An 81186-nucleotide genomic window follows, 5' to 3' on the forward strand; every position below is an offset into this window, starting at 1 on the left:
CGAGCATGGTTGCGCGGTCGGCATCCGCGGGGATCCGCGGCAGGAACTCCACGACGCCGAGGCCGGGGCGCTTCATGATCCCGCTGCGCGGCCAGAAGAGGCCGACATTGGTAGCAACCGGCACGCAATCCTGCCCCAACTCGCGGAACAGCACGGCGGTGCCCTGCTTGTAGGGCAAGCTCGCCTCCGGCGCGACGCGGGTGCCCTGCGGGTAGATCACCAGCTGGCCGGGATAGGCACGGCCCTTCGCAACGTCGGACAGCATCTTGCCGATGGCCTGCCCGCGCTTGCCGCGATCCACCGGCACGCAGCCGATGCGCCAGGCGTACTGGCCGATCGCCGGTGTCCACAGAAGCTCCCGCTTCATGATGAACTTGGCCTCGGGCAGCACCGCGAAGATCATCAGGATATCGAGGAAGCTCTGGTGTTTGGCCGCCACCATGACCTCGTCGGTAGGCACCTCGCCGCGCACTTCCGTCCGCAGGCCGATCATCCAGCGCGCCGACCACATCGCGTAGCGCGCGTAGGACCGGCAGGCAAAGCGCGCCGCCCGGCGCGAGGCCAGCGCGAAGGGCAGGCAGAGCAGCCCCCAGACCACCATCGCGATATAGACCTGCACGGTGTAGACCAGCGACCGGATCCATTGCAGCGCGTCTTTCATGTCAGCCCCCCGAGCACCCGTTTCGACGCCATGCGCGTGGCCAGAAGCGCCACCAGCGCGGCGAGCGGCGGCACCAGCAGCGGCCAGAGCCAGTGCCCGCCGCGAAAGCCCAGCCCGGTGAGCACGCCGCCCGCGTCGCCCGTGTCCGGCATCAGCGCGACCGCCCCGAGCCCCAGCGCCGTGCCCGCCGCCGCACCGACGAGCGCGCGCAGCGTGAACCGGCGCACGAAGGCACCGGCGATGTAGTCGTCCGTGGCGCCGACGAGCCGCAGCACCGTGATGACCTGCGCGTTCGCAGCGAGCGCGGCATTGGCGGCGAGCGTGACCATCGCCGCGAGCGCGCCGAAGATCAGCGCCAGCGCCGTCCATCCCAGCAGCCGCAGCCCCGAGGCCGCCGCCATCAGCGGCCGCCGCCAGCGGCGGTGATCGTCGAGCACCGCGCCCGGCACCTCGGCCTGCAGCCGCAGCCGCAGCCCGGCCGCGTCGTAGCCGTCCGAGGTCTCCGAAAACGCGATGAGCTGCGGGATCGGCAACTGGTCGAGCGGAAGGTCGGGGCCGAACCACGGCTCCAGCAGCGCGCGCTGTTCGTCCTCCGTCAGGGCGCGCACATCCGCCACGCCCGGCGTCTGCTCCAGCACGCGCAGGGCGGCGGCGACCTGGCGGTCCATCTCGGCGGCCGGAGCGGAGATGCGCAGCGTGGCACCGCGGGCCAGCTCCTCTCCCCAACGGTCGGCGAGCCGACCGGCGGCCAGCGACAGCGCCAGCGCGAAGACCGCGAGGAAGGCCATCGCCGCCGCGCTGAACAGCGTCAGCCGCACCGTGAAGCCGGCGGGCGGCACCACGCGGTCGGCCGCCGCGTCGCCTTTCAGTGCATCGAGAATTCGGGCCAGAGCCGTCACAGGTCGGCCCCCGCAAGCTGCACGCGCCGGCGCGCGATCCGCAGGACGCGCGTCTGCACCTGGCTCTTGGCCGCCCGGATGAGGCTGAGGTCGTGCGTCGCGATCATCACCGCACGGCCCATCCGGTTGAGCTCCAGAAGCAGGGTCATCAGGCGCTGCGACATCTCCCAGTCGACATTGCCGGTGGGCTCGTCGGCAAGGATCGCGTCAGGCTGGACGATGAGCGCGCGCGCCAGCGCGGCGCGCTGGCGTTCCCCGCCCGACAGTTCAGGCGGCAGGGCGCGGGCGCGGCGCGCCAGGCCGACCCAGGACAGCAACTCCTCGAGGTCCTGCCGTGCGGCGGGCGTGTCCTGGCCAGACACGATCAGCGGCAGCGCGACGTTCTCGGCCACGCTCAGGTGATCGAGGAACTGGCAATCCTGGTGCACGACGCCGATGCGCCGCCGCAGATGCGCGACCCCGTCGCGGTCCATATCGCCGACGGGCTGCCCGAACAGCGTCACCTGACCCGCGGTCGGGGTCAGCGCCGCGTAGCAAAGTTTCAGGAACGTGGTCTTGCCGGCGCCCGAGGGCCCGGTGAGGAAATGGAAGGACCCGGGCGCGAGATCGAGCGTGATGTCGCTCAGAAGCTCACCGCCGCCATAGGAGTAGGCCACTTGTTCGAAGGAAATCACGGCATGGTATCCGGGCGGGATTGCGGAAGGCGCATCGGCGTCTCTTGTGCCCGAGCCACGCCGCGGTTTCAATGACGCGCACCGCCTTGAATCGGCCTTTTCGGCGACAGGACGGCGGCTTATGGTCGGGCGGACGCCGCGGGCACGCCCGCGCGGCCGGACGGCGGAAGGCGGGAAGAGACGGGATGCGGCTGATCTGCCCCAATTGCGAGGCGCAATACGAGGTGCCGGTGGAGGTGATCCCCACCGGCGGGCGCGAGGTGCAATGCTCCGATTGCGGGCACACCTGGTACCAGCGCCACCCGGGCGATCCCGCCCCCGAGAGCGCCGGGGATGCCGCGCCGCAGACGGACAGCGACGCAGCGCCCACCCCCGATCCGGAGGCCGAACGCGACGAACCGGCAGCCGATGCGCCTTCCGAGCCCGAGACCCTGCCCGATGCCACCGAGACCCCGCCGCACCCCGCGCGGCGGCGCGAACTCGACCCCGAGGTCGCCGACGTGCTGCGTCAGGAGGCCGAATTCGAGGCCCGCCACCGCGCCGCGGAGGCCGGCGTGATCGAGACGCAGACCGAATTCGGCCTCGACGATCCGCCCGAGGACGAGTCGACGCGACGCGCCCGCCAGGCGCGCGAACGGATGACGCGGATGCGCGCAGAGCCGACGGACGCCGCGGAGCGCGCCCGCCGCGCCGCCGCCTCCACCGGGGCGGTCGGCCCCGCACGGTACGACGACCCCGGCACGCCTGCGCCGGACCGCGAGGGCGCCTCGCGCCGGGACCTGCTGCCCGACGTGGACGAGATCAACCAGACCCTTCGCTCGAGCGAGGACCGTCGCCCGGTGGAGACAACCCAGGGCCGCGCGCCGCAGGCCGATGACGCAGGCGGCGGCTTCGGCCGCGGCTTCGTGTCGGTTCTGCTGCTGGGCGCCGCCCTGATCGCGCTCTACGCCTTCGCCCCGCGCATCGCGGACGCGGTGCCGGCGCTGGCCGATCCGCTCGCCGCCTACGCGGCGGCGCTGGACGCGGCGCGGCTATGGCTCGACTCGCAGGTGACCTCGGTGCTGGTCTGGCTCGACACGCTGGGCGCCGGGGCCGGCTCGGCCGAGGGCTGACCCGCGCGGCCGGGCCGCCTCAGATCCGTTCCAACGCGACCGCCGTGCCCTCGCCGCCGCCGATGCAGATGGCGGCGACGCCCCGTTTCAGACCGCGCGCCTCCAGCGCATGCAGCAGCGTCACGAGGATGCGCGCGCCCGACGCGCCGATCGGATGGCCAAGCGCGCAGGCCCCGCCGTTCACGTTCACCACGTCGCGCGGCAGCCCCATCTCGCGCATGAACGCCATGGGGACGACGGCGAAGGCCTCGTTGACCTCCCACAGGTCGACATCCGCGGCGGACCAGCCGGCGCGCTCCAGCACCTTGCGGGCCGCCGGGACCGGCGCGGTGGTGAAGAGGCCCGGCGCCTGGGCGTGGCTGGCATGCGCGACGATCCGGGCGCGCGGGGCGCGGCCCGCCGCCTCCGCCACGTCGCGGCGTTCGAGGACGAGCGCCGCCGCCCCGTCCGAGATCGAGGAGGCGTTGGCCGGCGTGACCGTGCCGTCGCGGCGAAACGCGGGCTTGAGGTGCGGGATGCGATCGGGCCGCGCGGCGCCGGGCTGTTCGTCCTCGGCCACATAGCTGTCGCCCTTGCGCCCCGACACGGTGACCGGGGCGATCTCCGCGCCGAAGGCCCCCGACGCCTGCGCCTCCAGCGCGCGGGACAGAGAGCCAAGCGCGTAGTCGTCCTGCGCCTCGCGGGTGAACTGGTAGGCGGCCGCGCAATCCTCCGCGAAGGTGCCCATGAGCCGGCCAGTGTCGTAGGCGTCCTCCAACCCGTCGAGGAACATGTGATCGATCACCTCGGCATGGCCGAGCCGCGCGCCGCCGCGCATCTTCGGCAACAGGTACGGCGCGTTGGTCATGCTCTCCATGCCGCCCGCGACAAGGCAGTCGGCCTGCCCCAGCGCCAGCCGGTCCCAGGCCATCATCGCCGCCTTCATGCCCGAGCCGCACATCTTGTTGAGCGTCGTCGCCGGCACGTCCTCGCCCAGCCCCGCGGCAAAGCCCGCCTGGCGCGCCGGCGCCTGGCCCTGCCCGGCCGGCAGCACACAGCCCATCAGCACCTCTTCCGGCGCGGCACCGGGCGCGTCCGCCAGCGCCGCGCGGATCGCCGCGCCGCCCAGCTCCGCGGCCCGCGCGCCCGACAGGCTGCCCTGGAAGCCACCCATCGGCGTGCGCCGCGCGGCGGTAATGACGATCTCGTGCATCCGGCACCTCCGATCCCGTCCTCCGAAACCGATTGGAAAGGTTTCGACCGTAGCGTGCAAGCGTCGCGGCATGCCGAAGGATCAGACCATGCATCTCAGCACCGACCAAAGGGAAGGCGCGCTCATAGTCCGCGTGGAGGCCGCCCGTATCGATTCCGCCGTCGCGATCCAGTTCAAGGACGCGATGCGCGACGTGACCGGCGGGGCAGAGACGCGGGTGCTGCTCGACCTCTCGCAGGTGGAGTTCGTCGATTCCAGCGGGCTTGGCGCCATCGTCGCGGCGATGAAGGTGATCGGCCCGGGGCGCAGACTCGACCTCGCCGCGCTGCAGCCCGGTGTCGACAAGGTCTTCCGGCTGACACGAATGGACACGATCTTCGCCATCCACCCTGACGTCGAGTCCGCCCTCGGCGCACATGCCGGCTGAAAAACCCGGGCGCGACCGGGCAAGGAAACGGGCGCTCTGGCAAGTGGCCTTTCGGATCTGGCCCGCACCGGCAGAGATTCGCGCCGCCCTCCTCCGGGTGGAGGACGCATTACAGAGCGCCGGCGTGCCGGCCGCCTCCGCCGGGGACGCAGCGCTTGCGCTCGCAGAGGCGCTGAACAACGTCGTCGAACACGCCTTCGCGGGCCTCGCCCCCGGGTGGGTCACGCTCGACATCACGCTCGGGCAGGACCGGCTGACGGTGCGAATCTGCGATCGCGGGCGGCCGATGCCGGGCCTCGCGGCGCCGGCCGGACACTTGCCGGACCTCGACGTCCCCCGCTCCGACGTGCCGGAGGGCGGGTTCGGCTGGCACCTCATCCATTCGCTGTCGAGCACGCTGGACTACCGGCGCGAGGACGGCGCGAATCTCCTGCGCCTCGATTTCGATCTCCGCGTGGACCCGGGCCCCGACTCAAGCGGATCGGACCCGGTGACACCCCGGATTGCCCGCAAGGATTGAGGGCAGATTTTCCGTGTGCCGATCAGGGGTTGCCAAATGACCAAACAGCCAAGAAATCGTCGCATTGCGTGCCAAATTGGGCCTGAAAGCGACGGCATAGATGATCTTGTAGCTGCACAAGGCTTCCCTCGGTGCCCCGTTGCAATAGCCCCCACCCAGTACGGGGCGCCGAGGTCTTTCCCCCTTCGCAAACGCCTCAGATGCGATTGACGCCGGACGCCGGGCCGGTACGGTCCGCCGGCGAAGCGAAGGAGGCGTCATGCGCGATTTTCAAAGCCCCGGCCGGTCCGCCGTCTACGTCGACAACGGCATGTGCGCGACCTCGCACCCGCTTGCCGCGCAGGAGGCGGTGCGCATCCTGCAGGCGGGCGGCAACGCCGTCGACGCCGCCATCGCCGGCGCGGTGCTACTCGGCGTGTGCGAGCCGCACATGACAGGGATCGGCGGTGATTGCTTCGCGCTGATCGCCCCCGAAGGCGCCCCCGTCGTCGCAATCAACGGCTCGGGCCGGGCCCACGCCGCCGCCGACCCGGAGCGGCTGCGGGCCGCGGGCCACAAGGTCATGCCGCAGGACGCGCCCGACGCGGTAACGATCCCCGGCGCCGTCGACGCCTTCTGCACCATGTCCGAAAACTGGGGGCGGCTCGGTCTCACCGACAGCCTCGCCCCCGCGATCCGCTATTTCGACGACGGCGTACCGGTCGCGCCGCGCGTCGCCGACGACTGGGCCGGAATGACCGGCGTGCTGCAGGGGGCGGCCCGGCGGCACTTCCTCCAGGACGGCGCGGCGCCCGGGGTTGGCACGCGCTTCGCGCTGCCCGGCCAGGCGGAGGTGCTGCGCCGCGTCGCCAAGGACGGTCGCGCGGCCTTCTACGACGGCGAGGTGGCCGAGGACATGCTCGCCACGCTCGCCCCGGCCGGCCACACTGCCGAGGATTTCGCCGCCGCGCGCACCGACACCGGCGCGCCGATCTCGGGCGGCTATGCCGGCGCCACCCTGTCGGAGCATCCTCCGAACGGACAGGGCGCCACGGCGCTCTTGATGCTGAACATCCTCGCACAGTTCGACATTGCGTCCATGGACCCGTTCGGCGCCGAGCGCGCGCATATCGAGGCGGAGGCGGCCAAGCTCGCCTACGACGCGCGCAACCGCTTCATGGCCGATCCCGATCACACCGCGCGGCTGGATCACATGCTGGCGCCCGAGACGGCCAAACGGCTCGCGGCACTGATCGACCCGGCCCGCGCGCTGCCCTCGCCCGCATCGGCCTCCGAGGCCGTGCATCGCGATACCGTCTATATCACCGTGGTCGACCGCGACCGGCTGGCGGTATCGCTGATCTACTCGATCTTCCACGGCTTCGGATCTGGCCTCGCCTCCGAACGCTTCGGCATCCTCTTCCAGAATCGCGGCGCCGGCTTCTCGCTCGAAGCTGGGCACCCGAACGAGTTCGGGCCCGGCAAGCGGCCGATGCACACGATCATTCCGGGCCTTCTCGACCTGCCGGACGGCGCGCGGATGCCCTTCGGCGTGATGGGCGGACAGTACCAATCGGCGGGACATGCACGGCTCGTGACCAACCTGAGGGACCACGGGATCGACCTGCAAGGCGCGCTCGACGCGCCACGCAGCTTCCCCGAGGACGGCACGCTGATGGTGGAGCGGGGATACCCGGACGCGGTGCGCGCGGCGCTGGCCGACAAGGGGCACAAGGTGGCCATCCCCGACCGCGCCATCGGCGGCGCGCAGGCGATCCGCATCCGCGCCGATGGCGTGCTCGAAGGCGCATCCGACCCCCGCAAGGACGGCTGCGCGATCGGCTACTGAAACTCGCCTGCGTGCCGCCCGGCCCAGAGCCCGGTCGCCAGGCACGCGGTCAGAAGGTAGCCCCCGGTCGGCGCCTCCCAGTCCAGCATCTCGCCCGCGGCGAAAACGCCTGGGCGGGCGCGCAGTTCCAGCGACGGGCTGAGCCCCTCCCACGCCACGCCTCCGGCGGTGGAGATCGCCTCGTCCAGCGGGGCGAGCCCTTGGTGCGGCACCGGCAGCGCCTTGATGAGTCGGGCAATCGCCTCCGCCTCCCGCGGCAGCGGGCGGGCACAGTCCATCATCAGCGCGCGGGCGGCGGGTGACAGCCGCGCCGCCTTGCGCAGCCGGTTGGCGGCGCTTTCCTTCGCGGGCCGCGCGGCGAGGCGCCGGGCCAGCGTGCCTGCGTCCGTATCGGGCGCGAGATCGACCCGCAGCGCCGCGCCCTCCCGCAACGCCGGCGACAGCGGATAGAGGCCGCCTCCCTCCAGCCCGCGTCCGGAGATCACCGCCTCGCCGCGGCTGTGCAGATGCCCCGCGCAAAGCGCGATGTTCTTCAGCGGGGTGCCGAAATGCTGCGCCATGTGTTCGGACCAGTCCACGCGCAGCCCCGCGTTGGCGGGCGCGAACGCCGTCACCGGCACCCCAGCCGCGCGGAGCGTCCCCGCCCAGAGCCCGTCGGAGCCGAGCCGCGCCCAGCTCGCCCCGCCCATCGCCAGCACCGTGACCGCCGGCCGCAGCCGCACCTCTCCCTCCGGCGTGTCGAAGAGCGTTGCGTCGCCATCCCAGCCGCGCCACGCCCAGCGCGTGCGCACCTCGAGGCCCGAAAGCCGCGCCAGCCACGCCCGCAGAAGCGGAGAGGCCTTCATCGCCGCGGGAAAAACGCGCCCCGTGCTGCCGGTGAAGACCGCCTGCCCCAGCCCCTCGGCCCAGGCGACGATCGCCTCGGGCGGCAGCGCGCGGATCATCGGCTCAAGCTGCGGCGCGGCGGCACCGTAATGCGCGAGGCACGTCTCCGCGTCCTCGGCCTTGGTCAGGTTCAGGCCCGATTTCCCGGCCATCAGCAGCTTGCGCGCGAGGCTCGGGCGCTGCTCTGTCAGGATTACGCGGCGCCCGGCCGAGAGCAGCGCGTCGGCGGCCATCAGGCCGGCGGGGCCGCCGCCGATGACGAGGGCGTCGCAGGGCTCGGGCAAGGCTTGATCTCCGCCGTCGAAGGGTCAGGTGGTGATGCCGTTCGAAGACGAGAGGCGCAAGGGAGCATGAGCGATCCGATCTGCCCGCTCTGCGGCCGGCCGATCCCGCCGGACGTGCGGCAAAGCTGGCATCACCTTGTCCCCAAGCTGAAGGGTGGCAAAGGCGGGCCGGTCGTGCTGCTGCACCAGATCTGCCACAACGAGATCCACGCCACGTTCACCGAAGGCGAGCTTGCGCGCGAGTTCAACAGCGTCGAGGCGCTGCGCGCGCATCCCCGCATGGCAGGCTTCCTGGCGTGGGTGGCGAAACGGCCGCCGGGCTTTCACAAGCGCTCCGCCGGCGGTCGGCGCAAGCGCTGAGGGATCAGCCCGCGTTCATCCGCTCGACATAGGAGCGCATTTCCTCGGCCTCGTGCCGGGCCTCGCGCAGGCCCTCCATCGCCGCGGCAAGCTCTGCCTCGGTCTGGGCCAGCTGGTTGGTCAGCTCCGCCTCGCGCTGCTGAAGGTAGGTGATCGCCTGATCGCGCGTCTCCTCCGCCTCGTGCAGCTCCTGGCTCATGCGCTCCAGCTCGTTCACGTCGGCCTGACTGACGCGGGTGAAGCGGTGCACCAGCCAGTTGGCGAACCATCCCACGCAGAAGGCCACGAACAGGATGATCGCTGTGGTGAAAATGAACTCAGTCCTGTTCATCCTCAGTCCCTTCCCCGGCATCCGCCTCAGCCTCGTCGGAGCCCGCGGCATCCGTCAACGCTTCTTCGCCTGTCGGGACGGGATATTCAACGTCTTCCGCGCTCTCTTCGTCGGCTTCTGGCTCGATCAGACGGAACTCGATCCGGCGGTTGGCCTCGCGTCCCGCTTCGGTGTCGTTGTCGGCGATGGGCTCTTCCTCGCCATAGCCAGTCGCGCGGTAGGACGCGGTCAGCACCCGGCGCTGGCGCAGTTGGTCGAGCACCGCCTGCGCACGGTCCTGGCTGAGCTGCTGGTTCATCACTTCGCGGCCCTGGCTGTCGGTGTGGCCCTGGATCTCCAGCGGAATTTCCCCGCAGATCTTCAGAAGGTCGGCAATCTCGTCGAGGATGTCCTTGGCGCTGCTGTCGAGCGTGGCCGAGCCCGGCTCGAAGGTGAGCTTGCGCGCGCCGATGATCTGGCGGATCTGGTCGACGCATTCCTCCGGCGTCGGGATGCCGAGCGTCGGGTCGAGCCGCTCCACGTAGGTCACGTCGATGTCATAGTCGTCAGTCCCCAGCTTGTCGGACAGAACCCCCGCGATCTCGGCGTTGGCGTCGGAATTGCCGGTATTGCCGCGCACGGAAATGCTCTCGGGCGTGACCACGACGGCACCGTTGGCGAGCATCGACAGCGCCTCGAGTCCCGCCAGCACGCGCACCGACCAGCCCTCGGGCAGGTCGTCGTCCACCCGGGCCCCCACCGACACCTCTTCGGAGCCGAAGCGGGCGCGGGCATAGCTTTCCGCGGTGGTGCGCGCGAGTTCCGAATCGAGCCGCCCGCGCAGCTGCACCTGCCCCTCGGGGCTGAGCGTCGCGGTGAATTCGACCGGGCCCTGGTCGCCGTCGGGGTCGGGCGGTTCGGGCAGGACGGCGTCGAGGACGAAGGTGTCGGGCAGCGCGCTTTCGAGGTCGCCGACCACGCTGTCGAACCGCCCGGGCGGCGTGCCCTGTGCGGCGATCAGCGACACGTCGGCGTTGGAGAACGTGACCGACCCGCCGCCGATCTCGGCCAGCGCGGCGATCGCTGTCGACGCCGCCTCGCCCCAGTCGCGCGACGGCACGCCCAGACCGATGACGCAGCCCGCCGACTCGGACGCCCCGGCGGCTTCGGCGGCGGCGAGGATGCGCGCCTTCGCCTCCTGGGTATCGGCCGAGCAGGCGTCGAACCGGGCTCCGGCGTCGTCCATGACGAAACGCAGGGTAAACGGCGAGAGCACCGGCCGCGGCGCCGACAGATCGAGCGCGAGCGCGATGGTCTCGGGCGCGGCGCCGTTCAACCGCGCCTCCACCCGGCGGCGGGCGGCGGCGCTTTCGGTCATCGCCTGCACTTCGACCTCGCCCGCGGCGGCGGAGATCTTGGAGCGCGGCAGGTCCCGCAGCGCCCTCGTGGCGAGGCGCATGGACGCCTCCCACTCTTCCGGCACCGGGAAGTTCGCCGTCTCCAGCAGGTCGGAGACGTCCTCCGACGCGCCGACGATGCCGGCAACCTCCTCGATCAGGCGGGCGCGGTCAAAGGCCTCGGGCACCAGACCGATGAGCGAGACGGTTTCGCCGTTGCGCAGGATCTCGACCGAGAAGCGCGGCGGCTCGATGTCATCGGGTTCGGCCACCAGCGTCTCGTCGATGACGCGGGCGGCGTCGACCACCTGCCCGGCGGCCGAGATCGCGCGGAAGCGCGCCGCCTCGTCCGGCGCGGTGCCGTGCACGAAGACCTGCAGCCCGTTCGCGTCTACCCCGGCCCAGTCGATACCCTCGTGTTCGAGCCGCTGCTCCACCTCGGCGACCGAGTTGTCCTCCACGATGCGGACCGAGAAGACCGCGGCGACGGCGCAAAGAGCGGCGGCGGCGGTGAACGTCCCGGCAAGGATGGCGACGATGGAAAGGCGCATGTGATCGGGTCCAGTGACCGTTCAGGGGTGAGTCGTGATACGCCCCCCGCCTTTGGCCCGCAATCAGGCCAGGCAGGCAGCGGCGAAAAACAGCACGGGCAGAAGGCCGGCGTCGCGATTCGACCGGAAGAGCGACAGCAACCGGTCGTGATCCCGCAGGTCCACGCTGCGGAGCTGCCGGGCGAGGTGCCAGCCGAAGGCCCCTGCCCCGGCGAGCGCGAGAACCAGCATGCCGACCTCGCCCGTCGGCGCGGCGGCGATGACCGCGAGCCCCATGAGCGTGACCGCGAGGACGAGGAAGACGCGCAGCGCCTTCGGCGTGGCCTCCCCGAAGAGCCGGGCGGTGGACTTCACGCCGATGAGCGCGTCGTCCTCCTTGTCCTGGTGCGCATAGATCGTGTCGTAGAACAGCGTCCAGGCCATCCCGGCGACATAGAGCAGGAGCGCCGGCCAGCCGAGCGATCCGGTATGGGCCGTCCACGCCAGCAGCGCACCCCAGTTGAACGCGAGGCCGAGGAAGACCTGCGGCCACCAGGTGAAGCGCTTGGCGAACGGATAGACCGTCACCGGCAGGAGCGCGAGAACGCCAAGCCCGATGGCCGCCCAGTTGAAGGTGATGAGGATCAGAAAGGCCGCGAGCGACTGCGCGCAGGCCCAGGCGAAGGCGGCCTTGGCCGACACCGCGCCCGAGGGGATGGGCCGCGAGGCGGTGCGCGCCACCGACCCGTCGATGCCGCGATCGGTGATGTCGTTCCAGGTGCAGCCCGCCCCGCGCATGAGAATCGCGCCGAGCCCGCAACCCGCGAAGATCCACGCATCGTGCAGCCGCGCGCCGCCGGTCGCCGCGATGGCCAGGAACAGGCCCCACCAGCAGGGCAGCAGCAGCAGCCACGTGCCGATCGGCCGGTCGAGCCGCGAGAGCCGGAAATACGGCTTCCACCCCTCGGGCGCGTAGCGGTCGACCCAGTTTCCCTTGTAGGCGTCGGCGACGCTGCCGGCCCCCTCTGGCGCCGGGGCGGGTTCGGGCATAGGTCTCTCCCATGGCTCGTGTCAGGCTGTTTGTAGATCACCCCCTCGGGGAGGGACAACCGGTGCCGCTGTCGCGGGAGGCGGCGCATTACCTCTTCGGGGTGATGCGGCTCGGCCAAGGGGCGGAGCTTTCGGTGTTCAACGGCGCCGACGGCGAGTGGGACGCGCGGGTGGCCGAGGCCGGCAAGAAGGGCGGCACGCTGGAGCCGCTGGCGCAATCCGTGCCGCAATGGCTGCCCCCGGACCTGTGGCTGATGTTCGCGCCGGTGAAGAAGGCGCGCACCGATTTCATCGTCGAGAAGGCGGTGGAGATGGGGGTGCGGCGGCTGCTGCCGGTGGCGACCGATTTCACCAATTCCGAGCGGATCCGGCAGGACCGCCTGCAGGCCCATGCCCGCGAGGCGGCCGAGCAATGCGGCGCGGTCTTCGTGCCGGAGGTGGCGGAGCTGTCGAAGCTGTCGGCGGTGCTGGCGGACTGGCCCGACGCGCGGCGGCTGATGTTCTGCGACGAGGCGGCGGCGGGCAGCTCATCCGCCCTTGCGGGCGTCTTCGCCGAGGCGGAGGGCCCGGGGCCCTGGGCGGTGCTGATCGGGCCGGAGGGCGGGTTCTCCGAGGCCGAGCGCACCCGGCTCTACGGCCTGCCGCAGGCGCATGTCGCCACGCTCGGCCCCCGCATCCTGCGGGCGGAAACCGCGGCGGTGGCGGCGCTGACGCTCTGGCAGACCCGCTTCGGGGACTGGGCGTGATCCGCCCCGAGGCACGCGCCGCGCTGTCGCGCTGGGCGGAGACGCTGGCCGGGCTGGCGGTGGCGCTGCTCGGCATCCTCTGGGCGACGGGGTCGGGCGGCGTGCTCGGCTGGGTCGTGACCGTGGCGGGCGCGGCGCTCGCCGCCGCCGGGGCGCAGCGGGCGCGCTTCGGCATGGGCGGCGGCGGCCCCGGAATCGTTGATGTGACCGAGGGGCGCATCGCCTATTTCGGGCCGCTCGACGGCGGGGTCGTCGACCTCGACGCGCTGGAGAGCCTGACGCTCGACCCGTCGGGGCGCCCGGCGCACTGGGTGCTCGGCCGGCCGGAGGAGCCACCCTTGTCGATACCGCTCACCGCGCAGGGGGCCGACGGGCTCTTCGACGCCTTTGCCGCGCTGCCGGAGCTCGACACCGAACGGATGCTGCGCGAGATGCGCCGCCGCCCGGATCGCCCGGTCGTGATCTGGCGCAGGCCACACCTGCGCGACACGGCCCTTCGGCTGCATTGACACCCCGCGCCGTTGGCTACATCCCTCTGAGCCTGACGTTACACGGCCTATCGGAGCCTGCCCCATGTCCATACCTCAATCCGGCGGCGGGCCGATCGAACATCGCGGTCAGCTGGCCGAGTACCTCGCCCGCGGCTGCAAGCCGCGCGAAGACTGGCGCATCGGCACCGAGCACGAAAAATTCGGCTACGTGAAGGAGACCCTGGCGCCGCTGCCCTATGACGGGCCGACCTCCGTGCGCGCGGTGCTGGAAGGCCTGCGCGACCGCCACGGCTGGACCGGGATCGAGGAGGGCGGCCACCTCATCGGGCTGGAGAAGGACGGCGCCAACGTGTCGCTCGAACCCGGCGGCCAGCTCGAACTCTCCGGGGCGCCACTGGAGACGATCCACCAGACCTGCGACGAGGTGAACGGGCACCTCGCCGAGGTGCGCGACGTCGCCGACCGCGTGGGCGCGGGCTATATCGGCCTCGGCGCCGCGCCGACCTGGTCCTTCGAGGACATGCCGATGATGCCCAAGGGGCGGTACCGGCTGATGACCGATTACATGGACCGCGTCGGCACGATGGGGAAGACGATGATGTACCGCACCTGCACGGTGCAGGTGAATCTCGACTTCTCGTCCGAGGCGGACATGGTCAAGAAACTGCGCGTGGCGCTGGCGCTGCAGCCGGTCGCCACCGCGCTTTTCGCCAATTCGCCCTTCCTCGACGGAAAGGAGAACGGCCACAAGTCCTGGCGCGCGCGGGTCTGGCGCGATCTCGACCCCGACCGCACCGGCATGCTGCCCTTCGTGTTCGAGGACGGCTTCGGCTTCGAGCGCTGGGCCGAATACGCGCTCGACGTGCCGATGTACTTCGTCTACCGCGACGGCCGCTACATAGACGCGACCGGGCAGAGCTTCCGTGACTTCCTGGAGGGCAGGCTGCCGGCGCTGCCGGGCGAGGTGCCGACGCTGTCGGACTGGGCCGACCACCTCACCACGATCTTCCCCGAGGCGCGGGTGAAGAAGTTCATCGAGATGCGCGGCGCCGATGGCGGCCCGTGGCGACGGCTCTGCGCGCTGCCGGCGTTCTGGGTCGGCCTGATGTACGATCAATCGTCGCTCGATGCCGCCTGGGACCTGGTGAAGGGCTGGGACGCCGCTACGCGCGAGGCGCTGCGGGTCGCGGCCTCGGTCGACGGGCTGCAGGCCAGGGTCGCGGACATCGACATGCACGCGCTGGCGCGCGAGGTGGTGGCGCTGTCCGAGGCCGGGCTGAAGGCGCGCGCCTGCCCCGGCGCCGGCGGCCTCCTGCCCGACGAGACGCATTTCCTCAACGCGCTCAAGGACAGCGTGGAGACCGGCCAGGTTCCGGCCGACGAACTTCTGGCGAAGTATCGCGGCGACTGGAACGGCGACATCACCCGGGTCTTCGCGGAATACAGCTACTGAAGGGTGCCCCCGCGCGGCGTTGAACCGGCGGCGACAATGCTGCCGACTCGCCCGCCCGCATGAGGCCGCGAAAGCCGGTCAATCGCCGCTCGGGGACGTCAACTCGCCTGCGCGCCGAACGCCTCGCCCGAGGCGTCCGCTCAGCGGATCAAAACCGCTCGTCCGCTTCGCGCAATTGCCGCGCCCGGGTCAGGATCGCATCCTCGACGGCACGCACCGTGCTGCCCTCGACCGGGCCCGACCGGGTCGCCAGCGCGATATTGAGCGACCGGGCGTCGAGCGCCGGGTCGGTGACGTAGATCGTCGCGCGGTAGGCGCGGCCGCCACCCGGCGGCGTGCCGTACCCGGTCGTGATCACCCCCGAAAACGGATCGACCGACGTGACCGGCAGGAAGTCCAGCGTCTCCAGCGAGGCGTTCCAGATATAGCGGTTCACCGCCCCGACCGTGCCCGGCTCCGCCCGCGGGCGGAAGAAATCCCAGATGGTCGATTCGGGCGGACCGGCCTCGCCGTAGATTTCCCGGTCGGCGATCTCCTGTGCCGAGCGCGTCTCGACCGGCTGACCCTGACCGTCGCCGCGGAACATTCCGCAACCCGACAGAAGCCCCACGGCCATGGCGAGCGCCAGCATGCTCTGTGTCCGCATGATCGTCATCGTCCCCGCTCCCGGCCGTTCGCGCGGCCCGTCCCTTGGCTGTTCCCGGACGTGCTTACAAGCCCGTGCGGCGCGCGACAAGCCGGCAGGCGATCCGGCGGCTCCGGCACCTCCCATCGCCGCATTTCCGGGCGTGTCCGAGCCGCCTCAGGGCCTTGTGGCAATTGTGCATCATCGAAAAGCTTGTTCCGCGACGCCCGGGGCTCCGTCTTGCAAGGTCGGGGTCCGGCGGCGCATAGACACTCACATCAAGGCCGGGCTTCCGGATTGGTACGTGCCTTAAGACACATGAGGGAACACATGAAAAAGATTCTTCTTGCATCCACGGCGCTGGTTGCAACCGCAGGCGTCGCATCGGCCCAGGACCTCGGCATCGCCCTGACCGGCCAGGCCGAAATGGGTATCTTCGACGGTGGTGACGACAACACCCAGTTCTTCACCGACCTGGACGTCACCTTCACCATGACCGGCGAGTCGGACAACGGCATCTCGTTCGGCGCGACCATCGACCTCGACGAAGCCACCGACCAGCCCGACTTCGAGAACCCGTCGGTTCAGGGCGGCGAGAACATGTTCGTGTCGTTCGGCGGCGCCACCCTGACCATGGGTGACACCGACGGCGCAATGGATGCCGCGATGCCGGAAATGGCGCTCGCAGGCGGCTCGCTGAACGACGACGAAACCGAGCACCTCGGCTTCGACGACCAGGACGGCCACTTCCTGATCAACGACTCCGGCCTGTCGCTCGACGGCGTCGGTGACGGCCAGATCGCGCGCTTCGACTACACCTACAGCGCCTTCACCTTCTCGGTCTCGGCCGAGCAGCTGAACAACGGTGACGACTTCGTGATCGGCACCGAGGAATTCGGCAACACCGCCTATGGTATTGGTGTCAACTACGCGGGCGACTTCTCGGGCGTCGCAATCGAAGCCGGTCTCGGCTACCAGGCGATCAACGACGCTGTCAGCTCGGTCGGCCTCGCAGCCACCGCCGGCCTGGCCAACGGCCTGTCCTTCGGCGCGACCCTGTCGCAGTCCACCCTCGAAGATGACCTTGAAGACGTTCTCGGCTACGGCGACGACGAGATCACCCACTGGGGTATCGGCATCGGCTACGAGATGAACGCCTTCGCAGTCGGCGTGAACTACGGCGAGTACGAATTCGACGGTAATACCGCTTCCGGCTACGGCCTCGCGGCATCTTACGACCTCGGCGGCGGCCTCTCGATGCGTGCCGGCTACGGCAACAGCGAAGTCGACGACGACCTGTTCGACGACGACGGCTTCGACACCTACTCGCTCGGCCTGCAGATGAACTTCTGATCTCTCCCGAGATCCGAATTCCGGAAAGAGCGGGCCTTGCGCCCGCTCTTTTCTTTTCCGGCGCGGCTTCGTACATCCCGGATCGGGAAGGAGCCCGATCAATGCGCCAGACCGCCCGTCCGCAGCAGAGCCCGTCCGAGCGCTACAAGGCCGCACTCGCCGCGATCGAGGCCGGCCGCCACGCCGAGGCCCGCGCCGCGCTCACCCAGCTCGGGATGGAACGGCCGCGCGCGCCCGAGATCCCCTACCAGCTGTCCCGCATCGCCGGCTTCGCCGCCGATCTGCCGGCACGCCTGCGCCAGATCGACCGCGCGCTGGCGTTGCGCCCCGAGGACCCGGCGCTGATCGACGCCGCCATCGCCGCGCACGACGTGGCCGGCGACGCCGAAGCGGCGCTCGCCCTGCACGACCGGCGCATCGCCGCGGCGAAGAACCGGCTCCACGCCGAGACCGCCAAGGCCGTGTATCTCCAGCATGTCGGCCGCTTCGACGCCGCCGAGACGCTGCTGCGCGACCTCATCGCCCGTCACCCGCGGGAAGGCGTGCTCTACCGCACCCTCTTCGCCACGCTGAAGATTTCTCCGGACGAGCCACTCCTCCCGCGCCTCGAGACGCTCCTGGCGCGGCGCGACATGGCCGACAACTCCCGCGCCGACGCCCATTTCGCGATGGCCAAGGCGCGAGAGGATATCGGCGACACGGCCGCCGTCTTTCCTCATCTCGACATCGCAAACCGCCTGCAACGCGCCGCCGCCCCCTACGATCCGGCCGCCCAGGCGCGCGAACACGACGGGCTCTTCGCCGCCCAGAAGGACGCCGATCTCGCCCCCGTTCCGGGCTCCCCCGCACCCCGCCCTGTCTTCGTGATCGGCCCGCCGCGCGCCGGCACCACGCTGGCCGAACGCATCCTCGCCGGCCATGCCGGCGTGACCGCGGGCGGAGAGCTCGCCCACGCCCTTCGCCTCGTCGCCTCCGGCTTCAATCGCGGCGGCGCCCTCGCCCCCCTGGACGGCGTGACGCAAGGCGCGCTGCAGGCCCTCGCGCGGCGCTACCTCGACCAGGTACGCTTCGACACCGGTGCGGCGGGCGGCGTCGTCACCGACAAGTCGATCCAGTCGCATCTGGTGCTCGGCTATCTCGCCCGCGCCCTGCCCGAGGCGCGCTTCGTCTCGGTCCGCCGCGACCCGCGCGATACCGCGTTGTCGATCTACAAGACGCATTTCCGCACCGGCACGCATCGCTATTCCAACGCCCTCGCCGACATCGCCCTAGCGCTCAAGACCCAGCGCGCCATCATGGCCCACTGGCGGGACCGCCTGCCGGACCGGGTGACGGAAATCGCCTACGAGGACCTGGTGAGCGATCCCGAACCCGCCGCCCGCGCGCTGGCCGCCGCCGCCGGGCTGGACTTCGCACCCGAAAGTCTCGATACCACGCGCCCGGGCCGGGTGCGCACGCTCTCCGTCGCGCAGGCACGCCAGCCGATCCACGCCGGCCGCCGCGCCGCCTGGCGCGCCTACGAGACCGAGCTTCAACCCTTCCTTGACGCCTGGGGAGACGATCCATGGGACTGAGCGACATCCGCAGCCGCCTCGAGGCCGCCTGCACCGCCGCGGGCCGCGACCCCGCGGAGATCACCCTCATCGCCATCTCCAAGGTGCAACCGAACGACCGGGTGGAGGCGGTGCTCGAAGCCGGCCACCGCGTCTTCGGCGAAAACACGGTGCAGGAGGCCGAAAGCAAGTGGCCGGACTTCCGCGCCCGCTTCCCCGGCACCGAGGTCCACCTCGTCGGCCCGCTGCAAAGCAACAAGGCCCGCCGCGCGATGGAACTGTTCGACACCATCCATTCGGTCGACCGCCCGAAGATCGCCAGGGCCATCGCCCGGCTCACGGACGAGATCGGCCGTTGCCCCGACCTCTTCATCCAGGTGAACACCGGCGAGGAGGCGCAGAAGGCCGGCGTCCTGCCCTCGGACACCGACGCCTTCGTCGCCGAATGCCGCGACCTGAACCTGCCGGTGCGCGGCCTGATGTGCATCCCCCCGGCCGAGGAGACGCCGTCGCTGCACTTCGCGCTTCTGCGCAAGATCGCGGAGCGCAACGGCCTGACCGGCCTGTCGATGGGCATGTCCGCCGATTTCGAGGAGGCCATCGCCCAGGGCGCCACCCATGTTCGCGTCGGCTCCGCCATCTTCGGCGACCGCGTCTATTCCTGACGGGCCGCCGGTCGTCGCTCCGGACCGCCCCGCCCGGCGCCGCCCCCCGGCTTCTTCGGGCCTGAAATACTCCACGGGGGTCCGGGGGCGTGAAGCCCCCGGCGCTCTCCGCCCGCGGGCCGGCGCCGCGTCCGTCCCCGGGTGACATCGCCCCGCGCCCCCCCTATAAGCGCGGCGAAAAACGCGCCAAGGACACGAGGATTCCCATGACCATCCAGGTATTCGGCCACAAATCCCCCGACACCGATTCCACCGGCAGCCCGCTGATCTGGGCCTGGTATCTCAAGGAGATCCGCGGCGAGGACGCCAGGGCCGTCCTTCTGGGCGAGCCCAACACCGAGGCGGCGTTCATGCTCGACCGCTGGGGCTTCGACAAGCCCGAGATCATCGACGACGTCGCCGAGGGCGCCCCGGTCGCCATCGTCGACACCAACAACCCCGCCGAACTGCCCGCCTCGATCAACAAGGCCGACATCCGGTCGATCATCGACCACCACAAGCTGGTCGGCGGGCTCGAGACCAAGGCCCCGATCGAGATCCGGGTGGAGCCGCTCGCCTGCACCGCCACGATCCTGCACAAGATGATCGGCAAGGACCTCGCGCAGGCGCCGCAGGGCATCAAGGGCGCGATGCTGACCTGCATCCTGTCCGACACGCTGGGCTTCCGTTCGCCCACCACGACACAGGAAGACAAGGCGATCGCGCACGATCTCGCGCAGGATCTCGGCATCGACATCGACGGCTACGCCGAAGAAATGTTCGCGGCCAAATCCGACGTCTCCGCCTTCTCGGACGCCGAACTCCTGCGCATGGACAGCAAGGAGTACGAGGTCGACGGCACCGCCCTGCGCGTCTCCGTGCTCGAAACCACCGCGCCGGCGCAGGTCCTCGACCGCAAGGACAGCCTGATGGCCTCCATGCCGGGCGTCGCCAAGGAAGACGGCGCCGAGGAAGTGCTGCTCTTCATCGTCGACATCCTGAAAGAGGAAGCGACGCTGCTGGTGCCCAACGACCGGGTCAAGAAAATCGCGGAAGCGAGCTTCGACAAGAGCGTCAGCGGCGACACGCTCGTCCTGCCCGGCGTGATGAGCCGCAAGAAGCAGATCATGCCGGTCCTGAAAGCCGGCTGAGCCCGACCCGCCCCCTCCCCCAAGGCGGGTGGAGGGGGCCGACATCCGGAGGCCGCACCGTGGCGCGCATCGTCTTCGACCTCGACGGCACGCTGGTGCACAGCGCGCCGGACATCCGCGCCACGGCGAACGCGGTCCTGACCGCGCGCGGCGCCGCGCCGCTGACCATGGACGAAACGGTGTCCTTCATCGGCAGCGGCGCCCCGGTCTTCGTGGAGCGGATGCGCGCCGCGCGCGCCCTGCCCGAGGCGGACGCGCCGGACCTGCTGGACGCCTTCCTCGCCCTCTACGAAGACGCGCACGCGTTGACCGAGCCGTTTCCCGGCGTGCGGGAGGCGCTCGACGCGCTGCGCGGCGCCGGCCACCGTCTCGCGATCTGCACCAACAAGCCCGAGGGGCCGGCGCGCGCCCTGCTCGCGCATCTGGACCTCGCCGATCCGTTCGACGCCGTCGTCGGCGGCGACACGCTCGCCGTGCGCAAACCCGATCCCGCGCCGCTCTTCGCCGCGGCGGAGGCGCTCGGGACCGGCCCGCTTGCCTATGTCGGCGACAGCGAAACCGATGCCGAGACCGCCGTCGCCGCCGCCGTGCCGTTCCTTCTGTTCACCGGCGGATACCGCAAGTCGCCGGTGACCGAGATCCCGCACCGCGCGGCGTTCGACAGCTTCGACACGCTCGCCGCGCTCGTCGGCCGCCATGCCGGCGATCCGCTTGTGGGCGCGCGGCCCGCGCCCTAGCTTCGCCCCAACCTTTGCCACCTCCCGTCCCAGTCCGAAAGCGCCCCCAATGACCCAGATCGTCCAGTCCCTCGCAGAGGTTTCCGCGCGCTACGACGCGCTCTTCGTCGATCTCTGGGGCTGCGTGCACAACGGCATCACCGCCTATCCCGACGCGGTCGCGGCACTGCAGACCTATCGCGAGACCGGCGGCAAGGTCGTGCTTCTGACCAACGCGCCGCGCCCGCGCGCGGACGTTGAGCGGCAGATCGCCCGGATGGGCGTGCCCGAGGATGCCTGGGACACCGTGGCCACGTCGGGCGATTCGGCGCGCGCGGCAATGTTCCGCGGCGCCGTCGGCCGCCGTGTCTGGTTCGTGGGCGAAGATCACGACCACAGCTTCTTCGAACCCCTGAAGGTGATCGAGGATCCGGTCGACGTGTCCGAGGTCTCGCTGGACGATGCCGACGGCATCGTCTGCTGCGGCCCCTTCGACCCGCACGCCGACCCCTCGGTGCTGCGGCCGGAGCTTCTGCTCGCCAAGCAGAAGGGGCTGAAGCTCCTCTGCGCCAACCCCGACATCGTCGTCGATCGCGGCGACCGGCGCGAATGGTGCGCCGGCGCCATCGCCCGGCTGTATACGGAGATGGGCGGCGAAAGCCTCTATTTCGGCAAGCCGCACCCCCCGATCTACGACCTGGCGCGGCTGCGCCTGTCGGAGATCGGAGACGTCCCGGCGGCCGAGGGCATCCTCGCCATCGGCGACGGCGCGAATACCGACATCGCCGGCGCCATGGCCGAGGACATCGATTCTCTCTTCATCACCGGCGGGCTCGCCGCGGAGGAGACGCGCACCGCCACCCAGCCAGAACCCAAGGCGCTCGAGGCGTACCTGGCCAAGGAAGGCATCTCGCCCACCTTCGCCATCGGCTATCTGCGCTGACGGAACCGGGGCGCCACCCTTCTACCTGCCCCTGCGGGCCACGGGACAGAGCGCGGCGGTCCTCGCCGGCGTCGGAGCGCCGCGAGGCCGCGCGCGGGTGCGGCCCTTTGGCGACAGCCCGCCGGCGCGGCGATCCGCGACTATCGCAGCCCTTGATTTTCTGCGCCTGCGAAGTAATAAAGTTGCTTGATAGCGCCGATACCGCGCTAATTTGTTACCGGGCCGATCTCTCATGGGGGCTGACATGTTCGACAATCTGCCGCGCGGCACGATCCCGATCGAGGACATCGAGATGGGCATGACCCGGTCGCTCGAGAAGGAGGTGACCGACAAGGACATCGAGATGTTCGCCGAGGTTTCCACCGACCGGAACCCGGTGCATCTCGACGACGATTACGCCCGCGACACGATCTTCGAGGGGCGCATCGCGCACGGGATGCTGACGGCCGGGTTGATCTCCGCGGTGATCGGTGAACAGCTTCCGGGTCACGGCACGGTCTACATGGGCCAGACGCTGAAGTTCCTCGGCCCCGTGCGGCCGGGCGACCGTGTGCTGGCCGAAGTGACGGTGGTCGAGATCGATACCGCGAAACGCCGCGTCACGCTCGATTGCACCTGCAAGGTCGACGGCAAGACGGTGCTGACGGGCGAGGCCAAGGTGCTCGCCCCCTCGCGCAAGTTCGACTGATCCCGCGCGGGGCGGACCGCCCGCCCGACGTGGCCCCGAACCGGCCTGCCGCGCCGGACCCGCGCGCCGGCCGCCGCTGGCCTCACCCCCCCGATTTCGCTTCCTTCGCCAGCCGTTCCAGCTCGGGCACCGCGATGCCGCGCTTCTCCGCGCTGCGCTGCACCGCCGCCTGGATCGCCGGGGACCGGCGCAGAAGGCGCCGGAACCGCCGCTCGTCTAGCGCCAGCAGTGTCGATGGCGCGATCGCCCGCACCTCGGCACGGCGCACCGAGTTGACCAGCATCGACAGCTGGCCGAACAGCTCCCCCCGGCCGAGCCGCCAGCTCTGGCTCGCCGCGCGCAGCTCCACCGCGCCGGAGGCGATGAAGAACACCGTGTCGGGCGTCGAATCGCGGCTCAACAGCAGGTCGCCCTCGTCGGCATAGCGCGTCACCAGCGCCCGGCTCAGCCGCCGCAACGTCGCCTCGTCGAGTTCCGAGAACAGCGGGAATTGCTTGGCCAGCTCCGCCTTCTGCAACACGATATCGAGCGCCGGGCGCGTGTCCTCCTGTGCAAAACGCCGGTCGAGCCGCTGCATCAGGTCGGTGTGCAGCTCCACCCCGACCAGGCCCTCCTCGAAGAGCTGGTCGTATTCGCGCTTTTCCAGCCGCAGCGCGGTGCGGCGGATGAAGCGGCGCTCCAGCTCCTCGGCGTAGCCGGGATATTGCAGCCTCAGCCCGTCGAGCGCCTGCTCCACCATCTCCGCCCGCCTGTGCAGAAGCTCGTGCAGCAGCTCCGCCACCCGGCGACCGTGGATGCGCCGGATGCGCGCGTCGATGAAAGTGTCGAGATCGCGCAGAACCAGACCCTGCAGCAGCAGGATCTCGAACCGGTCGGCGGTCAGCCGGGCGAGCGGATAGGAGATGCGGAACCGGTTATAGAGCCGAAGCGCCACCCGGAACGCGGGATCGATCCCGACCGCCCGCCGCGCCGCCCGGCGATAGCCCAAGCGCCCCGATTGCCGCGCCTGCTCCAGCAGGCGGTCCACATCCGACAGGATCCGCTCCGTCAGCCGGGGCGATACCGCGCGTTCGCGGAACCGGTCGAGGATCATGTCCCGCTCTGCCCCGGCCAGCGCGATGAGGCCCAGCGTCACCCGGTCGCGGTCGAGGATCTCGGCCGAGCGCTCGGCTGCCTTCACCGCGCCTTCCAGCCGCTCGCCGAAGCCCTTGGCCTCGGATCGCACGATGTCGTGCGACAGCCCGTAATTCTCCGTCGCCGCCTTCACGTCCTCGCGCACGCTCTGTAGCGCCACGGCGACCACCTGCCGCGCCAGCGCCGCGTCGAGCGGGCTCAGCTTGTCGAGCCCCAGCCTGGAGATCACCAGCCTGAGGGTGGACCCCTGCACCACCAGCGTGAACAGCGTGTAGCCAGTGGCAAGCACGCCGACCATGCGCTGGATGTCGTCGGGGACACGCCCGCTTTCGGTCACCGCCAGCGCCAACGCCAGCGTCACCGCCCCGCGCAGCCCGCCCCAGAGGATCGCGGTGCGGTAGGGCCGCTCCACCTGCGGCGACAGCCGCAGCAGCGACAGAAGCGGCAGCAGCACGAAGAGGATCAGCGCCCGCGCCGCCAGCGCTGCCCCGACCACCACGCCGATGAGACCGATATCGGTCCAGCTCACACCCTCCAGAAGGCGCGGGATCAGCAGCGCGGCGAGCACGAAGATCAGCGCCCCGGCCCAGTGCGCCAGCAGTCCCCACATCTCGCGCATGTTCTGCCACACGCCCGGCGACAGCGCGCCCGGGGCGCTCGCGTTGACGGTAATGCCGGCCGCAACCACGGCGATCACGCCCGACGCGCCCAGCACCTGCTCAGCGGCGATGTAGGCCAGGTAGGGCAGCGCCACCGATAGCGACATCTGCGCCGGCTCGTAACGCCCCACCGCCGACATCACCATCATCGCCACCTGCCCCAGCAGCACGCCGACGCCGACGCCGCCCAGTACGATCAGCGGAAACCGCCCCAGCGCCGCTCCGAGCGCCGGATCGGGCACGCCCTGCATCACGAAGCCCATGAGCAACCCGAAGATGGCGATGGCGGCGGCGTCGTTCATCAGGCTCTCGCCCTCGACGATCCGCGCGAGGCGCCGCGGCGCCGCGATGGAGCGGAAGATCGACACCACCGCCGAAGGGTCGGTGGTCGACACGATCGACCCCAGCAGCAGACAGGCGACGATCCCGATTCCCGAGACGCTGGCGAGCGCCCCGCCGACGACGAGGGTGGAGAAGGCCACCGCCACCACCGCAAGCACGATGATCGGCACCCAGTCGTCGAGCATCCGCCGCAGGTTCATGCCGAGCGTCACCTGGAACAGCAGGGTCGGCAGGAAGACGTAGAGGAAGACGTTGGAGCGGACGGGGAAATTCAGGATCGCCTCGGCCACCGGGTTGAGGGCGTCGGTCAGGTCGGTGCGCAGGAAGAAGCTCGCCGCCCCGCCGATGACGATGCCGAACGCGGCGAGCGCCACGGAATAGGGTAGCCGCAGGCGGCCGGCGAGCGGCTCGGCCACCCCGATCAGGACAAAGAGGGCCGCGATGACGGCGACGACGACAATCACACTCATGGCTTGCCTCTAGCCTAGCGCAGGCCGCGGCGGAATGCAGGGGGACATATTGTTGCGCGATTTTGCGCGGGTCAGGGGATGCGCATTCGATGGGCGCCCGACCGGCGAGGGGCGACCTGCCCCTCGCGCGCCCCGGGAGGACTTGTGACGAGAAGAAGGGCGCGGGCGGCGCTTGACGTACCTGATTAATTTAATAAGGAATGTGATGCCTGACAGGATGATGCGCCATGCCCGATTCGCATATGATGTGCCGCGAACGTGATGACCTGACCGCCCCCGAGGCGCGGTTCCTGTCGATGCTTCGGCACTGGCCGCTGGGGCCCGAGTCGCAGGCGTTGGTCTGGGCCGATCTGGCAGCGGAGCTCAGTCCGCCCCGCGCCAGGGCCTGCCTGTCGGCCTTCGAGAGCTTCTCGGCCCGCATCGCACGCGCCGCCTGGACCGCGCCGCAGGTATACGCGCCGGAGACGGACGCGCTCAGCCCCGACGAGGATGCGCTCTGCCGGATCGTCGATGCCGCCGCCCGCGGCGCGCGCGAGGAGGCGCTGAGTCACGCGGTGTTCCTCGTCCGGCCCGAGGCGCTGATGCCGCTTCTGCATTCGGCCGAGCGCACCGGCTTGCCGCTTCTGTGCGCCGAGTGCCGTGCGCGGCTCGCGCTCTGCCGGACTCAGCCGCACTGAGCTTCGCCCCTGCCCGCAACGGTCGCGTCCTGCCGCCTGCACATGAAGGCTCTCCGGCGCCCTGCGCAGCCCCCTAGAGGTCGGCCGGCAGCGGGTCGGGGCGCATCGCGCGGTCGAGCCCCTCGCGCGTGAGGTCCCAGTGCTGCAGCGCCAGCGCCGCGGCACTGACCCCATCCCGGGCGGCGAGCGCCTGCACCAGTTCGTCGTGCTGGGCCGCCGCGCGTTTGAGTTGCTTGCGGTCCTTCTTGGCCTGCGGCGCGTAGAAGCCGGCAGTCAGCCGCGTCACCTCGATCATCATCCGGGTGTGACCGGGGGCGAGGAACGGGTTTCCTGCCATCGCCGCGACGGCTTCGTGGAACCGGTGATCGGCCAGCGCCGCCGTCTCGGCGTCCTCCCCGCTCACCGCCGCGCCGAAGGCGGCTTGTACCTCGCGCAGGGCGGCGAGATCGGCGGTGCTGTGCTCCTCGGCCGCCTGGCGGGCCAGCGCGGCGATCAGCAGCGGCGCGCTGCGCAGGAGGCTGCGATAGCCGACGAGGTCGAGCTGCGCCACGTTCGGCGCGCGGCCCGCGCCCAGAACGAGGAAACCGGCACCGCCGAGGCGCTGGAAGATCTCGCGCAGAGGGGTGCGCGACAGGCCGTAGTCGCCGCAGAGCCGCGCCTCCTCCAGCGTCGCGCCCGGGCGCAGATCCCCGGTCAGGATGCGCGCCTTGAGGTCCTCCTCGATCCGGGCCTTTTCGGAGCGTGCCATGTCTGCCCGTATAGCGCCGGGGATCGCGGCTTCGCAACGGGCGGGGGGGGCTGGCCGAGCCCTATCCCCGCCCGGAATCGAGGCCGTCAGGCCGCCGCGCATCGCCGGGCCCCCCCGGACCGGCGATTTGGTGAGTCTTGGTGCGCCGCTCGGAGGTCATCCTGACGTGGCTGGCATAAAGCGCCCCCGCTCCGCCGGCAGGATCGCCGGACCGCGGCCCGACGACGCGCGACTCGCGCGATGCTCAGGCGGCGGCGAGCTCCGAAGGCGGCTCCTTGGCGCCGGTCATGTAGGCCACCGCGTCGTTCATCGTGATCTCCTTGGGATCGACGACGCAGAGGCGCTTGCCGAGCCGGTGCACATGGATACGGTCGGCGACCTCGAAGACATGCGGCATGTTGTGGCTGATCAGCACGATCGGCATGCCGCGCGCCTTCACGTCCTGGATCAGTTCCAGCACCTTGCGGCTTTCCTTCACCCCCAGCGCCGCGGTCGGCTCGTCGAGGATGATGACCTTCGATCCGAACGCCGCCGCGCGGGCCACCGCCACGCCCTGACGCTGCCCCCCCGACAGCGTCTCGACCGGTTGGTTGATGTTCTGGATCGTCATCAGGCCGAGTTCGTTCAGCTTGTCGCGGGCGACCCGCTCCATCCGAGGCTTGTCGAGCTTCCGAAGGTACTTGCCCAGAATCCCGCCCTTCCGGATCTCGCGACCCATGAACATGTTGTCGACGATCGACAGCGCCGGCGACATGGCGAGCGTCTGGTACACCGTCTCGATGCCGTGGGCGCGGGCGGCGATGGGACTCTCGAAGGTGACCTTCTCGCCCTCGAGCCAGATCTCCCCGCCGTCGGGCTGCACCGCGCCCGACAGCGCCTTGATCAGCGACGACTTGCCCGCCCCGTTGTCGCCGATCACCGCGAGGACCTCTCCGGGATAGAGGTCGAAGTCGCAGCGGTCGAGCGCGGTGACCTTGCCGTAATACTTGGTCAGCCCGCGCGCCTGCAGGATTGCCTCGCTCATGCCGTCACCTTTCTGATCCACTGATCCACCGCGACCGCGCCGATGATCAGCGCGCCGATAAGCAGGTAGGTCCATTGCGCATTCGCCCCGGCCATGCGGAGCCCAAGCTCGAACGTGCCGACGATGAGCGCGCCGAAGAACGCGCCCCAGATCGACCCGCGCCCGCCGAAGAGCGAGATGCCCCCGATCACCACCGCGGTGATCGACTGGATGTTGCCGACGACCCCTGTGGAGGCAGAGGGCGACACCGACCCGAAGCGGCCGATCATCACCCAGCCGGCGATGGCGCAGATGAACCCCGCGAGCATGTAGACCGACATGATCGTGCGGTGCCGGTCGACGCCGGCCAGTTCCGCCGCCTCGGCGTCGTCGCCCACGGCATAGACGTGCCGGCCCCATGCGGTCGAGCGCAGGCAATAGGACAGGACCACCACCAGTACGACCATGGTGACCACGCCCAGCGTTATGATCGCCCCGCCGACCTGGAACCGCTCGCCCATCAGCCCCAGGAGCGGCGCCTCGGCGCGGATGTCCTGGCTGCGGATCGTCTCGTTCCTGGAATAGAGGTAGTTCGCCGCGAGCACGATCTGCCACATGCCCAGCGTGACGATGAAGGGCGGCAGCTTCACCCGGCTGACGAGCCAGCCCGAGATCGCGCCGATCCCGGTGCCGATGGCCAGCCCGCAGGGAATGGCCAGCGCCGGCGGGATGCCGTAGCGGAACGAGAACTGGCCCATGATGACCGAGCAGAACACCGCCATCGCCCCCACCGACAGGTCGATCCCCGCGGTCAGGATGATCAGCGATTGAGCCACGGCGAGGATGCCGACGATCTGCACCTGTTGCAGGATCAGCGTCAGCGTGCCGGGCGAGAAGAACCTCTCTCCCAGCGTGACGCCGAAGATGATCAGCGCGATCACCAGAACGATCAGCGGCACCAGCGCCGGCGTGACATGCAGCGCGTGCTGAAAGCGGTGGATGACACCCTTGCGGCGGTCCTCGAACGCGGCCTGCGCCTGGCTCGCGCCGGACAGGGACGACTCGTAGTCCTCCCCCTTAGAGGCGGTCTGTGACATCGGATCCTCCCTCCGGGCGATGCCCGGTCACATCTATCGGGCGGTTGGCCCGCCCCGTCCGGTCACCCTAGCACATCGAGACCGGATCTTCGCGGGAAACGGGACCGGGGCGCCTACGCGCCCCGGTCGCCCTGGCATGTCAGCCCCAGCAGAGTTCCAGGCCATCTTCGACCGAGATCGAGTCGACGCCCTCGACCGGGTCGTCGGTGACCAGCGCGACGCCGGTGTCGACGAAGTCCTTGCCCTCGGTGTTCTCGGGCAGCGTGCCGTCCTCGGCATAGGCGGCAATCGCCTCGATTCCCAGCGCGGCCATCTGCAGCGGGTATTGCTGCGAGGTCGCACCGATGATGCCCTCCTGGACGTTCTGGACGCCGGGGCAGCCGCCGTCGACCGACACGATCAGCGTGTCGTCCGGATTGCCCATCGCGTTCAGCGCCTCGTATGCGCCGGCCGCCGCGGGCTCGTTGATCGTGTAGACGACGTTGATGCCCGGATCCTGCGCGAGGCAGTTCTCCATCGCGGTGCGTCCGCCCTCTTCGTTGCCCTGCGTCACCTCGTTGCAGATGATGCGCTCGTCTTCCTCGTCGCCCCAGCGGGTCTCGTCCATCACGTCGATGCCGAAGCCGGTCAGGAAGCCCTGGTCGCGCAGCACGCCCACGGTGGGCTGGCTGATCGCGAGGTCGAGCATTGCGATCTTGGCGTTCTCGGCCTCATCGCCCATCTTCGCCGCCGCCCAGCGGCCGATCAGCTCACCGGCCAGGAAGTTGTCGGTGGCGAAGGTCGCGTCGGCCGCGTCCACCGGGTTGAGCGGCGTGTCCAGTGCGATCACCAGGATGCCGGCGTCACGCGCCTGCTGCACCGGGCCGACGATGGCGGCGGTGTCCGAGGCGGTGATCAGGATGCCGTCGACGCCGTTGGCGATGCAGGTCTCGATCGCCTGCACCTGGCTTTCGTGGTCTCCGTCCACCTGCCCGGCATAGGAGTTGAGCGAGATGCCCAGTTCCTCGGCCTTCTGCGTCGCGCCCTCGCGCATCTTGACGAAGAACGGGTTGGTGTCGGTCTTGGTCACGATGCAGGCCGACACGTCGCTGTCCTGCGCGTAGGCCGGGGCCGCCAGGGTGGCGGCAAGGGCGGCGGCGCTGCACAGGCCCGCCTTGGCAAATCTGGTCATTGTGGTCTCTCCTCCCAAAGATCCTTTTACGCATGAGCGCATAACCCTGATAGGTTTCGCCCCATGCGAGCGAGGCTACGGCACGTCCGCCACCCCGTCGAGCCAAGGTTAGACACCGAGGTGGCCTTGCGTCAATAATAAATAAATCTCTCTTATTTATCGTTGACCGGAGTCGTCCAGGCTCGCAAACTATTGAGAAACCGGGCCGACCGTCGATCCGGCGTACCCCCGGCGCATCGCGGCGGAACCAAGAGCGAGGAGGAGGCGCATTGGACGCAGACCCAGAAGACCCGGCGCCGCCGCAAGTCTCCGCCCGCGGATCGAATCAGTCGGGGATGCGCGCGCACAACGAACGCCTCGTGCTCAGCCTCGTGCGGCGTCACGGCGCCCTGCCGAAGGCCGAGATCGCCCGGGCGACGAAATTGTCGGCGCAGACCGTCTCCGTCATCATGCGTGAGCTCGAGGCCGACGGCCTTCTGCTCCGGGGGGACCCGGTGCGCGGCAAGGTGGGCCAGCCCTCCATCCCGATGTCGCTGGCCCCGGACGGCGCCTATTTCCTCGGCCTCAATATCGGCCGTCGCAACCTGGATCTCATTCTTCTTAACTTCGTCGGGGATGTCGTCGGGCGGCGCCGCGCCGCGCACCGGTACCCCACCCCCGACGCCGCGCTCGACTTCACCGCCGAGGGCGCTGCGGCCCTCGCCGCGCTGCTGCCGGCTGGCCATGCCGACCGGATTTCCGGGCTCGGCATAGCCATGCCCTTCCGCATCTGGGACTGGGCCGGGGCGCCCGGCTCTGCCGCCGCCGCGATGGACGCCTGGCGCAACCGCGACATCCGCACGGAACTGGCCCAGCGGCTCGACCTGCCCGTCTTCCTGCAGAACGACGCCACCTCCGCCTGCGGGGCCGAACTGGTCTTCGGCCAGGCCCCCTCGGGCGGGGAGTTCCTCTACTTCTACGTGGGCACCTTCATCGGCGGTGGCATCGTTCTCAACGGCAACGTCTTCTCGGGCGTGACCGGCAATGCCGGCGCGCTCGGCTCGATGCCGGTGCCGGGTCCGGGGCGGTCGCGCCAGCTCATCGACGTGGCCTCCCTGTCGCTGCTGGAAGAGGCAATCGAGGCGTCGGGCGGACGCGCCGATGTCATCTGGGAGGACTGGCGGCACTGGGACGTACCGCAGCCGATGCTCGACACCTGGATTGAGGGGGCAGCGGCGGGGGTCGCCCATGCCATCGTCGCGGCCTGCGCCCTCATCGACTTCCCGACGGTGATGATCGACGGCTGGATGCCGCCCGCGCTGCGCGCCCGTCTGGTCGACGAAACGCGCGCCAGGCTGGGCCAGGTCGACCTCGCCGGCCTCAGCCCGCCGGCGATCGTGGAGGGCACGGTCGGCGCCGACGCCCGCACGCTCGGCGCGGCCAGCCTGCCGCTGTCGGAACGCTACCTCGTCGACACGACGGCGCTGCTCAACTACCGCTGAGCGCTCTTCACGCAAAAAGCCCGGGCGACGACGCCGCCCGGGCAGGAACAAGTGCTGACTGGAAGGAGAAGGTCAGCCCTTGGAGAATTCGGGATAGGCCTCCATCCCGAGCTCGGCCATGTCGAGCCCGTTGATCTCGGCCTCTTCCGACACGCGGATGCCGAAGATCGCCTTGAGCAGGAACCACACGACCAGCGAGGCGACGAAGGTGAACACGCCGTAGCCGATGATGCCGATGACCTGCGTGACGATGTTGGCCTCGCCGTAGAAGATCACCGCGATTGTGCCCCAGATGCCCGCGAAGAGGTGCACCGGAATGGCGCCGACCACGTCGTCGATCTTCATCTTGTCGAGCATCGGGACCGTCAGGACCACGATGATGCCGCCGACCGCACCGATCCACAGCGCGCCGAACAGCGACGGGGCCAGCGGCTCCGCGGTGATCGACACGAGGCCCGCCAGAGCGCCGTTGAGGACCATGGTCAGGTCGGCCTTGCCGTACATCAGCTGCGTCATGATCAGCGCCGTCACCGCGCCGGCCGCGGCCGCCATGTTGGTGTTGGCGAAGATCCGGCTGACGTCGCTGACGTCACCCACGGTGCCCATGGCAAGCTGCGAGCCGCCGTTGAACCCGAACCAGCCGAGCCACAGGATGAACGTGCCGAGCGTGGCGAGCGCGAGGTTGGAGCCCGGCATCGGCGTCACGCGCCCGTCCTTGGCGTACTTGCCGATCCGCGGGCCGAGCACGATGGCGCCCGCCAGGGCCGCCCAGCCGCCGACCGAGTGCACGACCGTGGAGCCGGCGAAGTCCGAGAAGCCCATCTCGGCGAGCCAGCCGCCGCCCCACTGCCAGGAGCCGGAGATCGGATACATCACGCCGGTCAGCAGCACCACGAAGGCGAGGAAGGGCCACAGCTTGATCCGCTCGGCCAGCGCGCCCGACACGATCGAGGCGGTCGCCGCGACGAAGACGAGCTGGAAGAAGAAGTCCGAGCCGATCGAGGCATAGTCCAATGCCGCGTCGCCCGCGCCGACGCCCACCGGATCGAGCACCGTGGTCGCGAAGAACGGCCCGACATAGCCCGGCACAATCCAGCCGTCGCCCGGATACATCAGGTTGAAACCGATCAGCCAGTACATGATCGCCGCGATCGAATAGAGACCGATGTTCTTGGTCATCTGCATGGTGACGTTCTTGGACCGCACCAGCCCGCCCTCGAGCATGGCAAAGCCCGCGGCCATGAAGAACACCAGAAAGCCCGCCATGCAGAACAGCAGGGTCGTCATGATGTAAGGGCCGATCTCGTCGAAGCCCGGGGCCGCGGCCTCCGCGCCCTCGGCGGCTTCCTGCGCGAAGCCCAGCGCCGGAAGCAGGATCAGCGCCGCCGTCGGCGCCAGAAGTTGCTTGAGTTTCATGTGTTCCGTTTCCCTAAATCCTGTCCTCGAACGGTCGGCCACCCCGGCGGGGCGGCTCAGAGCGCGTCCGAGTTGGTTTCCCCTGTCCGGACCCGCACCGCCTGCGCGACGTCGAGCACGAAGATCTTGCCGTCGCCGATCTTGCCGGTCTGCGCGGTCTTGGTGATGGTCTCCACCACCTGGTCGGCCATGCTCTCGGCCACCACGATCTCCAGCTTGATCTTGGGCACGAAGTTCACCGCGTATTCGGCGCCGCGGTAGATCTCGGTGTGACCGGACTGGGAGCCGAAGCCCTTGATCTCGGTCACCATCATGCCGCGCACGCCGATGGCGGTCAGCGCCTCGCGGACCTCCTCCAGCTTGAACGGCTTGATCGTCGCAATGATGAGTTTCACCCTGATCCCTTTCGCGTTGGTCCTCTTTCGCAGGCCGGACCTGCGCTTCGCTGTTGCAGAAAGGGCCTCATGGCGGCGCGAGGGAAGCGCAAGCGCCCGTTTTTGCGCCGAAAGCCTGGGAGTAAATGCACATTTTTTGCACACATGGGATTTTGTGATTAAAGATAAGGCAAATTAAAAAGTCGGAAATGCACCCCGGGGAGGTCCACATCCGTCACCCGAAGCTTTATCTTCGCGTGGAAAACGAGCGGCCGGGCAGGACGACATGAGCACAAGGAAAGGCGGGCGCGGACGGCTGGTGGCCGATCGCCGCTATGCCAAACCGAGCGCCTCCAAGCGCACGACATCCGCAGGCGGATCCAAGACGCGGTCCCGCAAGGCACCGGCCAAGGGGCGCAATACGCGCCGCAAACCCGCGCGCCGCGGGCTGTCGGGCCTGATCCTGGGACTCTTCGGCTTCATCGGCCGGCTGGTCTGGCTCGTGGTCTCACGCACCGCGCTCGTCGTGGCGCTCGTGCTGGCGGTGATGGTGGGCTACACCTACACCACCCTGCCCCCGGTCGGAGAGGTGCTCGACGGCCGTGCGCAGGGCTCGGTCACCATGCTTGACCGCGAGGGGCGCACCTTCGCCTGGCGTGGCGACCAGTTCGGCGGCGCGGTGCGCGCCGACCAGGTCAGCCGGCATCTCAAGAACGCCGTCATCGCCACCGAGGACCGCCGCTTCTACTGGCATTTCGGCGTCAGCCCCCGCGGGGTCGCCAGCGCCATCCGCATCAACCTGCGCGAGGGGCGCGGCCCCCTGCAGGGCCACGGCGGCTCCACCATCTCGCAGCAGACGGCGAAGCTGCTGTGCCTCGGCCAGCGCTACGACCCGAACGAATGGGAAAGCGAATCGGCCTACATCGCCGATTGCCGCGAGACCTCCATCGCCCGGAAGGCGAAGGAAGCGCTTTATGCCATGGCGATGGAAGCGAAGTATTCCAAGGACGACATCCTGTCGATCTACCTCAACCGCGCCTACCTGGGCGCCGGCGCCTACGGCGCGGAGGCGGCATCGCAGCGCTATTTCTCCAAGCCCGCCTCGGCGCTCGAGCCGCAGGAGGCGGCGATGCTCGCGGGGCTTCTGACGGCGCCGTCGACGCTGTCGCCCACGAACGATCTCGAACGCTCCCAGAACCGTGCCGCCGTGGTGCTGAACCTGATGGAGGACCAGGGCTACCTGACCGCGCAAGAGGCCGACCGCGCCCGGGCCAACCCCGCCACCCTGTCGCCCGAGGCGGAGGAGAACCGCGGCGGCTACTTCGCCGACTGGATCATGGACACCCTGCCGCCCTTCGTGAACGTCGATTCGCGGCAGGACGTGGACATCCGAACGACGCTCGACCAGCGCATCCAGAACGCCGCAGAGGCCGCGATGCGCCAGGTGTTCGAGAACAAGGTACGGCCGGGGTCCGAGGCGCAGGCCGCCATCGTGGTGATGTCCGCCGACGGCGCCGTGCGCGCCATGGTCGGCGGGCGCAAGACCGGCGTGTCGGGCGTGTTCAACCGCGCCTCCCAAGCTGTCCGGCAGACCGGATCGGCGTTCAAGCCCTTCGTCTACGCCACCGCGCTGGAGCTTGGCCGCTCCCCCTACGACACCGTCGTCGACGAGCCGTTCTGCATGAACGTGCCGGGATCGGGCGAATGGTGCCCGAAGAACTACTCGCGCAACTATGCCGGCCCGATGACGCTGATCGACGCGCTCAAGCATTCGCGCAACATCCCGGCCATCAAGGTGTCGGAAGAGGCGGGCCGCGACCTCGTCGCCAAGGTGGCGACCGATTTCGGCATCCAGTCGGACGTGGTCGATTCGCCGTCCGTCGCGCTCGGCGTGTCCGAGGCGACGCTGCTGGAGATGACCGGCGCCTATGCCGGCATCCTCAACGGCGGCTCGTCGGTGCAGCCCTACGGAATCGAATCGCTCACCATCAAGGGCGACGACGAACCGCTCGTCGGCCGCCGCGGCGGCATGGGCGAACGGGTGATCCGCGAAGAGGCCGCCCGCCAGCTCGTCTTCATGCTGGAAAAGGTCGTCTCCGAAGGCACGGGCCGCGCGGCGCAGCTTCCCGACCGCGAAGCTGCGGGCAAGACCGGCACCTCGAACGAACAGCGCGACGCCTGGTTCGTCGGCTTCACCGCCGATTATGTCGCCGGCGTGTGGATGGGCTACGATGACAACACGCCGCTCACCGGCGTCACCGGCGGCGGCCTTCCGGCCGACATCTGGCGCGAAACCATGACCCGCGTGCACGACGGGATCGAGCCCAAGCCGCTGCCGATGAGCCAGCCGGAGCCGCCGCAGCGCGTGGCCGAACCGCAGCCCGCACCCCGGCAGCAGCCGCAACCGCAGCGCCAGCCGCAGCCGCAGCAATCCAACGACCCGGTCGGCGATTTCGTCGGCCGCGTGTTGCGCGACATCTTCGGCAACTGACCGATTACGTCGGTCGGGTAATCCGCTATGGCGCCGCGGGCCGCGGCGTGCTCATCTGTGGCCCATCATTGTGGATCAAAGCATTTGTGGCACACCCCGCCGATGCAGTAGGACTACGCGTGCACAGGCCTTTTGGCCCGCACGGGCATCCGGCCCCGGGGCAGAGACGGAGCTTATAGGAACATGCGGCGGCAAGACAACGAACGGGGCCTCGAAGAGCTGCGCAAGGTCCGGCGCGAAAGCCGGCCATATTACTGGTTCGTCGGGATCTTCAGCTTCTTCGTGAACCTGCTGATGCTGACCGGCCCTCTTTACATGCTGCAGGTCTACGACCGGGTGCTCGGCTCGCGCTCCGTCGCGACGCTGATCGCGCTGTCGGTGCTGGTGGTGTTCCTCTACGGCATGATGGGTCTTCTGGACTACACCCGCGGGCGCGTCATGGGCCGCGTCGCCGCGCGCTTCCAGTCCAAGCTCGACACCCGCGTCTTCGACGCCGTGGTCCGCCGCTCGGCGGTGCAGCCGGACGAGCTGTCGCAGACCGGCCTGCGCGACCTCGAATCGGTCCAGCGGCTGATGTCCTCACCCGTGCTGATGGCGTTCTTCGACATTCCGTGGACACCGGTCTTCCTCATCGGGATCTCGCTGTTCCACCCGTGGCTGGGCTATCTGGCGATGTCGGGCGGCGCGGTGCTGATCATCATCACCGTGATCAACCAGCTCGTCACCAAGAACCCGACGCTGAAATCCAACGTCACCACCATGCAGGCCGAGAAGATCTCGGACCAGCTGCGCCAGGAATCGGAGATGGTGCAGGCCCTCGGCATGCGCCGCGCGGCCTTCCTGCGCTGGCACGACGCGCGCCAGAAATCGCTGTCGGGCCAGATCGGGGCCTCCGACCTCACCGGGTCGTTCACCACGCTGACGCGGACGCTGCGGCTCCTGCTTCAGTCGGCGATGCTGGGCCTCGGCGCGTATCTCGTGCTGCAGGGCGAACTGACGCCGGGCGCGATGATCGCCGGCTCCATCCTGATGGGACGCGCGCTGGCGCCGATCGAGCTGGCCATCGGCCAGTGGGCGCTGGTGGAACGCGCCCGCAAGGGCTGGCAGAACCTCGGCCAGCTCCTGGCCGAGGTGCCGCCCGAGCAGCCGCGCACCGCCCTGCCCGCCCCGCGGGCCAAGCTCGATGTGCAGCAGCTTACCGTGGTGCCGCCGGGCGAACAGCAGGCCGCGCTGCGCATCGTGTCGTTCACCCTCGAACCCGGGCACGCGCTCGGCGTGATCGGGCCCTCGGGCGCCGGCAAGTCGACGCTGGCGCGCGCGCTCACCGGCGTCTGGCGCCCGGCCGGCGGCAAGATCCGGCTCGACGGTGCGACGCTCGACCAGTACGGGCCCGACGTCCTCGGTGAGCACATCGGCTACCTGCCCCAGCGCGTCACCCTTTTCGACGGCACCATCGCCGAGAACATCGCCCGGCTCAGCCAGGCCCCCGACGATACCAAGATCGTCGAGGCCGCCAAGAAGGCCGCCGCGCACGAGATGATCCTGAAGCTGCCCGAAGGCTACAACACCCGCGTCTCCTCCACCGGCGGGCGGCTGTCGGGCGGCCAGATGCAGCGCATCGGGCTCGCGCGCGCGATGTACGGCGACCCGGTGATCCTGGTGCTCGACGAGCCCAACTCCAACCTCGACAACGAAGGCAGCCAGGCCGTGAACCAGGCGATCAAGCGCATGAAGGAAGAGGGCAAGTCCGTCCTCATCATGGCGCACCGCCCGGCCGCGATCCAGGAATGCGACATGCTGCTGATGCTCGAGAACGGCAGCCGGTCGGCCTTTGGCCCGAAGGACGAGGTGCTGAAGTCCATGGTCAAGAACCACGAACAGATCACCAAGACGGCGGCGATGCCGGGAGGCGTGAGATGAGCGATCAGCCGAGGAAATTCTCGCTCCGGGCGCCGATGATCCTCGGCATCCTTGTGCTGTTGCTGCTGGTCGGCGGCTTCGGCACCTGGGCGGCGACCACCAACATCTCCGGCGCGATCATCGCCGGCGGGCAGATCGAGGTCGACCAGAACCGCCAGATCGTCCAGCACCCCGACGGCGGCGTCGTCTCCGAGATCCTCGTCGACGAAGGCGACACGGTCGAAGCCGGCGACGTCCTGATCCGCCTCGATCCGACGCTGCTTCTGTCGGAGCTGACCATCGTCGAGGACCAGTATTTCGAGCTGATGGCCCGCCGTGCCCGCCTCCAGGCCGAGCGCGACGAAGAGGACGAGGTCGAATTTCCCAGCGAGGTCCTGGAAGTCGCCGAAAGCGACGAGGAGATCGCCGATGCGGTCGAGGGCCAGCGCAACCTCTTCACCGCCCGCAACGACAGTATCAGCCGAGAGGTCGAACAACTCGAGAAGCGCGCCCAGCAGACCGCCGACCAGATCCAGGGCATCGAGGCCCAGCAGGAGGCGCTGACCCGCCAGCTCGACCTGATCGAAAGCGAGCTCGGCGACCAGCAATCGCTGCTCGACCGCGGGCTGGCCCAAGCCAGCCGCGTGCTCGCCCTCCAACGCGAGGAGGCGAACCTGTCAGGCCGCGTCGGAGAGCTGCGCGCCTCCAAGGCGCAGGCCGAGGGCCGCATCACAGAGGTCGAGATCGAGGTGCTGAAGCTGCAGACCCAGCGCCGCGAACAGGCGATCAGCGAGCTGCGCGACCTGCAATACCGCGAACGCGAACTGGCGGAGGAACGCCGCGCCCTGCGCGAGCGGCTGAACCGGCTCGACATCACCGCGCCGGTGGGCGGCATCGTCTACGGGCTGCAGGTCTACACCCCGCGCTCGGTGATCCGCGCCGCCGATCCCGTGATGTACATCATCCCGCAGGACCGCCCGCTGATCATTACCGCGCAGGTGCCGCCGATCCATGTCGACAAGCTCTTCGTCAGCCAGGAGGTGACGCTGCGCTTCTCCGCCCTCGACCAGCGCCAGACGCCGGAGCTTTTCGGGACGGTCACGCAGGTCTCGGCCGACTCCTTCACCAACGAAGAGCAAGGCACCAGCTACTACCGGGCAGAGATCGTGCTGTCCGAGGGACAGATCGACCGCCTGCCCGAAAACACGCGGCTCGTCCCCGGCATGCCGGTGGAGGCGTTCATCCGCACCGCCGACCGCACCCCGCTGGCCTATCTCGTGAAGCCCTTCAGCGACTATTTCGCCAAGGCGTTCCGCGAAAGCTGAGACGACGGAACGTCGCGCCGCGCGGAATCGAGGCCGTCAGGCCGCCGCGCATCGCCGGGCCGCCCCCCGGCCCGGCGATTGGCAGACGCCAGCGCACCGCTCGAAGGTCGTCCGCGCTTGGCCGCCATAAAGTGCCGCCGCACGACCGTTCGGGTCGCCGATCCGCGGCCCGACGCTGCGCGGCTTGCGTCACCGTCACTCCCGAAACATACCCCTCGCCCCCGCGCGCCCGTTTCCCTACCCTGGCCGCCGACACGACTCGCCACGGAGGCCCCATGACCCACGACATCGAAACCAGGCTCACCGAGAAGGGCTACCAGCTTCCCGAGGCGCCCGCGCCCGCCGCGAACTACGTGCCTTACGTCCGCGTCGGCAACACGCTCTACGTCTCGGGCCAGATCAGCCAGCGCCCCGACGGGCTCGTCACCGGCAAGCTCGGCGACACGCTCTCGACCGAGGAAGGCGCCGAGGCCGCCCGCCTCTGCGCGCTGTCGCTCCTCGCGCAGGTCAAGGCCGCCTGCGGGGGCGACCTGTCGAAGCTGAACCGCGTCGTGAAGCTCACCGGCTTCGTCAACTCGACCCCGGATTTCACCGACCAGCCCAAGGTGATCAACGGCGCCTCCGACCTCCTGGGCGAGGTCTGCGGCGAAGGCGGCCGGCACGCACGCTCCGCCGTCTCGGCCGCTTCGCTGCCGATGGGCGTCGCGGTGGAAATCGAAGGCATCTTCGAGATCGCATGACCTCGGCCCCCGACCTGCCCGACGCCTTTCTCGGCCGGCCGATCGCGCATCGTGCCCTGCACGACGTGACGGCCGGCCGGCCGGAAAACTCGCGCGCCGCGATCCGCGCTGCCATCGCCGCCGGCTACGGCGTCGAGATCGACCTGCAACTCGCCGCCTGCGGCACCGCCATGGTGTTCCACGACTACGACCTGCGCCGGCTCACGGACGCCTCCGGCCCGATCCGCCAGCGCACCGCGGCCGAACTCGCGGACCTGCCGTTGAAACACGGCGACGAGGGCATCCCCACCCTCGACGAGGTGCTGGAGATCGTCGCCGGACAGGTCCCCCTGCTGATGGAGATCAAGGACCAGGACGGCCAGATGGGCCCCCGCGTCGGCCTTCTCGAACACGCCGCCGCGACCGCGCTCGCCGGCTACGACGGCCCCGCCGCCATCATGTCCTTCAACCCATCCAGCGTGCAGGCGATGGCGGAGCTTGCGCCGGACCTGCCGCGCGGGCTCGTCACCTCCGCCTTCGCGCCCGAGCACTGGCCGACCCTCAGCGAAGAGACCCGCGCCGCGCTGCGCCCGATCCCGAACCTGATGGCCACCGGCGCCCGCTTCGTCAGCCACGAGGCCGCCGACCTCGCCAATCCCCGCATCGCGGAGCTGAAGGCGGCGGGCATCCCGATCCTCTGCTGGACCATCCGCACGCCCGCCGAAGAGGCACGGGCCCGCAGCATCGCCGACAACATCACGTTCGAGGGATACACCGCTTGAACCTGCCCGCGCGGGTCACAGATCATGCCCGGGAAGGGAGCCGCCATGACCTGTGAGACCCCGAGCCGCACGCTCTCCGTCACCGCGCACAACAGCCTCGCCAGCATCGGGCAGGACACCTGGGACGCCTGCGCCTGCCCCGAGGCGGCGGAGGGCGGCCGCCCGAACGATCCCTTCACCACCTACCGCTTCCTCAAGGCGCTGGAGGACAGCGGCTCGGTCGGCCCCGGCACCGGCTGGGACCCGCATTACCTCACCGCCGAGATGGACGGCGAGGTCATCGCCTGTGCGCCGCTTTACGCCAAGGGCCACAGCCAGGGCGAATACATCTTCGACCATTCCTGGGCCCATGCCTTCGAACGCGCGGGCGGGCGCTACTATCCCAAGCTGCAGATCGCCGTGCCCTTCACGCCCGCTACCGGCCGGCGTTTCCTGACGAAACCCGGATACGAGGCCGAAGGCATCTCCGCGCTGATCCAGGGCGCCGTGCAACTCGCCGCGAACAACAAGATCAGCTCCGTCCACGCCACCTTCTGCACCGAGGAAGAAGCAGAGGCCGGCGAAGAGATCGGCCTCATGCGCCGGGTCACGCAGCAATTCCACTGGCTCAACCGCGGCTATTCCGATTTCGACGCCTTCCTCGCGGAGCTGTCCTCGCGCAAGCGCAAGACGATCCGCAAGGAGCGCCGCACCGCGAACGATTTCGGCGGCACGATCGAGACCCTGACCGGCGACGACCTGAAGACCCGCCACTGGGACGCGTTCTGGGAGTTCTACCAGGACACCGGCGCCCGCAAATGGGGCGCGCCCTACCTGACGCGCAAGTTCTTCCACATCGCGCAGGAGGTGCTGCGGGACGACATCGCGCTGGTGATGGCCTCCCGGGACGGCGCCTACATCGCCGGCGCGCTCAACTTCATCGGCCGTGACGCGCTCTACGGCCGCTACTGGGGCTGCACCGAGCACCATTCCTGCCTGCATTTCGAGGCGTGCTATTACCGCGCCATCGACTTCGCCATCGCGCGCGGCCTCGGCCGCGTCGAGGCCGGCGCCCAGGGCGAGCACAAGCTCGCGCGCGGGTATCTGCCGGCCGAATGCCACTCGCTGCACTGGATCGGCGACGAGGGTTTCGCCGAAGCCGTCGCGCGCTATCTGGAGGCAGAGAGGCAGGCCGTGGACGAGGACATCGAGATCCTGACCGCCTTCGGCCCGTTCCGCAAAGCGAAAGTAGAGGAACAGGAATGAGCGAAAAACTGAGCGACACCGCGCGCGAGACCATGCTGGCGCCGCTCTTCGAGAGCGGCTGGCAGATGGTCGATGGCCGCGACGCGATCACCAAGACCTTCAAGTTCGACGATTTCGCCTGCGCCTTCGGCTGGATGACCAAGGCCGCGATCTGGGCGGAGAAATGGGACCATCACCCCGAATGGTCCAACACCTACAACAGCGTCGTCGTCACGCTGACCAGCCACGATGTCGGTGGCCTGTCCTCCCGCGACGCCAAGCTCGCGCGGAAGATGGACGCGCTCTGACCCGCGCCCCGGGGCCGGGCCACGCGCCCGGGCCCCGGCCCGCGCGGTTCCCGGCTTCCGCCGGCGCACACTCACACACCACACCAGACCGCTGCCCGTCCCGGCGTCGCCGCAAGACGTCTTCGGCCGCGCCTCGGGCAAGCCGCTCGCGGCACCGGCACGAAGCGACCATGCCGCCCCGCGGTCCCGCCTCGGACCGGCAGCCCGCGGGGTCATCTTCCCGCGCGGCGCGAGCGGCGGGCCGGCCTCCCGACCGCCCCGCAGTCCCACCCCGGATCGGCGCGCGCGCCCCTTCATCTGCCGATAAATATCCCGGGGTGCGCGAGGGGCTGGCCCCTCGCTCCCTCCGCTGCCACCGGGCGCGCACAGGCGATCAGAGCGTCGCCAGCAGCGCCTCGCCGCCCGAGGTGTCGCAGGTGCCGGGGCTTTCCTCGACATGCAGCGTGGTGACCACGCCGTTCTCGACCACCATCGCGTAACGCTTGGAGCGGTTGATGAGCCCCGCCGGCGGCGCGGTGAAGTCCATGCCGATCGCCTGGGTGAACGCGGACTCGGCGTCCGACAGCATCGTGATCCCGGCATCTTCGGCGCCCGTGGCCTGCCCCCAGGCCTTCAGAACGAAGGGATCGTTGACCGAGATGCAGATGATCTCGTTCACGCCCTTGGCGGCAAAGTCGTCTTTGGTGCGCACGAAGCTCGGCACGTGGGCCGAATGGCAGGTGGGCGTGAACGCCCCCGGCACGGCGAAGATCACCACCCGGCGTCCGTCGAGCTTGGAGCCCAGATCCACGGGTTCGGGCCCCTCGTCGCCCAGCCGCACCAGCGTTGCCCCCGGCAGCGTATCTCCTTGCGAAATCGGCATGTCCTGTCCTCTCGTCGAATTGCAATTCCCGTCACCGGGCATCTAGGGTAGCGCCGCGAAAGGCAATGCGGGGGATCAGCATGGATCGGATCGTCGTGGTGGGCGCAGGCCAGGCCGGCGCGTCGCTGGTGGCCCGGCTCAGGGCGAACGGTTATGGTGGTGCCCTCACCCTGATCGGCGAGGAACCGGTGCCGCCCTACCAGCGCCCGCCGCTCTCCAAGGCGTATCTGTTGGGCGAGATGGACCTCGAACGGCTCTACCTGCGGCCCGAAAGCTTCTACGACGACAAGGAAATCACGCTGAAGAAGGGCGCGGCGGTGACCGCCATCGACCGCGCCGCGCAGACCGTGACCGTCGGGGGCGAGGCCCTGCCCTACGACGCGCTCGCGCTCACCACCGGGTCGGTGCCCCGGCGCCTGCCGGCAGCGATCGGCGGCGATCTCGGCGGCGTGGTGACGGTGCGCACGCTTGGCGACGTGGACGCCATGGCGCATCGCTTCGGCGCCGGCGCGCGCGTGCTGATCGTCGGCGGCGGCTATATCGGGCTCGAAGCCGCCGCGGTCGCCGCAAAGCGCGGCCTCGACGTGACGCTGGTCGAAGCCGCGGACCGCATCCTTGCCCGCGTCGCCGCCCCCGAGACCGCCGATTATTTCCGGGCCCTGCACGAAGCCAACGGCGTCCGTATCCTCGAAGGCGCGGGGCTCGACCGGCTGATCGGAGACGATCACGTCACGGCGGCACGGCTTACCGACGGCACCGAGATCGCGGTCGATTTCGTCGTCGCCGGCATCGGCATCGCGCCCTGCACGGAGCTTGCCGAAAAAGCCGGGATCGAGACCGACAACGGCATCCGGGTGGACGAATACGGCCGCACCTCCGATCCGGCGATCTGGGCGGCGGGCGACTGCGCCTCCTTCCCGCATGCGGGCGGGCGCATCCGGCTCGAAAGCGTCGGCAACGCCATCGACCAGGCCGAACGGGTGGCCGACAACATTCTCGGCGCGAACACGCCCTACATCCCGAAACCGTGGTTCTGGTCGGACCAGTACGACACCAAGCTGCAGATCGCCGGGCTGAACAGCGGCTACGACCGCGTCGTCACCCGCTCGGGCGCGGGGGAGGCGGTGTCGCACTGGTATTTCTGCGACGGCCGGCTGATCGCGGTCGACGCGATGAACGACCCGCGCGCCTACATGGTCGGCAAGCGGCTGATCGAGGCGGGCAAATCCCCCGACCCCGATGCCATCGCCGACCCCGAGAGCGACCTCAAGGCGCTGATGAAGGCGTGAGGATCGTCGCCGGACGCTTCCGCGGCCGCGCCCTGGCCAGCGTCGGGCGCGGCGATCCGGGCGCGCATCTGCGCCCGACAACCGACCGCGTGCGCGAGGCGCTGTTCAACACCCTCGCCGGCGGGCGCTTCGGCGACCCGATCGACGGCGCGCGGGTGCTCGACCTCTTCGCCGGGACCGGCGCGCTGGGGCTCGAGGCGCTGTCGCGCGGCGCGGTCCACGCCACCTTCGTCGACAGCGGCCGGCGCGCGCAGGCGCTCCTGCGCGAGAACGTCAAGACGCTGGGGGTGAGCGGCGAGACCACGCTCATCGGCGGCGACGCCACGCGCCTGCCAGCGGCCGATGAGCCCGCGACGCTGATCTTCCTCGATCCGCCCTACGGCAAGGACCTCGGTGCCCCGGCGCTGAACGCCGCTCGCGCCGCCGGCTGGATCGCGCAAGGCGCGCTGGTCGTCTGGGAGGATTCCACGCCGCAGACTCCGCCCGAGGGCTTCACGCTGCTGGAGAGCCGGAAATACGGCGACACCCATGTCACGCTGGCCGAGGCCGACTAGCGACTTCAACGGCAGCCCCTGAAAGCACCCGGCTCAGCCGTCCCGCCCGACGCCCCGCGGCGGGCAGCGCCTGCCTGCCCCCCGGCAGGCGCTTTCGACCTCTCAACAGGCTCAGCCCAACCACACTTCAACAGGCTCAGCCCAACCACACTGCTCCCCCGGCCCGCCAAGCCCGGCGCTACCGCAAGAGCGCCCGCCCAGGCAGGCGCTGCCCGCCACGGCGCGCCCCGATCAGGCCGCCGTACCACGCCCCGCGCGCAGGGCCGCGCGCCGCGACCAGAGGATGTGCGCCAGCACCCAGCACGCGGCGAGGCCCCCGGCGATGCCCAGCGCGCCGATCCCGAAAGCGCCCAGCACCGCGCCGCCCAAGGCCGAACCAAGCGCCGCGCCGATGTAGATCGCCGCGGCGTTGAGCGCGAGCACCACGCTCGCCTCCTCGGGCGCGATGGCCAGCAGGCGCAGCTGCTGCGCCGCCATGAAGGACCAGCCCACCAGCGCCCAGAGAAAGGCCAGCGCCATCACCGCCGCCTCCGGGTAGGGCAGACCGGAAAAGACCGGCATCACCGCGATCTGGCACAAAGTCAGCACCACCAGCGTGCGCACCGCGCCCAGCCGGTCGGCCATCCAGCCGCCCATGAGGTTGCCCAGAACCGCGCCGGCCCCGTAGATCACCAGCAGGAGCGTGATCCCGTCGCGTCCCCAGCCCATCGTCTCGCCCAGAAGCGGCGTGAGGTAGGTGTAGAGGACAAACACCGCCGCAAGGAACGACGCGGTGAACAGCACCGCCCCCATCGCCAGCCGGTCGCGCAGGACGCCGCCGAGGTCGCGCAGCGTCACCGGCGCCAGCCGCAGCCCCTGCGGCACCCGCGTCCAGACCAGCGCCACGCCGATCAGCGCCAGCGCCAGGATCAGCCAGAACGCCCCGCGCCAGCCGAAAGTGTAGGCGATCCAGCCGCCCGCCGGCACCCCGGCGACCTGCGCCAGCGACAGCCCGACGACCACGGTGGCAAGCGCCCGGCCCCGCGCTTCGGGCGCGGCCAGCGCCGCGGCCACGGCGGCCGAGACCGGCGTGAACATCCCCGCCCCGGCGGCGGCGACCGCCCGCCCCGCCATCATCGCCCAGAGCGTCGGCGCCAGGGCACACAGCGCCGAACCCGCGGCAAAGACCGCGAGGCCCAGCGCCATCACCCGGCGCCGCCCGATCCGGCCCGTGGCCGACACCAGAAGCGGCGACAGGATCGCGTAGGCGATGGCGTAGACCGTCATCAGCGCGCCGGCCTCGCCCCGCGTGACGCCGAATCCGTCGGCCACCGGCTCCAGCAGGCCGATGACCACGAAGGCGCCCATGCCGATGACGAAATTGCACGCCGACAGCGTCCAGATCACGCCGTGGGGCGTGTCGTCCTCTCCTCCCGCCTCCGCGGGGCGTGGCGCATCACTCATATGTGGGGTGGAACTTTCCCGCCGGGGACAGGGTGAAGATCTCCGCACCGTCGGCGGTGATCCCCACGGAATGCTCGAACTGCGCCGACAGCGACTTGTCGCGCGTCACCGCCGTCCAGTCGTCGGACAGCACCTTGGTTTCGGGCCGGCCGAGATTCACCATCGGCTCGATGGTGAAGAACATCCCCTCTTCGAGCACGGGGCCGGTGCCCCCGCGCCCGTAATGCAGCACGTTCGGCGGCGCGTGGAACACCCGCCCGAGCCCGTGCCCGCAGAAATCGCGCACCACCGACATCCTCTGGCCCTCCACGAAGGTCTGGATGGCGTGGCCGATATCGCCGAAGGTCTTGCCGGGCCTGGCCGCCTCGATCCCCACCATCAGGCTGTCATGGGTGACCTGGATCAGCCGCTCGGCCTTCCGCGACAGCTTTCCGGCGACATACATCCGGCTGGTGTCGCCGTACCAGCCGTCCACGATCACCGTGATGTCGACGTTGAGGATATCGCCGTCCTTCAGCTTCTTGTCGCCCGGAATGCCGTGGCAGACGACATGGTTGATGCTGATGCAGGTGGCGTGCTGGTAGCCCTTGTAGCCGATCGTGGCCGAGGTCGCGCCCTCTTCCTCGATCCGGCCGCGGATGTAATCGTCGATGGCGCCCGTGGTCTGGCCCGGCCACACGTGCTCGGCCACCTCGTCGAGCAGTTGCGCCGCGAGCCGTCCGGCCGCGTGCATCCCGGCGAAGTCGTCCGTGTCGTAAATACGAATCCCGTCCCGCGTGAGACGGCCGCGTGCATCCTCGTCCAAAACCGGCATCCTCAATCTGCTTGCGCTCTTATATTCCCGATGTCCGCCGATTTCCAGACCTTCGCCGCAGCGCAGCGTGACAAGCTCAGCCGATCGTGACCGGCACCGATTCGCCCAGGGCCGCGCCCTCGGGCGACAGGTCGCAGCGGAACGCCACCGCCTCCACCCCCGCGGCGCGGGCGGCGCGGAAGGCCGCCGCGTAGCCCGGATCGAGGTCCTCGGCCAGCGTCACCTCGCCCGCATCCGTACGCTGCACGAGGTACAGCATCACCGCCCGGTCGCCGCCGCGCGCCACCTCGGCCAGCTCCGCCAGGTGCTTCGCGCCGCGCGCGGTCACGCTGTCGGGAAACTCCGCCACGCCCGGCCGCCGCGACAATGTCACCGACTTCACCTCGACATAGGCATCCGCCCGCCCCGGCGCCCTCAGCAGGAAATCGACCCGCGACCCGGTGCCGTAGCGCCGCTCCGGCAGCACCTCGGGATAGTCGCCGAACCCCGGCACCTCGCCCGCCACGAACGCCGCGCGCAACAGGCGGTTGGGCAGGCTCGTGTCGACCCCGGTGAAGGCACCGCTTTCGTGCTCCACCAGTTTCCACGCATAGCGCAGCTTCTTCTTAGGATCGTCGTTCGGCTCCACCCACACCTTCAGGCCCGGCTCGGCGAGCCCGAGCATGGAGCCGGGGTTGGCCACGTGCGCCGTCACCTCGCGCCCGTCCGCAAGGCGGATATCCGCAAGGAACCGCTTGTAGCGGCGGATCAGCGTGGCGGGGACCAGAGGGGTTTGAAAGCGCATGGCGCGCGCCTATACCTCAGGCCGAAGCCGAGCCCAAGGAGCACCTCATGCCGAACCCGACCGCCGCCATGCTCGTGATCGGGGACGAGATCCTGTCGGGCCGCACGCGCGACGCCAACCTGCACCACCTCGCCCAGCAGTTCACCGCCGCCGGCATCGACCTGGCAGAGGCGCGCGTCGTGGCCGACGATCACGACACCATCGTCGCCGCGGTGAACGCGCTTCGCGCGCGCTACGACATCGTCGTGACCTCTGGCGGCATCGGGCCGACGCACGACGACATCACCGCCGACGCCATCGCCGCAGCCTTCGGGGCCGACATCGACGTGCGCGAGGACGCACGCGCGCTGATGGCGGCCCACTACGCCCAGACGGGGCGGGAGCTGAACGAGGCCCGCCTGCGCATGGCCCGCATCCCCGACGGCGCGGAGCTCATCGAGAACGAGGTCTCCGCCGCGCCCGGTTTCATCCTCGGCAACGTCTACGTGATGGCCGGCGTGCCGTCTGTGTTCAACGCCATGCTCGCCCGCGTGCTGCCGACCCTGAATACCGGCACGCCGCTCCTGAGCGCGTCGGTGCGGGTGGAGCGGGCCGAGGGCGACATCGCCGGACCGCTGCGCGATCTCGCCAAGGAATACGGCGACCTCGCCTTCGGGTCGTACCCGTTCCGCGACGGCGACGTCTACGGCGCCAACGTGGTGGTGCGCGGCACCGACAAGGCCCGCATCGACAGCGCCACCGCGCGCCTCTCCGAGATGTTCGCATGACAGGCCTCGATGCCGCGGCCGAGGCGACCTGGCCGCCCCTCCGCCGGATCGAGCGGCCCGGCTTCACCCTGCGCGAGGGCGGCGGCGGCGGAAAGCGCGTGTCGGCCGCGACGGCCCACGAAGACTGGACCGAGGCGCAGCTGGGCGCCGCCATCGCCGCGATGCACGGGCTGGACCAGCCCCCGCTCTTCCGCGTCGCCCCCGGCGAAGAGGCGCTCGACACCGCCCTCGCCGCCCGTGGCTTCGCCGTCGTCGACCCGGTCACGCTCTGGCACGTCCCCACCGCCCATTTCGCGGACGAAGAGCTCCGCCGCCTCACCGCCTTCTGCGTCTGGGAGCCCTTGGCGATCCAGCGCGAGATCTGGGCGGCCGGCGGCATCGGCACGCCCCGCCTCGCTGTGATGGAGCGCGCGGCCGCCCCCAAGACCTCCGTCTTCGGGCGCATCAAGGACAAGCCGGCCGGCAGCGCCTTCTGCGCATTGTCCGAAGGGATCGCCTTCGTTCACGCCCTGCACGTGCTGCCCGAGGGGCGCCGCAACGGCCTCGCCCGCTGGATGACGATCGCCGCCGCGCACTGGGCCGCCGCGAACGGCGCGGACACGCTCGCCGTGCTCTGCACCGATGCCAACACCGCGGCCAACGCGCTCTACGCGCGGCTTGGGTTCACCTCCGCACCGGGTTATCACTACCGGCAGCTCAACCGAGAGGCGCCATGACCGACGACCGCCCCACCGCGCTCGACCTGCCGCCGGTCGACCCGCTGCCGCCCGAGACGCAGAAATACTTCGACATCTGCGCCGAGAAGCTGGGCATGGTGCCGAACGTCCTGCGCGCGCACGCCTTTTCCATCGACAAGCTGGACGCCTTCACCGGCCTCTACAACGAGCTGATGCTGGCCGAGTCCGCGCTGTCCAAGCTCGAGCGCGAGATGATCGCCGTCGTCGTCTCGAGCTGGAACCGCTGTTTCTACTGCCTCGTCGCCCACGGCGCCGCGGTCCGGCAGCTCTCCGGCGATCCGGTGCTGGGCGAGAAGATGGTGATGAACTGGCGCACCGCCGATCTGGACACCCGCCAGCACGCCATGCTCGCCTTCGCCGAAAAGATGACCCGCGCCAGCCACGAGATCACGGAGGACGACCGCGAGGCGCTGCGCGAAGCCGGCTTCACCGACCACGACATCTGGGACATCGCCAACGTGGCGGGCTTTTTCAACATGACGAACCGCGTCGCCTCCGCGACCGCGATGGTCCCGAATGACGATTATCACACGCAGGCGCGCTAGCGCCGCGCTCTGGCTGTTACTGCTCGCCGGGCCGGCGGCGGCGCTCGACCTGCCGCTGCCCTCGGGCGCTCAGGTGACGTTCGACGCCACCGAAGAGGGCGCCGCCTACCACCTGCCGACCGGGCGCTGGTCGGGCGAGGCGCTGCCCACCCGCCGCATCGACGGCACCATCGACCGCACCGCCTGGCGCATCGCCGCCCGCGACCTCACGCCGCTGCAAATCCTCGACCCGATTCGCGAGGCGCTGGAGGCGGAGGGCTGGGACATCGTGCTCGACTGCGAGACGCGCGGCTGCGGTGGTTTCGACTTCCGCTTCGCGACCGAGGTGCTGCCGGCGCCCGCGATGTACGTGGACCTCACCGATTACCGTTTCCTGTCGGCCACAAGAGGCGATGAAGAGGCGCTCGGCCTCCTCGTCAGCAGCGACGGCAGCGATGCCTACGTGCAGCTCATCCGCGCCACGCCCGAGGGCAGCGCGCCCGCGCAGACGGTACCCGCGCAGACGACGCCCACCCCGGCCAGCGCCGCGCCGGACGACCTCGCCGCCACTCTGCAAGCCACCGGCCACGCGATCCTCTCCGATCTCGACTTCGCCAGCGGCGACGCCGCGCTCCCCGCCGGCAGCTACGCCTCGCTCGACGCGCTGGCGGACTACCTCGCCGCCAACCCGGACTTGCGCGTGCTCTTCGTCGGCCACACCGACGCCACCGGCTCTCAGGAGGCGAACCGCGCCCTCTCGCGCCGCCGGGCCGAGGCGGCCGCCACCTACCTGCGCGACAGTCACGACCTGCCCGCCGCCCGCGTCGGGGCCGAAGGCGCGGGCTACCTCGCCCCCGTCGCCTCCAACCTGACGGAGGACGGCCGAAACCGGAACCGCCGGGTAGAGGCGGTGATCCTGCCGCTTTCCTGACCCCCTTTCCGGAACCGCCGAAAGCGCGTACCGTTTTTTGATCAAACGGCGCGGCGGAGGGACCATGAAAGACGACAATTTCCTGAAGGAACACAACGCCCGGCACCTGTGGCACCCGATGGGACACCCCGGCGAGTCGCAGGCGCATCCGCCCAAGATCATCACCGACGCCGCCGGCGTGACGATCACCGACATCGACGGGCACAGCACCATCGACGCGGTCGGCGGGCTCTGGTGCGTGAACCTCGGCTATTCCAACGACGCGATAAAGCAGGCGATCTCGGACCAGCTTGCACGGCTGCCGTATTATTCCGCCTTCGCGGGCACCTCGAACCCGGCCGCCATCGAGGCGTCGCAGATGGTGTGCGACCTCTTCGCCGAGGACGGCATGGCGCGCGCCTTCTTCACCTCCGGCGGGTCGGATTCGGTCGATGTCGCGCTGCGCCTCGCGCGCCAGTACCACCGCCTGCGGGGCGAGCCGACGCGCACCAAGTTCCTGTCGCTGAAGAAGGGCTATCACGGCACACATTTCGGCGGCGCCAGCGTCAACGGCAATCCCCGCTTCCGCCACGGCTACGAGCCGCTCCTGCCCGGCTGCGTGCACCTGCCCGCGCCCTACACCTACCGCAACCCGTTCCACGAATCCGATCCCGCCCGCCTCGCCCAGCTCATCGCGCAGGCGGCGGAGGACGAGATCGCCTTCCAGGGCGCCGACACCATCGCCGCCCTGATCATGGAGCCGATCCTCGGCGCCGGCGGCGTCATCGTCCCGGACGAGAGCTTCATGCCGCTGATGCGCGAGATCTGCGACCGGCACGGGATCCTGCTGATCTCCGACGAGGTCATCACCGGCTTCGGGCGCTCCGGCGACTGGTCCGGCGCGCGGCACTGGGGCGTGGCGCCCGACATGATGACCGTCGCCAAGGGCATCACCTCGGGCTATTTCCCGGTCGGCGCCGCGCTGGTCAGCGGCGCGGTGGCCGAGGTCTTCGAAGGCGCGGATGCGAACGGCGCCATCTACACCGGCTACACCTACTCGGCCCACCCGGTCGGCGCGGCGGCGGTGGTCGCGACTCTGACCGAAACCCTGCGCCTCGATCTGCGCGAGAACGCCGCGGCGCGCGGCCGTCAGCTTTTCGAGGGCTGCCAGCGCCTTGCGGAGACGCACGCCATCGTCGGCGACGTCCGCGGCGGCCACGGCCTGATGACCGCGCTGGAGCTGGTGTCGGACCGCGCGACGAAGGCCCCGGCCGACCCCGCCACCGTGAAGCGCGTCCATCAGGCGGCCTACGAGGCCGGCGCGATGGTCCGCATGGGGCCGCCGAACCTCATGATGTCGCCGCCCCTGACGATCTCCGAGGCCGAGATCGACACCGTGCTCTCGGCGCTCGACGCGGGCCTGTCGGCCGCTTGACGGTTGGGCCGGGCGCACCCATCGCGCCCGGCCCGCAAGCCGGTGCGGCTCCGCTCCCTCATTTCGATTACATTCCCTTTCGGCGATCCGTTCACGCGAATTGACTTCCGAAAACGGAACCGTGAAAACACCTATAAGGATACCAGGACTCGCGGAAATACCCGAACTCCGTTTAATCGAGAAACTGAATACGAGAACCCGAACGGATTCGAATGGAAAACCGCGACGAACTTGCCGAAATGCTGGCGGTGAATGCCGAGCAGGCAAAATACTACGACAGCACCGATGGCGGCTCGACCTCTGAGGTCAACAGCTTCGCCACCAACCTCTGGCGCAAGATCCGCTGGCGCGCGATCTCCGCGGTTCCGGACCACAAGCGCGAGGTCATATACCGCATCCAGCAGGACTGGCTGGGCGATCTGGCCGGCAAGAAGGTGCTGGAGGTCGGCGCCGGCACCGGCTCCTATCTGACCTCCCACCTCGTGGCCAATTGCGCGCAATACGACGCGATCGAGCTCAGCGGCGTGCAGATCCGCGCGCTTCGCGACAAGATCGGCGATGCCCCGCACGTGCGCTGCATCGAGGGCGATTTCCTCGATTGCGACCGGCTCGACGACGATTACGACGTGATCTACGCGCAATCCTTCCTGCACCATTTCCGCCATGTCGACGTGCTCTTCGACCGGATCGAGGCGGTGACGAAGCCGGGCGCGCAGATCGTCACGCTCGACCCGCTGCAGACATGGCTGCCCGCGCGCCTCTTCCGCGCGGCGTTCCGCCCCTTCCAGACCGACGCCGCCTGGGAATTTCCCTTCGGCCACGGCACGCTCGACCGGCTGCAGGACCGCTTCGTGGTCGAGGACCGGTTCGGCCTTTACGGGCGCAGCAAATGGGCGATCGCGCTGTCGATGCTGTCGCCGAAGACCGGGCACCGGCTCGGCCAGCGCTGGTTCGACTGGGATTTCGAAACCGACTACGTACGCCACCGCGCGCGGTCCTGCCTGATCCTGTCGTGCAACCTGCGCACCGCCGGCGGGCCGGTCCCGGCGCAGCCACGGCGGATCTGACAGGCGAAAGGGCCGCACCGGTCCCCGGCACGGCCCCTCGCGAAGCGGTTCGTAGGGTGGACGATCCGCCCACCCGGCCCCGTCAGTTGAACTTCTTGATCTCGCCCGAGCGCAGGCGCTTGACGTAATGGTCAAGCTCCCCGCGCACGATCGGCATCAGAAGGTAGAGCGCGATCACGTTCACCACCGCCATCGAGAACAGCATCGCGTCCGAGAAGTCGATCACCGGCCCGAGGCTCGCCGCCGCGCCTATGACGATGAAGACGCAGAAGATGAACTTGAAGATCAGCTCCTTCACCTTTCCCTCGCCAAATAGGTAGGTCCAGGCCTTGAGCCCGTAATAGGACCACGACAGCATCGTCGAGAACGCGAACAGCACCACCGCGACCATCAGCAGCACCGGGAACCACGGCAGCGCCCGCGCATAGGCCGCCGATGTCAGCGCGACGCCCTGCACCTCCCCCTCGGTGGAGATCCGGCCCGCCTCGGAGTTCCAGACGTAGAGCCCGGTCTCCGGATCGAGGTTCAGGACCCCGGTGATCACGATCACCAGCGCCGTCATCGTGCAGATGACCACCGTGTCGATGAACGGCTCCAGCAGCGCGACGTAGCCTTCCGTCACCGGCTCCTTGGTGCGCACGGCGGAGTGGGCGATGGCGGCCGACCCGATGCCTGCCTCGTTGGAGAACGCGGCCCGCCGGAAGCCCTGGATCAGCGCCCCGGTGAACCCGCCGACGACCCCGAGCCCGGTGAACGCGCCGACGAAGATCTGCCCGAAGGCCCACAGGATCATGTCGTAGTTCATGATCAGGATCAGCAGCGACACGATCACGTAGAAGATGCCCATGAAGGGCACCACCTTCTCGGTCACCTTGGCGATGGACTTCAGCCCGCCCGCGATCACCAGCCAGACGATGACGGCCAGCACGATCCCGGTGATGAAGCCGGGAAACTCCCCGACGACGTTGGCGATCTGCGAATGCGCCTGGTTGGCCTGGAACATGTTGCCGCCGCCCAGCGCGCCGAGGATGGTGAAGAAGCAGAACAGCACAGCCATGACCGACCCGCCGGGCAGGCCACGCTCCTTGAAGCCCTTGACCATGTAGTACATCGGCCCGCCCGACACCGTGCCGTCGGGATACTCGTTGCGGTACTTCACGCCCAGCGTGCACTCGGTGAACTTGGTGGCCATGCCGAAAAGCCCGGCGATGATCATCCAGAACGTCGCGCCCGGACCGCCGATGCCGATGGCGACCGCGACCCCGGCGATGTTGCCCAGCCCCACGGTCCCCGACAGCGCGGTGGCGAGCGCCTGGAAATGGCTGACCTCGCCCGCGTCATTGGGGTCCGAATAATCGCCCTTCACCAGCTTGATCGAATGGGCGAAGCCCTTGAGCTGGATGAAGCCGAAGTAGAAGGTGAAGATCAGCGCCGCGACCACGAGCCAGAGCGCGATCCACGAGAAGTTCGTGCCCGGCAGGTCGGCGAAGATCAGCGCCACGTACCAGCCGGTATAGTCGGCGAAGATCTGGTTGATGGTGGCGTCGATGCCGCCGACGGGCTCGTCCTGCGCCAGCGCGGGAAGGGCCAGAAGCGGCCATGCGGCGAGGGCCGCGACAAATCGCTTGAACATGGGAAGATCCTTCAGGCTGGGCCGCGTCACGGCACGATGGTGCAGGGCAGAGTTGCGATCTGCACGAGCGTTCCGGCGGTGGAGCCGAACATCCGTGCCGCGAGCCCGCCATTGCCGTCGCGTCCGACGACGATCTGCGTGCCGCCGGTGTCGCTGGCGATCTTCAGCAGGATCTCCGCCGAATGGCCGTAGCGGATCGCCGTCTCGATGCCGAGCCCGCTCTTCTCGAGCTTCTCGCGCACCGGGCCGATAACGTGCGTCTCGGCCCGTTCGAGCTCCTGCGTCCGCCGCATGTGTCGCTCTTCGACCTCTTCCTTGGTGAGGAAGGAATACGGCGACCATTCCAGAACATGCGCGATGACGAGACTGGCATTCTGCGCCTTTGCAGCGGCGACGGCGTAATCGAGCGCCCGCCGCGCCGCCGGTGAGCCGTCATAGCCCACCACCATTTTTCCCGGCATTCAGACCTCCTTGATCCCTGTTGGTATTTTTTGGTCGGTCGTAAGGAGCATTGCGACGCCGCAAACACGGTTCTGTCAATCCCGGCGTGTGCCGAACGGGCACACGGACACCCGTTTCGCACGGCCTCGCGCCAAGCGACGGCACCCGGCCTCCGCGCGCAAAGACAAGACAGGCCCCACGGCACAAGCCGGGCCAAGGCCCCGCGTGCCCTTGGCACAAGCCGCGCATCGCCGGGCCGCGGATCGGCGATCCCGGCCGTCGAGCGGCAGCGCTTTATGTCAGCCAAATCGGCAAGCCGCCGGAGCGAAGCGCCCAGTGTTAACCAATCGCCGGTCCGGGGGGCGGCCCGGCGATGCGCGGCGGCCTGCGGCCTTGGTTCCGCGCGGGGACACCGCTCATCCGTAGCACAAGCCGCGCAGCACCGGCCTCCCTCAGCCCGGCAGCAGAGGCTCCCGACCGCCCTCGGTCAGCAGCGCCACGTCGCGCCCGTGGATCACCGCCGCGCAGAGCAGGCGCTCGAAGCCCGCTCCGCCGTCGAGGTTCACCCGGTTGCCGCGATGCACCGGTCCCTCGGTCGCCGTGTGCCCGTGCACCACCAGCCGCCCGTGCTCGCGTGCATCCTCCAGGAACGGCGTGCGGATCGTCACCAGCTCCCACGGGTCCTGCGCCTCCAGCGGCACGCCCGGCCGGAGTCCCGCATGCACGAAGATCTGCGCCGCCGTCTCGTGCACGCGCGGCAGCCGCGCCAGCCAGGCCCGGTGCGCCTTCGGCACCGCCTCCGCCGCCGCCGCGCGCAGCCCGGCGATGCTGCCGCCGGTCTCGATCCCGTAGGAGGCCAGCGTCGCGCGACCGCCGAGATTGTCCGACAGCCAGGCCCGCGCCTCGGTCTCCTCCATCCCGCCGGGGTCGAGGAAATCCCGGAAGTAGAGATCGTGGTTGCCGGCCAAAGCGGTCCACGGCCGGCCCTCCGCCTGTCCCCGCGCGATCGTCTCGATGACCGCGCGGCTCTCGGCCCCCCGGTCGACATAATCGCCCAGGAACACGACCGGCGCGCCGGCATCGGGATCGGCGTCGATCAGGCGCAGCACGCGCGACAGCTGACCGTGCATGCCGTGAATGTCGCCGACGGCGAAGATCGCATCCATCGGAAATCTCCAGGCGTGGGTCGAAACGCACCACGCCATCTAGCCCGCAACGCGCCCCGGCAACACCCGCGAGGTCAGCCCGCCAGCGCCGTCTCCGCCGCCGCCGCCACGCGCATCAGCCGCGCCTCACCGAGCGCCGCGCCCATCAGGCTGATCCCGCAGCTCTTCGCGCCCGTGGGCAGCGTCACCACCGGAAGTCCCATGAGATTGCCGACCCGCGTGTTGCGCAAGGCCAGAAGGTTCTCGGTCACGTAATACGGCCCGTCCTCCATCAGCCGCGCGGCATCCGGCGGCAGGCTCGGCACCGTCGGGCAGAGCACCGCGTCGAACGCCGCCGCCCGCGCCGCCCAGTCGCGCCGCGCGGCGTCCAGCCGCCGCCACGCCGCCACGTAGGCCGCGCCCGCCACGTCCTGCCCCGCCTCGAAGCGCTTGCGGATCGGCGCAAACATGACATCGCCCTTCTCGGCGATGACATCGCCCCAGATCCCCCAGGCCTCCGTGGTGTAGAGGATGCCGGCCTGCCCCATCGGCCCCTCGATCTCTGGCGCGTCGATCTCCACGATCTCCGCGCCCGCCGCGCGCAGCCGCTCCAGCGCCTCGGCATAGGCCGCCGCCGGCCCGTCCCGCAAATCGTCCATCACGATGGTCCTGAGCGCCGCGAAGCGCCGCCCGGCGAGCCCCTCCGCCCCGGCCAGATCCGCCGCTTTCCCGCCTTCCAGCGCGGCGAGCATCAGCGCGCAATCGCCGACGCTGCGGCAGAGCGGGCCGACCGTGTCGAAGCGTTCGGCCAGCGGCACGACGCCGGCATTGGACACCCGCCCGTGCGTCGTCTTGAGCCCCACGAGGTCGTTCCACGCCGAAGGCACCCGGACCGAGCCGCCGGTGTCCGAGCCCACAGCCGCGGCCGCCAGCCCGAAGGCCACCGACGCCGCCGCCCCCGAGGACGAGCCCCCCGGCACCGCCGCTTCGTCATTCACGCACGGCGGCGTCGCCGTCATCGGGTTGAGCCCGAGACCCGAGAACGCCAGCTCCGACATGTGCGTCTTGCCGAGGCAGACGAGCCCCGCCGCCGTGGCGTTCCGCAGCACCTCCGCGTCATGCTCCGGCACCCGGCCTTCGAGCAGTTTCGACCCCGCCTCGGTCGCCACGCCGGCGGTATCGAAAAGATCCTTCCAACTCACCGGCACACCGTCGAGCGCGGACCGGCGTGCGCCTCGCTTCGCGCGCAGCGCCGCGGCCTCGGCCTCCGCCCGGCCGCGTTCGAACGTGGTGCGGGCGTAGATGCGGCTTGCGTGCTCATGCGCCTCGATGGCCGCCCGGAAGGTCTCGAACAGATCCACCGGGTCGATCTCGCCCGCGCCGATGCCGGCGCCCAGCGCGCCCGCATCCATCCACCGCCATTCGTCCATCGCCTCGTCCCCCTCCGGCTCTCTTGCCCACAGGGGTAACGGCGCCGCGCCGCATGGACAATGCCGCCCGCGCGGTCATATTCGCCCTCATGAGCCAGGACACCGATATCGCCATCGTCGGCGGGGGCCTCAACGGCCTCGCGCTGGCGCTCGCCTTCGCCCGCACGCCGCTGTCGGTCACGGTGATCGACGCCGCCCCGCGCGCCACCCACGCCGACCCCGCGTTCGACGGACGCTCCTACGCGCTCGCCCTCGCCTCGGTCCGGCTTTTGCGTGCGCTGGGGCTCTGGGACGGGCTCGCGGCGGACAGCCAGCCGATCCGCGAGATCAAGGTCAGCGACGGGCGGGTCTCCGACGGCGCGGCGCTTCTTGGCCTGCACTTCGCTTCCGCCGAGATCGAGGAAGGGCCGATGGGCCACATGATCGAGGATCGCTACCTGCGCCGTGCGCTGCTCGATGCCGTGGACGCGGCCGAGAACATCACCCACCTGCCCGGAGAGACCGTCACCGCGCAGGAAGCCGGGCCGCATGGCGGGGCGCTCACGCTCGCCTCTGGCGGAACGGTCCGGGCGCGGCTGATCGTCGGCGCCGACGGGCGCGGCAGCGGCACCGCGTCGCGCGCCGGGATCGGGCGCACCGGCTGGGGCTACGGGCAGACGGCGCTGGTCTGCGCCATCGAACACGCGCGCCCGCACGAGGGCATCGCGCACCAGCTTTTCCTGCCGGCGGGGCCGCTGGCGATCCTGCCGCTGCCGGGCAATCGCTCCTCCATCGTGTGGACCGAGAAAACGGGTCTCGCCGAAGAGATCGGCGCGCTCTCCGAGGCCGATTACCTCCACGTGCTGCGCCCCCGCTTCGGCGATTTCCTCGGGGAGATCGGGCTCGCCGGCGCGCGCTACACCTATCCGCTGTCGCTGTCGCTTGCGAAGTCCTTCACCGCGCCGCGCGTGGCGTTGGTGGGCGACGCGGCGCACGGCGTCCACCCCATTGCCGGTCAGGGCCTGAACGCGGGCCTGCGCGACGTCGCCGCGCTCGCCCAGGTGATCGAGGAGGCCCGCGCGAGAGGCGAGGACATCGCCGCCCCCGCGGTGCTGGAGCGCTACGCAAGCTGGCGCCGGTTCGACACGGCCTCGTTGGCGGCGGCCACGGACCTCTTCAACCGGCTGTTTTCCTCGGACGCGCCGGCGCTCCGGGCGCTGCGCGATCTCGGCATGCGCGGGGTGCAGGGGCTGCCGGGCCTGCGCCGCCGGGTGATCCGGGAGGCCGCCGGCCTGACCGGGGACCTGCCGGACCTGATGCGCTGAGGCGGGCCAGTCACCGCACGCGCTCCGCCCGAACGCCAACCCTGCGCGGAATCAAGGCCGAAGGCCGCCGCGCATCGCCGGGCCGCCCCCCGGCCCGGCGATTTGTCGACGCTGGCGTGCCGCTCGGGCGTCGCCCGGACGTGGCCGACATAAAGCGCTGCCGTTCAACGGTCAGGATCGCCGCGCCGCGGCCCGACGCTGCACGGCTACGCGCCCGCTCCGTGCCTTTGAGGGGTAATGGGTCTCGCTAAGCGCCAGGGCCTTCAGCCCTCTCCGGGCCCCGACCCTTGCGCCTTTGCCCCCCGCCTTCTACCTCTTGCCGGACCCCGGCAAACGAAGGCGATCCATGTCCCACGACCTCTCCGCGCTCACCCAGGCCCTTCTGGACGCCGCCCGCCGGGCCGGCGCGGACAGCGCCGACGCGCTCGCCAGCGCCGGCACCTCGGTCGGCATCGACGTACGCGCCGGCAAGCTGGAGGAAGCCGAACGCGCCGAGCGCACGGAGATCGGCCTGCGCGTCTTCACCGGCCGGCGCGGCGCCGTCGTCTCGGGCTCCGACCTGCGCCCCGAGGCCATGACCGCGATGGCCGAACGCGCCGTCGCCATGGCCCGCGTCGCCCCCGAGGACCCCTTCGCCGGCCTCGCCGACCCCTCCGAGCTCGCCGCCACATGGGACGCCGCCGCGCTCGACCTCTGGGACCCCGCGCCGGAACCCGATCCCGCCGCGCTCGAGGACGCCGCCCGCCGGGCCGAGGCCGCCGCGCTCGCCGCGGACGGCATCACCCGGATCGACAGCGCCTCGTCGTCCTACTCCGCGACCGAGATGCACCTCGCCGCGACCAACGGCTTCTCGGGCGGCTACCGGCGCACCGCGACCTCCGTCGGCTGCACCGCCATCGCGGGGGACGGCACGGGGATGGAGCGCGACCACGACGGCGACACCCGCACCCACGGCGCCGACCTGCGCACCCCCGAGGAGATCGGCGCGACCGCCGCCGCCCGCACGCTCCAGCGCATGAACCCGCGGCGCCCCAAGACCGGCGCCTACCCCGTCGTCTTCCACGAACGCGTCGCCGCCTCGCTCATCGGCCACCTCCTGGCCGCCGCCAGCGGGTCGGCCGTCGCCCGCGGCGCCTCCTGGCTGCGGGACGCGCTCGGCGCCGAGGTCCTCCCCTCGCACCTCTCGCTCACCGAGGATCCGCACCGCCCGCGCACCCTCGGCTCGCGCCCCTTCGACGCCGAGGGGCTGGCGACACGCCCCCGCGACATCGTCGCCTCCGGTATCCTGCAATCCTACACCCTCGACCTCGCCGCCGCCCGCAAGCTCTCCCTCACGCCCACCGCCAACGCCGCGCGCTCGCTCTCCTCGGGGCCGTCCCCCTCCCCCTGGAACGTCGCGCTCACCCAGGGCAGCCAGTCCCTCGACGACCTCCTGTCGGAAATGGGCACCGGCCTGCTCGTCACCGACCTCATCGGCGCGACGATCAACCCCAACACCGGGGATTATTCCCGCGGCGCCTCCGGCCTCTGGATCGAGGGCGGCATTCCGCAATACCCGGTCTCCGGCGTCACCATCGCCGGCGCCCTCCCGCAGATGCTCCGCACCATCGCCCCCGCGAACGACGCCCGCCCCTGGCTCTCCCGCGTCGTCCCCTCGCTCCGCCTCGAAGGGCTCACCCTTGCCGGCGACTGACCTGCCCCTCCTGATCGAGGCCGCCCGCGCCGCGGCCGAGACCGCAACGCGCCACATCGGCGCCCCCCTCGACGTGCGCGAGAAGCCCGGCGGGCAGGGCCCCGTCACCTCCGCCGATCTCGCCGTCAACGACACGCTGGCCGAGGTGCTGCTCTCGGCCCGCCCCGCCTATGGCTGGCTGTCGGAGGAAAGCGGCCACGACCCCACCCGCATGCTCGCGCCGTCGACCTTCATCGTCGATCCGATCGACGGGACGCGCTCCTTCATCGACGGCGCCGACATCTGGGCCCATTCCCTCGCCGTCTGCGACGGGGGGCAGGTCACGGCCGCCGTCGTCTACCTGCCGCTGGTGGACAAGCTCTACACCGCGTCCCTCGGGCACGGCGCCTACCTCAACGGCACGCCCATCGCGCCCTCGGGCCGGACGGAGCTGAACGGCGCCCGCGTCCTCGCGACGAGCCCGAACATGGCGCCGAAGTTCTGGCCGAACGGAGTGCCCAACGTGAAGCGCTCCCACCGCCCCTCGCTCGCCTACCGGCTCTGCCTCGTGGCCGAGGGCCGCTTCGACGCGATGTTCACCTTCCGCGAAACCTGGGAATGGGACATCGCGGCGGGCACGCTGGTCGTGTCGGAGGCCGGCGCCCCCGTGACCGACGGCAAGGGCGGCGCGCTGCGGTTCAACACCGAGGGCGGGACGGTGGACGGGGTGTGGGCGGGGGTGAGTGGCGCTACTTGCCGAATCTTTCCATCAACTGATTAACGATGTCAGCCGAATTTGTTGAGTGGAATACCCGACCCTTGGGTGAAAGAATCGCAGTATCTTTGAAGTCATCAACCAGAGCGCGATCGTCTGAGTATAACAAACGGCATCCTGACAAACGAGCAATAGCAATGATGTGATTGTCGTTAGATCTGATTCCGAGACCATCAACTACCGCAATCTCTTCTACCAAATCTTCATCAGCCACTCTAAGTGTGCGACCCGAACGCACCCACTCCACGATTAGATTTCGAAGCCCTGTCCCCATTAACTCACGCAAAAGATCCCCGCCCAGGACTACCGTTACTCTTTTTGCCTTTATCCGAGAGAGTATCTCTGGAGCATGCGCCGCTGGAGGCGAGCCAAAGTCTCCGGCCCGGTTCGCATCTATGATTAGCGGCATCACAAACCCAAATTCTTCATCTGCTCATCAATAAAGAAATCTCTATAGGCTGCTGGCGCGTTGACGGGCTCCCCGGCCGCGCTCAATTCTATTAACGTTATTTTATTCTCCAACCTAAATCTCTCAAAAAACAATATAGCCACATCTCCGCTGTCTATTTCACCCTTCATTACTGAGCGCCGAATCCTATCCACAATAAAGTCACTGTGCGTCTCCAATACGTAACTGGCATTATTCTCCTTAAAGGAATCTACGAAATACTGCCCTAAAGCCGCCTGAGCCTTCGGATGCAAATGAACCTCTGGCTGCTGAACCAAGAACTTTGATGACCTCCCTGCGGTCGCCACACTATAAACGATGGGGAGCACCTGACTCGTCCCATAACCTAGGTCGACCAGATTTGTTCGCGGCCCCCCATGTGAAAACTGGATCTGAAATGGGTCACTAGCGGTCTGGCCAAATGACTTAACTAAGATCTCACTGAACATGTCGGAATTTCTGCCGAACTCCTCCAAGGCACTCTTGAGCTCACCCCAACTACTGTCGGACCTAGAACGAGAGCGGTAGAGTTTAGCAATTTCAAAAGGTACATGAGTTCCGTCAGAATCCTCCGATTCAACCCCCGGCGTGTAAGTTCTCTGCGGTCGCGTACGTATTGCTGAAGTTGCACTTACCGAGTTCGGCAGATGATTCGAAATGGCTAAGGCTGCTGCGACAATGCGCTCGACTTCAGAAACCTCTTCGTCTGATAAATCAAAGCCACTCTCCGCCTCTAGACCAATACGAAAATTGAGATCTTGCAATACAAACGGCCAATATCTAGCCAAATCTGATCGAAATGAACTAGGGTAAGATGAACTGTCTCCCACTTGCCTCCTAATTCCTTTGGCTCCAAAATATTCTATACGCAACTTGTCGGAAACTATCGACAACAGCAGCGAACGCCTTTGAGCACTGAATCGGATGGAAGATATTCCTGCTTGAGAATCCATTCTAGCAAAAGTCATTGACACATCAACATTTACTGGCCGACTTGACCGTTGAGGCCCTGCGCCATCAAGAACCACGGGGAATCTCCCTGATATCCGGAAATCGCGAGCTCTCCCTCCCCTCCCCCCTCTGAAGTGAGCAATCTGATCGTACGTTCCGAGTTGGAACGGATCGCCGTTGAAGGTCGGAATCACGTCTAGCGAAAGAAAATCCAGTAAATACTTCAACCCTGCAAGAAATGAAGTTTTCCCAGCGCTATTCTCACCCACCAATACAGTAAGCGGCCTAATAGGGACGCCCCTCTGCTGTTGAAAACCTCTAAAGTCTTGGAACCCAACTTGAAAGGTCATGACCGCTTCCTGCTTGAGAACAACATAGCACCCGACATAGCTAACCTATTATCGCTTTTCCATTAATAATTGTCTTTGCGCATTGTTCAAGCAAGCTTTGACAGAGTGCTGTTATCCGGCCGACCACCCCCCTCACGCATCCTTCGCCATCCACTCCGCCGTCTTGCCCCAGCCCGGACGGTCGCGGGCCTTCTCCAGCACGAGGTCGGGGCGCATCACCACGTCGGTGCAGTCCGGCCCGTCCAGGATATGCGCCAGCTTGAGGTGCATGAACGCCCGCAGCACCTTGTTGATGCGCGGCTGGTAGCCCGGCCCGATCCCCTTGAAGAACTTCACCACGTCCGCGTCGAGCCGGATGGTCACCTTCACCGACTTGCCGTCCCGGTGATCGCGGTCGCGGCTGATCGTGTGCCATTCGCGCGGCACCCGGCGCCCGGCCAGGAACTTGTCCAGAAGCTCGGATTCGAGGATCTCCATCGCGTCGATGGCAAAGGAATGGTGGATGCGCTCCGTCTTGGTCATCCGCTTGGGGTCGATCGTCCGCATGGGGGCCTCCGCTCCTTGATCTCGCGTCGCCTCCATCCTGCGCCGAATTTCCTCAACGCGGGCCTGAGACTGCGTGCGCCGGGGCAAGACCCGTGCCATACCGGTGCCATACGCGGGCCAGCCCCCCGCTTGACCCGTCCGGGCCCCGATGTAGGCTCCCGCGCGGGAGGGAGAGGTAAACGCCGAAGGAGCGCCCATGCAACGCCTGCACCTCGTCTATGGCGGAGAGTTGACGGACCCGGCCCAGCCCGAGTTCCGCGCCGTGGAGGACATACACGTCGTCGGGATCTTCCCCGATTACGACAGCGCCTACGACGCCTGGAAGGAATGGGCGATGAAGACCGTGGACAACGCCCACATGCGGTATTTCCTTGTCCCGTTGCGGCACGAGGAAAGCCCGGCCGCGCCCAAGGAAGGGGCAGGCTGACCCCTTGGCGAAGCGGCCCCTGTCCCTGACCACCTACCTCGCGGCGCAGCGCGGGCCGGCGACCCCGGCGCCGCCCCGCCCACCGCGTCCCGCCGGTCCGCTGGTCTGGCTGCACGCCGGCAGCGCCGCGGAGGCCCGCGCGCTGTTAACGCTTTCCGCCCGCCTCGACGCGCAGACCTCCCAGGTGTCGTTCCTGCGCACCGGCGACTGGCCCGACGCGGAGCTTCTGCCCTCGGAAACCCTTGGCGACATTCAGGAATTTCTCGATCACTGGCGTCCGGACGTGGCCCTCTGGACCGGCACGAACCTGCGCCCCGCGCTCCTCTGGGACGCCCGCGACCGCGGCATCCCGCTCCTCCTCGCGGACCCCGGAGGCCCCGTCCACGGCGCCCCCGCCCCCCGCTGGCTGCCCGACACGGTGCCGCTAACCCTTTCATTGTTCGACACGATCTTCGTCCCCGACGGTCACGCCGAACGCCGCCTGCCGCGCGTGTCGCTCGGCCGCGCCCAGATCCGCCGCACCGGCGCCCTGACCGAAACCACGCTCCCCCTCGACTGCAACGAGGACCTCCTCGAAGAGACCCTCACCGCCCTATCCGGCCGCCCCGTCTGGCTCGCCGCCCACCTCCGCGGCAGCGAGGCACCGCAGGTGCTCGAGGCGCATCGCCGCGCCGCACGGCTCTCCCACCGCCTGCTTCTCGCCCTCGTACCCGAGACACCGGAAGATGCCGTCGAGACCGGCCGCGCCGCCGAGCAGAGCGATCTGCGGCTCTGCCGCTGGGATGACGGCGAGGTTCCCGACGAGACCACGCAGGTGGTGCTTTGCGACGGGCCGGACGAGATCGGGCTCTGGTATCGTCTTGCACCGCTTGCCTTTCTCGGCGGATCGCTCTCTCCCGGCCACGGCGGGACCGATCCGTTCGAGGCCGCGGCGCTCGGCACGGCGATCCTCTACGGGCCGAACGTGGGCCGCCATCTCGACTCCTATACGACGCTGGTGGACGCGGGCGCCGCGCGCATCGTGCGCGACGAGGATTCGCTTTCGGGCGCAGTGTCTCACTTGCTCGCACCGGACCGTGCGGCAGCGATGGCGCATGCCGGCTGGGACGTTGTTTCCCACGGGGCTGGGGCAACCGATGCGGTGATCGACCGGGTGATCGAATTGCTCGACACTCCGCACGCCGGAGCCGCCTGATGCGCGCGCCGCGTTTCTGGGACCGCCCACCCGCAACGCCGGGGCTTGCGGCACGGCTGCTTGCTCCGGCCGGATGGGTCACGGCGGCGGCCACCGCCCGACGGCTGCGCAGACCCGGGCGGCGCGTAGGTCCGCCGGTGATCTGCGTCGGCAACCTGCACGCCGGCGGCACCGGCAAGACCCCGACCGTGATCGCGCTGCTGGAGCGGCTTTCCCAAAGGGGAATCGCGGCGCATGTCGTCACCCGGGGCTACGGGGGCGCGCTGGACGGACCGGTCCGGGTCTGTCCGAACCGGCACGGGGCGGCCGAGACTGGGGACGAGCCACTCTTCCTGGCGTCCTTCGCGCCGGTCTGGGTGGCCAGAGACCGGGCCGCGGGGGCCGCGGCCGCGGCAAAGGAGGGTGCGGAGGTTATCGTCCTCGACGACGGGTTCCAGAATCCCGCGCTCGAGAAGAACCTGTCGCTCGTGGTGGTCGATGCGGCGCGCGGCTTCGGCAATGGGCGATGCCTGCCCGCCGGCCCCCTGCGAGAGCCTGTCGACGCCGGGCTCGCCCGCGCCGATGTGGTTCTGTCGATCGGCGACGCGGACGCTCAGGCCCGCTTTTCCGAAGCCTGGGGCGCCGCGCTCCCGCAGCCCCGGATCACGGGCGTGATGGAGCCGCTGCCGACGGGCATGCCCTGGGAGGGCCTGCCCACGCTGGCCTTCGCCGGCATTGGCCATCCCGAGAAATTCTTTGCCACGCTGCGCGCTCTCGGCGCCGACCTGAAACGGGCAGAAGCACTGGATGACCACCAGCCGCTGACGCCGGCACTGATGACGCGGCTCGAATCCGACGCCCGGGCCCTCGGGGCCCAGATGGTCACGACGGAGAAGGACGCCGTGCGACTGCCTCCGCAATTTCGCGCCAAGGTGCTGATGGTGCCCGTCCGGCTGCGACTGACCGAGGCAGAGGCGCTCGACAGCGCGCTGGACAGGCTGCTGTGACTACTCGGCGGCGACACGGTCCGGCTCGGCCGAACCGATCGCGGCGATGTCCGCGATGATCCCGCGCAGGAGCTTGCGGAAGGCATGGAAGTTGGCGTTCGGCCGGATCCGGACCTCGTCCATGTAGATGGCGCGGTCGATCTCGATCTGCACGGCGTGCTGGCGCCGCGCGGGCCGGCCGTAATGCTGGGTGATGAAGGCACCGGCAAAGGGCGTGTTGCGCGACACCGAGAAGCCTGCGGCGATGAACGCCCCCTCGACCCGGTCGACCATATGCGACGCGGCGGAGGCGCCGAAGCGGTCGCCGATGACGATGTCGGGTCGCCGCGCGCCGCCGCGGGCGACGCCGTCCACCGCCTCGTGCGGCATGGAGTGACAGTCGATCAGAAGCGACTCTCCGAAATCCGCATGCGCTTCGTCGAGGCAGCGCTGCAGCGCGCGATGATAGGGTCGCCAGTAGTCCCGGATGCGGCGGTCGGCCTCTTCCAGCGGCAGCTTGCCACGGTAGATCGCCCGCCCGTTGGCCACCACGCGCGGCACAACGCCGAGGCCCGATGCCACGCGCGGATTGTGCCCGGCCCGGCGCACCCCATCGATCAGCGCGGGGTCGAGTTCATCCGAGGCGCGGTTGAGGTCGACGAAGGCGCGCGGGGCCCCCGCCTTCAGGAAGGCAGCGCCGAATTGCGGCGCGCAGTCGAAGAGCCGGTCGACATAGGCATCCTCCGACGAGCGGATCGAATGTTCGTCGAGAAGGGTGTGCCGCAGGAACGACCACGGATAGTCGCGCCCGCTGTGCGGCGAGGCGAAGACCACGCAGGAGGTCAGCGCCTCCGGACGAAAAAGGTGATAGGCAACCTTGGGCATTCGCACTCCTCCGGGATGTCATAGCGCGATTCCGCGCGTTGCCAAAAGCCCCTTGATCCTGCCTGCGACTCTATTTATAGACCCCGCTTACCGGCGCGGGGCTCCCGCGCCCCATTTCTTTGTGGGGTGCCGTCAGGCGGCCAAGTGTCGGAAAAATCGGGCGGTTAGCTCAGCGGTAGAGCACTACGTTGACATCGTAGGGGTCACTGGTTCGATCCCAGTACCGCCCACCATTCGTTCATCATCCGCGGCGCCGATGCGCCGGGATGCCCGCTAACAATGGCGCGACCGGGCGCCTCGCAATGAGGAGACGACCGATGAAGGTCAAGAACTCGCTCCGCTCGCTCAAGAACCGCCACCGCGATTGCCGCGTGGTGCGTCGCAAGGGCCGCGTCTACGTCATCAACAAGACCCAGCGCCGGTTCAAGGCCCGCCAGGGCTGAGCCGTATCGTGAGGCTGTGACGAGGGCCGCCCCCGGGCGGCCTTTTCGTGTTCGAAATGGGCGCCCGAATTGCGCCGGCGCATGGCTCAGGCACCGAAGATCACTGCGTGCATCACCCGGCCGGGCAGGAGCGTGAAGGCGCCGGTGAGGATCAGCGCCAGCGCGTAGAGCCAGGCCATTGCCTGGCGATGCGCGTCGATCCGTTCGGCCCGTGCATGGGCCAGCGCGCGCCAGAGCTGCACCAGGACCAGCACCGACAAAAGGTGTATCGGGCTGAACGGCCCGACCATCTGGAAGGTGTGTATCGCGAAACTGCCGAGCGCAACGAAAGCCATGCCGGCGACCCACAAGGTGCCGATGACCCGGTGCGTCCGGGTGCCCTTGGGCAGCGCGAACTGCACCGCCCCCAACCCCACCGCAACAAGGGCGGCCACCGCGTGCGAGGCGATCACCGGCCCCGCCTGCCAGAGAGGCGCCCACGTCATTCCGCCACCACGTCCATCACCATCACCGGCCAGAGCACCCGATGCCGCGCAGGCTCGGGCAGGACTGCGACGGTTTCGGCCAAGCGCATGCGGGCGCCCCATTCATGGTTCCGCCCGCACCGAAGCAGCGCATCGCGGCGCTGGCAAGGCTCAGCGACCGAATATCGTCTCCGTCAGAAGCTGCGTCGCCGTGGCGTTGTCGAGGAAGCCCGACACCTGCAGCCCGCGCGCCTGCTGGTAATTGCGCAGCGCCCGGCGCGTGGCCGCGTCGAAGGTGCCGTCCACCCGGCCCGGATCGACACCGGCAGCGCGCAGCCGTTGCTCGGCCAGCGCCCGCGCCGCCTGCGGCAGGCCGAGCGCGTTTTCCTGCTCGCGCGCCTGCGCTCCCGCGCCGGACTGGCCACCGCCATTGGTCCCGTCCGCGCCGCGGAGCGCCCGGATTGCAGCGCGCGCCTCCTGCACGTTCTCGCCGTTCGGAAATTCCTGCAAATAGTGCCGGTACGCTGCCACCGTGTCCCGATTTTGCGCCACGCGGAAGGCCAGCCGGTCGCGCTCGGTCGCGCGTTGCTCATCCCTCTCCTCGAGCCGCCGCAGCCGGCTCCGCGCCTGTTCCTCGTAGATCCCGTTCGGGAAGCGGTCGAGATAGGTACGTAGATCCTGCGCACTCGGCTCCTGGCCGAGATCACTCCAATAGGCACGATCCCGGCGCTCCCGTTCCTGACGCTGGGCCTCTTCGCGCGCTTCCTGGTCGCGCTGCGCCTGCCGCGACTGGGCGGCGATACGGTCGATGTCGTCTCTGGTCAGGTAACCGGTCACGGCTCGCTCGTTGTCGCGCTGCCAGGTTTCGATGGCGCTGCGGGTGCCGGGCCCGAAGATCCCGTCCACGCCGCGCGTATCGTAGTCCAGCGTGGTCAAGTCGCTCTGGATCTCCTGCCGCGCCGTGCGATTGAGGCCGAGCGCGTCTTCCCGTGCTTCAGCCCGGCGCTGCGGGCTGTCGCGCAGAGCGTTCAGCCGCGCCCGCGCCTCGCGGGCGTTCGGTCCATCGGGATAGGCCGACAGGTAGCGTTCGTAACCGGCGATGTCGTCGCGCGCACGGATCGACTGCCAGAGCCGCCGCTCCTTCTCGGCTTCGGCCGATTGGCGGTCGTCATCGCTTCTCGCGCTGCCCTCTTCGGGAATGAAGACCAGCCGCGGTGGCGCATGCCCCTCCAGTCGCAGCCCCGCGTCCTTGACCGCGTCGACGAAATCGCGCCGCGGTTCGGCCAGCTCCCGGCTCGCCAGGCGCTCGATCTGCCGCGGCGTACCGCGCACCAGGCTGACGCCATCAGGCAGCGCGATGTCACCCGATCCGGGCGACAGGAAATGCACCCGTTCGAGCGACTCCATCGGCTCCTCGGCCAGCATCAGAACCGCCCGGCCCGGGAATTCTGCCAGCACGCCCAGCACGTCGGACACGCTCAGCGCACGGGTCATCAGCGGCCCCTCGGCCAGCGGCCGGGGCGCGCCGATGGAGACGAGGTAGGTGTCCGCCGCCGTGTGCACGAAATGCCCCGACAGGATCACGACCGCACGCTCCGAGGTCGCATTGATCCCGTGGACGAACTTGACCATCGCCTCGGACATCAACGCGTTGTTGGCCTCCACCTGGGTCACCACCTCGAACCCTTGCCGCTCCAGCGGCCGGGCGGTCGCCAGAACGCGGTTTGCACCCGAAACGGGCGGCAGCGACTTGTACTCGCCGTTTGCGATGATCAAACCGTGGCCCTGGGCCAGAGCCGCCGCGGCCGACAGAACCACGGCAAGCGCGGCGGCTGAGAGGTGTCGGAACATGCGATTCTCCTTTGCTTTGCGCGCAGGCCCCGGCCCCTGCACACGCACTGCACCGGCAGGGGCCGGCCGTATTCGAATAATCTGCCGCCTCCGGGCGGGGCGTTCTGCACGCCGTCATCCCCTCGGCGGCGCAGGCTCCTCGGGCCGGCCGCCTGTCACGAACCTCGCCCCCGGTGCATCCAGATAGGCTCGGGCGATCGGGTCATTCAATGTCAGGCGTCACGCTATCAGATAACCGACACGGTCGAGCGACCGCGCCCCGCCGGAACACCGCCATTATACACGTGAAATTCAGACGGCACGGGCCCTTCGGCAGGATCCACCCTGCGCATCCAACTTTCGGGAAGGGCCAAAAAGATGCCCGATCCACTGCGCTCAACCCACACGCGGCGTCGGCTCTCTGATCGCAGAACGACATGCCGACAGCGGCAAGACGCGCGCGATCGTGCACATGCCATTCAACGCGCCGCCTACCGGATCAACAGACCCGGCAACCTGGCCCCAGCTCCCGGAAACCCGCGCAACTGCTCCATCTACGTTCAAGTTATCTCGGGAGCGCGAGGGCAGCGCCCTCGCTCAACCGGTCGACCGCGCCTCATCAGCCAGTCCATTGGCCCAAGGCACAGCCATCGGCCCCGCTAGACTCACTGTCCCCTGACCGAGCTGTTCGCACCACGCTCGAGAGCGGCCGTTCTCAGAACGTTGTCAGCCGGGCTGCGCGCTATCCCGAAGCAGCGTTTCGATCTCTGTCCGCATCTGCACGAGCTCGTCGCGGTGACGCGATGCGTCGTGCGCCTCAATCGCCTCGTCGAAGGCCTCGAGAACACGCGCCTCGCCGTCGCGAACACCGTCCATCGCCCCCGCGTCGATATCGTCAAACAGCGCCCGCAGTGACACCACGGTCCGGTTCACGGTGGACAGCACCGTGCCGTCGGTATCGGCGTCGCCGCCGATTGCGGTCACGATCGCGGCAATCCGCTCGGCATGCTGGTGGTGCGTTTCGCGAAGCTTGAGCGCGATTGGCCGGAACTCCGGCTCGGCCTTCTCGACCATCTTGTCGAGGCCCGCGCGGGCATCGACGGTCTGGCTCAGAAGCGTCTGCGTTGTCTCGATGCGGGCGTCCATTCATGCCTCCATCCGGGGATGCAGACCGAACGTGGCGCATGCCGGAGTGTTCCGCTGCTCCGCCGCAACCGGCGAAGTTCGGCTCTTGCCATCCCGGTCATCGCCGCCCTCAGACGGCCGGCCGCATGTCCCGAAATGAAGAAGCAGGGGCGTCCCCAACACGCCGCCCCTGCTTCTTTGGGCTCGAAATACTCCGGGGAGCGCGAGGGGCTGGCCCCTCGCTCCGACGGCCGCCAGCCGGCGTACCGCCCCGCCCGGTCGCGCCGCCGGCTCAGGCGACGTCGAATTCCAGCGGCTTCACCTGCCGGAACATACCCGTCGCGTTCAGCTTGCCGATCACGTCGTCGGAGACCCGTTCGTCCACGTAGAGGAGCGCGATCGCCTCGCCTTTCGCCGCCTTCCGGCCGAGCGTGAAGTTGGCGATGTTCACGCCGTTGGAGCCCATCGTGTTGCCCAGCGTGCCGATGATCCCCGGCGCGTCCTCGTTCGACGTGTAAAGCATGTGGCGCCCGATCTCGGCATCGATGTTGATGCCCTTGATCTGGATGAAGCGCGGCTTGCCGTCCGAGAACACCGTGCCCGCGATCGACCGCTCGCGCTTGTCGGTGACCACGGTCACCTTCACGTAGCCCTCGAAGGCGCCCGATTGCGCCTGGTTGGTGGTGGCGATCTTCACCCCCCGCTCGCGCGCCACCAGCGGTGCGGAGACCATGTTCACGTCTGCATGGAAGCGCTTCATGATTCCGGCCACGACGGAGCAGTTCAGCGCGTCGAGGTTCATCTCCGCCACTTCGCCGTCATAGAGGATGTTGATCGCCTTGATAGGCTCATCCGTCATCTGCCCGATGAAGCTGCCGAGATGGTCGGCCAGCTTGAGCCACGGCCCCATGACCTTGGCCTCTTCCGCCGTCACGCTCGGCATGTTGAGCGCGTTGGTCACGGCGCCGGTGAGCAGGTAATCGGACATCTGCTCGGCCACCTGAAGGGCGACGTTCTCCTGCGCCTCGGTGGTCGCGGCCCCGAGATGCGGGGTGCAGACGACGTTCGGCAGGTTGAACAGCGGGTTCTCCTTGGCCGGCTCCTCAGCGAACACATCGAAGGCGGCACCGCCCAGATGACCCGATTGCAGCAGGTCCGCCGCGGCCGCCTCGTCCACGAGCCCGCCGCGGGCGCAGTTGATGATACGCGCGCCCTTCTTCAACTTCTGCAGGTTCTCGCGCGACAGGATGTTCCTGGTCTGATCGGTCAGCGGCACGTGCAGAGTGACGAAATCGGCGCGGGCCAGCAGGTCGTCCAGCTCCACCTTCTCCACACCCATCTTGTCGGCGCGCTCCTGGCTCAGGAACGGATCGTAGGCAACAACCTTCATCTTCAGCCCGCGCGCCCGGTCGCAGACGATGGAGCCGATGTTGCCCGCACCGATCACGCCCAGCGTCTTGCCGGTCAACTCGACGCCCATGAACTTGGATTTTTCCCACTTTCCGGCATGGGTCGAGGCCGACGCCTCCGGGATCTGACGGGCGACGGCGAACATCATCGCGATGGCGTGCTCGGCCGTGGTGATCATGTTCCCGAAGGGCGTGTTCATCACGATGACGCCCTTCTTGGAGGCGGCGTCCTTGTCGATGTTGTCGGTGCCGATGCCGGCGCGACCGATCACGCGAAGTTTGTGCGCATTTTCCAGGATCTTCGGCGTCACCTTGGTGGCCGAGCGGATCGCGAGGCCGTCATACTCGCCGATGATCTCGGCGAGCTTGTCCTTGTCCTTGCCGAGGTCGGGCTGGAAGTCGACCTCGATGCCGCGATCCTTGAAGATCTGCACGGCGGCGGGGGACAGCTTGTCGGAAATCAGAACCTTGGGTGCCATCTATCTGGTCCTCTGGATGTACGGGGAAAGGCGGGATGCGATGCTCCCCGCTCTCAGGTGTCGTCGTTCAAAGGGAGGGTGGGCCGGTCGCCCACGCTACGGGATGCGGCGCGCGGGCGTCGCAGGGTGGGCGCTCCGCCCACCCCGACAGAGCCTCACGCGGCCTGCGCCTGCGCCTCGAGCTCTTCGTGGAAGGCCCACTCGATCCAGGGCATCAACGCCGCGACGTCGGACGTCTCGACCGTGCCGCCGCACCAGATCCGCAGGCCCGCCGGCGCGTCGCGGTAGGCGCCGACGTCGAGCGCCACGCCCTCGGTCTCCAGCCGCTTCTGCACCGCCTTGGCGAAGGCGCCGGCGTCGCCGATGCGGCCGTCGGTGAACTTCAGGCACACCGAGGTGTTCGACCGCGTCGCCGGATCCTCGGCGAGGTTCTCGATCCAGTCCTTCTCGGCGACGAAATCCCACACCGTCTGCGCGTTGGCATCCGCCCGCGCCATCAGGCCCTTCAACCCGCCGACCGAGCGCGCCCAGTCGAGCGCCACGAGGTAATCCTCCACACAAAGCATCGACGGCGTGTTGATCGTCGCGCCCTCGAATATGCCTTCGTTCAGCTTGCCCCCCTTGGTCAGGCGGAAGATCTTCGGCAGCGGCCAGGGCGGGGTGTAGCTCTCCAGCCGTTCCACCGCGCGGGGCGACAGGACGAGGATGCCATGCGCGGCCTCCCCGCCGAGCACCTTCTGCCAAGAGAAGGTCACGACATCGAGCTTGTCCCACGGCAGGTCCTGCGCGAAGGCCGCCGAGGTCGCGTCGCAGATCGTCAGCCCGGCCCGGTCCGAAGGGATCGCGTCGCCGTTCGGCATCCGCACGCCGCTCGTGGTGCCGTTCCAGGTGAAGACGACGTCGGTGTCCCAGTCGAGCGCGGCCATGTCCGGCAGCTGGCCGTAATCGCCCTCGACGATGTCGGCGTCGATCTTGAGCTGTTTCACGCAGTCGGTAACCCAGCCCGCGCCGAAGCTTTCCCAGGCGACCATCGTCGCCTTCCGCTCGCCCAGAAGCGACCACATCGCCATTTCCACGGCGCCGGTGTCCGAGGCGGGCACGATCCCGATGCGGTAGCCCTCGGGCACGCCGAGCACCTCGCGCGTGCCTTCGATCGCGGCCTTGAGCTTGGCCTTGCCCACGCTGGCGCGGTGCGAGCGCCCAAGAGGCGCCTCGCTCAGCATGTCGAGGGAAAAGCCGGGGATCTTGGCGCAGGGGCCAGAAGAAAAACGCGGATTGGCCGGCCGCGCGGCCGGTTTGGTCATCGTCATGATGTCTAACCTTCCAGATAGTCGCCCCTCGTTGGGGAGGGGTGTCCCAAGACCGGAGGTACGGCCTTGCCACCGGTTCCACAACAGCGAAAATGTCGCTAGAGGAGCCTCGACTGCCGCTTCGAGACCATTTGCGACCGCTATCGGAAACTTCTGCCATGTTCACAGCCTCGCTCATCGCGCGCCCCGGCGCGCTCGATCCCGCGCTCGTCCACGCGCTCCGCGATGCCTGGGGCGGGGGCGACGTGCTCTGGCTTTCGCCCGACGAGGCGGCGGAGTTCGCGGTACCTCAGATCCCGGGCAACCGCTGGGACGTCTGGTCGGATCTGCAGGCGCAGGCCACCGACCTTGCGATCCAACCCGCGGAAGGCCGGCGCAAACGCATGCTGCTGGCGGACATGGATTCGACCATGATCCGGCAGGAATGCATCGATGAGCTGGCCGAGGAGGCCGGGGTGGGCGAGCGGGTGCGCGAGATCACCGCGCGGGCGATGAACGGCGAGCTCGGTTTCGAAGGCGCGCTGACCGAGCGCGTGGCGCTTCTGCGCGGGCTGCCCGAAAGCATCGTCGACCGGGTGATCGAGACCCGGATCGAGCTGATGCCCGGCGGCGCCACGCTGATCGCGACGATGAAGGCCGCCGGGGGGCACGCGGCGCTCGTCTCCGGCGGGTTCACCGCGTTCACCTCGAAGATCGCCGCGCGGCTCGGCTTCGACGAGCATCGCGCCAACACGCTCCTGGCCGAGGACGGAGCGTTGACGGGGGCGGTGGCGCCGCCGATCCTTGGGCGGGAGGCGAAGGTTCAGGCGCTCGCGGAGATCACCGCGCGCCTCGGCATCGCGGAGGCGGATGTGATCGCCGTGGGCGACGGCGCCAACGATCTCGGCATGCTACAGCGCGCCGGCACTGGCGTGGCGCTGCACGCCAAGCCGTCGGTCCAGGCGGAATGCGACATCCGCATAAACCACGGCGATCTGACCGCGCTTCTCTACCTCCAGGGCTACGCCCGGTCCGAGTTCGCCGAGTAGGCTCAGGCCAGAAGCGCTGCAGCCGGTTCGATCCGGCCGGTGACGAGGCCGCGGAAGTTGCGGATCTCCGGCCGCAGGAAGCGGGCGACCTCGGGATGCGCGGGATCGAGCACGCCGAGCCGCACCAGCACCGCCGCGATCGCGCTTTCGGCCGCGCGCGTCGCGCCGTCCGCCGCCTTGACCGCGACGCCGAGCCCGCGCTCGGGCAGGATCGCCACGAAGAACCCCTCCGCCCCGGTTTTCAGCGCCGCAGGTTCCCTGGCGGCCTGCATCAGAAGGGTGCAGGCGCGGCCCTCCCCCGCGACGTCCTTCGGATGCGCGATCATCGCCCGCACCAACCGGGCCGCCGCCCGGTCCAGCGCACCCGATCGCGTATGCGCAGTGGCGAACGTCGCCATGGCCCGCGCCATCGCCTGCATCGTCGTCGCGAAATTCGGGGCCGAGCAGCCGTCGATGCCATAGCAAGGGCTCGGGGCGTCCGTGACCGCCTCGAACGCCTCGAGGGCGGCGCGCTGCACCGGGTGGTCGGCTTCGTGATACTCCGCCCCCGCCCCTAGGTGCTGCATCAGCGTCAGGAACCCGGCGTGTTTTCCCGAGCAATTGTTGTGGAGCTGCGTCGGCGTTTCCCCCGCGCGCAGCATCTCGTGTTTGAGGACCTTGTCGCGTGGCGGCTGGGGCCCGCAGCGAAGGTCCGCCTCCGACAGCCCGCGCGCCGCCAGCCAGTCCGCCACCCCGTCGGCGTGGCGCGGCGCGCCCTCGTGGCTCGCGCAGGCCAGCGCCAGCTGCCGCGCCGTCAGGCCCGCCGCCTCGGCCGCGCCCGAGGCCACCAGTGGCAGCGCCTGGATCATCTTCGCCGAGGACCGCGGCAGAACGACCGTACCGGGGGCGCCCCAGGCCTCTGCGACGTCGCCGCCCGGACCGGCCACGACGACGTGCCCGACATGTTCGGATTCGGCGATCGGCCCGCGCCAGACCTCGGCGAGCGGTGCTGCATCCAGCAACATGAGAATTTTCCTCACGTATCAGCGAGCGTCGGCAATGGGGGGTTTCCGCCCGCGGGAAAAAAACGATAGCCTGCCGCCCGTCGACAAGCGGTTGCGATCAGCATAAACCGCGACAAACCGGAGGCAAGCCGGTCACGATGAGGTTCAAGGCGGCTGGAGGCATAGCCATGGGAATCAGGGGAGCAGGGTTCGCTATCGTCGCCTCGCTGGCATTCGGCGCAGCAGGCACGGCGTGGGCGCAGGACGAAGAGAGCCGCAATCGCGTGGACGCGATGACCGACTGGTCGGTCTTCGAAGGCAGCGATCCGCGCGAATGCTGGGCGGTCTCCACCTACAAGGAGAGCGTGAACACCAAAGAAGGCCGCGTCGTCGCAGTTACGCGCGGCGAAATCCTGCTGATGGTGTTCTTCCGCCCCGGCAACGAGGTGCAGGGCCAGGTGGCCTTCACCGGCGGCTACCCGTTTGCGGACGGCTCGACGGTCAACGTCAACGTGGGCGGCACGGAATTCGAGCTTTTCACCGAAGGTGAATGGGCCTGGCCGCCGTCGCCTCAGGACGATGCGCGCCTCGTCACCGCGTTCAAGCGCGGCGCCGACGCGGTCGTGACCGCACGGTCCTCGCGCGGGACGCAGACGGAGGACACCTTCTCGCTGCTCGGCTTCACCGCCGCGGTCGAGGAGGCGCAGCGACGCTGTTCCTCGGACAGCGAGGCGTCCGGCGACTGATCGCCGGCTCGCCCCTCCCCCCTTGGCGCCGGTGAAAGAGCCGGCGGCACCCTGCAGCGCGACTCGTTGCGACGCCGTCCAGGCTCGGCAGGCGGGTTACCGCCTGCGCGCATGATGCAGGGGATCCGGCATGAACGCCCCACCACTGAACGCATGTCATCCGCAGCGGGACGGACCCACCGCCTCGTGCCGGCCGCCGGCACGAAGCGTGATGTATCGGTAGCGTGCGGCCACAAATGTTTTGCATGGCAACCTCCGGCGCGGCACCCTCACGAGTCATTGAGACAAGCGATTGCCGAGGGAGGAGATTATGGCAGACATTAACGGAGACGGCGGCAACAACCCGCTGACGGGGACCGCTGAAAACGACCTGATCCGCGGATTTGCGGGCGACGACACGCTCGATGGCCTCGACGGGGATGACACGCTCGAGGCCGGCACGGGTCGCGACCGGCTCAGCGGCGGCGCCGGCGACGACCGGATCGACAGTTCAGCCGGCGATCGTGCGAGCGAAGGGCCCGGCGATGTGGTCACGCCGGGCCTCGGACAGGACACCGTGATCGGCAGCTCGGCGCTATGGGGCGATGGCGGCGGCATCGACCTTGGCTATGCGGGCATCTCCGGTGTCGGCGGCATCACCGTTGCTTCGGGCCCGAACGGCACGGGCACGGCCGTCAGCGGCGATGGAAGCATCGATGACACGTTCAGCTTCGTCGACTTCATTTTCGGCTCCGACGAGGACGACCTGCTGATCAGCCACGGCGTTCCGGGACGTTTCCAGGGCCTCGAAGGGCTCGCAGGCAACGATACGCTGCGCGGCGGCGCCGACAGCTACGATGCGGCCGTCTACCTATTTTCCGGCGGCACGCGAGGGATCGTCGCCGATCTGAACACCGGGCTGGTCACCGACACCTTCGGAGACACCGATACGCTGGAGAATATCGACGAGATCACCGGCTCGGATTTCAACGACGAGATCGCCGGTGACGGCAGCGACAACTGGCTGATCGGCGAAGGCGGCGACGACATCATCTTCGGACGCGGCGGCAACGATTTCCTCGAGGACGGCAGCGGAGACGACTCGCTCTCGGGCGGCGCCGGGGACGATTTCTTCGACAATCGCGGCGGCGCCGACACGTTCGACGGCGGGACCGGGCGGGACGAGATTCTCACCGATCTCAGCGATCTGCCGTTCGATACCTTCGTGGTCGACCTCGTCGCCGGGACGCAGGGGCGGCAGAATTCCGATCTCGGGCGAGACACGCTGATCGGGATCGAAGATGTCACGGTGCGTGGCACATGGAACGTGTCGATCACCGGCAGCAACGCCGACAACCGGCTCGAAACCGGCGCCGGCGACGATACGCTGATCGGCGCCGGGGGGCGCGACCGGCTGCAGGCCGGGGCCGGCGACGACCTGATCGACGCCTCCGGCGGCTCGACCGAGAGCCAGGGCCACGGCGACTATATCCGGCCCGGGCTCGGCAGCGACACGATCGTTGGTCACCAGGGGCTGTTCGAGGCCGGCGAGAACACCGATCTGAGCTATGCCGACATCGAGGGCGTCGGCGGCATCACCCTGACCATCACCGACGGCGCGACCGGCAGCGGTACCGTAACGGCGCCAGGCGGCGTGATCGACGACACATTCACCTACATGGGCTATTTCGAGGCGTCCCAGGACGGTGACCTGCTGATCGGTTCGGACAGCGGCGACCTGGAGGTCTTCGTACCACTCGGCGGCGCCGACACCATTCGCGGCGGTGACGGCTATGACGGACTTAATTACCAGTACGAACACGAGTATTTCGACGGCGCGGGCAGCGGCATCGTCGCCGACTTCGCCGCCGGAACCCTGATCGACACCCAGGGCAGCACCGATGTCTTCAGCGGCATCGAGGAGATCCGCGGCAGCGTCTTCGGCGACCGGATCGACGCCGCAGGCGAAACACGGGACTTGCGCCTTCAAGGCCAGGAGGGCAACGACACGCTGCGCGGCGGCGACGGCGACGACCGGCTCCAAGGCGGCGACGGCACCGACACCGCGATTGTCGGTGGCAACTCGGCCGACGCCTTGGCCACGCTGGACGGCACGTATATCCGGATCGAGACCGCCTTCGGCTCCGACCGGTTCGAAAGCATCGAACTCTTCCGCTTCGACGACGCGACATTGTCGGCCGACGCGCTCTTCGCCGGCGAGGTCCCGGGACAGCAACTGAGCGGCACGGCGGGCGACGACACGCTGACCGGCAATGCGGGCGGCGACCGGATCGAGGGCGGCGCCGGCGACGATCTCCTCAACGGCGCAGGCGGCGACGACGGCCTTCTCGGCCAGACCGGGAACGACACGCTCCTTGGCGGCTTCGGAGACGACAACATCGCCGCCTCCGACGGCAACGACAGCGTCGAGGGCGAAGGTGGCGACGACTTCGTCGGCGGCGGCGAGGGCGACGATTTCCTCGGCGGCGGAGACGGCAACGACACGCTCGGCGGAGGCTTCGGCGACGACACCATCGCCGGGGATGCCGGGGACGACGTGGCCGCAGGCGGCGCGGGCAACGACGATCTGTCCGGCGGCAGCGGCAGCGACACGATGGGCGCCTCTTTCGGCGACGATGTCGTGTTCGGGCAGGACGGCGACGACAGTCTTGGCGGCGGCACCGGCCGCGACCTCATCGTCGGCGGCGACGACTCGGATTCAATCGGCGGGGGCGAAGGCAACGATACGGTCGAAGGCGGCGCCGGGGACGACTTCCTCGCCGGCGGCGGGCGCGACGACGTGGTGACCGGCGGAAGCGGCGACGACGCGATCAACGGCGGCGCCGGCAACGACGTGCTGTCCGGCGACGCGGGCGCCGACGTCTTCATCTGGACCGAGGGCGAGGCGGGCGCCGTCGACCTCGTGCTCGACTTCGAGGACGGCGTCGATCTGCTGCGCCTCGCAGGGGTCGAGAACGCGCCGGGGAGCGGGCTTGTCGGCCGGGTCGACGCGCTGCAGATTGTCGATGCGGAGGTGAACGGCACGACGGTGGCGGAACTGAGCTACCAGGGCCAGACGATCCTGCTCTCCGGCGTCGACGCGGCGAACCTGGGCGTCGAGGACTTCATCTTCGTCTGACCGGGCCCGCACACCGCCGGTCCGGGGCGCCGTCGATCCGGCACCCGCAGCGTCATCGCGCTGATCGCTCCGCCGGGCTTCGTCGCGCCAGGGGAGACCTTGAGCGGCGGATGCCGTCCGGCGGGACCCGTCCCGTATAACCGTCGGCCCAAGGAACGGGCGGTCAGTGCCCTTGGCCTGGCACCATCCTTCAAGGCGACACGATGCTCGTCCCGGTTGCAGGAGACAGGACGCCGATGAGCTCGCCTTGCCGCACGCGGCTGATCGCCAAGGCCTCTTAGGCGGCCCGCTCGACCGTCCCTCCCCGTCAATGTCTTGTGCAGGGCCGAAAAGCGCGCGTCGCCGCCCCGCGCTCCGGCCGCATCTTCATCTGCCCGGAAATATCCCGGGGTGAATGCGGCCCCCCCTTCGGGGGCCGCAGAGGGGCAGCGCCCCTCCCTTCCCTTCGTCTCAGCGCAGGTCCTCGGGCAGGAGCGCATCCGGCATGTTCTGGTAGCACACGGGGCGCAGGAAGCGGCGGATCGCCAGCGTCCCCACGCTCGTTGCGCCGAAGTTGGTCGACGCCGGATAGGGCCCGCCATGCACCATCGCCTCGGCCACCTCGACCCCCGTCGGGAAGCCGTTCACCAAAAGCCGCCCGGCCTTGCGCTCCAGCACCGGGACAAGCCGCTTCGCCGCCTCGATGTCGCCCTCATCCATGTGCAGCGTCGCCGTCAGCTGGCCCTCGAAGCCGCGCGCCAGCGTCTCCATCTCGTCCATCCCTGCGACCCGCACCACGAGCCCGAGCGGGCCGAACACCTCCTCGCCGAGCGCGTGGTCCTGAAGATAGGCCTCCGCGTCGGTCTCGTAGAGGTTCGGCGTCGCCTCGCGGCCGCCGCTCTCGGTGGTCAGCACCGGTTTCACCGCGTTGCGCCCGTCGAAGCGCGCCTTGCCGCTGCGGTAGGCCTCGGCGATGCCGTCGGTCAGCATGGTCTGGCCCGCCGCCTCCGACAGCGCGTCCCTGGCCGCCGCGACCACCGCGTCGCCCTCGGCGCCGGCCGGCACTACGGCGATGCCGGGATTGGTGCAGAACTGCCCCGCGCCCAT

75 protein-coding genes, 1 tRNA gene and 1 pseudogene (1 of these 77 running past the window's edge) are annotated in these 81186 nt (G+C 69.3%); 43 read left to right on the top strand and 34 right to left on the bottom strand.

The features are described from left to right. The 3 genes in view from F3H57_RS13825 to F3H57_RS13835 are tightly spaced (each overlapping or abutting the next) and all read right to left on the bottom strand, a layout consistent with a single transcriptional unit that may run on beyond the window. On the bottom strand, positions 1 to 661 hold the 5' portion of the coding sequence (locus tag F3H57_RS13825; protein WP_149756505.1) for a lysophospholipid acyltransferase family protein. Its footprint begins 80 nt before the window's first position; only the first 661 of its 741 coding nucleotides appear in the window; the start codon lies at positions 659 to 661; its stop codon lies beyond the left edge, outside the window. Then, complete coding sequence (locus F3H57_RS13830) at positions 658 to 1560, bottom strand: cell division protein FtsX (protein WP_149756506.1); 903 nt, start codon at positions 1558 to 1560, stop codon at positions 658 to 660. Before F3H57_RS13830 ends, F3H57_RS13825 begins: the two co-directional genes overlap by 4 nt. Beyond that, a complete protein-coding gene (locus F3H57_RS13835) occupies positions 1557 to 2234 on the bottom strand; it encodes a cell division ATP-binding protein FtsE (protein ID WP_149756507.1) in 678 nt (225 codons plus the stop codon). Before F3H57_RS13835 ends, F3H57_RS13830 begins: the two co-directional genes overlap by 4 nt. Positions 2235 to 2419: 185 nt before the next feature. Here F3H57_RS13835 and F3H57_RS13840 point away from each other — a divergent pair, with 185 nt between their 5' ends. Next, positions 2420 to 3346, top strand: a complete 927-nt coding sequence (locus tag F3H57_RS13840) for a zinc-ribbon domain-containing protein (RefSeq protein ID WP_149756508.1) — start codon at positions 2420 to 2422, stop codon at positions 3344 to 3346. A 19-nt stretch (positions 3347 to 3365) separates the two neighbouring features. Here F3H57_RS13840 and F3H57_RS13845 read toward each other — a convergent pair whose 3' ends face one another. Next, on the bottom strand, positions 3366 to 4538 hold the full coding sequence (locus tag F3H57_RS13845; RefSeq protein ID WP_149756509.1) for an acetyl-CoA C-acyltransferase: 1173 nt from the start codon (positions 4536 to 4538) through the stop codon (positions 3366 to 3368). 88 nt (positions 4539 to 4626) lie between these two features. Here F3H57_RS13845 and F3H57_RS13850 point away from each other — a divergent pair, with 88 nt between their 5' ends. The 3 genes from F3H57_RS13850 (at position 4627) to F3H57_RS13860 (ending at position 7313) form a co-directional block, all read left to right on the top strand. Next, on the top strand, positions 4627 to 4965 hold the full coding sequence (locus F3H57_RS13850) for an STAS domain-containing protein (protein ID WP_149756510.1): 339 nt from the start codon (positions 4627 to 4629) through the stop codon (positions 4963 to 4965). Further along, entirely contained in the window at positions 4955 to 5485 is a 531-nt protein-coding gene (locus tag F3H57_RS13855) for an ATP-binding protein (RefSeq protein ID WP_149756511.1), read from the top strand. The genes F3H57_RS13850 and F3H57_RS13855 overlap by 11 nt, the downstream gene beginning before the upstream one ends. A gap of 259 nt (positions 5486 to 5744) precedes the next feature. Next, positions 5745 to 7313, top strand: coding sequence for a gamma-glutamyltransferase family protein (locus F3H57_RS13860; RefSeq protein ID WP_149756512.1), 1569 nt, complete (start codon positions 5745 to 5747; stop codon positions 7311 to 7313). On the opposite strand, the gene F3H57_RS13865 is transcribed toward F3H57_RS13860, so the two are convergent. Continuing rightward, positions 7307 to 8482 carry a TIGR03862 family flavoprotein gene (locus tag F3H57_RS13865; RefSeq protein WP_149756513.1) on the bottom strand — a complete coding sequence of 392 codons (1176 nt, stop codon included), beginning with the start codon at positions 8480 to 8482 and terminating at the stop codon, positions 7307 to 7309. The two genes, F3H57_RS13860 and F3H57_RS13865, sit on opposite strands and share 7 nt — an antisense overlap. 66 nt (positions 8483 to 8548) lie before the next feature. Between F3H57_RS13865 and F3H57_RS13870 the strand changes: the two genes are divergently transcribed. Next, positions 8549 to 8842, top strand: a complete 294-nt coding sequence (locus tag F3H57_RS13870; protein WP_149756514.1) for an HNH endonuclease family protein — start codon at positions 8549 to 8551, stop codon at positions 8840 to 8842. A gap of 4 nt (positions 8843 to 8846) precedes the next feature. On the opposite strand, the gene F3H57_RS13875 is transcribed toward F3H57_RS13870, so the two are convergent. From F3H57_RS13875 to ubiA, 3 genes are all read right to left on the bottom strand, one after another. Next, the gene (locus F3H57_RS13875) at positions 8847 to 9173 is read right to left on the bottom strand and encodes a hypothetical protein (protein ID WP_149756515.1); all 327 of its coding nucleotides are present in this window, start codon (positions 9171 to 9173) and stop codon (positions 8847 to 8849) included. Further along, complete coding sequence (locus F3H57_RS13880; RefSeq protein ID WP_149756516.1) at positions 9160 to 11100, bottom strand: OmpA family protein; 1941 nt, start codon at positions 11098 to 11100, stop codon at positions 9160 to 9162. The genes F3H57_RS13875 and F3H57_RS13880 overlap by 14 nt, the downstream gene beginning before the upstream one ends. A 63-nt stretch (positions 11101 to 11163) precedes the next feature. Then, a complete protein-coding gene (gene ubiA / locus F3H57_RS13885; RefSeq protein ID WP_149756517.1) occupies positions 11164 to 12129 on the bottom strand; it encodes a 4-hydroxybenzoate octaprenyltransferase in 966 nt (321 codons plus the stop codon). An 11-nt stretch (positions 12130 to 12140) separates the two neighbouring features. On the opposite strand from ubiA, the gene F3H57_RS13890 reads away from it, so the two are divergent. The 3 genes from F3H57_RS13890 to F3H57_RS13900 all read left to right on the top strand — a co-directional run bounded on the left by F3H57_RS13890 (position 12141) and on the right by F3H57_RS13900 (position 14819). Further along, entirely contained in the window at positions 12141 to 12875 is a 735-nt protein-coding gene (locus F3H57_RS13890) for a 16S rRNA (uracil(1498)-N(3))-methyltransferase (RefSeq protein WP_149756518.1), read from the top strand. Next, positions 12872 to 13384: a hypothetical protein gene (locus F3H57_RS13895; protein WP_316633296.1), complete on the top strand. Its 513-nt coding sequence runs from the start codon at positions 12872 to 12874 to the stop codon at positions 13382 to 13384. Before F3H57_RS13890 ends, F3H57_RS13895 begins: the two co-directional genes overlap by 4 nt. A 64-nt stretch (positions 13385 to 13448) precedes the next feature. Then, positions 13449 to 14819: a glutamate--cysteine ligase gene (locus F3H57_RS13900; protein ID WP_149756519.1), complete on the top strand. Its 1371-nt coding sequence runs from the start codon at positions 13449 to 13451 to the stop codon at positions 14817 to 14819. Positions 14820 to 14967: 148 nt separating this feature from the next. On the opposite strand, the gene F3H57_RS13905 is transcribed toward F3H57_RS13900, so the two are convergent. Beyond that, the gene (locus F3H57_RS13905; RefSeq protein WP_149756520.1) at positions 14968 to 15465 is read right to left on the bottom strand and encodes a DUF3576 domain-containing protein; all 498 of its coding nucleotides are present in this window, start codon (positions 15463 to 15465) and stop codon (positions 14968 to 14970) included. A 309-nt stretch (positions 15466 to 15774) separates the two neighbouring features. Between F3H57_RS13905 and F3H57_RS13910 the strand changes: the two genes are divergently transcribed. The 7 genes from F3H57_RS13910 to F3H57_RS13940 all read left to right on the top strand — a co-directional run bounded on the left by F3H57_RS13910 (position 15775) and on the right by F3H57_RS13940 (position 22492). Further along, positions 15775 to 16797, top strand: coding sequence for a porin (locus tag F3H57_RS13910; RefSeq protein WP_149756521.1), 1023 nt, complete (start codon positions 15775 to 15777; stop codon positions 16795 to 16797). A 101-nt stretch (positions 16798 to 16898) separates the two neighbouring features. After that, complete coding sequence (locus tag F3H57_RS13915) at positions 16899 to 18371, top strand: tetratricopeptide repeat-containing sulfotransferase family protein (RefSeq protein WP_149756522.1); 1473 nt, start codon at positions 16899 to 16901, stop codon at positions 18369 to 18371. Further along, positions 18362 to 19015, top strand: a complete 654-nt coding sequence (locus tag F3H57_RS13920) for a YggS family pyridoxal phosphate-dependent enzyme (protein ID WP_149756523.1) — start codon at positions 18362 to 18364, stop codon at positions 19013 to 19015. The genes F3H57_RS13915 and F3H57_RS13920 overlap by 10 nt, the downstream gene beginning before the upstream one ends. 206 nt (positions 19016 to 19221) lie before the next feature. Continuing rightward, a complete protein-coding gene (locus tag F3H57_RS13925; protein ID WP_149756524.1) occupies positions 19222 to 20145 on the top strand; it encodes a manganese-dependent inorganic pyrophosphatase in 924 nt (307 codons plus the stop codon). 59 nt (positions 20146 to 20204) lie between these two features. Continuing rightward, the gene (gene gph / locus F3H57_RS13930; protein ID WP_149756525.1) at positions 20205 to 20882 is read left to right on the top strand and encodes a phosphoglycolate phosphatase; all 678 of its coding nucleotides are present in this window, start codon (positions 20205 to 20207) and stop codon (positions 20880 to 20882) included. A gap of 49 nt (positions 20883 to 20931) precedes the next feature. Continuing rightward, positions 20932 to 21804 carry a TIGR01459 family HAD-type hydrolase gene (locus tag F3H57_RS13935; protein ID WP_149756526.1) on the top strand — a complete coding sequence of 291 codons (873 nt, stop codon included), beginning with the start codon at positions 20932 to 20934 and terminating at the stop codon, positions 21802 to 21804. Positions 21805 to 22048: 244 nt separating this feature from the next. Continuing rightward, positions 22049 to 22492 (top strand): MaoC family dehydratase, encoded by a 444-nt coding sequence (locus F3H57_RS13940; protein WP_149756527.1) that lies wholly within the window; start codon positions 22049 to 22051, stop codon positions 22490 to 22492. 82 nt (positions 22493 to 22574) lie between these two features. Here F3H57_RS13940 and F3H57_RS13945 read toward each other — a convergent pair whose 3' ends face one another. Next, the gene (locus tag F3H57_RS13945; protein ID WP_149756528.1) at positions 22575 to 25097 is read right to left on the bottom strand and encodes a cation:proton antiporter; all 2523 of its coding nucleotides are present in this window, start codon (positions 25095 to 25097) and stop codon (positions 22575 to 22577) included. Between the two features lie 227 nt (positions 25098 to 25324). On the opposite strand from F3H57_RS13945, the gene F3H57_RS13950 reads away from it, so the two are divergent. Then, positions 25325 to 25774, top strand: coding sequence for a hypothetical protein (locus F3H57_RS13950; RefSeq protein WP_149756529.1), 450 nt, complete (start codon positions 25325 to 25327; stop codon positions 25772 to 25774). Between the two features lie 73 nt (positions 25775 to 25847). On the opposite strand, the gene F3H57_RS13955 is transcribed toward F3H57_RS13950, so the two are convergent. The 4 genes from F3H57_RS13955 to F3H57_RS13970 all read right to left on the bottom strand — a co-directional run bounded on the left by F3H57_RS13955 (position 25848) and on the right by F3H57_RS13970 (position 29793). Next, on the bottom strand, positions 25848 to 26522 hold the full coding sequence (locus F3H57_RS13955; protein WP_188129690.1) for a GntR family transcriptional regulator: 675 nt from the start codon (positions 26520 to 26522) through the stop codon (positions 25848 to 25850). A 244-nt stretch (positions 26523 to 26766) separates the two neighbouring features. Beyond that, positions 26767 to 27546, bottom strand: a complete 780-nt coding sequence (locus F3H57_RS13960; protein WP_149756531.1) for an ATP-binding cassette domain-containing protein — start codon at positions 27544 to 27546, stop codon at positions 26767 to 26769. Then, on the bottom strand, positions 27543 to 28622 hold the full coding sequence (locus F3H57_RS13965) for an ABC transporter permease (RefSeq protein ID WP_149756532.1): 1080 nt from the start codon (positions 28620 to 28622) through the stop codon (positions 27543 to 27545). Before F3H57_RS13965 ends, F3H57_RS13960 begins: the two co-directional genes overlap by 4 nt. Before the next feature lie 139 nt (positions 28623 to 28761). Next, positions 28762 to 29793 carry a sugar ABC transporter substrate-binding protein gene (locus F3H57_RS13970; protein WP_149756533.1) on the bottom strand — a complete coding sequence of 344 codons (1032 nt, stop codon included), beginning with the start codon at positions 29791 to 29793 and terminating at the stop codon, positions 28762 to 28764. 269 nt (positions 29794 to 30062) lie between these two features. On the opposite strand from F3H57_RS13970, the gene F3H57_RS13975 reads away from it, so the two are divergent. Next, complete coding sequence (locus F3H57_RS13975; protein ID WP_394349835.1) at positions 30063 to 31274, top strand: ROK family transcriptional regulator; 1212 nt, start codon at positions 30063 to 30065, stop codon at positions 31272 to 31274. Positions 31275 to 31346: 72 nt separating this feature from the next. Here F3H57_RS13975 and F3H57_RS13980 read toward each other — a convergent pair whose 3' ends face one another. Together F3H57_RS13980 and F3H57_RS13985 are read right to left on the bottom strand one after the other, a co-directional pair. Next, positions 31347 to 32690: an ammonium transporter gene (locus F3H57_RS13980; protein ID WP_149756534.1), complete on the bottom strand. Its 1344-nt coding sequence runs from the start codon at positions 32688 to 32690 to the stop codon at positions 31347 to 31349. A gap of 56 nt (positions 32691 to 32746) precedes the next feature. Next, positions 32747 to 33085: a P-II family nitrogen regulator gene (locus F3H57_RS13985; RefSeq protein WP_149756535.1), complete on the bottom strand. Its 339-nt coding sequence runs from the start codon at positions 33083 to 33085 to the stop codon at positions 32747 to 32749. Positions 33086 to 33350: 265 nt separating this feature from the next. Here F3H57_RS13985 and F3H57_RS13990 point away from each other — a divergent pair, with 265 nt between their 5' ends. The 7 genes from F3H57_RS13990 to F3H57_RS14020 all read left to right on the top strand — a co-directional run bounded on the left by F3H57_RS13990 (position 33351) and on the right by F3H57_RS14020 (position 41812). Further along, positions 33351 to 35555, top strand: a complete 2205-nt coding sequence (locus F3H57_RS13990; RefSeq protein ID WP_149756536.1) for a transglycosylase domain-containing protein — start codon at positions 33351 to 33353, stop codon at positions 35553 to 35555. Between the two features lie 183 nt (positions 35556 to 35738). Beyond that, on the top strand, positions 35739 to 37475 hold the full coding sequence (locus F3H57_RS13995; protein ID WP_149756537.1) for a type I secretion system permease/ATPase: 1737 nt from the start codon (positions 35739 to 35741) through the stop codon (positions 37473 to 37475). Beyond that, positions 37472 to 38779, top strand: coding sequence for an HlyD family type I secretion periplasmic adaptor subunit (locus tag F3H57_RS14000; protein WP_149756538.1), 1308 nt, complete (start codon positions 37472 to 37474; stop codon positions 38777 to 38779). Before F3H57_RS13995 ends, F3H57_RS14000 begins: the two co-directional genes overlap by 4 nt. A gap of 275 nt (positions 38780 to 39054) precedes the next feature. Next, positions 39055 to 39519: a RidA family protein gene (locus F3H57_RS14005; protein WP_149756539.1), complete on the top strand. Its 465-nt coding sequence runs from the start codon at positions 39055 to 39057 to the stop codon at positions 39517 to 39519. Next, positions 39516 to 40280, top strand: a complete 765-nt coding sequence (locus tag F3H57_RS14010) for a glycerophosphodiester phosphodiesterase family protein (RefSeq protein WP_149756540.1) — start codon at positions 39516 to 39518, stop codon at positions 40278 to 40280. Before F3H57_RS14005 ends, F3H57_RS14010 begins: the two co-directional genes overlap by 4 nt. Before the next feature lie 45 nt (positions 40281 to 40325). Beyond that, positions 40326 to 41525, top strand: coding sequence for a GNAT family N-acetyltransferase (locus tag F3H57_RS14015; RefSeq protein WP_149756541.1), 1200 nt, complete (start codon positions 40326 to 40328; stop codon positions 41523 to 41525). Then, on the top strand, positions 41522 to 41812 hold the full coding sequence (locus F3H57_RS14020; protein WP_149756542.1) for a 4a-hydroxytetrahydrobiopterin dehydratase: 291 nt from the start codon (positions 41522 to 41524) through the stop codon (positions 41810 to 41812). The genes F3H57_RS14015 and F3H57_RS14020 overlap by 4 nt, the downstream gene beginning before the upstream one ends. 373 nt (positions 41813 to 42185) lie before the next feature. On the opposite strand, the gene F3H57_RS14025 is transcribed toward F3H57_RS14020, so the two are convergent. Then, a complete protein-coding gene (locus F3H57_RS14025) occupies positions 42186 to 42674 on the bottom strand; it encodes a peroxiredoxin (protein ID WP_149756543.1) in 489 nt (162 codons plus the stop codon). 80 nt (positions 42675 to 42754) lie between these two features. Here F3H57_RS14025 and F3H57_RS14030 point away from each other — a divergent pair, with 80 nt between their 5' ends. Both F3H57_RS14030 and rsmD read left to right on the top strand, forming a co-directional pair. Then, a complete protein-coding gene (locus F3H57_RS14030; protein WP_149756544.1) occupies positions 42755 to 43963 on the top strand; it encodes an NAD(P)/FAD-dependent oxidoreductase in 1209 nt (402 codons plus the stop codon). Next, on the top strand, positions 43960 to 44517 hold the full coding sequence (gene rsmD, locus F3H57_RS14035) for a 16S rRNA (guanine(966)-N(2))-methyltransferase RsmD (RefSeq protein WP_149756545.1): 558 nt from the start codon (positions 43960 to 43962) through the stop codon (positions 44515 to 44517). Before F3H57_RS14030 ends, rsmD begins: the two co-directional genes overlap by 4 nt. A gap of 231 nt (positions 44518 to 44748) precedes the next feature. On the opposite strand, the gene F3H57_RS14040 is transcribed toward rsmD, so the two are convergent. The 3 genes from F3H57_RS14040 to sfsA form a co-directional block, all read right to left on the bottom strand. Further along, positions 44749 to 45960, bottom strand: a complete 1212-nt coding sequence (locus F3H57_RS14040) for an MFS transporter (RefSeq protein WP_149756546.1) — start codon at positions 45958 to 45960, stop codon at positions 44749 to 44751. Further along, on the bottom strand, positions 45953 to 46774 hold the full coding sequence (gene map, locus F3H57_RS14045) for a type I methionyl aminopeptidase (protein ID WP_149756547.1): 822 nt from the start codon (positions 46772 to 46774) through the stop codon (positions 45953 to 45955). The genes F3H57_RS14040 and map overlap by 8 nt, the downstream gene beginning before the upstream one ends. A gap of 76 nt (positions 46775 to 46850) precedes the next feature. Continuing rightward, positions 46851 to 47558: a DNA/RNA nuclease SfsA gene (gene sfsA, locus F3H57_RS14050; protein WP_149756548.1), complete on the bottom strand. Its 708-nt coding sequence runs from the start codon at positions 47556 to 47558 to the stop codon at positions 46851 to 46853. Positions 47559 to 47605: 47 nt separating this feature from the next. Between sfsA and F3H57_RS14055 the strand changes: the two genes are divergently transcribed. The 6 genes from F3H57_RS14055 (at position 47606) to F3H57_RS14080 (ending at position 52998) form a co-directional block, all read left to right on the top strand. Further along, the gene (locus tag F3H57_RS14055) at positions 47606 to 48325 is read left to right on the top strand and encodes a competence/damage-inducible protein A (RefSeq protein ID WP_149756549.1); all 720 of its coding nucleotides are present in this window, start codon (positions 47606 to 47608) and stop codon (positions 48323 to 48325) included. Then, entirely contained in the window at positions 48322 to 49041 is a 720-nt protein-coding gene (locus F3H57_RS14060; RefSeq protein WP_149756550.1) for a GNAT family N-acetyltransferase, read from the top strand. Before F3H57_RS14055 ends, F3H57_RS14060 begins: the two co-directional genes overlap by 4 nt. Then, positions 49038 to 49607 carry a peroxidase-related enzyme gene (locus F3H57_RS14065; protein WP_149756551.1) on the top strand — a complete coding sequence of 190 codons (570 nt, stop codon included), beginning with the start codon at positions 49038 to 49040 and terminating at the stop codon, positions 49605 to 49607. The genes F3H57_RS14060 and F3H57_RS14065 overlap by 4 nt, the downstream gene beginning before the upstream one ends. Then, positions 49579 to 50517 (top strand): OmpA family protein, encoded by a 939-nt coding sequence (locus tag F3H57_RS14070; RefSeq protein WP_149756552.1) that lies wholly within the window; start codon positions 49579 to 49581, stop codon positions 50515 to 50517. Before F3H57_RS14065 ends, F3H57_RS14070 begins: the two co-directional genes overlap by 29 nt. Positions 50518 to 50581: 64 nt before the next feature. Next, positions 50582 to 51931 carry an aminotransferase class III-fold pyridoxal phosphate-dependent enzyme gene (locus F3H57_RS14075; RefSeq protein ID WP_149756553.1) on the top strand — a complete coding sequence of 450 codons (1350 nt, stop codon included), beginning with the start codon at positions 50582 to 50584 and terminating at the stop codon, positions 51929 to 51931. Between the two features lie 212 nt (positions 51932 to 52143). Beyond that, entirely contained in the window at positions 52144 to 52998 is an 855-nt protein-coding gene (locus F3H57_RS14080; protein WP_149756554.1) for a class I SAM-dependent methyltransferase, read from the top strand. A gap of 82 nt (positions 52999 to 53080) precedes the next feature. On the opposite strand, the gene F3H57_RS14085 is transcribed toward F3H57_RS14080, so the two are convergent. The 4 genes from F3H57_RS14085 to F3H57_RS14100 form a co-directional block, all read right to left on the bottom strand. Beyond that, a complete protein-coding gene (locus F3H57_RS14085; protein ID WP_149756555.1) occupies positions 53081 to 54631 on the bottom strand; it encodes an alanine/glycine:cation symporter family protein in 1551 nt (516 codons plus the stop codon). A 26-nt stretch (positions 54632 to 54657) separates the two neighbouring features. Beyond that, a complete protein-coding gene (locus tag F3H57_RS14090; RefSeq protein ID WP_149756556.1) occupies positions 54658 to 55092 on the bottom strand; it encodes a universal stress protein in 435 nt (144 codons plus the stop codon). 432 nt (positions 55093 to 55524) lie between these two features. Next, positions 55525 to 56238, bottom strand: coding sequence for a metallophosphoesterase (locus tag F3H57_RS14095; protein WP_149756557.1), 714 nt, complete (start codon positions 56236 to 56238; stop codon positions 55525 to 55527). Between the two features lie 74 nt (positions 56239 to 56312). Then, the gene (locus F3H57_RS14100; RefSeq protein WP_149756558.1) at positions 56313 to 57647 is read right to left on the bottom strand and encodes an amidase; all 1335 of its coding nucleotides are present in this window, start codon (positions 57645 to 57647) and stop codon (positions 56313 to 56315) included. A 53-nt stretch (positions 57648 to 57700) separates the two neighbouring features. Between F3H57_RS14100 and F3H57_RS14105 the strand changes: the two genes are divergently transcribed. The 3 genes from F3H57_RS14105 to F3H57_RS14115 all read left to right on the top strand — a co-directional run bounded on the left by F3H57_RS14105 (position 57701) and on the right by F3H57_RS14115 (position 61404). After that, positions 57701 to 58951 carry a UbiH/UbiF/VisC/COQ6 family ubiquinone biosynthesis hydroxylase gene (locus F3H57_RS14105; protein ID WP_188129692.1) on the top strand — a complete coding sequence of 417 codons (1251 nt, stop codon included), beginning with the start codon at positions 57701 to 57703 and terminating at the stop codon, positions 58949 to 58951. A 346-nt stretch (positions 58952 to 59297) separates the two neighbouring features. After that, entirely contained in the window at positions 59298 to 60644 is a 1347-nt protein-coding gene (locus tag F3H57_RS14110; RefSeq protein WP_149756559.1) for a TldD/PmbA family protein, read from the top strand. Next, positions 60631 to 61404 (top strand): inositol monophosphatase family protein, encoded by a 774-nt coding sequence (locus F3H57_RS14115; protein ID WP_149756560.1) that lies wholly within the window; start codon positions 60631 to 60633, stop codon positions 61402 to 61404. Before F3H57_RS14110 ends, F3H57_RS14115 begins: the two co-directional genes overlap by 14 nt. Before the next feature lie 402 nt (positions 61405 to 61806). Here F3H57_RS14115 and F3H57_RS14120 read toward each other — a convergent pair whose 3' ends face one another. Beyond that, a complete protein-coding gene (locus tag F3H57_RS14120; protein ID WP_149756561.1) occupies positions 61807 to 63147 on the bottom strand; it encodes an AAA family ATPase in 1341 nt (446 codons plus the stop codon). A gap of 132 nt (positions 63148 to 63279) precedes the next feature. Beyond that, positions 63280 to 63693 (bottom strand): BrnA antitoxin family protein, encoded by a 414-nt coding sequence (locus F3H57_RS14125; RefSeq protein WP_223163082.1) that lies wholly within the window; start codon positions 63691 to 63693, stop codon positions 63280 to 63282. 196 nt (positions 63694 to 63889) lie between these two features. On the opposite strand from F3H57_RS14125, the gene F3H57_RS14130 reads away from it, so the two are divergent. From F3H57_RS14130 to lpxK, 3 genes are read left to right on the top strand one after another with little or no spacing between them, the layout of a single operon-like run. Further along, positions 63890 to 64120, top strand: a complete 231-nt coding sequence (locus F3H57_RS14130; protein ID WP_149756562.1) for a DUF4170 domain-containing protein — start codon at positions 63890 to 63892, stop codon at positions 64118 to 64120. Between the two features lie 4 nt (positions 64121 to 64124). Beyond that, a complete protein-coding gene (locus F3H57_RS14135) occupies positions 64125 to 65315 on the top strand; it encodes a 3-deoxy-D-manno-octulosonic acid transferase (protein ID WP_149756563.1) in 1191 nt (396 codons plus the stop codon). Continuing rightward, positions 65315 to 66301 carry a tetraacyldisaccharide 4'-kinase gene (gene lpxK / locus F3H57_RS14140; RefSeq protein WP_149756564.1) on the top strand — a complete coding sequence of 329 codons (987 nt, stop codon included), beginning with the start codon at positions 65315 to 65317 and terminating at the stop codon, positions 66299 to 66301. The genes F3H57_RS14135 and lpxK overlap by 1 nt, the downstream gene beginning before the upstream one ends. Here lpxK and F3H57_RS14145 read toward each other — a convergent pair whose 3' ends face one another. After that, positions 66302 to 67165: an N-formylglutamate amidohydrolase gene (locus F3H57_RS14145; RefSeq protein WP_149756565.1), complete on the bottom strand. Its 864-nt coding sequence runs from the start codon at positions 67163 to 67165 to the stop codon at positions 66302 to 66304. It lies immediately after the preceding gene. A 158-nt stretch (positions 67166 to 67323) separates the two neighbouring features. On the opposite strand from F3H57_RS14145, the gene F3H57_RS14150 reads away from it, so the two are divergent. Together F3H57_RS14150 and ykgO are read left to right on the top strand one after the other, a co-directional pair. Continuing rightward, positions 67324 to 67398: transfer RNA gene (locus F3H57_RS14150), tRNA-Val, on the top strand. Positions 67399 to 67482: 84 nt separating this feature from the next. Continuing rightward, positions 67483 to 67608 (top strand): type B 50S ribosomal protein L36, encoded by a 126-nt coding sequence (gene ykgO / locus F3H57_RS14155; protein ID WP_008562923.1) that lies wholly within the window; start codon positions 67483 to 67485, stop codon positions 67606 to 67608. Between the two features lie 86 nt (positions 67609 to 67694). On the opposite strand, the gene F3H57_RS14160 is transcribed toward ykgO, so the two are convergent. The 5 genes from F3H57_RS14160 to F3H57_RS14180 form a co-directional block, all read right to left on the bottom strand. After that, a complete protein-coding gene (locus F3H57_RS14160; RefSeq protein ID WP_149756566.1) occupies positions 67695 to 68093 on the bottom strand; it encodes a DUF2306 domain-containing protein in 399 nt (132 codons plus the stop codon). Positions 68094 to 68243: 150 nt separating this feature from the next. Beyond that, positions 68244 to 69923, bottom strand: coding sequence for a peptidoglycan-binding domain-containing protein (locus tag F3H57_RS14165; RefSeq protein ID WP_149756567.1), 1680 nt, complete (start codon positions 69921 to 69923; stop codon positions 68244 to 68246). A 705-nt stretch (positions 69924 to 70628) separates the two neighbouring features. Beyond that, positions 70629 to 71048, bottom strand: a complete 420-nt coding sequence (locus tag F3H57_RS14170) for a DUF2383 domain-containing protein (RefSeq protein ID WP_149756568.1) — start codon at positions 71046 to 71048, stop codon at positions 70629 to 70631. 271 nt (positions 71049 to 71319) lie between these two features. Beyond that, entirely contained in the window at positions 71320 to 72915 is a 1596-nt protein-coding gene (gene serA, locus F3H57_RS14175; protein ID WP_149756569.1) for a phosphoglycerate dehydrogenase, read from the bottom strand. Between the two features lie 155 nt (positions 72916 to 73070). Then, positions 73071 to 74225 (bottom strand): phosphoserine transaminase, encoded by a 1155-nt coding sequence (locus tag F3H57_RS14180; RefSeq protein ID WP_149756570.1) that lies wholly within the window; start codon positions 74223 to 74225, stop codon positions 73071 to 73073. 158 nt (positions 74226 to 74383) lie between these two features. On the opposite strand from F3H57_RS14180, the gene serB reads away from it, so the two are divergent. Then, positions 74384 to 75253 carry a phosphoserine phosphatase SerB gene (gene serB / locus F3H57_RS14185; protein WP_149756571.1) on the top strand — a complete coding sequence of 290 codons (870 nt, stop codon included), beginning with the start codon at positions 74384 to 74386 and terminating at the stop codon, positions 75251 to 75253. A gap of 2 nt (positions 75254 to 75255) precedes the next feature. On the opposite strand, the gene F3H57_RS14190 is transcribed toward serB, so the two are convergent. After that, entirely contained in the window at positions 75256 to 76257 is a 1002-nt protein-coding gene (locus F3H57_RS14190; RefSeq protein WP_149756572.1) for an asparaginase, read from the bottom strand. A 167-nt stretch (positions 76258 to 76424) separates the two neighbouring features. Between F3H57_RS14190 and F3H57_RS14195 the strand changes: the two genes are divergently transcribed. Beyond that, a complete protein-coding gene (locus F3H57_RS14195; RefSeq protein WP_188129693.1) occupies positions 76425 to 76982 on the top strand; it encodes an invasion associated locus B family protein in 558 nt (185 codons plus the stop codon). Positions 76983 to 77292: 310 nt separating this feature from the next. After that, positions 77293 to 80100, top strand: a complete 2808-nt coding sequence (locus F3H57_RS14200) for a calcium-binding protein (RefSeq protein WP_149756573.1) — start codon at positions 77293 to 77295, stop codon at positions 80098 to 80100. A 450-nt stretch (positions 80101 to 80550) separates the two neighbouring features. Here the strand turns inward: F3H57_RS14200 and F3H57_RS14205 are convergent. After that, a pseudogene (locus F3H57_RS14205) lies at positions 80551 to 81186 on the bottom strand (aldehyde dehydrogenase (NADP(+))); the annotation flags it as partial.

Source organism: Roseivivax sediminis (assembly GCF_900112685.1).
Classification (GTDB): domain Bacteria; phylum Pseudomonadota; class Alphaproteobacteria; order Rhodobacterales; family Rhodobacteraceae; genus Roseivivax; species Roseivivax sediminis.

Excerpts from the sequence above, each read along its gene's own strand:
- F3H57_RS13950 (WP_149756529.1), top strand. The coding sequence starts at position 25,325 with ATGCCCGATTCGCATATGATGTGCCGCGAACGTGATGACCTGACCGCC.
- F3H57_RS13980 (WP_149756534.1), bottom strand. The coding sequence starts at position 32,690 with ATGAAACTCAAGCAACTTCTGGCGCCGACGGCGGCGCTGATCCTGCTT.
- F3H57_RS14145 (WP_149756565.1), bottom strand. The coding sequence starts at position 67,165 with ATGCCCAAGGTTGCCTATCACCTTTTTCGTCCGGAGGCGCTGACCTCC.
- ykgO (WP_008562923.1), top strand. The coding sequence starts at position 67,483 with ATGAAGGTCAAGAACTCGCTCCGCTCGCTCAAGAACCGCCACCGCGAT.
- F3H57_RS13840 (WP_149756508.1), top strand. The coding sequence starts at position 2,420 with ATGCGGCTGATCTGCCCCAATTGCGAGGCGCAATACGAGGTGCCGGTG.
- F3H57_RS13905 (WP_149756520.1), bottom strand. The coding sequence starts at position 15,465 with ATGCGGACACAGAGCATGCTGGCGCTCGCCATGGCCGTGGGGCTTCTG.
- F3H57_RS14040 (WP_149756546.1), bottom strand. The coding sequence starts at position 45,960 with ATGAGTGATGCGCCACGCCCCGCGGAGGCGGGAGGAGAGGACGACACG.
- F3H57_RS14020 (WP_149756542.1), top strand. The coding sequence starts at position 41,522 with ATGAGCGAAAAACTGAGCGACACCGCGCGCGAGACCATGCTGGCGCCG.
- F3H57_RS13870 (WP_149756514.1), top strand. The coding sequence starts at position 8,549 with ATGAGCGATCCGATCTGCCCGCTCTGCGGCCGGCCGATCCCGCCGGAC.
- F3H57_RS13845 (WP_149756509.1), bottom strand. The coding sequence starts at position 4,538 with ATGCACGAGATCGTCATTACCGCCGCGCGGCGCACGCCGATGGGTGGC.
- F3H57_RS13945 (WP_149756528.1), bottom strand. The coding sequence starts at position 25,097 with ATGAGTGTGATTGTCGTCGTCGCCGTCATCGCGGCCCTCTTTGTCCTG.
- F3H57_RS14090 (WP_149756556.1), bottom strand. The coding sequence starts at position 55,092 with ATGCCGGGAAAAATGGTGGTGGGCTATGACGGCTCACCGGCGGCGCGG.
- F3H57_RS13960 (WP_149756531.1), bottom strand. The coding sequence starts at position 27,546 with ATGAGCGAGGCAATCCTGCAGGCGCGCGGGCTGACCAAGTATTACGGC.
- F3H57_RS14170 (WP_149756568.1), bottom strand. The coding sequence starts at position 71,048 with ATGGACGCCCGCATCGAGACAACGCAGACGCTTCTGAGCCAGACCGTC.
- F3H57_RS14095 (WP_149756557.1), bottom strand. The coding sequence starts at position 56,238 with ATGGATGCGATCTTCGCCGTCGGCGACATTCACGGCATGCACGGTCAG.
- sfsA (WP_149756548.1), bottom strand. The coding sequence starts at position 47,558 with ATGCGCTTTCAAACCCCTCTGGTCCCCGCCACGCTGATCCGCCGCTAC.
- F3H57_RS14190 (WP_149756572.1), bottom strand. The coding sequence starts at position 76,257 with ATGTTGCTGGATGCAGCACCGCTCGCCGAGGTCTGGCGCGGGCCGATC.
- F3H57_RS14005 (WP_149756539.1), top strand. The coding sequence starts at position 39,055 with ATGACCCACGACATCGAAACCAGGCTCACCGAGAAGGGCTACCAGCTT.
- F3H57_RS13970 (WP_149756533.1), bottom strand. The coding sequence starts at position 29,793 with ATGACCAGATTTGCCAAGGCGGGCCTGTGCAGCGCCGCCGCCCTTGCC.
- F3H57_RS14180 (WP_149756570.1), bottom strand. The coding sequence starts at position 74,225 with ATGACGATGACCAAACCGGCCGCGCGGCCGGCCAATCCGCGTTTTTCT.
- F3H57_RS13880 (WP_149756516.1), bottom strand. The coding sequence starts at position 11,100 with ATGCGCCTTTCCATCGTCGCCATCCTTGCCGGGACGTTCACCGCCGCC.
- F3H57_RS14195 (WP_188129693.1), top strand. The coding sequence starts at position 76,425 with ATGGGAATCAGGGGAGCAGGGTTCGCTATCGTCGCCTCGCTGGCATTC.
- F3H57_RS13925 (WP_149756524.1), top strand. The coding sequence starts at position 19,222 with ATGACCATCCAGGTATTCGGCCACAAATCCCCCGACACCGATTCCACC.
- F3H57_RS14065 (WP_149756551.1), top strand. The coding sequence starts at position 49,038 with ATGACCGACGACCGCCCCACCGCGCTCGACCTGCCGCCGGTCGACCCG.
- F3H57_RS14080 (WP_149756554.1), top strand. The coding sequence starts at position 52,144 with ATGGAAAACCGCGACGAACTTGCCGAAATGCTGGCGGTGAATGCCGAG.
- F3H57_RS13940 (WP_149756527.1), top strand. The coding sequence starts at position 22,049 with ATGTTCGACAATCTGCCGCGCGGCACGATCCCGATCGAGGACATCGAG.
- F3H57_RS13955 (WP_188129690.1), bottom strand. The coding sequence starts at position 26,522 with ATGGCACGCTCCGAAAAGGCCCGGATCGAGGAGGACCTCAAGGCGCGC.
- F3H57_RS14055 (WP_149756549.1), top strand. The coding sequence starts at position 47,606 with ATGCCGAACCCGACCGCCGCCATGCTCGTGATCGGGGACGAGATCCTG.
- lpxK (WP_149756564.1), top strand. The coding sequence starts at position 65,315 with ATGCGCGCGCCGCGTTTCTGGGACCGCCCACCCGCAACGCCGGGGCTT.
- F3H57_RS14165 (WP_149756567.1), bottom strand. The coding sequence starts at position 69,923 with ATGTTCCGACACCTCTCAGCCGCCGCGCTTGCCGTGGTTCTGTCGGCC.
- F3H57_RS13900 (WP_149756519.1), top strand. The coding sequence starts at position 13,449 with ATGTCCATACCTCAATCCGGCGGCGGGCCGATCGAACATCGCGGTCAG.
- F3H57_RS14025 (WP_149756543.1), bottom strand. The coding sequence starts at position 42,674 with ATGCCGATTTCGCAAGGAGATACGCTGCCGGGGGCAACGCTGGTGCGG.
- F3H57_RS14130 (WP_149756562.1), top strand. The coding sequence starts at position 63,890 with ATGCAACGCCTGCACCTCGTCTATGGCGGAGAGTTGACGGACCCGGCC.
- F3H57_RS14070 (WP_149756552.1), top strand. The coding sequence starts at position 49,579 with ATGACGATTATCACACGCAGGCGCGCTAGCGCCGCGCTCTGGCTGTTA.
- F3H57_RS14100 (WP_149756558.1), bottom strand. The coding sequence starts at position 57,647 with ATGGACGAATGGCGGTGGATGGATGCGGGCGCGCTGGGCGCCGGCATC.
- F3H57_RS14120 (WP_149756561.1), bottom strand. The coding sequence starts at position 63,147 with ATGACCTTTCAAGTTGGGTTCCAAGACTTTAGAGGTTTTCAACAGCAG.
- serA (WP_149756569.1), bottom strand. The coding sequence starts at position 72,915 with ATGGCACCCAAGGTTCTGATTTCCGACAAGCTGTCCCCCGCCGCCGTG.
- F3H57_RS13935 (WP_149756526.1), top strand. The coding sequence starts at position 20,932 with ATGACCCAGATCGTCCAGTCCCTCGCAGAGGTTTCCGCGCGCTACGAC.
- F3H57_RS14015 (WP_149756541.1), top strand. The coding sequence starts at position 40,326 with ATGACCTGTGAGACCCCGAGCCGCACGCTCTCCGTCACCGCGCACAAC.
- F3H57_RS14200 (WP_149756573.1), top strand. The coding sequence starts at position 77,293 with ATGGCAGACATTAACGGAGACGGCGGCAACAACCCGCTGACGGGGACC.
- F3H57_RS14110 (WP_149756559.1), top strand. The coding sequence starts at position 59,298 with ATGTCCCACGACCTCTCCGCGCTCACCCAGGCCCTTCTGGACGCCGCC.
- F3H57_RS13995 (WP_149756537.1), top strand. The coding sequence starts at position 35,739 with ATGCGGCGGCAAGACAACGAACGGGGCCTCGAAGAGCTGCGCAAGGTC.
- ubiA (WP_149756517.1), bottom strand. The coding sequence starts at position 12,129 with ATGCCCGAACCCGCCCCGGCGCCAGAGGGGGCCGGCAGCGTCGCCGAC.
- F3H57_RS13875 (WP_149756515.1), bottom strand. The coding sequence starts at position 9,173 with ATGAACAGGACTGAGTTCATTTTCACCACAGCGATCATCCTGTTCGTG.
- map (WP_149756547.1), bottom strand. The coding sequence starts at position 46,774 with ATGCCGGTTTTGGACGAGGATGCACGCGGCCGTCTCACGCGGGACGGG.
- F3H57_RS13915 (WP_149756522.1), top strand. The coding sequence starts at position 16,899 with ATGCGCCAGACCGCCCGTCCGCAGCAGAGCCCGTCCGAGCGCTACAAG.
- F3H57_RS14060 (WP_149756550.1), top strand. The coding sequence starts at position 48,322 with ATGACAGGCCTCGATGCCGCGGCCGAGGCGACCTGGCCGCCCCTCCGC.
- F3H57_RS13910 (WP_149756521.1), top strand. The coding sequence starts at position 15,775 with ATGAAAAAGATTCTTCTTGCATCCACGGCGCTGGTTGCAACCGCAGGC.
- F3H57_RS13990 (WP_149756536.1), top strand. The coding sequence starts at position 33,351 with ATGAGCACAAGGAAAGGCGGGCGCGGACGGCTGGTGGCCGATCGCCGC.
- F3H57_RS14030 (WP_149756544.1), top strand. The coding sequence starts at position 42,755 with ATGGATCGGATCGTCGTGGTGGGCGCAGGCCAGGCCGGCGCGTCGCTG.
- F3H57_RS14125 (WP_223163082.1), bottom strand. The coding sequence starts at position 63,693 with ATGCGGACGATCGACCCCAAGCGGATGACCAAGACGGAGCGCATCCAC.
- F3H57_RS14105 (WP_188129692.1), top strand. The coding sequence starts at position 57,701 with ATGGACAATGCCGCCCGCGCGGTCATATTCGCCCTCATGAGCCAGGAC.
- F3H57_RS14000 (WP_149756538.1), top strand. The coding sequence starts at position 37,472 with ATGAGCGATCAGCCGAGGAAATTCTCGCTCCGGGCGCCGATGATCCTC.
- F3H57_RS13850 (WP_149756510.1), top strand. The coding sequence starts at position 4,627 with ATGCATCTCAGCACCGACCAAAGGGAAGGCGCGCTCATAGTCCGCGTG.
- F3H57_RS14085 (WP_149756555.1), bottom strand. The coding sequence starts at position 54,631 with ATGTTCAAGCGATTTGTCGCGGCCCTCGCCGCATGGCCGCTTCTGGCC.
- F3H57_RS13965 (WP_149756532.1), bottom strand. The coding sequence starts at position 28,622 with ATGTCACAGACCGCCTCTAAGGGGGAGGACTACGAGTCGTCCCTGTCC.
- F3H57_RS13855 (WP_149756511.1), top strand. The coding sequence starts at position 4,955 with ATGCCGGCTGAAAAACCCGGGCGCGACCGGGCAAGGAAACGGGCGCTC.
- F3H57_RS13920 (WP_149756523.1), top strand. The coding sequence starts at position 18,362 with ATGGGACTGAGCGACATCCGCAGCCGCCTCGAGGCCGCCTGCACCGCC.
- F3H57_RS13860 (WP_149756512.1), top strand. The coding sequence starts at position 5,745 with ATGCGCGATTTTCAAAGCCCCGGCCGGTCCGCCGTCTACGTCGACAAC.
- F3H57_RS14075 (WP_149756553.1), top strand. The coding sequence starts at position 50,582 with ATGAAAGACGACAATTTCCTGAAGGAACACAACGCCCGGCACCTGTGG.
- F3H57_RS13890 (WP_149756518.1), top strand. The coding sequence starts at position 12,141 with ATGGCTCGTGTCAGGCTGTTTGTAGATCACCCCCTCGGGGAGGGACAA.
- F3H57_RS14010 (WP_149756540.1), top strand. The coding sequence starts at position 39,516 with ATGACCTCGGCCCCCGACCTGCCCGACGCCTTTCTCGGCCGGCCGATC.
- F3H57_RS14160 (WP_149756566.1), bottom strand. The coding sequence starts at position 68,093 with ATGACGTGGGCGCCTCTCTGGCAGGCGGGGCCGGTGATCGCCTCGCAC.
- serB (WP_149756571.1), top strand. The coding sequence starts at position 74,384 with ATGTTCACAGCCTCGCTCATCGCGCGCCCCGGCGCGCTCGATCCCGCG.